This window comes from Mycobacterium sp. RTGN5, assembly GCF_033804465.1.
Taxonomy (GTDB): Bacteria; Actinomycetota; Actinomycetes; order Mycobacteriales; family Mycobacteriaceae; genus Mycobacterium.
Genome location: NZ_JAPZLA010000003.1, coordinates 171228 through 284686 on the forward strand (window position 1 = coordinate 171228; position 113459 = coordinate 284686).

Genomic DNA, 113459 nt, shown 5'->3' on the forward strand with positions numbered 1-113459 from the left:
CGGGGATTCCCCGATAGCGATTCAATTAATCAGCAACTGCAGATCAGCCTCCTCGCCCAGTATCGGGCTCAATTCCGCGCCGGCGTCGCTCCTTTCGAGTCAATTAGCGATGCAGGATTCCGCTGCTACTCGGAATTCGAAGAGGACGGCATTTTGCTCTACGCCCTTGCTGCCATTGGCATGAAGACTAGGCGGATCGTAGAAATAGGCTGCGGGACCGGTAACGTCAACATGTCGAGCAATCTGATATTGAACCACGGGTACAAGGGTTACCTCTTCGACGGATCGTCATCGAACATCGCTGCTGCGGATATCTTCTACCAGTCGAAAAGGGATTGCCATCTCATCCTGCCAGAACTGACCCAATCATGGATCACTCGCGAAAATGTCAATCAGATTCTCTCGGCAGCGGGAGCGGCCGGCGAAGTGGATGTTTTTTCACTCGACATCGATGGCAATGACTGGCACATCTGGGATGCCATTGATGTCATCCAGCCTCGATTGTGCGTCTTCGAAACGAACGACATCATTCCCGGTGATTTAAGCCTCACAGTTCCGTATGTTCCCGATTTCGATTACCTGAGCCTTCCCGAAAATCAGCAGGATTTCCGGTCCGTATCTCTCCTGGCCATGTCACGGCTCAGTGCGTCGAAGGGTTATCGACTGATCGGCGCTCACCGCCACGGCTTCAACGTCTTTTTCATGCGAGACGACCTTGGTCAAGAGCTCTTCCCGGAAGTCTCCATAGGCGACGTTCACGACAATCTGTGGACACGCCAGGGACAATCGACGCGCTGGCCGGCGGTACGCGACATGGGATGGCAGGAAGTCTGATTCGAACACCCTTTGCCATTCATTCGGCGCGTATCAGAGTTCCCTTTTCTCCCACGCGAACGAAGGGCAGGCCGTGGCTCGAGATGAACTCCTCGTAGGCTTGCAACGATCCGTCCCAAGGAGTGCCGGCCAAGCAATCGTCCAGCACAATCCCGCCCCCTGGGGCTAGTCGCGGATATACCGCCTCAAGGATCTCGATGGTGGGCTGGTAAAGATCAACGTCCAAAAGCATGGCGCCAATCGGTGGCAGCGCTTCCCAATCGACTGTTGATGCATCGCCCTTTACTGTTTCGAACCGACTGTAGCCAAGGCCGAAGAGATTCTGGCGAAACCGCCTCTCATCCCCGTACCGAAACTTATCGTATTCCCCCCTGTCCTTATTTCGGTTGCGCACTTCGTGTTCGATGCTGCGTTCCGTGAACCCCGAAAATGTGTCAAATAGGTAGACGGTTCGCTCATCTGCTGTCTTGGTCATATGCTCGAGCAGAAAGACGGAGGTGTCGCCGTGAGCGACACCTACCTCGGCGACTATCGATGCCGAGGAGCGGGTAGCATCAATGAAGTTCACCATCGCACACAGCTGGCCGGGATTGATTTTGTATGGATACTTCGGAGCCATGATTCGATTTAGAACCGGCGAATTGTAAACAATCTGCTTACCCAGCTCGACTATGTTCATAGCATCCTTTCTGGCTGACTCGCGACATCGCTATGAGTCCAAGAAATATGAGCAAAGTTTTGGTCTTGCCCGCGGCGGCTGAACGATCCTGCATGCGCTTCAGTGAACCCGCAGCCGCACACAACCGGCAGCTCCATTCGCGTACATGATTCCCCCCGGCCATTACCGAAAATAACTGCAGACGTCCCGCCACTAGGTGGGAGATGCCGTCGCCGGTAATACTACTATCGAATGGGTGCGGTAGCGCGACGATTGCCGGACGGGTGGCGGCTACTCGGTATGCGGCACCAAGGGCCCCGCCCGCTTGGTGGGGTCGGTGACCCTGGCATAGCTTCGCTGAATTACCGTGTTGGACAGCGCGTTCCGGCGGGATTGGTCAGTGCTCGCAGGGAATCGGCGTTGCTTATGACCTCGCGGCTCCGGCGATGGGCAGATCTCGGCACACGGATCGTCGATGACGTCGAAGCCGCTCGGCCTTCGGAACCCCTCGCCGCCGGCCTCGGGGCGTCGATAGGTCGGTCGACGACGCGACCCGTCGTACAATGCACCGCCTCGCGTCGTGTTGCGGCGCGAAAGTCGGGTGATACGCTTTTTCGCGTGGGTGGGGAGCGGCACGAACAGATCTCGGCTCCCATGCGGGGAGTGTCTTAAGTGCGAATTCTTTGGCTAACGATCTGTTTTCGTTCCATGGCGCATATACGCAGAGAAGAATTTCTCAACGCCGGCGCGGAGATGATGCTGGTCACGTCAAATCGCGGGCTATCAAGACAATTCGGGCCAACTCGAGAGTACGAGACCGTATTACTTGGGCGTCCCGTACCCTGGGCGGACTGGCTGCCGTGTTATCGGACATACCAAGAGGTCAAGCAGTTCAGGCCCGACGTGGTTGTGACCGAGATGCTGTCCGACCCTCGGTGGCGGCTATTCGCCGGATCGACGCCACGAATTAATTTGGTTCACGACGCCGAGCCTCACGATGAAAAGGATGAGCGGCCTTGGTGGAACCACGTGATGTTCGATCGCTGGAACGACAATGCGGACGCGACAATCGCTTTCAGTGATTTTGTTGCGTCAAGCCTGATCGCCCAGGGGAAGGACGAATCACGGCTGCGGGTGGCGCCGCTGCACAGTGACCTCGACCCCGCTCTCGTCCCTCCGCTGGTACCGGCCAACGAGCGGAAGAACTTCATCATGTTCGGGCGCCAACATCCCTACAAGAATCACGGGGTTATTTTTGCTGCGTGGGCGGCACACGTCGCGAGTCGCGACTGGCGTGGCGATGAATTGATCTTTTACGGTGACGGCGAGATCACTCAGCCCCTGCCGCCTCACGCCCGTTGGGTGCGTGGACAATTCAACTACGCAGACGTGGTGGACGAGTTTTCACGTGCCAAAGGTTCGTTAGTTCATCACACGGAGGGTGCGTCCCAGAGTGGCGTGCAGCTTCTGTCTATGCAACTTGGAGTTCCGACCCTTGTATCGACAGGGGGGGCGTTGCCTGAATTTCAACCCGACGGCCTGAACGTGACTGGTATCAATGACGTCGATGGACTCACCCGGGCAATCAACACCTTGGCAGATCCTGTCGAGGTCGACATTCAGAGCCGTATCATGCGAGATCACTATGAGAATCGTTATGACGTTAAGGTATTCGCCAAGCGATTCCTTGAGGTTGCGAACGAGGTTGCCGATGGCGTTGCGTATCGCTGACCGCTGAATTGCGGACGCGCACATCCCAGGACCGTGTGGAATCTAATCGCGAGTCGGCTGCCATCAGGAGTGTTGGTTCTTCCCTGTCGTTGGCGCGGACCGTTGTCGACGTCCAAACCGGTTATCTCGTAGGGTATTTCATCGATTCCAGTCTTGAGGGGCACCGAGGATATGGGTGTTGGCGTTATTGCGCACGGTGCGGGTGAAATCGCAGCAGATGCGCATGTCGGTGAGGTTGACTGTCCGGGCGAAGCGCCCCGGTGAGGGTGGGTCCGCAGTGCGCGACGGTGTCGTCTTCGAAGAACCCTGGCGGGTCGTCGAACTCATCAGTTGCCGTGCGGATTTTGATTGACGACCGCACCAACGTGGAGGGTTTGATGGTCGATATTCCGGTGATCTGGTCACGAGCGTCGGCGCCGCGCTTGATGGTACTCACCGCTTCGCGGGCATTCTCACGTGATGCTTGGCGCGGCCTTGTTCCACCGGCCGAGGTAAGGGACAATTGAGCGATGAGGTGGAAGCCCGCACTCAGCGCGTTCGCAATCACCTTCAACGGCCGGATCACTCCGACTGGCAACCAACCAGTGCCAAGCCGGATCCGCCGTTTATCTGACAGTCGCCGCCGCGCAGCACTACAGATGAATATGGACGACATCTAAAGGAACGGAGATCGGCCTAAAGTGTCGCTTGTTGAGAAGGTCGCAACACGGGGCCAGATGCTGACGTGGAATCTCCGAGCACAGACAATGGGCGGAAGGTGCCCAATATGCCGCGCGTCCGGGGGGACGAGACGGGCCTACGGACGGCTGTTCTTGGAGTGCGAGGACCCAAGCTGCGGCTTTATCTGGTGCCACGATTCGTCAGAGCGAAAGGCGAACCGGGGGATGGGGCTGACCGGATCCTGGGGCGGAGTCGAGCGTGGCGGCGAACGCGACGACTTCATGGTGCGTCTCGTGAATGACCTCGGTAAGCCACGACGGAAGGTACTGATCTTTGGCGCGGGGACAACGCTGGTGTTCCGTGTCCTCCACGATGATGGTTTCGACGTTGAGGGCGTCGACGTCAGTCCCGACGTCGTCAACTACCGATCCGCCGAATTTCCGGGCCAATTTGCATACGCCGACGACCTTGAACACCGTAGCGGGGCGTTCGACATCATTACGGCCTGCGAAGTTTTTGAACACTTCCATGATCCAAACCGCTGGCTAGCCACGCTGGCTCAAAATCTAGCGCCCGACGGTGTCCTATGTGGCTCGACGAATTTCTACCCTGGCAGCGGTCCGATCGAGGACAATCAAACAGTCGGCTACATGAGTTTGGATGGACACGTGGCTTACTGGTCCGAGTCGGCCTTGGCAAAATGCTGCGGGCGCTTCGACTTGGAGGTCGTGATTTTTGAACTGGAGTGTCCTGGCAGTGTGAAACCAGATGCGATGTGGGGCAGCCTGTTTCCGAATAAGCGCCTGTTCTTCGCGTCTCGGGACGAAACGGTGATTAAGGCGCTGAACGCGCTGAAGGCGTCTACGCCCATCCTGCCCTGCGACACGTCCGACTACCCTGTTCAGGCCTACCGAGCTGGAACACCGCCGGCGTAGCCTCGCGTTTCCGGAGGCTCTGACCTCATTTCGGACGTGCCGTCGATGGGATCGATCGGCGACTGCTACGACAACGCGATGATCGAATCCTTTTGGGGATCAACGACGTCGATGGACTCACCCGGGTGGCGCTGCGTGTCGCTGACCGCTGAATTGCGGACGCGCACGCCTCAGGACCAGGTGAACTCGAATCACGAGTCCGGTGGATTCACCCTGTCGTTGGTGCCGGCCCTGGTTGCGACGCGTCATTAGCGGTCGCCGTCGGCGCGAACGACGTCGTTTCTGGGTCTTCCTTCGCGAACCCGATCATGGCGAGCGCAACGAGAACAAACCCGACGGGTTGGACATACCCCGGCGTCAATAGAGTTTCAGTGCTGCCCACAACCGAAAGCATCGTGAGTATCGACAAGCCGCCCAGATCGGCAACGGAGTTGCGATGCGACATGACATATGCAAGGTAGACGATGGTGATCACCAGAAAGGAAGCGGCAATCCAGCCACCATCAAACAACGCTTGAATCACTGAATTGTGTGGAGATCTGACAGCACTGTCACGAGTGCCGGCAAAAATACTCCGATATGTCACCGAGGCGCCCGAAACAATCTGTCCGGACGTCCCGAAGCCGAAAGTCTGGTGGAACCAATCGACTTTGTCTTGGTAAAACTCGATACTCCTAAACCAAATCTCAAGCCGGTCGTTCAACGATTCGGAATTCCGTTCGCCGATCCGTTGAAATCGGGTCAGCGTCAGCTGCTGAGTCAAGCCGCCGGTGAGGTTCAATATGAAGGGGCCGGTCAAGAAGAACCCGATAACCCAAGGTGCGGCTTTCCGAACAAGTCGCGGCGTCAGGATTGCCAGGGCGAGAAGCACGACGGCGGTGAACAAGGCGGACCGCCGGTCGCCCTGGACGAGGACATAGAGAGCAGCAAGTACGGCGATCAGCCTGTAGCCGCGGTACCGACTCGTCCGCCTCATTATCGGAATTGCGGCAACCAAGTAGGCGGCTGCGAGAGTTGGTCCGCTGGTCAGCGCGCCTGTCAAGGGGAACAACACGCGCTCGCCACCCGTGAGGAAGTTGCCCATGACCACGGTGCCGTTGTCGGCAGTCCCGATTCCCGCAAATCGCAGCGCAATCGCCGCGGTCAGAAGGAGACCGACGCCGTCCACCAGAGAAATAAGAGCGCGCGACCTCGAGGACGCCTTGGAAACGATCAATGCCATTACGCCGCAGACGACCGCATAGTAGATGGCGGCAACCATCGTTTGCGGAGGGTTGGGCCGCAGCGCGATGACCAGCCCGCCAGCGGGTAGAACCAGAGAAGCCACCGTCAGACTCATCCGACCAGTTGCCTTCTGGGCGGTCACGATCGATGCAGCGCCGAGGAGGGCCACCGCGATCAGCGCGGCCCGGAGATTGATATTGGAGAATGCGGCAGCAGTGGGCAATGCGACGAGCAACCAATCCGGTGTCACCGAATCCGCAGGATTTGCCTGCTGGCTTCGGTGTTCTCGGCGCGCCTGCAACGATCGAAATTGGGTCAAGACTTCAGCTTCCGCAACTTCGAGCAGCCCACGCAGTCAAGTACAGCAGTCGGACGCGCGCCCGTCATATCGAGTGCTGCTGCCCGGCATCCCGGCCAACGCCTACTGGGGACACAGCGAACGCTTCTAGAGTCCCAGAGCTTGGTTCAGTTCGGACGAACACGACTTCGAAGTGGTGCAGATTTTGACGCACCATCTGGTCGCAGCATCGGTGCTGAAGCAGGCAGGCGTCTCCCCGGCCGCAGTCTTCTTCGCAAAGTCTTTGTTCATTGAGGTGGCCTGAATTTTCGCATCCAGGACCTTCTTGCCCTCCGGGGAGGCTGCGGAGTTCCCAGGGTGACCGTTCAAGGCGCTGAGATCGTTGCAGTTCAGGTCCACGAGATAGTTGGAACCGCCCGGCTTACGACCGCTGGAGTCCAAGAATTCCGCCCTGCGGCTGCCCACGACTATGCACTCGTCTATCGCGAGGTAACTCCCCGTTTTTGTCGCGATCATGAGCGTCTGACCGTACTGGCCAGCCTTCTCTAGGGCCTTCGCGTAGGTCATTCCGTAATAATCGTTGATGGCCCCGGCCGACCCCGGGCCGAACGCCGTCATCAGCGCCGCCGCGCCACCTATACCGCAGGCCAGGTACTTCTTCACTGCGACACCTCCCCCTCGCGAGCCGTTACTTGGCGAGCATACCGTCCCACCATTGCCCATGGATGAAACCGTTGAGTCTTGCCTGCAGATGGGTCGTCCCGGCACCCTCCGGCACTGGGCCAGAACCGTTGTCCCCATGCGATTCCGCAAGTGACCAGCCGTGGAATGAAAGGCATGGGGACTGTCACCCGCGCTCCAGACAACTCACTGTCCCGCGATGAGGTCTATCAGGTCCGCGAGCTGTCGTTCTGACTCTTGGAGGGCCAATTGGTACGCCTGTCTGCATTCGAGGGAGGTTTTCGCCGATACAGAGGCGCCTGCGAGTAGTGGCAGTGCTTCTTTGACGAATGAATCGGCATTTCCCGCAAGCACGCTGGGGCTGGCCTCCAACTGTTCGGGTATCGACCCCTGACACGTAGCGACGCAGACAACGCCGGCCGCCAGAGCCTCGTAGAGAACCAGCGGCACCGCTTCGTGGACGTAGCGCGAGGGAAATACAAAGTGCGTGATTTCCTGAAAGAACTCGTGCTTGGCCTGGCCGATCAACGGTCCTCGGTATTGGAACAGTTCCCCGAGTTCCTGGGCGGCGCGCTCGAGGTGCGCGCCTGCCCGTTCATCGAGAGTAGGTCCACCGACGATGAGCCGGATCGGAGTTCCGGCCTGATGAAGTGCCACGGCGAGATCGACGACGTCGCCGATGCCCTTTTCCAGCGTCAGACTACCAAGATGGCCGAGAACCAAGTTGCCGCCATCGGCCTTGAGCGGTAGTTCCAGGATCGTTTGGTCGATCAGCCCCGCGTTGCCGATTACCAACGGTTGAGAGATCTCTGGCATGACACGAGTCAGATCGCTCGCCATGGATCGGGACAGCACGATGTGGCGTGCATTGGGTCCGGCGGTGCGCGTCATCACCACCATTCGACGCTTGCGTTCTCGGACGTATGCATACGAGTGGTGGTGCAGGAACAGGCGCGCACCAGCCAGGCGTGCCAGACTCGCGGCGATTGTGCTCAGCCACATTCCGTTACCGACATTGACCGAGATGTACACCGCTTCCGAACGTCGGATCGACCACCATGAGTTCGCCGTTCGCAATAGCTTGACGAATGGACGGAGCCGCTGGAGGCCCTGCCCTTCGCTGGTGTCCGCCACTCGTATATTGGGGAAGTGTGGTGCAAGTTTTGAGATCATGTGCGATGTCGCAACTGATTGCCCGTGAACCGGTGGTGGCATCGGGCCAATAACCCTGAGCTGCAGGCTTTTTGCTGTACCCCCGAATGTCACCGTGTGTCACTCAGAACCGAGACGCGCCGTCGCGCCACCATCCACCAACAGAACAGCTCCGGTGACAAAGCTCGCATCGTCACTTATCAAGAACGACACCGCTGCTGCGACATCGCTTGGCTCGCCGATGCGCCCCAGCGCAGTTCGCTGGCGCAAAACGGCCTTCCGCTCCTCGGCCGATTCTTCACCCCATCGGGCGAAGCCTTCGCGAAGCTTCGCGGTATCGATGGCTCCCGGCGCGACGGCGTTCACTCTGATGTCCGGTCCGAGATCCAAAGCCGCAGAACGAACCCAACCTTCCAATGCCGCCTTTGTTGTGGCGTAGGCCGTCACCCCGCCTGTGGTGGCACGCGCGTGCGCACTGCTTATGACGACCACTGAACCGTCGTTGGCTGCCAGGCTCGCACGCGTGCCCGACATCAAAGCGTCGACGGCGATGACATTGACCCGCAGCGCGTCGACCCAATCGTCGAGAGGTGTATCCCCCGCCGGGGCGATGGGCTGCGCAGCGGCATTGTGTACGACAGCCTTCACCTGGTAGTTCCTGGCAAGTTCCCGGCCGAGTTCCACCAGCTGCTCGGATTCGCGCATGTCGAGCTGGAGGTCGATGTCGGCTGCGGGCGCGGGGTTTCGATCGATTCCGATCGCAAGGTAACCGTCGTTGCGCATCCGTTCGCAGAGTGCCGCTCCGATACCGCCTGCTGCACCGGTGACGATGACCGCGAGAGTCATTGCGCCAACTCCTCGAGGAGGAAATCCACGGCAGCATTGCTGGCCCGCACCACACCCTCTCGAGTGTTCGACCCGTTATGCGCGCCAAGTACTACATTTGGAAATGCGCGGAGTTCGCTGTTGAGCGCAAGGGGTTCGTTTTCGAAGACGTCGAGCGCTGCGCCCGCAAGCGAACCACTTTTGAGTGCTTTGATAAGCGCGGCCTCGTGGACGACAGGGCCCCTGGCGACATTCACCAAGTACGCGTTGGGCTGAACAAGGCCAAGGCTGTCCTCGTTGATCAGGTGAAATGTCTCCGGTGTCAGAGGGCAGGCTAGAACGATGAATCGGCTGGTCCGCAACAGCGTGTTGAGATCCACGATGGTGACATCGGCAGCGGTCTCGACGAAGGGATCGTAGGCAACAACATCCATGTCGAAACCGTGTCCCCGCTTGGCGATTTCACGACCGATAGCCCCGAACCCGACGATGCCAAGTCGCGTCCCCGCGAGAGTGAAGCCCTCCCATTTCGGCCACTCGCCGCGTCGGACCGCGGAATCCACAGCCACATAGCCCCGCGCCAGATTGAGGATGTAGCCAAACGCCGAGTCGGCAACCTCCTGACCGAAGACCCCGGGAGTGTTGCGCACCCGCACCCCGTGCTCGCGGGCCGCCGCGTGGTCCACGGAGTCCATGCCGATTCCCCAGCGGATCACGGTTTTGAGATTGTGCGCCCCCGCGAAGAATTCGCGGTCGAGCTCGTCATCGCCGGCGATGATACCCACCAGGTGCGAGCCGTATTCGAGAAGTTCGGCAGCGGTGAACTGTTGGCGCCCAGCAAGATCCGGTGCGACGACCTCGTAGCCCAGGCTTTCGATCCGCTCGCGGTGCCGCGGAAGCTCGACCTGCATCTGGCGGCAGGTCACCAGTATCAGTGGCGCACTCATGTGTTGATCGGGTTGTCCATCGCGATGGCCGATGCCAGCGCGAAGTCCTCTTCGGTGTCGATATCGACCGCCTCCAAGGCAGACATCTCGAACATGTGCGGGCGGGCGCCAATGCGGTTTCCGCGCTGCCGCAACAACTCTGGCGTGAAAATAAAGAAGCACGAGTTCTCGATGAACAACGGTGGCAGGTCCTGGGTCCGCAGCAGCACCGATGGGTCATGATTCACCGGCTGCGTCTCGGCGTCCCAAAGCCGGGCCTGCAGGCGCGTGACACTGAAAACGGAATCAAATTCGCGGTCGGACCTGCCAAAGGATCTCAATGCCGAGGACACCGTGTCCGCCTTCAGGAACGGGTTCGTCGAGTGCGTCTGCAGGACGATGTCGGCATCGACCTGGTCCAGTGTGTTGAGAAGGACGTCGTTCATGGCGATATTGCCGTCGCGCAGGTGCTCGGGCCGCAGCAGCACCTTGACGAGTGGGAAGTGCTCGGCGCAGTCCTCGATGATGAAGTCGCTGTCGGTGTCGATGACGATCACGTCGATCTCCGGCACCTCACTCAAGGTGCGGACGACATGGTGGTACAGCGGAATTCCCGCGAGCGGGCGGTAGTTCTTCCCGGGCACGCGCTCACTGTTGTGGCGCATCGGGACGATCGCGACGGTGTTGGTCATTGGTTCCTGCCGGCCTGCTTCTAGGAGTCTTCGGAATATTCGATCTTGAGACCGGGTTCCGCGGGCGTATCGGCGCTTTTCGAGTCGGCGGGGTAATAGAAACGCTCGCGCAAGCGCGCTGACACATGATCCGGTGCCCGGAAGCCTTCCCAGGCGCCGATGAATTGAGCGAACCGGAATTGCGGAATGCTGAACACATTGCTGCGCAACCGGTTCACCTTGACTGCTTCCTTGTAGTCGCTGGCGATGTTCGACAGTGCCAGACCGACTGCATTGGGCAGCGACATCGTGGCGTCATCGACGATGCGGGCGTAGGCCATGGCCTCGCGCCGATATCGATTGCGGATGATGCTCCAACTCTCTTCGTGCACGTGCACAACAGGTGCATCCGCAACGTACGAGATTTTGTGGCCCAGGGTGAGAGCCTTCTTCGCGAAATCTAGGTCTTCGAGGCCGGTAAGGGATTCGTCGTAGGGCAAATCCTGCCAGACCGACTTCAGCACCGCGGCGTTGGCGTTATTGCTGAACGGATGTCCCTGATCCCAGATGTTCTGGTGGGGAAACCATTTCAGCATCACGCGTGATTCGGAGAATTTTGTTCGCTCGTCTCCGACCTGACGTCCGTACGCGATCGCCACCCCCTGCCGGTCAAAGGCGTTGACGATGTGCTCGACGTAGGTGTTGTAGACCGGGTAGACGTGTGCCGAGGCGAACAACAGGATGTCGCCGTCGGCCGCCGCGCAACCCCGGTTGAGAGCGCGCCCGAAGGAGAACTCCTCTTTCGCGATATGGACGATGCGGCACCCGGCGGCCTCGGCAATCGCGACGGTGTCGTCCGTGGACCCCGAGTCGACCAGGATGATCTCGTCGGGCTTGACGGTCTGCTGCGCCAACCCCTTCAGCAGCCGGCCGATGTGCTTGCTCTCGTTGTACGCGCGGATGACGGCTGACACCCGGCGTGGCTTGATCTCACTCATCCCTGGCGACGCGGGCCTACTCGGAAGGCTCGCGCTTTCCCCCCGCTGGCTTCGTAACGTCAACGGGCTCAGCGCTTTCGGCTTTGGTGACCGCGGTGCCGTTTACGGGGGCGCGATCGGGAACTGTCGTGCTACCTACCCTCGCGGGTGCGGCGGCATCCGCGAGGGCAGGTGATGGGGTGGCAGGTTCGTGCCGGTCCTCGCCGTAATAGCTGTAGCTGTAGCTGTATTGGCCACCACGACGCGTCGGGGTCATCGTAAACACCGCGCCAAGCACCGTCGCACCCACATCCCGCAGGATTCCGATGGCATGGGCCAGATGCTCGCGTTTCGTTTGTCCAGACCGTGACATGACAAGTGCGCCATCGGCATGCGCCGCCAGGATGGCACCGTCGGTCACCGCGAGAAGAGGCGACGAGTCGACGATCACATAGTCGAATTTCGCCCGTAGCTCGCTGAGCACGGTTTTCGCGGCCATCGAGCCGAGTAGCTCACTGGGGTTTGGTGGAGTGGTGCCGGACGTCAGCACCGTCAATCGGGGGAACTTCGTCGCCTGCAGCACTTCGGATAGGGATGCCCCGCCGCTGAGTACGGTACTGAACCCTACCGACCCGACCAGATCGAGATATCGGTCCACGCTGGGTCGGCGCATATCCCCGTCGACGAGCACCACGTTGTGCTCAGCCTCGGCCAATGCCAGTGCGATGTTGATTGCCGTGGTCGACTTGCCCTCATGCGGTGACGAGCTGGTGACCACGATGACGCGAGGCGGGTTGTCCACCGTGAGGAAATGCAAGTTCGTGCGCAGCTTGCGGAACGCCTCGGCGATTCCCGAATTGTCGCTCTCGAAGGAGATAGCCGGTTCTTTGCGGCGTTCTTTGTCCATCGGGATGCTGCCGACCAGCCCGACCCCGGTGATTTCTTCGAGGAGCTCGCGGTCTTTGACCGTGTTGTCGAGCCGATCCCGAAGGACCGCGAGACCCACTCCCAGCAGCAAGCCTGCTGCCAGGCCGACCGCGATGTTGCGCGGCGTGTTCGGAATGACCGGCGCTTCTGGAATGGATGCCCTCTGCTCGACGACGACGCGCGAGTCTGGCTGAACGCCGCCCTTCGCTGGAGTCTCCAATTCGCCTACCATCACCACGAATTCGTCGGACATCGCGTTGGCAATGTCACGTGCTCGCACGGGTGAGGGGTCGAGAACGGAAACGTCGATGAGGACCGTGTCGGGCTTTGCGGTGGCTTTGACATTTGCTTTTAGCGTGTCCGCGTTCATATCGAGATTGAGTTTGTCGATAGTGCGCTGCGCCAGCGTCGCGCCCATGAGCAGCTCGGTGTAGGACAGCACGCGTTCTTGGGAGAAACGGTTACCTTGGTACAGATCGCTTAGCGATGAGTTCGAAGATGTCGACACGAACAGTCGCGTCGAGGCCTCGTAGAGCGGCGTTGTCGCAAAGGTGTACGCGAGCGCACCCAGGACCGCTACGAGCGTTGTCACGCAGACGGTGATCCAGCGGGTCCGCAGCAATTTCGCGAAGTCCTGAAGTTTCAACGTGCCCCCCTTACTGCGGCCTTGGTCTGCACAAGACCCCAATGCCCGCTACAACCCCGCGGAAACTGGGCTTCCATCGCTACGGGCTGGACTCGCGGCAGACGAAGCGAGACATCAGCACAGTGATCGGTACTGCCTATTCTGCAGCCTATCGAGTGCACGCGGGCACCGATACCTTGGGAACGACATCGTCGGCCAGCGGTTGTATCGGAACGCGTGCCGCTCCGGGAGCGGTCGGCTCGGTGAGCCGGAAGATCAATTCGACTGTCTGCCCGGGTGGTATGGCGACTTGAGACTCGAAGCTCGGGTGCCCGCGTTCCGTCGATCCGAACACACGGGTCCTCTTGCCGTTGGCGAGGACGCTGATCACGTCCGCACCCTTGGTTGTCAGAAGTCGGACTGAGGCGAGCATTGTGCCCCTGGGAATATCCCCTGCAATCTCGGGAAAGAAACCCAGCCGCCCGGCGACGTAGTCCGGTAATCCGGCCACGTCCTTGAGTGTGTTGGTCAGCCGGATCGTCACGGTTGACGTGCGCTTGTCGCCATCGCAGCCGTCGGCTACGTATTCGATCTGCCGATCAAGGTAGTAGTCCATTTTGTTGCCGCCGAGATTGTTGACGATGACCGCGGCGTATGGCGCTGGATCGTCGGGAATCACGTGAGCCAGCGGGGTCTGCTCCAAGAGCGCCTGATCCGCCGGCGATGAGCTCCACACCGCGATTCGGCGCTCACTGACGGCGCGCCCCAAGGCGTTGAGCAGCTTGCGCGGCGATTCCACCGGCTGGGTGATCTTCTTGACAACCTCGGTCGCAATTCCCTGTAGGTATTGCTTTCGCCCACTTTGATCATTGGGATCAGGAAATCGGCTATAGACGGTCGACTCGGTCAGCTCGACGACATTGTCCTTCGTGACGGTTTCGCCATCGGGCATCGTCACAGGGCCGGTAGCGCCGAGAATGTAGCTCAGAGCGATCGGATCGATGGAGATGACGCCGTCGACATTCATTCCTGACTGTTGTGCCCACATCGACTTCCAAATTTGGGCCGCGTAGGGAAAATGCGAGCTTTGATTGCTGTTACGAAAATCGGTGGTGGGATTAGTGAACCCGTATTGCTCATCGAATTCCGGGTTGAGCGAGAAAGGGGTGAACGACTTGCTGAGTTCGGTGTTCGGCCCCAAGGTGTCGACGCTGGGCTTACCGTCGTCGAACCGGAGGATCCCGAACCCTCCGAGCAACCCACCGGTACCTCGGGCTTCGGCGTTGGTCTGGAAACCCATGAAATAAGTGCGCGGGCCATCGGCGCCCATCATTGACGGCGCCAACTGGGCAGCGAGGGCCGTATTGCCCAATATCTGCGCGAGTTCAGATGCTTGCGCCTGGAGTTGTGATCGGGCTCCGCTGATAGCCGAGATGTACCCCGGTTCTGATATGGCCTGCGCGGCGGTGTTCAGGCGAGCCGCGTCTGCCGCGATCTTGCTCAGTGTTGGTTCTTCCTTGCGCAGTGCCGTCACGTCGAGCCGGCCATTGGCGAGCAGCTGGTCCGGCGCGACGGTTGTGCCGGCATCTGCGACGGGTTTCAACACGTCGGCCGCCAGGCCGAGCACCACGTCCGCTATCTGTTGACCGGTTCTGAAGGGGCTGCCCACCCACGGCACGACGGAGACGATGTTCCACGGCAGGGAGTGGGTCGCGTCGCTGGCGGCCTGCGCATGAGATTGCGCATCAGCCGCAAAGCGCGATGCATCCTTGGTATTTCCCTGCAGCAGCGCGTCTTTAGACTGCTGTGCACTGCTACGGGCCTGCTCAAGGCCCGACTTCGCCGCCTGCGCTCGCAAGCCGAGCCAACCTCCGAACACAATGACAACGGCGAGCACCGCAAGCGCGGTCCACACAACCGCGCGACGCTGGAACCAGCGCTGGTCCTCGTTATTGTCTTCGTCGGTCAGAGTTGCATCGTCATCGTCGGGGTCGTCGTTGAACCGTCGTCGCGAAAAGAATCTCACTCAGTTAGTTCCCCATGCTCCGGTGCGGTCTGCACTAGCAGAGCAGCCGCGACAGCTGGCCAATATGAAACGACTCGCCAGCTGCCGTTGGACAACAACTGACGAGTCGTTTTCGGAGATTGGTTAGGAGGAGGTGGAGTACGGGCCGATCTTGATAGCCTTGGCGACATTCCAGGCGGCGTTGTCGAATCCGGCGCCGACGTTCGTGAAGGCGTCACCGATCGGGCCGGGAAGGATCTGACCCGCGAGTCCGAACGCCAGGCCGGTGAACGCGAGACCGCCATAGACGAAGGTGCCGAAATACTGGACGCCGGCCTGGATGGCATTCCGGGCTGCATCAACAAACCCGGAGATGAAGACCTGGATGACCTGCGCAGGAGGCGTGGCGTTGGCCGTCACCTTCTTGTTGGAACCGGGCGTGGCGACCGTGCCAGTGTCGTTGCTGCTGGGAGCGACGATGATGACCGGACTGACGAGGCCCTGGGCCTCTTCGCCCAGTCCTTGAGCGAATGGCGCCAGACTTGGCGCTGCGTGCGCGATTGCCGGCGTCATCACCGCTGCGGTGGCGATGATCGCAGCACCAGCAGTGGCCTGAAGCTTCGTAGCAATGACCGACATAACTACCCCCCAAAATTTGTGGTCTTTGTCCCATACGGGTTGTGTAAATAGTTGCAGAGCTGGTACCGGCTGTCAACCGGAATGGTGCTGATTAGTGGATGTTTTTCTTTGCCCGCGGGCCTACGAACGTTGCGATCGACAAGGTCCCGGTCTGCGCCAAGCCGATCTGCGCCCGGGTGCAGGGCGTTTACTGGCTGTTAACGGCCCACGAAGTGCGCGAAGCCGCTGATGTCACGCACCGAGGCCGCGAAAACATCCGGCATCAGCGTGGGGAACAGCAGGTCTCCGCCGTGGCAGGTGCCGACCACGATGCGCCCTGCCGCGGGAACTCCCGCGGCGAGCAGTCGGCGGTAGTACGCCAGGCCCTCGTCCCGCAGGGGATCGAGCTCGTTCACCGAGATCACGTGTGGCGGCAGGCCGACCAGGTCTTCGTGGCTGGCCACCCCGGCCCAGCAGGTGGGATCGCCAGCATGCGTGTTGCCCGGGTCGTAGATCGAGCCCAGCAACGCGGCTTGCTGGCAACTGATGAAGTAGCCGTCGTTCTCCCGCAACGACGGCAGCTCATCCGGATAGTCCAGCCAGCGGTTGGAGATGTACGGGCACTGGGCGTACGCCCCGGCGATCTCGGCGAGCCACCCCTCGCGTTTGGCCCTGTGTGTGACGGTCAGGGTGAGGTTCCCGCCGCCGGACTCACCGGCGACGATCAAGTGGCTCACGCCGAGATCGGCGCGGTTGGCATGCACCCACCGGGTGGCCGCCGCGCAATCGTTCAACCCGGCTGGGTAGGGGTGGGGGCCGAGCCGGCCACCTGAGTTACGGAACTCCACCCCCACTGTCACCAGGCCGGTGACCGCCAGGCTCTCCCGCAAGTACCGGTAGCCGGCATCGTCGGCACTGGCGATTGCCATCGCCCCGCCGTGGAAATGCACGATCGCCGGCAGCGGGCCGTCGGCCCGGTCCGGGCGGCTGACGAACAGTGTCACCTCGTTGCCGTCGGCTCCGGGAATCGTCACGGTGGTCGTCGTGACGCCGGCGGGGGCCAGGGTGGCGGATGCGAACGAGCCGAGCACTCCGCCGACGGCTTGCTCGGCGGCCGCGGCATATGCCAACCGATCCGCCAACGGTGAGTCGACGGTGAACGGAGCATCGGGAAGGGGGTCGGCCAGGCCGAGCGGGGCGAATGCCGCCACCATCCGCGGATCGGATCGAGGATCGGTGCCAAGTGTGCAATTCGGATCAGCGAGCCGGCCAACAAGCATGAGCCCGAGACTAACTCGCGGTCAGCCTCCGCATTCGGCTATTCGCCGACGGAGAAATACCCGCCCGGGTTCAGAGCCGTTGAGTTCCATCGCCTTCCGATACCAAGAGACCGCCTCGCGGTGTCGGCCGGCCCGGCGCAACAGATCGGCGCGCACCGTCGGCACCAGATTGGAGCGAACCAGCCGCGGGTCGTGCGCAACCCCGTCCAGTGCCACCAGGCCGGCTTCCGGTCCGTCGCGAAAACCGACTGCGAGCGCTCGGTTCGCCCGTACCACCGGCGAATCGGTCAACCGCACAAGGATGTCGTAGGCCCGGCAGATCGTGACCCAGTCCGTCTGCTCCCAGCTCGGCGCCGTCGCGTGCGCGGCCGCGATCACCGCCTGCGGCAGATACGGCCCGGTCGACCCGTGGGCGCGGCGCAGCGCGTCGAGTCCGCGTGACACCCTGCCCCGATCCCACCGGATTCGGTCCTGTTCCTCCAGTGGTACCAACGCGCCGACTGCATCGATTCGCGTCGATCGACGTGAATCATGCAGCAGCACAAGAGCATGCAACGCATGGGCCTCCAATTCCCCAGGCATCAGCGCGCGCAATTCCCCGGCCAGCCGCACCCCCTCGTCGCACAGCTCGTCGCGGATCGCTGACGGGCCGGCCGTCGACCAGTACCCCTCGGTGAACACCGAGTAGATGCACGACAGGACATGCGGAGTGCGCTCTGTAAGCAGCTCCGACGGTGGCACCCGAAGCGGGATATTCGCTTGGCGGATCTTGTTTTTGGCCCGGGTGATCCGCTGGCCCACGGCCGCTTCGCTCACCAGTAACGCCCGCGCGATCTCCGGCACCGTCAGGCCCGATACCAGCCGCAATGTCAGCGCGAGCTGGGAAAGGCGCTCCAGCGCCGGGTGCGCGCAGGTGAACATCATCCGCAGCTCGTCGTCGCGGACCCGGTGCACGGCTTGGCCGTCGGCTGATTCGTCGCCCTGCATCGCAGCCAATTCCTTTCCCGGACGGCTGGATTCGCGGCGCAACCGATCCCTGGCCCGGTTACGGGCCACCGCTACCAGCCATCCGCCCGGGTTGTCGGGCACGCCATCTCGAGACCAGGTGCGCAGCGCCTCGGCGCACGCTTCCTGGACGGCATCCTCGGCGATATCCAGATCACCCGACCATCGCGCGAGCGCGGCTACCGCGGGACCCCACTCTCGCCGGAAGACGCCGTCCAGGGAACGCATCTACAGCCCGGACACGCCCGCCAGCCGGCGCAGGTGGATCACCGACGCCGGGATCATCGAGGCGAGCTTCGTCGCTTCGTCGCGGTCGGCCGCCGACAGGATGTAGTAGCCGTTGGCGACTTCAGCGCCCTCGGCGTACGGGCCGTCGGTCAACACCATCTCGCCGTCGCGCACGCGCACGGTTGTCGCCGTCGACGGCGGATGCAGCGGCGCCCCGCCGAGGATGTGCGACCCCGCCGCCTCGCCGAACTCGGCATGCTTGGCCAATCCCTGCTCCCATTCGGGACCACCGGGGACGTTCACGCCATCGGCCGGTTCGAGCAGCAGCGCCAACCAGTCCGAATCAGTGGTGGGTCGGTCGAGCGGGTTATAGAACACGATCGGCCACACCTCGACCGACCCGTACTGGGCGGCCGGCACCTGCCGGGCCAGCTGCAGCGCGTCGTCGAGATTCTCCGCCTCGAACACGTAGTAGCCGCCGGCTATCTCGGCGCCTTCGGCGTACGGGCCGTCGGTGACGACCGGCGCGTCCGGGCCACCGGTGATCTGCACCGCCTCGGCGGCCGAGCCGAGTGCGTCACCGGCGCGAATCGCCGCCGCCTCGCGGGCGTGGAAATCGGCGTAGGCAGCCATCTCGCGGCCCGCCTCGTCGGCGGTCAGATCGCGCTGTTTGCCTTGGAGCAGTGCGAAGTAATACATGGCGATGTCCTCCAGGGTGGGGGAGTGGAACCCCGCTGGTTTCACTCTCTACCTGTCTGACGAACGGCGCCCGCGGAATCCGACATGGCCCACCAGACGCAAAATCCCCCGCACGCTTTCACGTGGCGGGGGACTCTGCGTCTGCTCGCGCGGATCAGGCGGTCGCGCCCGGCTTGAGGTAGGTCACCAGGCTGACATCGATGGTCTCGTCGATGAAGTAGAACTGACACCCCTTCAGGTACTTCATGTAGCGGTTGTAGTTCACCTCGTCGGTGGCCGCGATGGCCTCGTCCTTGTGCTGCTCCAGTGCGGCGGCCCACAACCCCAGCGTCTTGATGTAGTGGTTGCGCAGCGACAGCGCCTGCGGCACCACGAAGCCGGCCTTCTCGCCGTGGTCAACCATCATCTGGGTGGAGGGGATGCGCCCACCCGGGAAGATCTCGGTGATCATGAACTTGACGAAGCGGGCCAGATCGAACGTCAGCTTCTTGCCGCGGTCGGCCAGATCGAACGGGTGGTAACCGACGCTGCTCTGGATCGTCATCCGGCCGTCGTCGGGCAGGATGTCGAAGCAGTTCTTGAAGAAGTCGTCATAGCGCTCGAACCCGAAGTGCTCGAACGCCTCGATGGAGACGATCCGGTCGACCGGGGAGTGGAATTGCTCCCAGCCATTCAGTCGCACGTCGAACGTTCGATCGCTGTCGACCTTCGCCAAAAGCTGATCGCAGTAGGCCTTCTGGTTCTTCGACAACGTCAGTCCGATGACGTTGACGTCGTACTTCTCCATCGCCCGCTGCATCGTCAGGCCCCAACCGCAGCCGATCTCCAGCAGGGTCATGCCGGGCTTGAGGTCCAGCTGGTCGAGATTGAGGTCGACGTCGGCGATCTGTGCTTCCGACAGCGTGACATCGGGCCCGGTGAAGTACGCGCAGCTGTATTTGCGGGTCGGGTCTTGGAACAACCCGAAGAAGTCATCCGAGAGGTCGTAATGCGCCTGGATGTCTTCGAAATGTGGCCGCATGTCCTTGGTTTCGGTTGCCTCGGGCATGAGTGTTAAGCCTTCCTGATTTTCTCATCGAACTAGACCACCGCCCCCGCGAGTGGGTCTGCGCGCCAGTATGCACCATGTGATCTGGACCATACCGTCTCGCCCCACCGGAACGGCCGTCAAACTGTGCGTTAACCGTGCGTGTCCTTGGGTTGCTTCTCGAGCGTGAACTGATCGACGTCGATGATTCCAGACCGGAACCCACGCGCGCATCCAGTGAGGTACTTCATGTACCGCTCATAGACCTCCTCGGACTGCACCTCGATCGCCTTGTCGCGGTTGGCTTCCAGCGCCGCGGCCCAACAATCCAGCGTGCGTGCGTAGTGCGGTTGCAACGACTGGACACGTGTCAACGTGAAGCCGGCCCGGCCCGAATGGTCCTCGACCTTCTCCGCCGACGGCAGCCGGCCGCCAGGGAAGATCTCGGTGAGCATGAACTTCGCGAACCGCGCCGCCTCGAACGTCAGCGGAATCCCCTTTTCGACCATCTGGTCAACCGTGAACGACGTGATGGTGTGCAGCAGCATCACCCCGTCGGCGGGCAAGACCCGGTAAGCCATCGCGAAGAAGTCGTCGTAGCGATCGAAGCCGAAATGTTCGAAGGCGCCGATCGATACGATCCGATCGACGGGCTCGTCGAACTGCTCCCAGCCTTCGAGTTCGATGCGCTTGTGCCGGGGGCTGTCCGACTCGGCGAAGATCTGTTCGACGTGGTCACGCTGGTTTTTCGACAATGTCAGCCCGATGACGTTGACGTCGTACTTCTCCAGGGCGCGCAACATGGTGGCGCCCCATCCGCAGCCGACGTCCAACAAGGTCATCCCCGGCTGCAGGCCCAACTTGCCGAGCGCGAGGTCGACCTTGGCGAGTTGGGCCTCCTGCAGCGTCATGTCGTCGCGTTCGAAGTACGCGCAGCTGTACGTCTGGGTCGGATCGAGGAAGAGTCGGAAGAACTCGTCGGACAAGTCGTAGTGGGCTTGTACGTCCTCGAAATGAGGCTGGAGCCGTTTGGCCATGACGTTGTGCCTTTCGCATGTGACTGCGTGAGGCAGAAACCACGTATCCCCCCGGGATTGGGACCTGCGATCACCGCTTGTGCACAACCGATGCTAGCGCGGCTTTCTGCGCGTCGACGAGCCCGCAGCGCACCGTAATTAGCTAGCTGACCTCGGCAAATGTGGTTTTGAGCTCGCCAACGATCTCGTCCCACAACGCCTCGGGCAGGTCGTGTGCCATGCCGTCGAACAGGACGAGTCGCGCATTAGGAATGGACGACGCGATGGACCGTCCGCCCGATGGGCGCATCAGTTTGTCGGCGCGGCCGTGGATGACCACGGTCGGTGCGCTGATCTGCCGGTCGTAGCGCTTCAGGCTGCCGCTGCCGAGCACAGCGCCGAAGTGCCGCGCGATGCCCTGTGGGTAGTGCGCCCGCTCGTAGGCCTCGATGGCGTCGGCACGGGCCTTCTCCTCGGAAACCGGATAGCCGGGGCTGCCGATGATCTTGCCTACCCGGATCGAGTTTTCGATGATCACCTCGCGCGGCGAGTTGGGCGACGGGCCGGTGATCAGTGACAGCAGCGCTCGCGGCGCCGGGGGCGGCAACAGCGCAGAGTTGTTGGACGAGAAGATGATTCCCAATGCGTTCGTCCGGCGGCTGTGCCGTGCCGCGAAGACCTGCGCGATCATCCCGCCCATCGACGCGCCGACCACATGTGCGCGGTCGAGACCGAGATGATCGAGCAGCGCCGCGGCGTCGTCGGCCATGTCCTCCAGCGTGTAGACCGACGGGCTGGGGCGCCCGAGGTAGGAACGCACCAGGTTGGGTACCAGCCCTCCGCCGGCGCGCTGGCCGTGCAGTTTGGAGGATAACCCCACGTCACGGTTGTCGTAGCGGATGACGCGATAGCCTTGGTCGACGAGCTTCTCGCAGAAACCGTTGCGCCACAACAGAAGTTGGGCACCCAGCCCCATCACGAGCAAAATCGGCGGATCGCCGGGGTTGCCCATGTCCTCGAAGTAGATCTCGAGATCCTCGGCTAGCGGGGCCGTGCCGGTGCGCATCTCCATCATCAGACCTCGACGTCGCTCTGGTGCTCGCGGCTGACCTCGACCATGAAATTGGCGAAATACCCGGAGAACTGCGGGTCGCTCATCATCTGCCACTTGGGCGCCAGCAATTTCATGTAGCGCTCGACGTAGAGAAATTGTTTGCCGATCAGCACCAGCTCGCGCGGCAGCTTGACGTCGTAGGCATCGGCCAGCGTGGAGAGCTGTTTGCCGATATCGGCGTACGACATGTCCCCGAGCGTCTTCAGCGTCAGCGGGGCGGCAAAAGCCTCGAGATCCTTGGCGGCCTCCTGCTCGGGCTTGGTGTTGCCCACCGCGCCCAGCAGCACCACGATCTTGCCCGCGGCGGCGTGGTCCTTCTTGACCAGCAGCGCGTAGACCAGCTCGCGCAGCAGCCATCGGGTGCGGGGGTCGATGCGGCCCATGATGCCGAAGTCCAGGAACACGATGCGACCCTCGTCATCGACCAGCAGGTTCCCGGCGTGCAGGTCGCCGTGGAACAGGCCGTGGCGCAGGCCACCCTCGAAGGTGGAGAACAACAGCGCTTTCACCAGGTCGGTGCCGTCGAAACCCTTCGTCCGGATCGCTTTGGCGTCGTCGATGCGCACGCCTTGCACCCGCTCCATGGTCAGCACCCGCTCGCTGGTGAACTTCCAGTGCACCTGTGGCACCCGGATGTTGCGGCCCAGCGGTGACCCGTGCAGACCCGAGACCCACGCCTCCATCGACTGCGCCTCGAGGCGGAAGTCGAGCTCTTCGGCGAGGTTGTCGGAGAAGTCGGCGACCACGTCCTGGGCGGACAGTCGTCGGCCCAGCTTGGCCAGCTCGACGAGCTGGGCGAAGCGCTTCAGAATCTGCAGGTCGGCGGCCACCCGGCGGCGGATACCTGGCCGCTGGATCTTGACGACGACGTCCTCACCGGTATGCAGGGTGGCGAAATGCACCTGCGCGATCGAGGCCGAGGCGAACGGCTCCTCGTCGAACGAGGCGAAAAGATCGGCCGGGTCCCCGCCGAGTTCCTGCTTCAGCAGTTTGTGCACCTCGCCGGTGTCAGCGGGCGGTACCGCATCGAGCAGGCCGCGGAACTCCCGGCTCAACCCTTCGCCGAACGCGCCCGGGCTGGACGCAATGATCTGGCCGAATTTGACGTAGGTGGGTCCGAGGTCGGCGAAGGCCTGCGGAATCTGCTTGATGACCTTGTCCTGCCAGCGTCCACGGCCGGGCAGCGTGCCGAGCACGCGGGCCCCGGTGCGGGTCAGCTGCCAGCCTGTCGTGCCCATACGGGCGGCCTCGACCGGCAACGGGACGCGATCGAGCTTGGCTACTTCGCGGTGTTTGGTCGAATTCATTCTTGAAGTGTGCCAAACCCGCAATGAGTACCACCAATTTTCCAGTCGCGCAGCGACGTCCGTCACAAAGCGGTTTACCTCACGCTTTAGGTCGCCACGGCGTCAGCCACGGCTGTGGCTCCATGCCATCGGCCGCCGCGACAAGCTCGTACATCGTTGCGCCATCTATGGTTTCGCGGATGATGTCGGCATGGCCGGAGTGCCGGGCAAGCTCGGTGAGCAGGTGTTCGAACACCCATCGCACCGACCACGCTGCGACGTCGCGTGGAAACCACGGCGCATCGCGTGGCACCGGCACCGCAGCGTCCAGATCGACGGTCTCGACCAGCCGGAGAGAATCCGCGTTTTGCCTGGTCAACGCGTCCAGAAGCTTTGCCAATGTCTCGTCCGATCGCATCACGTGGTCGTCCTGGTATTCCGCGGCCCGCTCCTCGAACGGGCGGTCATCGGTAGGCGGTTCGTGGGGTGCCGCGGCGACCCGCTCCATCCAGGAGCGCTGCACCCCGGTCACGTGTTTGATCAGCCCGCCGATCGACAGCGCACTGACCGTCGGGGTGGACCGGGCCTGGTCGTCGGTCAACCCGTAGGCGACAGCGACGAATGCACTCTGCTGATAGGCGAGGAACTCGCGCAGGGCGTGCCGCTCGTCGCGGACGGGTGGGGCGAGGGTGGGCATGGGTGTTCCCTTCAATTCTTGTGAGTGTGGACGTATAGGTCACGCAGACAAGCGATTTCGGCACCGTGATGGATGACCTCACGGTTGATGTGCAGGATCAATTCGGAGAATGCGTAGTCGGCGTACGGTCCTTCCGCCGGCCCGCACGGCCGGGCGAGATCATCGTCGGACAGGGTCCGCACTCCGGTGTTCCAGCGTTCGTAGGCCTCGTCGAGTTGGGCCAGTGCGGTGTCGGCGTCGGTGGCATAGGGCCAGCTCTGGTAGTCGGCGGGCGGGCCGCCGAAATGGGAGTGGTTGCGCATGGCCAGCACCCCGACGATGACGTGGGCCAACCGCCAGGCGATCGTGGTGAAGGGCTCCGGCTGGGGGGCTGGGTAGGCGAAATCGATGCCACCGCCCTGCTGGTGCACGGTCCAACACCCCGTTACCGGCTCCCAGAAGTACTCGTCGTCGGACAGGCCGCCCAAGCGGGGCCGCAGTGCGTTGCGCCAATGCCAGTCGAGCTGGTCGGCGAGCTGGGTTGTCCAGGTCATATCCCTAGGTTTGCATGACTTGCGGACAGTTTCTGTCCGCAGAGTGCGCGACACTGGAGTCATGTCGCAGACGACGAGCCGGGTGCTGCAGCTGCTCGGCCTCTTGCAATCGAGGCGGGTGTGGTCGGGCGAGGAGCTGTCCGAACGGCTCGGCGTCACCACCCGCAGCGTGCGCCGCGACGTCGAACGGCTCCGTGAGCTCGGTTACCCCGTCCACGCCAGCACCGGTCACGGTGGCGGCTATCAGCTCGGCGCCGGTGCTGCGCTGCCGCCACTGCTGCTCGACGCCGACGAGGCCGTCGCGATGGCCGTATGCCTGCGGCTGGCCGCCGGGGGCAGCGTCGCCGGCGTCGGCGAGGCCGCGCTACGCGCCCTGACCAAACTGGACCAGGTGCTGCCCGCCCGGTTGCGCTCGCAGGTCGCCGCCGTGCACGACTCCACGGTCACGCTGACACCCGAGGCGCGGTCGCCGGTGGATCCCGAGGTCCTGATGACGCTGGCGCGGGCCTGCCGCGACCGCGAGCACGTCGACCTGAACTACGTCGATCGGGCCGGGTCGCCGAGCAGCCGCCGCCTCGAGCCCTATCAACTGGTCACCACCGGGCGCCGGTGGTACCTGCTGGCCTACGACCGGGACCGGGAGGACTGGCGCAGCCTGCGGCTGGACCGGATGGCGCAAGTGCGGGCGAGGGGAACCACCTTCACGGCCCGGTCCGCGCCCGACGCCGCCACCTACGTCGGGCACGCCATCACCACGTCGCCCTACCGCTACGTCGCCAAGGCCCGCTATCAAGCAACCAAAGCTGTTATGGCCAGCCATTTCTCACCGACATCGGTGACGATCGAGGACGACGGCCCCAGCACCTGTGTCGTCGTCACCGGGGCTGATGACCCCCAGGCACTGGTGTTGTATCTGGCCATGCCCGGCGTCGCCTTCGAGGTTCTGGAGCCAGGCGAGGTCGCCGAAGGTGCGCTCGCGATGTCGGCGCTGTTGGCTGCCGCGGTCAGGCGGTGATGCGCCGACCCGGCCGTTAATTCGGGCAGGTACGGGTACTTAGGTACGCATGCGGTTCGCAACGTTCAACATTTTGCACGGGCGCAGCCTGGACGATGGCCAGGTCAGCCTTGAGCGATTGTCGGCGTGCATCCGTCGCCTTGACCCCGATGTGCTGGCCCTGCAGGAGGTCGATATCGATCAGCCGCGCTCATCGCTGGCCGATCTGACCGCTATTGCCGCCGCCGCGATGGGCGCCGTCTCGCACCGGTTCGTCGCCGCCATCTCCGGCACCCCCGGCGCCACCTGGATGGCCGCCACCGGCAGCGAGCAACCTGGCACCGCTGCCTACGGCATTGCGCTGCTGTCGCGGTATCCGGCGATGTCGTGGCAGGTGCTGCGGCTGCCGCGGATTCCGGTGCGCTTCCCGATGTACCTGCCCGGCCCCAACCGGGTGCAGATCGTCAACGAGGAGCCTCGAGCGGCGATGGTCGCCCAGCTCGACACCCCGCTCGGAGTGATGACGGTGGCCAACACCCATCTGTCCTTCGTGCCCGGCTGGAACCACGTCCAACTCAGGCGGCTCATCCGAGACCTGCGCGGCCTGCCGGGGCCGCGGGTGCTGATGGGGGACCTGAACATGTCGTCGTCTGCTCGGGTCCGGCGGACCGGGCTGCACTCGCTGGCCACCGCGCCGACCTTTCCGCTGCAATGTCCGGACCGGCAGCTCGACCACATCCTCACCGACCATGACGGCTTGGTGGCCACCGACGTGTCCACACCGGTTCTGCCGATCTCCGATCATCGCCCGCTCGTGATCGACGTGTCGCTCCGCTGAGGGATGGCGGGCCCGTACATTGCTGGGCGTGCGGGTTACCTCCGCGGAATCGACGGAGCTGTTCGTCGGTCCGCCCGATGCGCCGCTGCAGGTGGTCCGAATCGGATACAGCGGGGCCGACGGAACGGACACCGCGCGGGTCATCGGTGACGGGCTGCAGTCGGACGACGTTGCGCTGACGCCCGGTGACGGGGTCGCCGAGATCCCGGTGCGCGTCGAGCATGCGGTGCCCGGCCAGCGGCGGACGGCCCGCGTCGGTGCGGACTTTCCGTTCGAGTTCGTCGTCGCCGAGCCGGGCTGGACGATGTACATGATCAGCCACTTCCATTACGACCCGGTGTGGTGGAACACCCAGGGCGCCTACACCAGCCTGTGGACCGAGCAGCCGCCCGGTCGGGCCCGGCAGACCAACGGGTTTGCGTTGGTGGCGGCTCACCTCGAAATGGCCCGCCGCGACGCGGATTACAAGTTCGTGCTCGCCGAAGTCGACTACCTCAAGCCCTATTTCGACACCCACCCGGAGGATCGCGCCGATCTGCGGCGGTTCATCGCCGACGGCCGTGTGGAGGTGATGGGCGGAACCTACAACGAGCCCAACACCAACCTGGTCGGTGCGGAGACCGCGATCCGCAACTTCGTGCACGGCGTCGGCTATCAGCGCGACGTCTTGGGTGCCGATCCCGCCACCGCCTGGCAGCTCGATGTGTTCGGCCACGACCCGCAGTTCCCGGGGATGGCCGCCGATGCCGGGCTGACGTCGAGCTCGTGGGCCCGCGGGCCGCACCACCAGTGGGGACCGATGGCCGACAACGGTGACCCGAAGCGCATGCAGTTCCGCAGCGAGTTCGAGTGGATCGCGCCCTCGGGGCTGGGCCTGCTGACCCACTACATGCCGGCGCACTACTCGGCCGGCTGGTGGATGGATTCCGCGGCGTCGCTGGAAGAAGCCGAGCAGGCCACCTATCAGCTGTTCGCGGATCTGAAATCGGTGGCGCTGACCCGCAACGTGCTGCTGCCGGTCGGCACTGACTACACCCCGCCCAACGCCTGGGTCACCGAGATCCACCGCGACTGGAACGCCCGGTACAGCTGGCCGCGGTTCGTCTGCGCGCTGCCGTCGGAGTTCTTCACCGCCGTGCGCGCCGAAACGGCGCAGCGTGGGGTGGCGCCCTCGCCCCAGACCCGCGACATGAACCCGATTTACACCGGCAAGGACGTCTCCTATATCGACACCAAGCAGGCCAACCGCGCTGCCGAGGACGCGGTGCTGGGCGCCGAACGGTTCGCGGTGTTCGCGTCGTTGCTCACGGGCGCGCACTATCCGGAGGCAGCGCTGGCCAAGGCGTGGGTTCAGCTGGCGTACGGCGCTCACCATGACGGCATCACCGGATCGGAGTCCGATCAGGTGTACCTCGACTTGTTGACGAGTTGGCGCGACGCGTGGGAGATCGGCTCGGCTGCGCGGTCAGGAGCACTGCACCTGCTGTCGCAGGCCGCGGCCGCCGGCCCGGAATCGGTGGTGGTGTGGAACCCGTTGGCGCACAAGAGAACCGACATTGTGACCGCGACGTTGGTTGAGCCGATTGGCCATGGCGTGTCGGTGGTGGACGCTGCCGGTGTGACGAGCCCCGCGGTGGTATCCGACGACGGCCACCTGGTGAGCTGGCGTGCCGAGGGCGTCGACTCGTTGGGGTGGCGCAACTACCGGCTGGTGGCGGCCGATGGCGCAACCGGGTGGCTTGCGGTCGACGGGACTGCGATCGCCAACGAGTACCACCGGCTGCGGGTCGACCCCGCGCGCGGCGGTGCGGTGGACTCGTTGGTCGAATTGTCGGTCGATCGTGAGCTGATCGCGGACGGCCGGGCGGGCAACGAGCTGGCCGTCTACGACGAATATCCGGCCCACCCGAAAGCAGGGGAGGGGCCGTGGCATCTGCTGCCGACCGGGCCGGTGACGTGTTCGAGTGCGGTGCAAGCGGATTCGGTTCAGGCCTTCCACAGCCCGCTGGGCGAGCGGCTGGTCGTGAACGGCCACATCGGTGAGCTGCTGCGCTACACCCAGGTACTGACCCTGTGGCACGGCATCGACCGGGTGGACACCAGCACCACCATCGACGAGTTCACCGGCGCCGATCGGCTGGTGCGGCTGCGCTGGCCCTGCCCGATCCCCGGTGCGCTGCCGGTCAGCGAGGTCGGCGACGCCGTCATCGGACGTGGGTTCGGACTGCTGCACGACCATGCCTCGGGCGAGGATCGCGCAGTCGATTCCGCCGAACACCCATGGACACTGGACAATCCGGCGCACGGCTGGTTCGGGTTGTCCTCGGCGGCCCGGATCCAGGTCGGGCCGGCCGCACGGGCGGTGTCGGTCGCCGAGGTGGTAGGGCCAGGCGAGGACACCGGCAGTGCCCGTGAATTGATGGTGGCGCTGGTGCGGGCCGGGGTGACCGCGACCTGCGGCAGCGCGGAGCACCCGCGCTACGGCCATCTCGACGTCGACTCCAACCTGCCCGACGCCCGAATTGCGTTGGGCGGCCCCGACGACAACGCCTTCACCGCCGCGGTTCTGGCAGCCGCCGACCACGCCTACACCGCAGAACTGCACCGCCAGCTCGCCGCCACCGGGCAGGCGCGGGTGTGGGTGCCCGCCAGCCGCCCGCTGACCGAGGTATGGCAGCCCGACGCCGATCTGCGTGACGTCCTCGCCCTACCCGTGCTCATCGTCGCCGGCCACCGGGCCGACGGGCTCGCCGAGGCGGTCGCCGCCGTCGTTGACGACCTCGAGGACGCGCAGATCGACGTCACCCAGGACGCACCGTCAGGCATAGGCGAGTTCGAATCGCACACCGTCGCCCTGCTCAACCGCGGCGTCCCAGGCTTCGCCGTCGAACCCGATCAGACGCTGCACAGCTCGCTGATGCGTTCGTGCACCGGCTGGCCGTCGGGCGTGTGGATCGATCCACCGCAACGCAAGACGCCGGACGGCTCAAACTTTCAGCAGCAGCACTGGACGCACACCTTCGACTTCGCACTGGTATCGGGGCAAGGCGACTGGCGCGATGTTGAAATGCCATCCCGTAGTGCGGAATTCAGCCATCCGATGGTATGCGTCGTGGTCGGCGAAACGGGCGGTGCGCTGGCCCCCGATGGGTCATTGCTGCGTATCGAACCGGCCGGTGCGGTGAACCTCGCGGCACTCAAGATCGGCGGCAATCCGACTGCCACGGGAAGCTCCGCCGCGGTGGACCCCGAGGACGTGACGATCCGGCTGGTCGAAACCCGCGGAGCCACAACCGAAATCAGTATCTCCTCCGATGTCGGTGCGCTCTCGGCGGTGGTGTCAGCCGACCTGCTGGAGACTGCGCGGGGCAACGGTGAGTCGCCGCTGCGGCTGCACGGCTACCAGATCGCAACCCTGCTGGCCCGGCTTGACGTCAACGCTGTGCTCGATGCCGATGGCGCAGTCCTGGTCCCGGAGGCCGAGAACGCGCAGCCGCTGTACGCCCGGTACTGGCTGCACAACCGCGGCCCAGCCCCGCTCGGCGGCCTACCTGCCGTGGCCCATCTGCACCCCGAAGCCGTCACCGCCGAACCCGGTGAGCGGCTGCGGCTGCGGATGACGGCCGCCAGCGACTGCAGCGACGCAACGCTGGCCGGGGAGGTGCGGCTGCGTGGCCCACGCGGCTGGACCGTCGACCCCGGCGTGCTGTCGTTCGAATTGCCCACCGGTCACCACCGCGAAGCCGAGATCGTCGTCAGCGTGCCGCCAAACGCAGTGCCCGGCGACTACCCGATCCGGGCGCAGCTCACCTTGACCGGGGACGTGCCCGCGGCATGGCGGCAACCCGTCGAAGACGTCTGCGTGGTCTCGGTCGGTACGCCGGATCAGCCGTTGGTACGGCTGGTCACCGAGCCGTCCGAGGTCGTCGTCACCGCCGGGGAGCGGGCCCGGCTCGCGGTCACTGTCGGCAGCGCAGCCCATACCGACCTGGCGCTGGAGGCCCACCTCATCAGTCCGTGGGGGACGTGGGAGTGGATCGGACCGGCGGCGTGCGGCGCGGTTGTCGGTGCCCGGTCGACCGTCGAGGTCGCCTTCGATATCGAGCCCCCGCCGTGGCTGAAGCCCGGCCGGTGGTGGGCGCTGATCCGGATCGGCTGCGCGGGACGGTTGCTGTACACCTCGGCCGTGGGGGTGACGGTCCGATGACCGTCGCGGCCATCGTTGCCGGAGTGAGCGTGGCGGTCGGCGAGGTCGACGCCCGCGAGTCCGTGCTGCGAGCATCACCGCAAGTCGCGGCGCTGCCGCGCCCGCACACCAGCGAAGGTCGCCAGTTGCGGCGCTGGCTCACCCAGTTGGTGGTCGCCGAAAAACTGGTGGTGCACGAGGCCGAGATGCTGGGTGTCACCGTCACTGCGGCCACACCCACCGAGGACGACCTGCTGCCCGACCCGGCGGCGCGATTGGAGATCGGCAGTATCGCCGCGGCGGTGCTGGTCGCGCCGATTGCCCGGGCGGTGTTCGCACACGTCACAAGCGACGTGGACATCGACGATGACACCGTGCTCGACTTCCACGTACGCAACCCGCGCCGGTTCCTTCACTTCACCGGTTCGGGCTGGCGGCTGCCGTCCGAGCCGGATCTGGACGTGGTGCGGCCGCTGATCGTCGCGCATCTTCGTGGTGCTGCACGGCGACGCCGGTTCCGAATGTGGCTCGACCAGCGCCGAGCCGACCTGGTGTGGCTGGCGCCTGGCTACGAACATCCCGGCGACCCGCGCCAGCCCGACAATGTGCACAAACACTGATGGGTCCACAAACACTGATGGCTGTCACCTCGCTCGCCCTCGACATCGGCGGCACCAAAATCGCCGCCGGCCTCGTCGACGCCGATGGAGTACTGCAGTACGAGACCCGCCAGCCCACCCCGCAGAGTGATGACCCCGAACAGGTGTGGGCCGCCGCCCAGCGGACGATCGCCGACGCACTCGCCGAGGCTGGTGGCGGGGTCGACGGCGTCGGTATCTCCTCGGCAGGCCCGATCCACCTGCCCGGCGGCACCACCAGCCCCATCAACATTCCCGCGTGGCGCGACTTCCCGATTCGCGACCGGGTGGCCGCCGCCGTTCCCGGCGTGCCTGTGCAGCTGGGCGGCGACGGGCTGTGCATGGCGCTGGGGGAGCACTGGCGCGGAGCCGGACAAGGCGCGGCGTTCCTGCTCGGGATGGTGGTGTCGACCGGCATCGGCGGCGGGCTGGTGCTCGACGGTGCGCCGTATCACGGGCGCACTGGCAACGCCGGCCACGTCGGGCACGTCATCGTCGATCCCGACGGGCCGCCGTGTGTCTGCGGTGCCCGCGGTTGCGTCGAGGCCATCGCCAGTGGACCGCACCTGGCCGCCTGGGCGCGCACGCAGGGCTGGACCGGCGCCGACGCCAAGGAACTGGCCGAGGCGGCCGCGACCGGAAATGACATTGCGGTGCGGGCATTTCACCGCGGAGCGCGCGCGATCGCGGCCATGATCGCTTCGGTCGGCGCCGTCTGCGATCTGGACCTCGTCGTCGTCGGTGGCGGCGTGGCCCAGGCCGGGCCAGTGTTGTTCGACCCGCTGCGGGCGGAGTTGCGCAACTACGCCCGGCTGGACTTCCTATCCGGACTGCGGGTGGTGCCCGCGGCGCTGAGCGGCGAGGCCGGGCTGGTCGGTGCGGCGGCCCTGCTGCGCGGCTGACCCACCCTGGCGACGCGTTTTGGCTGATCTCGGGGGCGCACGCTATTCTTGCTCAGTTCCACCGAAGACCGTCGGTCACCGAGCAATCGGTTGAAGGTCCGGGTTATCCCGGCGGCCCACGCAGGAGGACGAGGTAGCTTTCGCGCCCCGACCTGTCTGTGTCGGGGCGTTTGTGATTTCTGAGCCTTTGCGCCTGTCGGTTGGTGGACATCCCCACCATCACGAGGAGGCAAGCATGGCCAAGGCTGAAAAGGCCACCGCGGTCGCCGACATCGCCGAGAGTTTCAAGGAGGCGACGGCCACCGTCGTCACCGAGTATCGCGGCCTGACGGTGTCCAACCTTGCCGAGCTGCGCAGGTCACTGGGCAAAGAGACGACCTACACCGTCGCCAAGAACACCTTGGTGAAGCGTGCGGCGTCCGAGGCCGGTATCGAGGGCCTCGACGAACTGTTCGCCGGACCGACCGCCATCGCGTTCATCAAAGGTGAGCCCGTCGACGCCGCCAAGGCGATCAAGAAATTCGCCAAGGACAACAAGGCGCTGGTCATCAAGGGCGGCTACATGGACGGTCGCGCGCTGACCGTCTCCGACGTCGAGAAGATCGCTGATCTCGAGTCGCGCGAGGTGCTGCTGTCCAAGCTGGCCGGCGCGATGAAGGCGAAGCAGTCTCAGGCCGCGGCGCTGTTCGTGGCGCCCGCGTCCCAGATCGCCCGTCTGGCCGCAGCTCTGCAAGAGAAGAAGGCCGGCGAAGAATCCGCCGCCTGACCCAAAACAACCACCACCCACATTTCGAGATAAGGAATCACCATGGCAAAGCTGTCCACCGACGAACTGCTCGACGCGTTCAAGGAAATGACCCTGCTGGAGCTCTCTGAGTTCGTGAAGCAGTTCGAAGAGACCTTCGACGTCACCGCCGCCGCTCCGGTCGCCGTTGCGGCCGCCGGCCCCGCCGGCGCCCCGGCCGAGGCCGCTGAGGAGCAGTCCGAATTCGACGTCATCCTCGAAGGTGCCGGCGAGAAGAAGATCGGCGTCATCAAGGTCGTTCGCGAGATCGTCTCCGGTCTGGGCCTCAAGGAGGCCAAGGACCTCGTCGACGGCGCTCCCAAGCCGCTGCTCGAGAAGGTCAACAAGGAGGCCGCCGAAGACGCCAAGGCCAAGCTCGAGGCCGCCGGCGCATCGGTCACCGTCAAGTAAGTCTTTCGACACCGAAATCCCCCGCGGGCACTCGTGCTTGCGGGGGATTTTGTTGTCCCGGCGCCGTGCAGGCAACGGGGTGTCGACGAGGTGTCGGCATCGTCGATCACAGTCGGTACACAAACTCAGTGGCGCCAATCGGCGTGCGCTACAGTGACTCAAACCACAGGCCATCGTGGCGATGGCTGACTTGCGTGGGCGCGGAAGGATCTGGCGTGGGTATTGGTATTCAGGTCGAGGGGTTGACGAAGTCGTTCGGTTCCCAGCGAATCTGGGAGGACGTAACCCTCGATGTCCCCGCCGGTGAGGTCAGCGTGTTGCTGGGCCCGTCGGGTACCGGTAAGTCGGTGTTTTTGAAGTCGCTGATCGGTCTGCTGCGCCCGGAGCGGGGCAAGATCATCGTCGACGGCACCAACATCATCGAGTGCTCGGCCAAGGAGCTCTACGAGATCCGCACGCTGTTCGGTGTCATGTTCCAGGACGGTGCGCTGTTCGGCTCGATGAGCCTGTTCGACAACACCGCGTTCCCACTTCGTGAGCACACGAAGAAGAAGGAATCCGAGATCCGCCAGATCGTCATGGAGAAGCTCGAGCTGGTGGGCTTGGGCGGTGACGAGACCAAGTTCCCCGGTGAGATCTCCGGCGGTATGCGCAAGCGCGCAGGCTTGGCACGCTCGCTGGTGCTCGACCCGAAGATCATCCTCTGCGACGAGCCCGACTCGGGCCTGGACCCAGTGCGTACCGCCTATCTGAGCCAGCTGCTCATCGACATCAACGCGCAGATCGACTGCACGATCCTGATCGTGACGCACAACATCAACATCGCCCGTACGGTGCCCGACAACATCGGCATGCTCTTCCGCAAGCATCTGGTGATGTTCGGCCCCCGTGAGGTGCTGTTGACCAGTGATGAGCCGGTGGTGCGCCAGTTCCTCAACGGCCGCCGCATCGGGCCCATCGGTATGTCCGAGGAGAAGGACGAGTCGACGATGGCCGAAGAGCAGGCCTTGGTCGACGCCGGTCACCACGACGGTGGTGTCGAGGAGATCGTGGGCGTGCCCCCGCAGCTGACGGTCACCCCGGGAATGCCGGTACGCGACGCCGTCCGCCGCCGCCAGGAGCGGGTGCGCCAGATCCTGCACACCCTGCCCCCGGCTGCCCAGGAAGCCATTCGCGACGACCTGGACGGCACCCACCGGCTGCCGTCGCACACCTTCGCGGGCGAGGACTCAAACTAACCCCCGTCTGTCGCAGTCAGCTGACACCCGTGCATCCAAATGCGCGGGTGTTAGCTGCTTTTGAGGTTGTTCGCTGAAAACGGGTTCGGCCAGCCCCGCACTCCGATAGCGTTTGCGCGATTGCTGAGGAGGAGGCTGAGTGCTACGCGACCGGCGGATCTGGTGGGGGACGGTAGCCGTCTTCGCCGGTATCGGTGCGGCCCTGCTGGCAGGCAGTGGTGTCGCGGCGGCTGATGCCGGCGGCAGCCCCGATCACTCGGGCACGTCCACCTCACAATCATCGGCGCCGAACAGCTCCGCCCGGGCCGCGGCCGCGAGTAGGCACCGCGTCGCATCCGCCGCCGTCTCCAGGGCGCCCAGCCCGAAACCGACCGCCGCGGCCGCACCGAAGGCAGCGACCTCCCAGCAGTCCGGCGCCCGGCGCACCCCGATCACCCCGGCCAAGGTTCTGGCCAGCGTGCTATCGGTCTTCGGCGTCGCGACGCCGAAGACGGCTCCGGTGGTGCCTGCGACCGGCACCGCCGCGCAGCCCGCCGGGGCAGCGTTGGAGTCCGCCCAGTCGGTGGTCACCCCGCCTGCCACCAACGGCGTCACCGGCGTCAAGGTTGGGCATTCGACGCTCACGATCCCGGTCAACGGGGGCTTCAACGCACCGGCCGACTGGTACTTCCCGACCCAGGTCGACGGTTCGGTGCAGGCCAACGGCGTCATCTGGCTGCAGCATGGCTTCCTCGCGGATAAGTCGTTCTACTCGGCGCTGGCCACCAAGCTGGCCCAGGACACCAACTCGATCGTGGTGGCGCCCACGCTGCCGTCGTTCCCGCAGCTGAACTGTCGTGGCTGCACCCTCTACGGGGTGCCGATGCAACAAGCCGCCGCCACGATGTTCCTCGGCGACCGCTCGGCGTTGAATATCAGCGCCAGTCAGGCCGGCTATCAGGGCACGCTGCCGGAGGACTTCGTCCTGGCCGGCCACTCCGCCGGCGGCGGGTGGTCGTCGTCGGTCGGCGGCTACTACGTCGACGACTTGGCCCCCGGCGACGTCAACCATCTGCTCGGTGTGGTGATGTACGACGGCGTCACCATGAACGGCACGCTGCCGCAGGCGATCGCCAGCCTGGACACCCTCGACATTCCCGTGTACCAGATCGCGGCACCGGCGCAGATGTGGAACACCTTCGGCACCACCACCGATGAGCTGCTGGCGCTGCGGCCCAATCAATTCGACGGTGTCGTCCTGGTCAACGGCTCACACGTCGACGCCATGTTGGGCAGCAATCCGGTCATCGACTTCTTCGCCCAGCTCGTCACCAAGCGCTCGCCTCCCGGCAATACCTCCGCGGTCGACACCCTGAGCACCGGCTGGATCAACGACTTCTACGTCGGCGCCGGCCCCGACGCCCCGCAGTACGGCGTCTACGGCACCGCCGGTCAGCCGATCATCATGGGCAACGCCTCAGCGGTGGTGCTGCCCACACCGCTGGCCAGCCAGCTCGGACCGATCGAGAACCTGATGAAGAAGTGGACCGCCCTCATCATGCCGCTGATCTTCGGCGGCCCACCGAGCTCGGCCACGGTGACACCGGTGACACCGGGGGCCGCCAACCCCACGGTGACGTCCCCGACCGCCAACGGGGTGACCGGCGTGAAAACCGGCAACACCACGCTGACGATCCAAGTCGGCTCCCGCACCTACAACGCCCCCGCGGACTGGTATTTCCCGACGCAGGCCGACGGCTCGGTCCAGGCCAACGGGATCATCTATCTGCAGCACGGATTCCTGGCCAACAAGTCCTTCTACACCGTGTTGGCCCGATCGCTGGCCCAGCAGACCAACAGCATCGTCGTCGCGACGACACTGCCGTCCTTCGCGCCGCTGACGTGCCCGACCTGCACCATCAACAACCCTGCGATGCAGCAGGGGGTCGCAGATCTGTTCCTCGGGAATCGCGCGGCGTTGGCCATCAGCGCCAGCAATGCCGGCTTCCAGGGCACGCTGCCGGAGGATTTCACGCTCTCCGGGCATTCCGCTGGTGGGGGACTGGCCGTGGCTGCCGGCAGTGACTACGTCAACTCACTGCCGCCCGGCGCCGACAACCACCTACTCGGCGTGGTGATGTTCGACGGCGTCTCCAACAGTGATGACTTCGCCGGCCTGCTGGCCACTCTCGACGGGATTCCCGTCTATCAGATCGCCGCACCAGCGCAACCGTGGAACGCCTTCGGCCAGACCACCACGAACCTGATCGCCGCGCGTCCGGATCAGTTCGTCGGCGTCGAGCTGGTCCACGGCTCGCACATCGACTCCGTGATCGGTTCCGACCCGTTCTTCGACTTCTTCGCCCAGATCTTCGTCAGGCCGTCGGCGCCCGGTAACGCCTCCGCCGTGCACACCCTGGCGGCCGGCTGGATCAACGATTTCTACGTGGCAGCGGGGCCGGACGCCCCGCAATACGGGCTCTACGGCACGGCCGGGCAACCGATCATTATGGGGCCGACGGGCGCGATTGTCCTGCCAACTCAGCCCGCCGCGGCGGCAGCCGCCACCATCGCTGCCTGAAGCGGTTTTTTCCACACAAAACACCGCGTTTCCCTTGACGGAAGGGCCTAAACGGTCCAGTCTGTTGACCAGCATGTGTGCATGGGTAGCTAGTTCGCCAGCCAGCGTCAGCCCGCCCCACACGCGGCTGTTGAGGAATGCGCCGTTCTCCGCTATTGTTGGACGTTGCGCTGGCTGCATCCTGCCCACCTCAACCTGCACCTGACATCGCCGGTCCTCAAGTCTGAGCTCAGACATCTCAGCTCAGAGACCTATTTGCGTGTCGCGTGCGTCGGGGACAGGCCCGGGCCTCGAGTAGGCCAGCCGAACCGATGCAGATATCGCGACCTTCCGGGTGAATCCGGGCAGTCGCATTAGGTGCTGGAAGGATGCATCTTGGCAGTCTCTAGCCAGAGCAAAACGACTACTACTTCTAACTCCGTTCCCGGAGCACCAAAACGAATTTCCTTCGCGAAGCTGCGCGAGCCACTTGAGGTACCCGGCCTGCTCGACGTCCAAACGGACTCGTTCGAGTGGCTGATCGGCTCGCCGCGCTGGCGCGGGATCGCTGAGGCGCGTGGTGACGTCAACCCGGTGGGTGGCCTCGAAGAGGTCCTCACCGAGCTGTCGCCGATCGAGGATTTCTCGGGTTCGATGTCGCTGAGCTTCTCTGACCCGCGTTTCGATGAGGTCAAGGCTCCGGTCGACGAGTGCAAAGACAAGGACATGACGTACGCGGCCCCGCTGTTCGTCACGGCCGAGTTCATCAACAACAACACCGGCGAGATCAAGAGCCAGACGGTGTTCATGGGTGACTTCCCGATGATGACCGAGAAGGGCACCTTCATCATCAACGGCACCGAGCGTGTCGTGGTGAGCCAGTTGGTCCGCTCGCCGGGTGTCTACTTCGACGACACCATCGACAAGTCCACCGAGAAGACGCTGCACAGCGTCAAGGTGATCCCCGGCCGCGGTGCGTGGCTGGAGTTCGACGTCGACAAGCGCGACACCGTCGGTGTGCGCATCGACCGCAAGCGCCGTCAGCCGGTCACCGTGCTGCTGAAGGCGCTCGGCTGGACCCAGGAGCAGATCCGGGAGCGCTTCGGCTTCTCCGAGATCATGATGTCGACGCTGGAGAAGGACAACACCGCCGGTAGCGACGAGGCATTGCTGGACATCTACCGCAAGCTGCGACCGGGCGAGCCGCCGACCAAGGAGTCCGCGCAGACCCTGCTGGAGAACCTGTTCTTCAAGGACAAGCGCTACGACCTGGCCCGCGTGGGCCGCTACAAGGTCAACAAGAAGCTGGGTCTGAACGTGGGCCAGCCGATCACGTCGTCGACGCTGAACGAAGAAGACATCGTCGCGACCATCGAGTACCTGGTGCGCCTGCACGAGGGCCAGACCACGATGACCGCCCCCGGCGGCGTCGAGGTCCCGGTTGAGGTCGACGACATCGACCACTTCGGCAACCGTCGCCTGCGTACCGTCGGCGAGCTGATCCAGAACCAGATCCGGGTCGGCCTGTCCCGCATGGAGCGCGTCGTCCGCGAGCGGATGACCACTCAGGACGTCGAGGCGATCACGCCGCAGACCCTGATCAACATCCGTCCCGTCGTGGCGGCGATCAAGGAGTTCTTCGGCACCAGCCAGCTGTCGCAGTTCATGGACCAGAACAACCCACTGTCGGGTCTGACCCACAAGCGCCGCCTGTCGGCGCTGGGCCCCGGTGGTCTGTCCCGTGAGCGCGCCGGCCTTGAGGTCCGCGACGTGCACTCCAGCCACTACGGCCGGATGTGTCCGATCGAGACCCCGGAAGGCCCGAACATCGGCCTGATCGGTTCGCTGTCGGTGTACGCGCGGGTCAACCCGTTCGGCTTCATCGAGACGCCGTACCGCAAGGTCACTGAGGGCATCGTCACCGACGAGATCCACTACCTGACCGCCGACGAGGAGGACCGCCACGTCGTGGCGCAGGCTAACTCGCCGATCGACGCCGAGAACCGGTTCACCGAGCCGAAGATCCTGGTTCGTCGTAAGGGTGGCGAGGTCGAGAACGTCACGCCTGCCGATGTGGACTACATGGACGTCTCACCGCGCCAGATGGTGTCGGTCGCGACGGCGATGATCCCGTTCCTCGAGCACGACGACGCCAACCGTGCCCTGATGGGTGCCAACATGCAGCGCCAGGCGGTTCCGCTGGTTCGCAGCGAGGCACCGCTGGTGGGTACCGGCATGGAGCTGCGTGCGGCGATCGACGCCGGCGATGTGGTGGTGACCGACAAGTCCGGTGTGGTCGAAGAGGTCTCCGCCGACTACATCACCGTGATGGCCGACGACGGCACCCGGCACACCTACCGGATGCGTAAGTTCGCCCGCTCCAACCACGGCACGTGCGCCAACCAGCGCCCGATCGTGGACGCCGGACAGCGGGTCGAGTCGGGCCAGGTGCTGGCCGATGGGCCGTGCACCGAGAACGGTGAGATGGCGCTGGGCAAGAACCTGCTCGTCGCGATCATGCCGTGGGAAGGCCACAACTACGAGGACGCGATCATCCTCTCCAGCCGCCTGGTTGAGGAGGACGTGCTCACGTCGATTCACATCGAAGAGCACGAGATCGATGCCCGCGACACCAAGCTGGGCGCCGAGGAGATCACCCGGGACATCCCGAACGTCTCCGATGAGGTGCTGGCCGATCTCGACGAGCGCGGCATCATCCGCATCGGCGCCGAGGTTCGTGACGGCGACATCCTGGTCGGCAAGGTCACCCCGAAGGGTGAGACCGAGCTGACGCCGGAGGAGCGGCTGCTGCGCGCGATCTTCGGTGAGAAGGCGCGCGAGGTTCGCGACACGTCGCTCAAGGTGCCGCACGGTGAGTCCGGCAAGGTCATCGGCATCCGGGTGTTCAGCCGTGAGGATGACGACGAGCTGCCCGCCGGTGTCAACGAGCTGGTCCGCGTCTACGTGGCCCAGAAGCGCAAGATCTCCGACGGTGACAAGCTCGCTGGCCGCCACGGCAACAAGGGCGTCATCGGCAAGATCCTGCCCATCGAAGACATGCCGTTCCTCCCGGACGGCACGCCGGTCGACATCATCCTGAACACGCACGGTGTGCCGCGACGGATGAACATCGGCCAGATCTTGGAGACCCACCTCGGGTGGGTGGCCAAGGCGGGCTGGAACGTTCAAGGCGTCGACGGCACGAGTGAGATTCCAGCGTGGGCAGCCAATCTGCCCGCGGATCTGCTGGAGTCGGAGCCGGGCAGCATCGTCTCCACGCCGGTGTTCGACGGTGCCCGTGAAGAGGAGCTGCAAGGTCTGCTGAGCTCGACGCTGCCCAACCGTGACGGTGAAGTACTGGTCAACGGTGACGGCAAGGCCGTGCTCTACGACGGCCGCAGCGGCGAACCGTTCCCGTACCCGGTGACGGTCGGCTACATGTACATCCTCAAGCTGCACCACCTTGTGGACGACAAGATTCACGCCCGCTCGACCGGTCCGTACTCGATGATCACCCAGCAGCCGCTGGGCGGTAAGGCGCAGTTCGGTGGTCAGCGGTTCGGTGAGATGGAGTGCTGGGCCATGCAGGCCTACGGCGCGGCGTACACGCTGCAGGAGCTCTTGACCATCAAGTCCGACGACACCGTCGGCCGGGTCAAGGTCTACGAGGCGATCGTCAAGGGCGAGAACATCCCCGAGCCGGGCATTCCGGAGTCGTTCAAGGTGCTGCTCAAAGAGCTGCAGTCGCTCTGCTTGAACGTTGAGGTGCTGTCCTCGGACGGCGCGGCAATCGAGATGCGTGACGGTGACGATGAGGACCTGGAGCGCGCTGCTGCGAACCTGGGAATCAACTTGTCGCGCAACGAATCTGCGTCCGTTGAGGACTTGGCCTAATAGTTACTAATCCCGCAAGGGGAAAGGGAGTTACGTGCTAGACGTCAACTTCTTCGATGAACTCCGAATCGGTCTCGCGACCGCGGACGACATCCGTACCTGGTCCTTCGGTGAGGTCAAGAAGCCGGAGACCATCAACTACCGCACGCTGAAGCCAGAGAAGGACGGCCTGTTCTGCGAGAAGATCTTCGGACCGACTCGCGACTGGGAGTGCTACTGCGGCAAGTACAAGCGCGTGCGCTTCAAGGGCATCATCTGTGAGCGCTGCGGCGTCGAGGTCACTCGCGCCAAGGTGCGCCGTGAGCGCATGGGCCATATCGAGCTGGCCGCACCCGTCACGCACATCTGGTACTTCAAGGGCGTTCCGTCGCGCTTGGGCTATCTGCTGGATCTGGCGCCAAAGGATCTCGAGAAGATCATCTACTTCGCCGCCTACGTGATCACCGCGGTCGACGGCGAGATGCGCCATAACGAGCTCTCCACTCTCGAAGCCGAGATGGAGGTCGAGAAGAAGGCCGTCGCCGATCAGCGGGACTCCGACCTGGAGGCCCGCGCACAGAAGCTCGAGGCCGACCTGGCCGAGCTGGAGGCCGAGGGTGCCAAGTCCGACGTGCGCCGCAAGGTGCGCGACGGTGGCGAGCGCGAGATGCGTCAGCTGCGCGACCGGACCCAGCGCGAGCTGGACCGGCTCGACGAGATCTGGACGACCTTCACCAAGCTGGCCGTCAAGCAGCTGATCGTCGACGAGAACCTCTACCGGGAACTGGTCGACCGCTACGGCGAGTACTTCCAGGGGTCGATGGGCGCGGAGTCGATCCAGAAGCTCATCGAGACCTTCGACATCGACGCCGAGGCTGAATCGCTTCGCGACACCATCAAGAACGGCAAGGGCCAGAAGAAGCTGCGTGCGCTCAAGCGACTGAAGGTCGTCGCGGCGTTCCAGACGAATCGCAACTCGCCGATGGGCATGGTGCTCGACGCCGTTCCGGTGATCCCGCCGGAGCTGCGCCCGATGGTCCAGCTGGACGGTGGCCGCTTCGCGACCTCCGATCTCAACGACCTGTACCGCCGCGTGATCAACCGCAACAACCGCCTCAAGCGACTGATCGACCTCGGTGCTCCCGAGATCATCGTCAACAACGAGAAGCGGATGCTGCAGGAGTCGGTGGACGCGCTGTTCGACAACGGCCGTCGCGGCCGTCCGGTCACCGGACCGGGCAACCGTCCGCTCAAGTCGCTGTCCGATCTGCTCAAGGGCAAGCAGGGCCGGTTCCGTCAGAACCTGCTCGGCAAGCGTGTCGACTACTCGGGCCGTTCGGTCATCGTGGTCGGCCCGCAGCTCAAGCTGCACCAGTGCGGTCTGCCCAAGCTGATGGCACTCGAGCTGTTCAAGCCGTTCGTGATGAAGCGTCTCGTCGACCTGAACCACGCGCAGAACATCAAGAGCGCCAAGCGGATGGTGGAGCGTCAGCGTCCCCAGGTGTGGGATGTCCTCGAAGAGGTCATCGCCGAGCACCCGGTGCTGCTGAACCGTGCACCTACGCTGCACCGCTTGGGTATCCAGGCCTTCGAGCCGCAGCTGGTGGAGGGCAAGGCCATCCAGCTGCACCCGCTGGTCTGTGAGGCGTTCAACGCCGACTTCGATGGTGACCAGATGGCAGTTCACCTGCCGCTGTCCGCCGAGGCGCAGGCCGAGGCCCGCATCCTGATGCTGTCGAGCAACAACATCCTGTCGCCTGCGTCGGGTAAGCCGCTGGCCATGCCGCGTCTGGACATGGTGACCGGTCTGTTCTTCCTGACCACGCTGGTTCCCGGCGACACGGGTGAGCGCACCGCGGCGGCCAAGGATGTCCCGGAGACCGGCGTGTACAGCTCGCCGGCCGAGGCCATCATGGCGCTGGATCGCGGTTCGCTGTCGGTTCGGGCTCTGATCAAGGTGCGTCTGACGCAGCTGCGTCCGCCGCATGAGGTCGAGAACGAGCTGTTCGGCGAGAATGGCTGGCGCCCGGGCAATCCCTGGACCGCCGAGACCACGCTGGGCCGGGTGCTCTTCAACGAGCTTCTGCCGCAGGGGTATCCGTTCGTCAACGAGCAGATGCACAAGAAGGTCCAGGCCCGGATCATCAACGATCTGGCCGAGCGCTACCCGATGATCGTCGTCGCGCAGACCGTCGACAAGCTCAAGGACGCCGGCTTCCATTGGGCCACCCGTTCGGGTGTCACCGTCTCGATGGCTGACGTCATCGTGCCGCCGGAGAAGGCGGAGATCCTCGAGCGCTACGAAACCGAAGCCGACGCGATCGAAAAGAAGTACCAGCGCGGTGCTTTGAACAAGCAGGAGCGCAACGACGCTCTCGTCGAGCTCTGGAAGGAAGCCACCGAAGAGGTCGGTCAGGCGCTGCGGGCGCACTACCCGCACGACAACCCGATCATCACGATCGTGGACTCCGGCGCGACGGGTAACTTCACCCAGACCCGGACGCTGGCCGGCATGAAGGGTCTGGTGACCAACCCGAAGGGTGAGTTCATCCCGCGCCCGATCAAGTCCTCGTTCCGTGAGGGCCTGACGGTGCTGGAGTACTTCATCAACACCCACGGCGCCCGAAAGGGTCTGGCGGACACCGCACTTCGTACCGCTGACTCGGGTTACCTGACCCGTCGTCTGGTCGACGTCAGCCAGGACGTCATCGTGCGCGAGCACGACTGCGGCACTGAGCGCGGCATCATCGTCGAGCTCGCCGAGCTGCAGGGCGACGCGCTGATCCGCGATCCGCACGTCGAAACCTCGGCGTACGCCCGCACGCTGGCCGCTGACGCGGTCGACGAGAAGGGCAACGTGGTCGTCGTCGCAGGACACGACCTCGGCGATCCGGCGATCGACGCTCTGCTCGAGGCCGGCATCACCGCGGTCAAGGTTCGCTCGGTGCTCACCTGCACCAGCGGATCGGGCGTGTGCGCGATGTGCTACGGCCGCTCGATGGCCACCGGCAAGCTGGTGGACATCGGCGAGGCGGTCGGCATCGTGGCCGCGCAATCCATCGGTGAGCCCGGCACGCAGCTGACCATGCGCACCTTCCACCAGGGTGGTGTTACTGGTGGCGCCGACATCGTCGGTGGTCTGCCCCGTGTGCAGGAGCTGTTCGAGGCACGTGTTCCGCGGAACCGTGCACCGATCGCCGATGTGGCCGGGCGGGTGCAGCTGGAGGAGACCGACAAGTTCTACAAGATCACCATCGTTCCCGACGACGGGAGCGAGGAGGTCGTGTACGACAAGCTCTCCAAGCGTCAGCGGTTGAAGGTCTTCAAGCACGAAGACGGCAGCGAGAAGTTGCTTGTCAACGGTGACCACGTCGAGGTAGGCCAGCAGCTCATGGAGGGCTCGGCCGACCCGCACGAGGTGCTCCGTGTCGAGGGCCCGCGCAAGGTGCAGATCCACCTCGTCAAAGAGGTTCAGGAGGTGTACCGGGCGCAGGGTGTGTCGATCCACGACAAGCACATCGAGGTCATCGTTCGGCAGATGCTGCGTCGCGTCACGATCATCGATTCGGGTGCGACGGAGTTCCTGCCCGGCTCGCTGACCGAACGTGGCGAGTTCGAGTCGGAGAACCGTCGGGTGGTGGCTGAGGGCAACGAGCCCGCGGCCGGCCGTCCGGTGCTGATGGGTATCACCAAGGCATCGCTGGCCACGGATTCGTGGCTGTCGGCGGCGTCGTTCCAGGAGACCACTCGCGTGCTGACCGATGCGGCGATCAACTGCCGCAGCGACAGGCTCAATGGTCTGAAGGAGAACGTGATCATCGGCAAGCTGATCCCGGCCGGTACCGGCATCAGCCGCTACCGCAACATCCAGGTGCAGCCGACCGAAGAGGCTCGGGCCGCGGCGTACACGATCCCGTCCTACGAGGATCAGTACTACAGCCCGGACTTCGGCCAGGCCACCGGTGCTGCGGTGCCGCTGGACGATTACGGCTACAGCGACTACCGCTAGTTCGACATGAGAAAGCCCCCGGGATTCGTCTCGGGGGCTTTTTCGTGCGCGATGAGTTCAGCCGGCGGTTGAGGTCTAACCGTTGACTGCCGAAGAATCTCAGGAGGAATACGTGGCCCAACTGCTCAGAGTCCACAACTTCATGCTGTCGCGCGACGGGTTTGGCGCGGGGCGCAACCAATGTTTCGAGCGCCCGTTCGGCGATGCCGACCAACCTGCCCTGTTCGCGTGGGTCGGCGCGACGGCGAGCTGGGTGGGCCGCCGTGAGCCCGGTGGAACACGCGGCCTCGACGACTACTTCACCCGCGACTTCGGCAACAATATCGGCGCGGAGATCATGGGCCGCAACAAGTTCAGCCCGTACCGGGGCCCGTGGCAGGACCACCCCGACTGGCAGGGGTGGTGGGGCGACGAGACGCCGTTCCATACGCCGGTGTTCGTCATGACGCACCACGAGCGCCCGTCGTTGACGCTGACGGACACCACGTTCCACTTCGTCAACGGTGACCCGGCGGACGTCCTGGCTCAGGCGAAGGCGGCCGCCGGTGGCAAGGACGTCCGGCTGGGCGGCGGTGCCAGCACCGTCCGGCAATTCCTCGACGCGGGTCTGGTCGACACGTTGCACGTGGCGGTCGCTGACGTGGAGATCGGTGCCGGATCCCGCCTGTGGGAATCGCCCGACGAGCTCGACGACCGGTTCCACCACGAGGTGGTGCCGAGCCCGAGTGGGGTCACCCATCACCTGTTCTGGCGGCGGTGACGGCCGTGCGCGGTATCGGTGGCCGCGCATAGACTCGAGCCCGTGCTCATCGGTTCTCATGTCCACACCGACGATCCGCTGGCAGCCGCGGCGGCCGACGGCGCCGAGGTGGCGCAGTTATTCCTCGGCAATCCGCAGAGCTGGAAGAAGCCCAAGCCCCGCGAGGATGCCGAGACACTCAAGGCGTCGTCCATCCCGCTGTACGTGCACGCTCCGTATCTGATCAACGTGGCTTCGGCCAACAATCGCGTGCGCATCCCGTCGCGCAAGATCCTGCAGGACACCTGCGACGCCGCCGCCGAGATCGGCGCGACTGCCGTCATCGTGCACGGCGGTCACGCCGACGACAACGACATGGAGGCGGGCTTCGAGCGCTGGGTCAAAGCCCTGGCGGCGCTGGAGAGCGACATGCCGGTGTATTTGGAGAACACCGCCGGCGGCGACCACGCGATGGCGCGTCACTTCGATACCATCGCCAGGCTGTGGGAGCGCATCTCCGACACCGGCATCGGGTTCTGCCTCGACACGTGCCACGCCTGGGCGGCCGGTGAGGAACTGATCGACGCCGTCGAGCGCATCAAGGGCATCACCGGGCGCATCGATCTGGTGCACTGCAACGATTCCCGCGACGCCAAGGGTTCCGGTGCCGACCGGCACGCCAATTTCGGTTCGGGACAGATCGATCCGCAGCTTCTCGTGGCGGTCGTGCAGGCGGCCGATGCGCCGGTGATCTGTGAGACGGCCGACGCGGGCCGCAAGGATGACATCGCCTTCCTGCGCGAGCACCTGAGCTAGCCATGTGGGCCCGCCAATTCGCGCTGCTGTGGGTCCTCGTGTTGGTGTCCGCCTGCGCGCCGTCGGGTGCGACGGTGGCCCCCTTCACCCCGGGCACCAGCGTGCACACGATCACGGTCGGGGGAGTCGACCGCGATTATCGGCTGTACATCCCCGCGGGCCTGTCGCCTGCGGCGTCATTGGTCGTGATGCTGCACGGCTGGACGGGCAGTGCGGAGCAGGCTGAACGGCAGTACGGCTGGAATGAGCTCGCCGATTCCGCGAAGTTCGTGGTCGCCTATCCCGATGGACTGGGCGAGTCGTGGAATTCCGGTGGCTGCTGCGGCCAGGCGAGCGACGACGGCGTCGACGACGTCGGTTTCATCACCGCCGCCGTCCGCGACATCGCCGACAACGTCGGCATCGACCCGGCCCGCATCTATGCCGCCGGAATCAGCAACGGCGGCATGATGGCCTACAAATTAGCCTGCAACACCGCTGTTTTCGCGGCCATCGGGCCCGATGCCGCCACTCAGCTCGAAGCCTGTCCGGCGCCGCGTCCGATGTCGGTATTGCACATCCACGGCACCGATGACCGGTTGATCCGCTACGACGGCGAGCCCGGGACTGTCGTCCCCATCAAGACGCCGACACCTCCTGATGTCAACGCATTCTGGCGCACGGTCGATCAATGCCGGCCGCCGGCGACGACCGTCGACGGGGAGTTGACGACCTCGTTGGCCGAGTGTCCCAGCGGGCGCAGTGTCGAGCTGATCACCGTGGCCGGTGGCGGGCACGACTGGCCGTCGTTCGCCACCCAGCGAATGTGGGACTTCTTCGCCGCCCACCCGGGCTAAGTGAGATAGACCTTCCGCAGCGTCTCGGTCACCGTCCACACCGTCCTGGCGCCCTTCGTCAGACGCGCTACGTCGCCAGGTCCCAGCGTCAATGCCGGACTGTCGTCGTCGAACTCGACGGTGGCCGCCCCGGAGAGCACCACGAACAGCTCCTCGGCCTCGACGTCACGCATGACCCCTGGCGTCATCTCCCACACTCCGACCTGTAGCCCGCCGAACCCGTCGAGTTCGGCGACCCCGGTGTGCGGTTCGCCGTCGATGGACTGGTCGGCGGGTACTGGCTCGTGCTCTAGCCACAGCGCTGCGGCGTGCACAACAGAGTTCGGGTTCACCCCATCCAGCGTGCCATATTACGCATCTTGTGCGGTTGTCGGAAAAATGTAACAGTGGTGTCATGTCGGATACGCATGTCGTCACCAACCAGGTTCCACCGCTGGTGGACCACAACCCGGCGAATTCACCGGTACTGATCGAGGCCCTCATCCGGGAGGGCGGCCAATGGGGCCTCGATGAGGTCACCGAGCTCGGCGCGCTCTCGGGCAGCCCCCAGGTCCAGCGTTGGGGAGAGCTGGCCGATCGCAACCTGCCGATCCTGCACACCCACGACCGGTACGGCTATCGCGTCGACGAGATCGAGTACGACCCGGCGTACCACGAGCTGATGCGGGCTGCCATCGCCAACGGCATGCACGCCGCGCCGTGGGCTGATGATCGCCCGGGCGCCCACGTGGTTCGCGCGGCCAAGATGGGCGTGTGGACCTGCGAACCCGGCCACGTCTGTCCGATCTCGATGACCTACGCCGTCGTGCCCGCGCTGCGCCACAACCCCGACCTCGCGAAAATCTACGAGCCGCTGCTGACCAGCCGCCACTACGACCCCGAACTCACGGTGCCCGCCACCAAGATCGGCATCACCGCGGGCATGTCGATGACCGAGAAGCAGGGCGGCTCCGACGTCCGGGCCGGCACCACCCAAGCAATGCCCAACGGCGACGGAAGCTACCGCATCACCGGCCACAAGTGGTTCACCTCCGCGGCGATGAGCGACATCTTCCTGGTGCTGGCGCAAGCGCCCGGCGGGCTGAGCTGTTTCATGCTGCCGCGTGTTCTTCCCGACGGCTCCCGCAACCGAATGTTCTTGCAGCGCTTGAAGGACAAGCTGGGCAACCACGCCAACGCCTCGAGCGAGGTCGAATATGACAACGCCACCGCATGGCTGGTCGGTGAGGAGGGTCGCGGGGTGCCGACCATCATCGAGATGGTCAACCTGACCCGGCTGGACTGCACGCTGGGCAGCGCCACCAGCATGCGCAGCGGGCTGACCCGCGCCGTACACCACGCCCAGCATCGAAAGGCATTCGGCGCCTACCTCATTGACCAGCCGCTGATGCGCAACGTGCTTGCCGACCTCGCCGTCGAAGCCGAGGCGGCCACGATCATCGCGATGCGGATGGCCGGAGCCACCGACGCCGCCGTGCGCGGTGACGAACGGGAAACCCTGCTGCGGCGCATCGGCCTGGCCGCGGCAAAGTACTGGGTGTGTAAGCGGGCCACCCCGCACGCCGGCGAGGCCATGGAGTGTCTGGGCGGCAATGGCTATGCCGAGGAGTCCGGTATGCCGCGGCTCTACCGCGAGGCGCCGTTGATGGGCATCTGGGAGGGATCGGGCAACGTCAGCGCACTGGATACGTTGCGCGCCATGGCAACCCGGCCCGAATCCGTCGATGTCCTGTTCGACGAGCTCGCCACCAGCGCCGGCCAGGACGTGCGGCTCGACACCCATATCGCCGAGTTGCGGGCGGAGCTGGGGAACTTCGACGCCATCGAATACCGGGCGCGCAAGGTCACCGAGGACATCGCATTGGCGCTGCAGGGTTCCCTGCTGGTCCGGCACGGCCATCCCGCGGTCGCCGAGGCATTCCTGGCCACCCGGATGGGCGGTAACTGGGGCGGCGCGTTCGGCACGCTGCCGGCCGGGCTCGACCTCGCGCCGATCATCGAACGCTGCCTGGTGAAGGGATGACTTCCCGTCGCGAGCAGACACAAACTCGCATGAAAACCCCCGTTCTAACGCGATTTTGCGTCTGCTCGCGCAGGGTAGCGGGATGACCGAACTCAAGACGATGACCTACGAGGTCACCGATCGAGTCGCGCGCATCACCTTCAACCGCCCGGAAAAGGGCAACGCGATCGTCGCCGAGACTCCGTTGGAGTTGGCGGCACTCGTCGAACGGGCCGACCTCGACCCGGGCGTGCACGTGATCCTGGTGTCCGGACGCGGTGAGGGCTTCTGCGCCGGATTCGATCTCGGCGCCTATGCCGACGGCTCCTCCTCGGCCGGCGGCGGTGGCAGCAACAAGGGCACCGTGCTCGACGGCAAGACCCAGGCGGTCAACCACAAGCCAGACCAGCCGTGGGACCCGATGATCGACTACCAGATGATGAGCCGGTTCGTGCGCGGCTTTTCCAGCCTGATGCACGCCGACAAGCCCACCGTGGTCAAGATCCACGGCTATTGCGTGGCGGGCGGCACCGATATCGCGCTGCACGCCGACCAGGTCATCATCGCCTCGGACGCGATCATCGGTTACCCGCCGATGCGGGTGTGGGGAGTGCCCGCGGCGGGGCTGTGGGCGCACCGACTCGGCGATCAGCGCGCCAAACGCCTTCTGTTCACCGGTGATTGCCTCACCGGGGCCCAAGCCGCGGAATGGGGGCTGGCCGTCGAGGCGCCCGATCCCGCCGACCTCGACGAGCGCACCGAGCGACTGGTCGCCCGGATCGCCGCCATGCCCGTCAATCAGCTCATCATGGCCAAGCTTGCGATGAACACCGCGCTGTACCAGCAAGGCGTGGCGACCAGTCGAATGGTCAGCACCGTGTTCGACGGCATCGCCCGCCACACTCCGGAGGGGCACGCGTTCGTGGCTGACGCTCGCGCGCAAGGGTTTCGGGAGGCGGTACGCCACCGCGACGAGCCGTTCGGCGACCACGGGCGCAGCGCGTCGGGGGTGTGAGCATGCCGCAATCGCTGGCGAAGATGACCGCCCGGTCGGTGGTGCTCAGCGTATTGCTCGGTGCTCATCCGGCGTGGGCTACCTCGGCGGAGTTACTGCAGCTGACATCGGATTTCGGAATCCGCGAGCAAACCCTGCGGGTGGCGCTGACCCGGATGGTCGCGGCCGGTGACCTGGTGCGCTCCGACGACGGCTACCGGCTGTCGGACCGGTTGCTCAACCGGCAGCGCCGTCAGGACGACGCACTCTACCCGCGCACTCGTGACTGGGACGGCAGGTGGATCACGTTGGTCATCACCGCCGTCGGTATGGACGCAAGGGCGCGCGCTGCGCTGCGAAATACGTTGCAGATAAAGCGGTTCGGTGAGATCAGGGAAGGTGTCTGGCTGCGGCCGGGCAATCTCGACGACGAGCTGCCCGCGGAGGTTGTCGAACGCGTGCGGGTGCTGTACGCCATCGACGACGATCCGGTGGATCTGACCCGGCGGTTGTGGGATCTACCTGGCTGGGCGGGCACGGGCCGTCGGCTGCTGGATGACATGGCTGCGGCCGGTGACGTTCCGGAACGTTTCCGCGCGGCCGCCGGCATGGTGCGGCACCTGCTCACCGACCCGGTCTTGCCGGCGGATCTGCTGCCGGCGCACTGGCCGGGCGCTGAACTTCGAAAGGCCTACGCAGACTTCGCCGCCGAACTGAGCGCGCGGCGGGATGAGGGACGACTGGTGGAGGCGCAATGACGGATTCGGCGGGCAGGAGCGAAGCGACCGGGGGCAAGGGTCCGGTAAGGGTGGAACGCAATGGGCCGGTGACGACGGTGATCTTGGACCGCCCCCAGGCCCGCAATGCCGTCGACGGCCCGACGGCGATGGCACTGTTCAACGCCTTCGAGGAATTCGACGCCGATGAGTCGGCGTCGGTGGCGGTGCTCTGGGGTGATCACGGAACCTTCTGCGCCGGAGCCGATCTCAAGGCGATCGGGACACCCGACACAAACCCCCTGCACCGTCCACGGACGGGGTCCGATGTCGCCGGCCCAGCGGCTCCGGGCCCCATGGGACCGAGCCGCATGGTCTTGTCCAAGCCCGTCATCGCCGCTGTGAGCGGCTACGCCGTGGCCGGCGGTATCGAACTGGCGCTGTGGTGTGACCTTCGAGTCGCTGAAGAAGACGCCGTGTTCGGGGTGTTCTGCCGGCGGTGGGGGGTGCCTTTGATCGACGGCGGCACGGTACGACTACCGCGGCTCATCGGGCACAGCCGGGCGATGGACCTGATCCTGACCGGCCGGGCCGTTGACGCACAGGAGGCGCTTGCGATTGGGCTGGCCAATCGGGTCGTACCGAAGGGGCAGGCCCGCCAGGCCGCCGAGGAGCTGGCGGCGGAGCTGGCGCAGCTACCACAGGGCTGCCTGCGTTCGGATCGGATGTCCGCGCTCAATCAGTGGGGCCAATCCGAGGCTGAGGCCATCGACTTCGAGTTCGGCAGCCTGTCGCGGGTGGCCGCCGAATCACTCGCCGGCGCACAGCGATTCGCCCAGGGGGCCGGCCGCCACGGCGGGAAGGCCTGAGCCCGACCACTACTTCAATGGCGCGTTACTCGGTGGGCGAGGGGAGCTGTGACGCCAGCCAGGGCTCGACATCGGTGCTGATGCGGTCGGCGGGCCAGCCTGCGCGGTGGCAGAGCTGGACCACCGCATCGCTGCTGGCCGCCGAGAACACGGCGAACACGGTTTGGTCCGCGGGCATGGATAACGCCATCAGCAAAGCGGCAGGTGTTGTGTGGTCGCCCGTGGCGGCAGCGTGACGTAGGTGGGCAGCAACTGTTTCGGTTACGAGCGTGACGGGACCCGTTTGGTACCACTCCACCAGGAAGAATGGGCCGCTGGCCGCCGAGCCGATCACATCGTGACTGTAGCCACGGGCGGCGAAAATTGAATGAGGGTTTTCCCTAGACCTCTTTTGTCTGGAGCGCCGCGGAGAGGCCCGCTCGGGACCGAATGCCCAATTTTCGGTAGGCCCGAGACAGGTTCATCTCGACGGTTTTGTCGGAGATGAACAGCTCGGCCGCGATCTCCTTATTCGACATTCCGGTGGCCGCGCGTTCGGCGATGCGCAATTCGGTCGGGGATAGGGCGTGCCCGTCGCCGCGGGAACCATCGAGACGGGCGAGCTCGGCCTGCGCCCGGGCCGCCCATAGGGGTGCGCCGAGGCGCTCAAAGGTCTGCAGCGCGTCCCGCGTCGCCGTCGCGGCATCTTGTCTCCGGCGACGGCGACGGCGCTGCAGCTGGCCCAGGAGCAGTTGAGTGCGCGCGGTTTCGAACGGCATTGGCAACCGCTGGTGAAGGACCATCGCGATCTCGACGGCACGTTGCGCGCCGTCGAGATCGCCACGTGCGGCCAGGATATGACCTCGGCCGCGGGCGCCCATGGCCAACATCCAGGGTCTGTCGAGGCGAGTTCCGTTGATTTCCAGCGCCTTTACGAGCGGTTCTGCGTCGTCGGGTCGGCCCAGCATGGTGAGCGCTTCGATCGCGTCAGGCAGATGGCGGCCGAATTCGATTTCGGTGGCGGCAGGGTCAAAGTTGTCGAGGTCCGGCTGCAGCACTGCGAGCGCCGCCGAATAATTGCCGAGCGACACTTCGAGGAAGGCCAGGCTGCTCCTCGGTTCCTTCGCCATCAGGTCTGCACCGATCTCGTGGGCGGTGTCGATGGCGACCTGCGCCGCCGCTCGCGCTTCGGCTTCGCGGCCGGTGTAAGCGGCCGCGGCGGCTTGGGGTGTCCACGCGGTGATGAGAGCAAATCGGCCACCCATCTGCTCGGCACGCAGTACCGCATCCAGGGCAGCAGCTGTGGCGTCGTCGTAGCGTCCGGACCATATTGCGATCGCCGCCGAGTGCACTGCGGCCCAGATGATGTCGACCTCGGTGCCGCCGTCGAGCATCTGTCGCCGAACACCGCGCATCAATGTCTCAGCGCGGTCAAGATCACCGGTATAGGCGGCGATCGACGCCTCAACAGCGCTGGCTCGAAACCAGGTGGTCGCCCCGCCCTGTGGGTCCTCAAGCTCCAGCGCGGTCTGTAACGCGTCGTGATCAACTCCGTGCCCGGCCGCAAACTTGCCTGCCACCCAGATCGACAGCGCCTGACTACGCAGACCCGGTACGCCAAGACGATCGGCGAGTTCGACCGACTGCGCGCCCCGTTTCAACGCTTCGTCGAGACGATCGGTCATCACCAGCGCCAACGACAGGCGTAGCGAACACAACAATCCGAGTGCTAATTCGTCGCCGGCTTCGTCGACGGCCTCGCGCATCGCATCGACGGCACCCGCCATATCGTCGTCATAGCCTTTCACTGCACCGAGCCACATCAAAGCCATGCAACGCAACACTCCCGGCGGCGCCCCACCGAGTGCGGTCTGAAGATGCATCCGCGCTGCGACCATCGATCCAGCCCTGAAATGCAGTTCGCCGGCGCGGACTCGACGCCACATATTGTCGTCGCCGAGCTTTATTGCCAGTTCGACCAATTCGGCGGCGACCGCAGGGGCGCCTTGAGTCAGGGTGGCCAGAGCTGCCGCATCCAATGCTTCCAGGGTGGCTGGATCAGCAGTCGTGGCAGCCAGTGCAAGATGTCGAGCTCTGACCTCTGGTCGCTCGGCGCGGGCGGCCAGTTTTTGGTGCACCGCCCTGCGGCGCGAGGGTGTTGCGTTGGTATAGACGCCAGTGGCGAACAGTGGATGAGTGAATCGCACCCGATTACCCTCGAGACACACGATGCCGAGGTTTTCCATCGACTCGAGCACCTCGACCGTGCGAGCCGTCGGCAGCTCGGTGACCTGGCTGACCGATTCGACCGTCGGCGCCGCACTACATGCGGCGGTCAGCAACACGTCGGCCGCATCGTCGTCAGCGTCGCCGACGCGGCGACGCACGAGTGCGGCAAGGCTGTCGGGCAGCTGCAGATCGCGCACGCCGATGTCGCCGGCCGCGCTTGCGGCGAGTTCGATCGCGAAAAGTGGGTTGCCACCCGAGATCTCGTGTATCCGTGTGATTGTCGGCCGCGGCAGCGTGTGACCTAGCCGCGCCCCGATCAGCGCATGGAGGCCGCCCAGACTCAGTGGCTGCATGACCACACGGGTGACAGAGTCGGGTCGAGGGAAGTGCAGCCACGACTGCGTATGGGCTACCTCCGGGTCGCCGGTGCGGAAGGCCAGAATCATGCCGACGCGACCGGTGAGTCTGCGTGCGGTGAAGCCGATCACGGCGCGGCTGGAGGCGTCCAGCCATTGCGCGTCGTCGATGGCCAACAACACGGGGGAGTGTGTGCTGATCCGTTGGATGACCGCCAGGAAAGCCGTGGCCACGATGCGTTCGTCCGAGGCCGGTCCGCTACCGGTCACATCACCGACACGGGCGCGTTCCAGCGCAATGCGTTGGACATCCGGCAACGTCGCCAAGGTTGCGGTGTCGACATCTGTCAACAGATCTGCGACCGCCGCGTAGGCATACGTCACTTCCGAGGGCGAGCCGTGCGCACTCAGCACCCGAAAGCCTTGGTTCTCGGCCAGAGCGCGAGCTTGCAGAACGAGCGTCGTCTTGCCGATGCCGGCGTCGCCTTCCACCACCAATCCCGCCGGACCGGACTCGGCGCGCGCGAGAATGTCAGCCACCGCCTTGGCTTCCGTCGCTCGCTCAACCGTCCCCGGGGGCATGCACAGCATCTTCTCAGGCAGCAAATCCAGGCCGCAGCCGGATCCGGGAATGTGAGGCCCCGAACACTGTCGCAATTTGCGCTTGAAAATGCCCGGGAGGCCCTATAACGGGTGCATGGGGGATGACAGGTACATCGGGGTATCCGCGTTTGTCGGTGGGGTAGGCGGCCTGGCGCTCGCTCTCGGTATGGGAGTAGCGGTCGCGTCGAGTACCGGCACCGCCTCGGCTGACACGGGAACGTCCGGCGCATCGCAATCGTCAACGGGCTCTCCGGGCACACACAGAGCCGGCACCGGCAAGGGCCCGCGGTCCGCGCGACACCCCTCCACCACGGCGAGCTCGAGAGGTCGTCCGACCGGCGTCGGGCACAGCCACACGCCGACCGCGCCTGCCAATGACAACCCGTTGGTGTCGACGATCCTGGCCGCCGCGCGCCCACGGCTGTCGATCTATGCGCCAGTCCATAACGTGGGTCAACTGTGGATCACGAGCCAGGTCGGGCAGGCCACGGACAGCTTCATCAACACGGTCGCCGGCTCCTATGTGATTGGTAACGGCGCGCCCGGCACAGCGGCCCACCCCGACGGCGGAGCCGGTGGATGGCTACTCGGCGATGGCGGTGACGGATTCGACAGCGTGACTGCCGGAACGGCCGGCGGACTCGGCGGAAATGGCGGGTTGATCGGTGACGGGGGTGCCGGCGGTAACGGAGGAGCGGGCGCCATTGGGGGTCGTGGGGGCCGCGCCGGCTATGTGATCGGCATTGGTGGTGACGGCGGCGACGGCGGTGACGGAGTCGCGGGTGGACGCGGCGGCAACGGAGGCAACGGCGCGATCCTCTTCGGTACCGGCGGCGACGGCGGTGACGGCGGCGACAGTGGATTAGGCGGCGCGACTTCAGGATTGACAGCCCTGGGCGGCGCCGGGGGGACCGCGGGCGTGTTCGGCGGCCACGGCGACGCCGGCGCGTTCGGAACGATCGTGGGTGCGACGCAAGGCTCTGCGAAGTCGGGATCCATCTCGACCACCGGGACCTGGCTGACCACCGATGACGGGCGGGTCGTCATCCTGCACGGCGTCAACCTCGTGTACAAGATCCCGCCGTATGACCCGGCCGTTGCGGGATTTGGCGAGGACGATGCGAAATTCTTGGCTGACAACGGATTCAACGTCGTCCGGCTTGGAATCGAGTGGGCGGCAGTCGAGCCCGAGCCCGGCGTCATCGACACCGACTACCTGGCCGGAATCCGCCACACCGCGCAAATCCTGGCCGACAACGGCATCTACAGCTTCATCGACATGCATCAAGACCTGTACAGCGCACGGTTCAAGGGTGAAGGCGCTCCGGAGTGGGCTACGCAGACTGGCGGTCTGCCCAACCCGAATCTCACAAAACCGTTGTTCGGCCTGAACTACTACCTCAACCCGGCGGAGAACCACGCCTGGGACGCGTTCTGGTCCAATGCGGATGGACCTGACGGGATGGGACTTCAAGACCACTACGCGCTCACCTGGCAAGCCGTGGCGGACTGCTTCAAGGACGACTCGAATGTCATCGGCTACAACATCATGAACGAGCCGTGGCCCGGTTCAGAGTGGCTGGCTGCCACCATAAACGCGTCCTTCTTCGGCACCCAGCAGCTCACGCCGATGTACAACCAGGCAATCGACGCGATCCGGTCCGTCGACTCGAATACACCCGTATTCATTTCGCCGGTCGCGCCCACTGTGGAGGTCTTCGCAGGCGTCTTATTCGGGCAGCCCATCTTTCTGGGGGAGATCGATGATACGAATACCGTGCTGGAATACCACGGCTACGGTGGGGGATCGCTCGGTCTGGCAGTGCTGTCGCCACTGATCGCTCCCGGCTTCTCCCGCCGCGCCGCCTCGTACAGTGCGAGAAACGACGTCCCCGCTTTCATGGGTGAATTCGGTTCCACCAGTGACACTTCCGAACTCCATACTGAGGTGCAGGCGGCCAATCAGCGTCAGATCGGCTGGACCAATTGGGCGTATACCGGTGCGGGGGAAATCACCAGCACCGGCGGACCGAGGGAACAGTCGCTGGTGTACGACCCCGCGCTGCCGCCCGTCGGCGAGAATGTGAATATTGGTAATCTGCAGGCTCTTTCACAGCCCTACCCGACGGTGATTGCGGGTACGCCGCATGGTTGGACCGTCGACGATGACGGCAGCTTCCGCTTCAGCTACACCACAGCGAAGGTCGACGGCTCAGGGATGTTCGCGGGCGGGTCGCAAACCATCATCTCGACGCCGGCCGTCCAATACCCACACGGATACCAGGTGACCGTCGTCGGCGGACACGTCGTCTCAACGCCGAACGCGTCACACCTCGTCATCGGATCCGACTCAGGGGCTACGACTGTGACCGTGATCGTGACTGCGGCGCCCTAGCCTAAATCCCGGGTCGCTTCGCTCCTGCCCGCCGTCAGCTCTTGTTGAGGGTGTTGCCCGACCCGAGGTTGTTGACCTTCGGTTCGCCCTTGTAGTTGATGGTGTTGTTGAGGCCGACGACGGAGAGTTCCTTGTCGATCTTGTCGAAGGTGATTTTGTTGTCCGCGCCGCCGATGTTCACCGCCGCGCAGGTGCCTTTCACCGTCAGGGTGTTGTTCGAACCGCCGACGTTGAGCGACTTGCCGTCGGCGCAGTCGATCTCGGCGGTGGTACCGAACGAGCCGTAGTTGATGGTGTTGCCCACTTCCACCTGGGCCCCCGTCTTTCCGGCAGTGGCCGTCGGGGAGTTGGTGTCGTTGCTGGCGGATCCGCAACCCGCCAGGGTGAGGGCGGCGAGCACGCCGATGCCGGCGATGAGAGTGGGGGAGTGCATCCAGACCGTCCTTTGGGCCTACGCCGGAACGCGGTCGATCCGGTTCGTCTTTCCTACGACGTTATCCGCGACGGCGGCGATGCCTAACTTTCCACCCCAACCCGAGTTGGAGCCTGCGTCTCTGCCCCTGGGTCAACTAGAGTTCTTCGTCGATCACCATTGAAGGGTTTGTGATGACAATTCAGCCGGAACCGGACTCGGCGGGTGGCCGGCCGCGTCCTGGCACCCGGCCTGCGACGAGGTCAGCCAAACTCAGTCGCGAGGTCATCGTCAACGCGGCGCTGACGTTCCTGGATCGCGACGGCTGGGACGGACTCACCATCAACGCCCTGGCCACGCAGCTGGGCACCAAGGGCCCGTCGCTGTACAACCACGTGCACAGCCTGGAAGACCTGCGTCGCACTGTTCGCATGCACGTCATCGACGACATTCTGCAGATGCTGTCCGCCGTCGGGCAGGGCCGCGTGCGCGACGACGCCGTGATGGCGATGGCCAGCGCCTACCGCAGCTACGCCCACCACCACCCGGGCCGCTATTCGGCGTTCACCCGCATGCCGCTGGGCGGTGACGACCCGGAGTACACCGCCGCCTCGCACGCCGCCGCGGCTCCGGTCATCGAGGTGCTGACCTCCTACGGCCTGGGTGGCGACGACGCGTTCTACTCCGCGCTGGAGTTCTGGGCGGCGCTGCACGGGTTCGTGCTGCTGGAGATGACCGGCGTGATGGACAACGTCGACACCGACCTGGTGTTCTCCGACATGGTGCTGCGGCTGGCCACGGGCATGGCGCGGCGAAATAGCGCGCTCAGCTGAGCCCGTCATGGGCCGCCGTAGCGGCACCCGCGAACCGGGCCGTCGGGAACCGGCGCCGACATTCAGGCGTTGACCTGCAGTAAGGCGTCGTGCTCCGAGTTTGGAGGGGCGTGCCGCGCCTGGTATCGTGGGAGCTCGTGCCTGGCCAATAAGGGGCGCAAGCGGGTTCGCATGCGCGCACGCCGGGCCAATTCGCATGTCCAGTATGCATCGGATTTTTTCTGGTGCGCAGTGTGTGCGACACGCCCGGCAGCGGGGTACGCGGCGGGGCGAAAACAGCAGTACAGAGACTTGAAAACCGCCGAAAGACGGACGAGAGATAGAAAGCCGGTAGATGCCAACCATTCAGCAGCTGGTCCGCAAGGGTCGCCGCGACAAGCTCGCCAAGGTGAAGACCGCGGCCCTCAAGGGCAGCCCGCAGCGCCGTGGCGTGTGCACTCGCGTGTACACGACCACGCCGAAGAAGCCGAACTCGGCGCTTCGTAAGGTCGCACGCGTGAAGCTGACCAGCCAGGTCGAGGTCACCGCCTATATCCCCGGTGAGGGCCACAACCTGCAGGAGCACTCGATGGTGCTGGTGCGCGGTGGTCGAGTGAAGGACCTCCCCGGCGTTCGCTACAAGATCATCCGCGGCTCGCTGGACACCCAAGGTGTGAAGGCCCGCAAGCAGGCGCGCAGCAAGTACGGCGCGAAGAAGGAGAAGAGCTAATGCCGCGCAAGGGTCCCGCTCCCAAGCGTCCTCTCGTCAACGACCCGGTCTACGGGTCGCAGCTGGTCACCCAGCTGGTCAACAAAGTGCTGCTGGACGGGAAGAAATCGCTGGCCGAACGCATTGTTTACGGTGCGCTCGAACAGGCTCGCGACAAGACCGGCACCGATCCGGTCGTCACCCTGAAGCGCGCGCTCGACAACGTCAAGCCCGCCCTTGAGGTGCGCAGCCGTCGTGTCGGCGGTGCCACCTATCAGGTCCCCGTCGAGGTGCGCCCGGAGCGCTCCACCACGCTGGCCCTGCGCTGGCTGGTCAGCTTCTCCAAGGCGCGTCGCGAGAAGACCATGGTCGAACGGCTGGCCAACGAGATCATGGATGCCAGCAATGGCCTGGGTGCCGCCGTCAAACGACGTGAAGACACCCACAAGATGGCCGAGGCGAACCGGGCCTTCGCGCACTACCGCTGGTGATTGCACTGGCCGGCTGCATCCGCAGCGGCCTGGGCGCAATGACTACACCGAACTGAGAACCGAAAGAGTGGGAATTTAGCCGTGGCACAGGACGTGCTGACTGACCTGAACAAGGTCCGCAACATCGGCATCATGGCGCACATCGATGCCGGCAAGACGACGACGACCGAGCGCATCCTCTACTACACCGGTATCAGCTACAAGATCGGTGAGGTGCACGACGGTGCCGCCACGATGGACTGGATGGAGCAGGAGCAGGAGCGGGGTATCACGATCACCTCGGCTGCCACGACGTGCTTCTGGAACGGCAACCAGATCAACATCATCGACACCCCGGGCCACGTCGACTTCACCGTCGAGGTAGAGCGCTCGCTGCGCGTGCTCGACGGTGCCGTTGCCGTCTTCGACGGCAAAGAGGGTGTCGAGCCGCAGTCCGAGCAGGTCTGGCGGCAGGCCGACAAGTACGACGTCCCCCGCATCTGTTTCGTCAACAAGATGGACAAGATCGGCGCGGACTTCTACTTCTCGGTGAAGACCATGGAGGACCGGCTCGGTGCCACCGTCATCCCGATTCAGATCCCGATCGGCTCCGAGGGTGACTTCGAGGGCGTCGTCGACCTGGTCGAGATGAATGCCAAGGTGTGGCGCGGCGAGACCAAGCTCGGTGAGACCTACGAGACCATCGAGATCCCGGCCGATCTGCAGGAGAAGGCGGGCGAGTACCGCACCAAGCTGCTAGAAGCCGTCGCCGAGACCGACGAGGCGCTGCTGGAGAAGTATTTCGGTGGCGAGGAACTCTCGATCGAGGAGATCAAGGGCGCGCTGCGCAAGCTGACCATCACCTCGTCGGCGTACCTGGTGCTGTGCGGTAGCGCGTTCAAGAACAAGGGCGTGCAGCCCATGCTCGACGCGGTCATCGACTACCTGCCGTCGCCGCTGGACGTGCCGGCCGCCGTGGGTCACGCCCCCGGCAAGGAGGACGTCGAGGTCATCCGCAAGCCGTCGACCGATGAGCCGTTCTCGGGTCTGGCCTTCAAGGTGGCCACGCACCCGTTCTTCGGCAAGCTCACCTACGTCCGGGTGTACTCGGGCAAGGTCGACTCCGGCGCCCAGGTCATCAACGCGACCAAGGGCAAGAAGGAGCGGCTGGGCAAGCTGTTCCAGATGCACTCCAACAAGGAGAACCCGGTCGAGACGGCCTCCGCTGGTCACATCTACGCCGTGATCGGACTGAAGGACACCACCACCGGTGACACCCTGTCGGATCTGAGCCAGCAGGTCGTGCTGGAATCGATGACCTTCCCGGATCCCGTTATCCAGGTCGCCATCGAGCCCAAGACCAAGAGCGACCAGGAAAAGCTGTCCCTGGCCATCCAAAAGCTGGCCGAGGAAGACCCGACCTTCAAGGTCAACCAGGATCACGAAACCGGCCAGACCATCATCGGCGGTATGGGCGAGCTTCACCTCGACATCCTGGTCGACCGCATGCGTCGCGAGTTCAAGGTCGAGGCCAACGTCGGCAAGCCGCAGGTCGCCTACAAGGAGACCATCAAGCGCAAGGTCGAAAAGGTCGAGTTCACCCACAAGAAGCAGACGGGTGGCTCCGGCCAGTTCGCGAAGGTGCTCGTCAGCATCGAGCCGTTCACCGGCGAGGACGGCGCGACCTACGAGTTCGAGAACAAGGTCTCCGGTGGCCGCATCCCGCGCGAGTACATCCCGTCGGTGGATGCCGGTGCGCAGGACGCCATGCAGTACGGCGTGCTGGCCGGCTACCCGCTGGTGAACGTCAAGCTCACCTTGCTCGACGGTGCGTACCACGACGTCGACTCGTCGGAGATGGCGTTCAAGATCGCCGGTTCTCAGGTGCTGAAGAAGGCTGCCGCGCAAGCGCAGCCGACCATCCTGGAACCGATCATGGCCGTCGAGGTCACCACACCCGAGGACTACATGGGTGACGTGATCGGCGACCTGAACTCCCGCCGTGGTCAGATCCAGGCCATGGAGGAGCGCAGTGGTGCGCGCGTCGTCAAGGCGCAGGTTCCGCTGTCGGAGATGTTCGGCTATGTCGGCGACCTTCGGTCGAGGACGCAGGGCCGGGCGAACTACTCGATGGTGTTCGACTCGTACGCCGAAGTTCCGGCGAATGTGTCGAAGGAGATCATCGCGAAGGCAACGGGCCAATAACGGGTCTGTAGGCTGATCCGTCGGCCAGCACAACTGAAAACATCAAAACTGCTTAGCAAGCACCAACAAGTCCAGGAGGACACAGAAGTGGCGAAGGCGAAGTTCGAGCGGACGAAGCCGCACGTCAACATCGGGACCATCGGTCACGTTGACCACGGCAAGACCACGCTTACTGCAGCAATCACGAAGGTTCTGCACGATAAGTACCCGACGCTGAACGAGTCGCGTGCATTCGACCAGATCGACAATGCGCCCGAAGAGCGTGCGCGTGGCATCACGATCAACATCTCGCATGTTGAGTACCAGACCGAGAAGCGTCACTACGCGCACGTCGACGCCCCCGGCCACGCGGACTACATCAAGAACATGATCACCGGTGCCGCCCAGATGGACGGCGCAATCCTGGTGGTCGCCGCCACCGACGGTCCGATGCCGCAGACCCGTGAGCACGTGCTGCTCGCCCGCCAGGTCGGCGTCCCCTACATCCTGGTCGCGCTGAACAAGGCCGACATGGTCGACGACGAAGAGCTCCTGGAGCTCGTCGAGCTGGAGGTCCGCGAACTGCTGGCCGCTCAGGAATTCGACGAGGACGCCCCCGTCATTCAGGTGTCGGCGCTCAAGGCCCTCGAGGGTGACCCGAAGTGGGTCAAGGCCGTCGAGGATCTGATGGACGCCGTCGACGAGTCGATCCCGGACCCGGTCCGCGACACCGACAAGCCGTTCCTGATGCCCGTCGAGGACGTCTTCACGATCACCGGCCGCGGCACCGTGGTCACCGGTCGTGTCGAGCGTGGCGTGGTCAACGTGAACGAGGAAGTCGAGATCGTCGGCATCAAGCCGACCGTCACGAAGACCACGGTCACCGGTGTTGAGATGTTCCGCAAGCTGCTCGATCAGGGCCAGGCGGGCGACAACGTCGGCCTGCTGGTCCGTGGTGTCAAGCGTGAAGATGTCGAGCGTGGCCAGGTTGTGGTCAAGCCCGGCACCACCACGCCGCACACCGAGTTCGACGGCAGCGTCTACATCCTGTCCAAGGACGAAGGCGGCCGTCACACGCCGTTCTTCAACAACTACCGCCCGCAGTTCTACTTCCGCACCACGGACGTGACCGGCGTTGTGACCCTCCCCGAGGGCACCGAGATGGTGATGCCCGGTGACAACACCGACATCTCCGTCAAGCTGATCCAGCCCGTCGCGATGGACGAGGGCCTGCGTTTCGCGATCCGTGAAGGTGGCCGTACCGTCGGCGCCGGCCGGGTCACCAAGATCCACAAGTGATCTGAACTAGTACCGCGAAGCGGCGCTCACCTTCGGGTGGGCGCCGCTTTTCGTTGTTCTCGGCAAGGAAATTTGGGATCGGTAGTGCCAGGACGGTGCGCTAGTCTTCAGCCGAAAGCACTGGTCAAAGGCGGCAAGGAGTGGCGACATGTTGGGGCGGTATCTCAAAGCACAATTGACAGTGCTGCTGTTCGGCGGCCTGGTCGGTCCGATCTTTCTCATCGTGTACTTCGCGCTCGGCCCGGTCGCGCGACCCTATATCGGGTGGATGTTCTGGGTCGGTCTGCTCATCACCGCCGGCGATGTGCTGCTCGCGCTGTGGCTGACGAACGCCGGGGTGAAATCGGCGGCGCGGCATGACGAACTCAGCCAGCGCGGTGTTCTGGTGCTGGCGCAGATCACCGGAATCTCGGACACGTCCTGGTTCGTCAACGATCAGCAGATGATCAAGGTGAACCTGCACTTCGATGTGCCCGGGTATCAGGGGTTCGACACCCAGGAGACCATGGCCTCCAGCCCGACCCGCATGCAGATCCTCAACGCGCACAAGTTGGTGGCCCTCGTCGAGCCGGGCACGCAGAAGTACGAAATCGATTGGAACGCCAGCGCTTTGATCGCCGGGGTGGTGCCGGCGCAGTTCACCCTCGCCGAGGACAACACGACCTACGACCTCCGGGGCCAGGCCGGGCCGCTGATGGAGATCATGCAGATCCTGCGGGCCAACAACGTTCCGATGAACGGCACCATCGACATTCGGTCCAATCCGGTTGTGCGCCAGCAGGTGATGGCCGTCGTCCGCCGGGCCGGCGCGGGACACCCCGCCGCTGCGGCTCCTGCCGCGCCGCCCCCCGCGGCGTACGTGCCGCCCCCGATGCCTGCGATGCCGGAAGTCTCCACCGCGCAGCGACTGCAGGAGCTCGAGACATTGCGTGCCACCGGCGCGATCACCGAGGCCGAGTACACCGCGAAGCGGCAGGAGATCATCGCTGGGCTGTAAGCGCATCGGCCATCCGCCCGTTTGGGTGACGCAACGGCGCTAGCATGACGTGAGCCGGCGGGACCAGCGAAGGAGCTGCCGATGGCGTCCACGGAGTCACCGCCGCAGGCCGACGGAAAAGTCAGCCTGCCCACCCTGACCGCCATGGTGGTCGGGTCCATGATCGGCTCGGGCGTCTTCCTGCTGCCCCGGCGCTTCGGAGTCGAGACCGGTGTGCTCGGCGCCCTCATCGCCTGGGCGATCGCGGGCAGCGGAATGCTGATGCTGGCCTTTGTCTTCCAGCGACTGGCCACCCGCAAACCAGAACTTGACGCGGGCATCTTCGCGTACGCCAAGGCAGGCTTCGGCGACTACGTCGGCTTCAATTCGGCGTTCGGGTTCTGGGCTTCGGCCTGCGCAGGCAACACCTCCTACTGGGTGCTGATCATGGCCACCACCGCCGCGTTGTTCCCCGGCCTCGGTACCGGCGACACCCTGCTGGCCGTCGTCATCTCCTCGATCGGGGTCTGGCTGTTCTGCTTTCTGATCCTGCGCGGGGTCAAAGAGGCGGCGATCATCAACCGGATCGCCACCGTCGCGAAGGTCGTCCCGATCCTGGTGTTCATCGTCATCGCCGTGATCGCCTTCAAAGGCGGTGTCTTCGCGAAGAACTTCTGGGGCGGCGACAGTGCCTCGTACTCCTCGGTATTCGAACAAGCCAAGGGCACGATGCTCATCACCGTGTTCGTCTTCCTAGGTATCGAAGGTGCCAGCGTGTACTCGCGCTTCGCGCGCAAACGCGAGGACGTCGGGCGTGCCACCATCATCGGCTTCCTGAGCGTGCTGAGCGTCTTCATGCTCGTCACCCTGGTGTCCTACGGCATTCTCCCGCAGCAGGAATTGGCCCAGGTCTACCAGCCATCGATGGCGTCCGTCCTGGAAAGTATTGTGGGACATTGGGGTTCGGTGTTTATCCGGGCCGGCGTGATCGTCTCGGTGCTGGGCGCCTACCTGGCGTGGACATTGATGGCCGCCGAAATCCTGTATCTACCAGCAAAATCCGACGATATGCCGCGCTTCCTGGCCCGCACCAACTCCCACGGCGCACCGGTCACCGCGCTCGTCATGGCCGGCGGCATGGTTCAGCTGCTCCTCATCGTGCTGCTGTTCACCTCCGACGCACTGAATTTCATGCTCGACCTGACCGCGGCGCTTTCGCTGATTCCGTATCTGTTGGCCGCCGCGTATGCGCTGAAACTGACGATCACCCGCGAGACCTACGACAACGGGGCCCCGCGATTCGGCGACATGACGGTGGCCGTAGTGGCCACGGTGTACACGCTCTTCCTGGTCTACGCGGCTGGGATGGATCACCTGATGCTCTCCTGCATCCTGTACGCCCCTGGGGCGATCCTGTACGTGATCGCCCGGCGCGAACGCGGACTCCGGGTGTTCCGCCCGGCAGAGGCGGTCCTGTTCGCCGTCATCGTTGTCGGTGCCATCGCCGGGGTGGTCTCGCTGGCCAACGGTGCGATCGAGCTCTAGCGAAAGGAAGTGTCGATGACGTCGCCATCCACGTCGTACGGCGTGCATTCCGAAGTAGGAACGCTGCGCAAGGTTCTGGTGTGTTCGCCGGGCCTGGCCCACGAACGATTGACTCCGACCAACTGCGACGATCTGCTCTTCGATGACGTGCTGTGGGTGCAGAACGCCCGCCGTGACCACTTCGACTTCATGGACAAGATGCGCGACCGTGGTGTCGACGTCGTCGAGCTGCACAGCCTGCTCGCCGAGACGATGGACATTCCGGAGGCTCGCACCTGGCTGCTCGACCGCAAGATCGTCGCCAACGAAGTGGGGCTGGGGCTGGTCGACGAGACCAGGAGCTTACTCAACGAGCTGCCCGCCCGGCGGCTGACCGAGTTCCTGATCGGCGGCCTGTCCACCCGCGACCTGCCCGCCGACCTCGGCAAGGGGTACCGTGCGCTGGCCCGCGAGCACGCCGGAATCACCGAATACCTGATGCCGCCACTGCCGAACACCCTGTACACCCGCGATACCACGTGCTGGATCTATTCCGGCGTGACGCTGAACCCGCTGTTCTGGCCGGCCCGCCACGACGAGACGTTGTTGATGAAGGCCATCTACGAATTTCATCCCGACTTCGTCGGCTCGACGATCTGGTGGGGTGATCCCGAGAAGTCTTGGGGGATGGCCACTATCGAGGGTGGTGATGTACTGGTGCCGGGTAATGGAGTGGTGCTGATCGGCATGAGCGAACGTACGTCGCGCCAAGCCATCACCCAGGTCGCGGCCACGCTGTTCGCCAACGGCGCGGCCGAGAAGGTGGTCGTGGCGGGAATGCCCAAGCTGCGCGCCGCCATGCACCTCGACACGGTGTTCACGTTTGCCGATCGCGACGTGGTGACGATCTACCCCGAGATTGTGGACAACATCCAGGCTTTCACGCTGGTGCCCAGCGATTCCGCATCGGGGCTCGACGTCATCGAGGAGACCAAGCCGTTCGTGGAGGTCGTCGCGGCATCTCTGGGCCTCGGCGCTCTCCGGGTGGTCGAGACCGGCGGCACCGCCTATGACTCCGAGCGCCAGCAGTGGGACAGCGGCAACAACCTGGTGGCCGTCGAGCCGGGAGTGGTGTTCGCCTACGACCGCAACACCCACACCAATTCACTGCTGCGCAAGGCCGGGGTCGAAGTCATCACGATCGTCGGTGCCGAGCTGGGCCGCGGACGCGGCGGAGGTCACTGCATGACCTGCCCGATCATCCGAGACTCAGTCGCCTACTGAGCAGACTCACGCACCGCCTCCGGTGGTTCCTAGAACACGTTCCAGTTGGCTTGCTAGCCTGGCGGGAGCTGATCGAAAGGACCATTGATGACAACATCGTCGGGGACGCTTGAAGGACGAGTGGCATTCGTGACCGGGGCCGCCCGCGGCCAGGGTCGGGCCCACGCCGTACGGCTGGCCCGAGAGGGCGCCGACGTCATCGTCTCCGACATCTGCGCACCGGTCAGCGACACGATTCCCTATCCCGGCACCACCCCCGAGGACCTGCGCGAGACGGTGCAGTTGGTTGAGGCGCAGGGCCGCAAGGCGCTGGCCCGCGAGCTCGACATCCGTGACGACGCTGCGTTGCGCCAGCTGGTGGCCGATGGTGTCGAGCAGTTCGGGCGCCTCGACATCCTGGTCGCCAACGCCGGTGTGCTGTCCTGGGGCCGGCTGTGGGAGCTGACCGACGACCAATGGAACACCGTCATCGACGTCAACCTCACCGGTACCTGGCGCACATTGCGTGCCGTCGTGCCGGCGATAATCGAGGCCGGCAACGGCGGTTCCATCATCGTGGTGAGCTCGTCGGCGGGCGTGAAGGCCACGCCGGGCAATAGCCACTACGCCGCCTCCAAGCACGGACTGACCGCGCTCACGAATTCCCTTGCGCTGGAAGTCGGTGAGTACGGCATTCGGGTCAACTCCATCCACCCGTACTCGGTGGCCACCCCGATGACCGAAAACGACGCCATGATGGGTGTTTTCGCCGCGCACCCCAGTTTCCTGCACGGTTTCGCACCGATGCCCTATCTACCGACCGGCAAGGGCGCGACCGGCAAGATGACCGATTTCATGCATGTCGACGAGGTCGCCGATGTGGTGGTCTGGCTGGCCGGCGACAATTCGGCCACGCTGTCCGGGTCGCAGATCAATGTCGACCGCGGGGTGATGAAGTACTAACCCGGTAGCACCAGCACCGGAACGGGGCTGTGCCGCATGATCTTCGACCCGCGTGAGCCTAGGAACACCCGCGCGACGCCGCCGCGTGGGGACGTACCGAGCGCCAGCAGCTCGCCGTCCTCCCAGTCGGCAGCATCGAGAGCCTGATCCCAGCCGTTGCCGCTGACCACCTGAAGCTGCGCGTTCTCACCCACCACACCGTCGGCGCGTAGTTGGGCGAGTGCCTCGCGAGCCTGCGTTTCCCAGGCGGCCAGGATCGAATCTTCCGCGTGCAGGCCGACTTCCGGCGGATACATGGTGCGGCCACGCACCGCAAAGGTGATCACCCGCAACGGCACCTCGAACTGGTCGGCGAGCCCGGCGATCCGTTTGACCACGTCCAGCGACTCCGGCGTGCCCGGGTAGGCGCAGGTGATGCGGCTCAGCACCGGAGTGCGAGCGGCACGGTAGCCGCGCGGGGCGATCGCCACCGGCACCGGTGCGGAGTGCAGCAGCCGGTCGGCTGTTGAGCCCACCACCACCTGGCCGAGCTGGCCGTTGGCCGACGAGCCCAGCACCAACAACTCGGCGCCCAGTTCCTCGACCACCTCGACGAGGCCGCCGGACACGGAGCGGTGGGATTGGCTGCGGTAGGCGACGTCGACGCCGTCGGACAGTGTGGCCAGATAACGTTGTGCTTCCCTGGCGGAGTCCGCAGCGAGTTGGTCTGCCCAGGCGGCGTATTCGGCGTCGATGCGGGCCGGGGATGGCGTGGTCCACGGCTTGGGCACCACGGTGGCCACGGTCAGCGAGCTGCGCAGCGTGCGCGCCGCACCGAGGGCCAGGTTCAGCGGCGCGCTTCCGCTCTTACCGGCGAGGTAGCCGACCACCACCGTCATGAGGGACCCTGTGGCGGCTTGATGACCTCGACAGTCTCGACTCCCGTTGCGGCACTGGAGATCACACCGTCACCGCCGTCGTTGAGCGCGCTGTGGTGCCTGCCCCAGGCGAAGTAGAACACCAGCACCACCGCAACCCAGCCGGAGAACGCGACCCAGGTGTACCAATGCAGGCTGTAGAGGATGTAGGCGCAGGCCAGCACCGACAGCACCGGGGTCACGGGATAGCCGGGCACCTTGAACCCGCGCGGTAGGTCGGGCTCACGCACCCGCAGCAGGATCACGCCGACCGAGACGACGATGAACGCGACCAGGGTGCCGATCGACACCATGCCGGCCAGGTAATCCAGTGGGACCACGCCGGCCAGGATGCCGACCACGATCGCCACGACGATGGTGTTGCTGACCGGTGTCATGCTGCGCGGGTTGACCTTGGCGAACATCGAGGGCAGCAATCCGTCCCGCCCCATGGCGAACAAGATGCGGGTCTGCCCGTACAGCGTCACGAGCGTCACCGAGAAGATCGAGATCACCGCGCCGCCCGCCAAGACCGTGCCCCAGTACTGAGCACCGGTGACGTTGTCCAGGATGGTGGCCAGCCCAGCTTCCTGGCCCTCGAAACCGGTCCAATCCTGCGCGCCGAGCGCGGCGACGGTGACCAGGATGTACACGAATGAGACGGTGATCAGCGCGGCGAGGATCGCGCGCGGCATGGTCTTCTGCGGATTCTTGACCTCGTCGCCGGCGGTGGAGACCGCGTCAAGGCCGATGTAGGAGAAGAAGATGGTCCCGGCGGCCGAGCCGATGCCCGCGGCGCCCAGTGGCGCGAAGTCGGCGAAGCGGTCCACATCGAAAGCGGTGAACGCGATCACCGAGAACATCACGAGCACGCCGAGCTTGATCAGCACCATGATGGTGTTCACCTTGGCGGACTCGCTGGCGCCGCGGATCAGCAACAGCGCGCACATGGCGACCAGGAACACCGCGGGCAGGTTGATAATCCCGGGCGTGGAATCCCATGGTGCCGCGGAAATCGCTTGCGGCAGATGATGTCCGAAGAAGTTGTCGAGGAGTTTGTTGACGTACTGACTCCAGCCGACGGCTACCGCGGCGGTGGACACCCCGTATTCGAGGAGCAGGCAGGCGGCCACTCCCATCGCGACGACTTCGCCGAGTGTCGTGTACGCGTAGGAATAGGTGGAGCCCGAAACCGGGACCGCCGACGCCAATTCGGCGTAACAGACGGCTGCCAGGCCGGCAGCGATGCCGGCGATGATGAACGAGACGACAACGCCGGGTCCGGCCTCCGGAACCGCCTGGGAGAGCACGAAGAAGATACCGGTGCCCACGGTGGCACCCACGCCGAACATGGTCAGCTGGAACGTGCCAATGGTTCGTTTCAGGTGATCGGAGGCGCCGTGTGCGACTGGGGCGCCGAGGACAGGCCGCCTGCGCAGCATCTGTTCAGTCAGAGCGATCGACGGTGCAGGCATGGCGCCTCCTGAAGTCGGGCGAGATTAGCCGATTATGTGCCTGCTCCGGCCAGTACGCTGGCGAACTGCTCAACCGCCCAGTCGATCTCCTCGGCGGTGATCACCAGTGGTGGAGCGAATCGCAACGTCGAGCCGTGAGTGTCCTTCACCAGCACGCCGCGTTCGGCCAGCGCGATGCTGAACTGCTTGCCGGTCCCCAGGCGGGGGTCGATGTCGACGCCGGCCCACAGGCCCATGCCGCGTACCGCGAGCACACCATGGCCGATCAGCGACCGCAGCCGAGCATGCAGATGCAGCCCGAGTTCGGCTGAGCGGGACTGGAATTCACCGCGCTGCAGAATACGGATCACGGTGGAGCCGATGGCCGCGGCCAGTGGGTTACCGCCGAACGTCGAACCGTGCTCACCCGGGTGAAGCACGTCGAGGACGTCACGGTTGGCGACGACGGCCGACAACGGAACGACACCACCGCCGAGGGCCTTGCCGAGCAGATAGACATCCGGCACCACGCCCCAGTGGTCGCAGGCGAAGGTGTGACCGGTGCGGGCCAGGCCGGACTGGATCTCGTCGGCGATCAGCAGCACATTGCGCCGGGTGCACAGCTGGCGCAGCCGGGGCAGGTAATCGTCGGGCGGGACGATGATTCCGGCCTCGCCCTGGATCGGCTCGATGAGGACCGCGACCGTGTTGTCGTCGATGGCGGCCGTGACGGCGTCGGCGTCCCCGAACGGTACGGATCGGAATCCGGGTGTGAAGGGCCCGAATCCGCCGCGGGCGGTGGCATCGGAGGAGAAGCTGACGATGCTGATCGTGCGGCCGTGGAAGTTGTTGTCCGCCACAATGATGTTGGCCATATCGTGGGGGACACCCTTGACGTCGGCGCCCCATTTACGGGCGACCTTGAGGCCGCTCTCCACCGCCTCGGCGCCGCTGTTCATCGGCAGCACCATGTCTTTACCGCACAGCGCGGCCAGCGCCGCGCAGAACGGGCCGAGCTGATCGGAATGGAACGCCCGGCTGACCAGGGTCACCGCATCGAGCTGGCGATGGGCGGCGGCGACGATCTCGTCGTTGTGGTGGCCGAAGTTGACCGCCGAATAGGCGGCCAGGCAGTCCAGGTAGCGGTGTCCTTCCACGTCGGTGATCCACGCTCCGCGGGCACTGGCGGCCACCACCGGAAGCGGCGAATAGTTGTGCGCGGCGTAGGTGTTGTCGAGTGCGATGGCCGCTGTAGTTGACCCTGCGGTGGCTTCCCTTGTGGTGTCGGCCATGGTCATGGAAACACCTCCAGCGTGCAACATTTCACCGAGCCGCCGCCCTTGAGCAGCTCGGAGAGGTCGACGCCGATGGGGTGGAAGCCAGCGTGGTAGAGCTGCGTGGCGAAACCGGCGGCCTGGGCGGGGTGTACGACGTGCTTGCCGTCGGACACCGCGTTGAGGCCAAGGACATAGGCGTCGGTGCTCGCCACCTCGATGGCGTCCGGGAAAAGGCCGTGCAGCCGGGCGCGGGCAGCGGCGGTGAAGGCCGGCGGGTAGTAGGCGATCGTGGTGTCGTCGAGCACGGTCAAAGCGGTATCGAGGTGGTAGAAGCGCGGATCGACGAGCTCCAGGGAGACCACCGGCATGCCGGTGATGGCGGCCACCTCGGCATGGGCCTGCGGGTGAGTGCGAAAACCCGTGCCGGCCAGGATCGTTGATCCGACGACTAGGAGATCGCCCTGCCCCTCGTTGACGTGGCGGGTGGCGACGGGGTCGTGCCCGTGCTCGCCCATCCATGCGGCGTAGGCGACCGATTCGCCGTGTCGTTCGATGTGCTTGAACCGGGCGACGATCGCGGTGCCGTTGATGATCAGACCGGCGTTGGCGGCATAGACCATGTCGGGCAGGCCGGGGACCGGCTCGACGACGTCAACGGTGTGGCCGAGCTGGCGGTAGGTGTCCCGCAGGTCCTCCCACTGGGCGACGGCACGGTCGACGTCGACCGGGGCGCTGGTGTCCATCCATGGGTTGATGGCGTACTCGACGGCAAAAAACGTCGGCGGGGTCATGGCGTAGTGGCGAAGTCGCTGGCTGCGCGGTGTCCTCGTTGACTCGGCGGCGACATCTGTGGATATCGTCATGAAAGTAACGATAGAAGCCGCCCTTCGCGCAATCAATCGATCTCTATTGCGCGTCTATAATCGATTCGTTGTGTCACAGCCAGCATGGCGGTGATTTATTAACCAGGGATGGGGGAGCTGTCGATGGACCGGCTGGACGACACCGACGAGCGCATCCTCGCCGAGCTCACCGAGCATGCGCGGGCCACCTTCGCCGAGATCGGCGCCCGGGTGAATTTGTCCGCGCCCGCGGTCAAACGCCGGGTCGACCGGATGCTGGACAACGGAGTGATCCGCGGCTTCACCACGGTCATCGACCGCAGCGCGCTGGGCTGGAATACCGAGGCCTACGTCCAGGTGTATTGCCAGGGCACGATCGCGCCGGATCAGTTGCGCGCGGCCTGGATTGACATCCCCGAGATCATCAGTGCCGCCACCGTCACGGGTACCGCGGACGCCATCCTGCATGTGTTGGCCCGGGACATGCGGCACTTGGAGGCAGCGCTGGAACGGATCCGGTCCAGCGCCGACATCGAACGCAGCGAAAGCATCGTGGTGCTGTCCAATCTGATCGACCGGTCACCCGGCTGACACCCTCAACCCAGCGGTTGGTAACGCGGGCTGGCGTGCACTTCTCGGCGGCGATCGTGTAGGAAAGCCACGTGAGCACGAGCGAAAACGGCGCGGAAAAAGGCATTGTCATCGTCGGCGGCGGGCTGGCCGCCGCCAGGGCCGCCGAACAGTTGCGCAAGTCGGACTACACCGGACCGGTCACGATCGTCAGCGACGAGGCGCACCTGCCGTATGACCGGCCGCCGCTGTCGAAGGACGTGCTGCACGCCGACCTCGACGACGTCACGCTCAAGCCGGCCGAGTTCTACACCGACAACGACATCACCGTGCGGTTGGGCCGTGCGGTCGCCTCGCTGGACACCGCCGCTCAGACGGTGACCCTCGACGATGGTGCGGTGCTGGGCTACGACGAGCTGGTGATCGCGACGGGCTTGGTGCCCAAGCGCATTCCCTCGTTCCCCGACCTGGAGGGCATCCGGGTGCTGCGGTCGTTCGACGAGGCGATTGCGTTGCGCACCCACGCCGCGTCGGCTCGGCAGGCGGTCATCATCGGCGCCGGCTTCATCGGCTGTGAGGTCGCCGCGAGCCTACGCAAGCTCGGCGTCGACGTGGTGCTGGTGGAGCCGCAGCCGGCGCCGCTGGCTTCGGTCCTGGGCGAGCAGGTCGGAAACCTGGTGACGCGGCTGCATCGCGCCGAGGGCGTGGACGTCCGCACCGGCATCGGGGTGGCCGAGGTGCGCGGCGAGAACGGCCACGTGACGACCGTGGTGTTGTCCGACGGCAGCGAGCTGACCGCCGACCTGGTCGTGGTCGGCATCGGCTCCCGCCCGGCCACCGACTGGCTGGAAGGCAGCGGAATCGTTGTCGACAACGGCGTCGTGTGCGATGAGGCGGGGCGCACCAGCGCGGCCAATGTCTGGGCGCTCGGCGACGTCGCGTCGTGGCGTGATGCCACGGGACATCAAGCGCGCGTTGAGCATTGGAGCAATGTCGCCGAACAGGCCAGGGTCATCGTGCCGTCGATGCTGGGCCAGGACGCGCCGTCGGTGATCGTCGTGCCGTACTTCTGGAGCGATCAGTACGACGTCAAGATTCAGTGCCTTGGCGAGCCGGAGGCCACCGACATCGTGCACATCGTCGAGGACGACGGCCGCAAGTTCCTGGCATTTTACGAACGTGACGGCGTCGTGGCCGGCGTGGTTGGCGGCGGCATGCCCGGCAAGGTCATGAAGACCCGCGCCAAGATCGCCGCCGGCGCGCCGATCGCTGACGTACTCCCCGCCTCCTGACCTCCTGAGCGATTTCGGCGCGTTTTCCGTCGCTCAGCGAACGGAAACGCGCCGAAATCGCCAGTCAGAGCTGGCCGAGGCCGTGCGCGACGACGTCGAAGGCGTCACCGAGTGCCTGCGGCAGCGGCACGGCCTCGTTGGCCAGCCAGTATTCGTAGGCCGACAGGGCGACGCCGAGCATCAGCCAGGCCACCGACTGGGGGACCAGGTCGCCCGCGGCGCCGCCGGTGCGTGCGGCCACGAAGTCCGAGACGACGCCCCGCCAGCCGGCGTACATCGTCATCGAGTGGGCTTGCAGCTCGGCCGTCTGCAGGATCACGCGCATCCGCTGGCGGTGCCGTTCGGTTTCCGACTCGTCAAAAGTGTTGAACGCCAGCAAGGCTGAGCGAAGCCCGGCGCTGATCGGCTCTGCTGTGTCCACCGCGTCGAACAGCTGGCGGAAGTGCTGCAGGTGGGCGTCGAAGTCGCCCCAGGGGATGGCGTTCTTCGACGGGTAGTAGCGGAACAGTGTCCGCCGCGCGATGCCCGACGCCTGGGCCACGTCGTCGACGCTCACCGAACCGAACCCGTAGTTCGCAAACAGGTCGAGCGCGACGTCGGCGATGTGGTCCTGAGTGGTGGAACGGCGCCGTCCCACGCGGGCTCCGCCTGAACCCGCCGAACCACTTGTCATCGACCCACCCCTTTCTTTTAGGCACTCGATGCCATATTCTTGCGATCTCGATCACAATTGTCGAGAACCTCGCCGACGAAAGGGAGCTTTTCATGGAGCCGAGCCACGCAAGTGAGACCGAAACCGAATTGGTGACCGAGACGCTGGTCGAAGAGGTCTCCATCGACGGGATGTGCGGGGTCTACTGACCGTGCCTGCCCACGCAGTGGGCGATCCGGCTGTGGCCGGGTCGAACTTCGACCCGGCACTCAGCTGGCGTCTGCATCCGCAGGTCGCCGTGCGCCCGGAACCTTTCGGCGCACTGCTGTACCACTTCGGCACCAGGAAGCTGTCGTTCCTGAAGAACCGCACCATCCTCGCCGTGGTGAACTCGCTTCCCGAACACCCCGACGCGCGCTCCGCCCTGCGGGCCGCCGGGGTCGACGAGTCCGACGAGGCGCCGTATTTGCACGCGTTGAGCGTGCTGGTGACCTCGAACATGTTGATCTGCAAGGATTCCCAATGACTTCGGTAGCACCGGTACCCCGGCTGATCGAGCAGTTCGAGAGCGGCCTCGATGCGCCAATCTGCCTGACGTGGGAGCTGACCTACGCCTGCAATCTGGCGTGCGTGCACTGCCTGTCCTCCTCGGGCAAGCGCGACCCCCGTGAGCTGTCCACGCGCCAGTGCATGGACATCATCGACGAGCTCGAGCGCATGCAGGTCTTCTACGTCAACATCGGTGGCGGTGAACCGACTGTGCGACCGGACTTTTGGGAGCTGGTCGACTACGCGACCGCCCATCATGTCGGCGTCAAGTTCTCCACCAACGGCGTGCGCATCAACGAGGAGGTGGCCACCAAGCTGGCCGCCAGCGACTACGTCGACGTGCAGATCTCACTGGACGGCGCCACCGCCGAGGTCAACGACGCTGTCCGCGGCCCCGGGTCCTTCGCGATGGCCATCAAGGCGCTGGAGAACCTGGCCGCCGCCGGCTTCAAAGACGCCAAGATTTCGGTGGTCGTCACCCGCCACAACGTCGACCAACTCGACGACTTCAAGGCGCTCGCCGACCAGTACGGCGCGACCCTGCGGATCACCCGCCTGCGCCCCTCCGGGCGCGGGGCCGATGTCTGGGACGAACTGCACCCCACCCCCGAGCAACAGGTGACGCTCTACGACTGGCTGGTGGCCAGGGGCGAAGGCGTGCTGACCGGCGACTCGTTCTTCCACCTCGCCGGCCTCGGCGCCCCCGGTGCGCTGGCGGGCCTGAACATGTGCGGGGCCGGCCGGGTGGTGTGCCTGATCGATCCCGTCGGCGACGTCTACGCCTGCCCGTTCGCCATTCACGATCGGTTCCTCGCCGGAAATGTGGTCTCCGGTGGCGGTTTTGACAATGTGTGGAAGTACTCACCGCTGTTCACGGAGCTGCGCGAGCCGCAGTCGGCCGGCGCCTGCGGCAGCTGCGGACACTACGACGCGTGCCGGGGCGGCTGCATGGCCGCGAAGTTCTTCACCGGTCTGCCGCTGGACGGCCCCGACCCGGAGTGCGTCGAAGGCTATGGCGTGCCCGCCCTGGCCGGCGAGCGGGATAAGCCCCGCCCCAGCGCCGACCATTCCCGCGGTAAGCCGATCATGCTGACCTTGTCCACCCGGCCACCGGCGAAGCCCTGTAACGAAAGTCCGATCTAGTCATGGCACGCGACATCTGGTTCGAAACGGTCGCTATCGCGCAGGAACGTGCGAAGAAGCGGCTCCCCAAATCTGCGTACGGTGCACTCGTCGGTGGCAGTGAGAAGGGGCTCACCGTCAACGGCAACAATGAGGCCTTCAACGAGCTCGGCTTCGCGCCGCATGTGATCGGTGCCCTCGAAAAGCGGGACATGGCAACCACTGTCATGGGACAAGACATTTCGCTGCCGGTTCTGATCTCCCCGACCGGCGTGCAGGCCGTGCACCCCGACGGTGAGGTCGCGGTGGCTCGTGCGGCCGCGGCTCGGAACACCGCGATGGGGCTGTCCTCGTTTGCCAGCAAGCCGGTCGAAGAGGTCGTCGCGGCGAACCCGAAGACGTTCTTCCAGATTTACTGGCTGGGCGACCGAGCCGCCATCGCGGCGCGCGCCGAGCGGGCCCGCGCGGCGGGGGCAGCCGGGCTCATCGTGACCACCGACTGGAGCTTCAGCCACGGGCGTGACTGGGGGAGTCCGAAGATCCCGGAGAAGATGGATCTCAAGACCATGATCAAGATGAGCCCCGAGGCCATCACCAGGCCGGGGTGGTTCCTGCAGTGGGCCAAGACCCTGCGGCCGCCGGCACTGTCGGTGCCGAATCAGGCGGCCAAGGGAGAGCCCGGGCCGCCGTTCTTCGACGCCTACGGCCAGTGGATGGGGACGCCCCCACCCACGTGGGACGACATCGCCTGGCTGCGTGAGCTGTGGGGTGGACCCTTCATGCTCAAGGGCGTCATGCGCGTCGACGACGCCAAACGCGCTGTAGATGCCGGTGTTTCAGCGATCTCGGTGTCGAACCACGGCGGCAACAACCTCGACGGCACACCGGCCTCGATCCGTGCGCTGCCCGCCATCTCGGCGGCGGTCGGCGACCAGGTCGAGGTGCTTCTGGACGGCGGCGTGCGGCGGGGCAGCGACGTGATCAAGGCACTGGCGCTCGGCGCCCGCGCGGTGATGATCGGCCGGGCGTACCTGTGGGGCCTGGCCGCCAACGGGCAGGCCGGCGTGGAGAACGTCCTCGACATCTTGACCGGGGGCATCGACTCGGCCCTGCGCGGATTGGGGAAGGCCTCGATTCACGACCTGACACCCGAGGACATCCTGGTACCGGACGGCTTCGTCCGGGCGCTCGGAGTGCCGAAGTAGCGCGTGCACTGACCCCGGCTTAAGCGAGGTTTTGGTACTGGCGTGACTGACGGGACGACGGTAAACGCTCCGGGCAACTCCGGCGGTGCCGAATGCGAAAGAAATCCGTCTTCTCCTCGAACAATTGGCGCACGGCAGGTGAATTCGGCCTACCATCACCGCGTGGCTTTGCGAGGTGAGTTGGGCAACTCGACATCGAGTCAACTCCGCGACACCTCGCCCACGATCTTGATCCCGGTGGGGTCGACCGAGCAGCACGGTCCGCACCTGCCGCTGGACACTGACACCCGCATCGCCACCGCGGTGGCCCGCACCGCCACCGAGGACCTCAACCGGTCCGATCGTGATCAGTATCTGCTCGCGCCCGCGATCGCCTACGGCGCCTCCGGCGAGCACGAGGGCTTCGCCGGAACGGTGTCGATCGGCACCGAGGCGCTGACGGCGGTGCTCGTCGAGTACGGCCGCTCGGCCTGCGGCTGGGCCCGGCGGCTGGTCTTCGTCAACGGGCACGGTGGCAACCTGGAGGCGATGCGTGCCGCGGTGCGCCGCCTGCGCGCCGAGGGCCGTGACGCCACCTGGTGCCCGTGTGTTGCCGAGGGCGGGGACGCTCACGCGGGCCACACGGAAACGTCTGTATTGCTACATATTTCACCGGCGGACGTTCAGACTGACGCCTGGTGTAGCGGGAACCGGGCACCACTGGCTACCCTGTTGCCCCAGATGCGTCACGGGGGGGTAGCCGCGGTGAGTGAGGTGGGCGTGTTGGGTGACCCGACGACGGCGACTCCGATGGAGGGTGCGCGCATCTTCGAGCATATGGTCGCGGAGTGTTCACGTCGTATCGATCGGTGGCGCCCGGCCGATGACGGGATGCTGACATGACCCATCCCCGGCTGCCTGACGGGTTTGCCGTCCAGGTCGACCGGCGAGTGCGCACGCTCGCCGAGGGCTCGGCTCTGCTAGGCGGCTCACCGACCCGATTGCTGCGACTGGCGCCGGCCGCCCAGACCCTGCTCACCGGCGGCCGCCTCGAGGTCCGTGACGCCGTCAGCGCCCAGCTGGCCCGCACCCTGCTCGACGCCACCGTCGCGCACCCGCGTCCGGCCGGTGGCCCGTCTCACCGGGACGTCACCGTGGTGATTCCGGTACGCGACAACCCATTTGGGCTCTATCGCCTGGTGATGTCGCTGCGGGGGATGCGCGTCATTGTCGTCGACGACGGCTCGCAAACACCGGTGCAACCGAGCGATTTCGCCGGCGCACGCTGCGACGTCGAGATCTTGCGCCACCCCCGCAGCAAAGGGCCGGCGGCGGCGCGCAACACCGGACTGGCCGCCTGCACAACGGATTTCGTTGCTTTCCTGGACTCCGACGTCGTGCCGCGCCGGGGCTGGTTGGAGGCGCTGCTTGGGCACTTCTGCGACCCCGCCGCGGCCCTGGTCGCGCCCCGCATCGTGGGGCTTGGTCACAGCGATCAACTCATCGCCCGGTACGAAGCGGTCCGGTCCTCGCTGGACCTCGGCGAGCGGGAGGCCCCGGTGGTGCCCTACGGCCCGGTCTCCTACGTGCCGAGTGCGGCGATCATCTGCCGGCGTGCGGCGCTACTGGAACTGGGGGGCTTTGACGAGACCCTACCCTCCGGCGAGGATGTCGACCTGTGCTGGCGGCTCATCGAGTCCGGCTCCCGGCTGCGCTACGAACCGATTGCGCTCGTCGCCCACGAACACCGCACCGAGATGCGAGCATGGCTGAGCCGCAAGGCCTTCTACGGAAGCTCCGCCGCGCCGTTGTCGATTCGCCACCCCGACAAGACGGCGCCGGTGGTGATCTCCGCGTGGAGCCTGCTGGTGTGGCTGCTGATGGCATTCGGGTCGGTCTCGGGCTATGTCGCCTCGCTGGTGTTCGCCGGAGTGACCACCCGGCGCACCGCGAAGGCGATGAAGAACACCGACGCCGGGATCTTCGACGTGGTGATTTTGGCCCTGCGCGGCATCGGCGCCGCCGCCCTGCAGCTGTCGGCTGCGGTCTGTCGCCACTATTGGCCGCTGGCTCTGGTGGCCGCCCTGCTCTCGCGCCGGTGCCGACAGGCGGTCCTGGTGGCCGCCGTGCTCGACGGAGTGCAGGACTGGTTCACCCGCAATCGCAGCAATGACGACGTCGAGGGCAAGCCGATCGGCCTGTTCGCCTATCTGCTCCTCAAACGTCTCGACGACCTGGCCTACGGTGCAGGGCTGTGGACGGGAGTGGTCCGCGAGCGCACGCTGCGACCGCTGAAGCCGCAGATCAAAACCTGACCTGGTGGTCGACCACATCACGCACAGCGACGTTCTGATCGTCGGTGCCGGTAGCGCCGGATCGGTCCTCGCCGAACGCCTCTCGGCCGATCCGGCCTGCCGGGTCACCGTCGTGGAAGCCGGTCCCGGACCCGACGAACCCGGGGTTCGCGAACTCACCCACAACGGTCTGCAGTTACCGATCGGCGCGGCCAGCCCGCTGGTCCGGCGCTACCGGACCGAGCTGACGGCCGAGCCGCCGCGCGGCGCCGACATCGTGCGCGGAGTGACGGTCGGGGGCTCCGGGGCGGTCAACGGCGGCTATTTCTGCCGGGCGCTGCCCGCCGACTTCGACGGTCCGGCCGTGCCCGGCTGGGCCTGGTCGGAGGTCGAGGCGCACTATCGGGCCATCCAGACCGACCTCGACTTCCCTGACCGGGCTGACGACGGGCCGATCGTGGTCCGGCGGACCCACGAATTCGTCGGCAGCACAGCATCGTTCGTCGACGCCGTCCAGTCCGCCGGCCTGCGCTGGCTACCTGACCTCAACGTCGAACCGATGGGGGAGAGTGCGTCCCCGGGCATCGGGGCGGTGCCGCTGAACATCGTCGACGGTGTCCGCACCGGCCCCGGTGCCGCGTACCTGGAGCCGGCCGCGAGCCGACCCAACGTGACCGTGCTGACCCACACACAGGTGCTGCGGCTCCGGATCTCCGGCGCCAGGGTGGTCGGTGTCGAGACCCTCGGACCGAACGGGCCGGCCACCCTCGAGGCCGACCGGGTGGTGCTGTCGGCGGGCGCCATCGGGTCCGCGCACCTGTTGATGCTGTCCGGCGTCGGGCCCGCCGAAGACCTGCGCAGCGCGGGTATCGCGGTGGCGGCCGATCTGCCGGTAGGGCAACGGACCTCCGATCACCCGGAGTGGGTGCTGTCGACCATGTGGACCGTCGCCCCCCATCGCCCGGTACTCGAAGTGGTACTTGTGGCGGATGGCCTCGAGATCCGGCCCTACACCGGTGGGTTCATCGCGATGGTCGGGGACGGCACGCTCGGTCGGCCGGACTGGCCTCATCTGGGTGTGGCGTTGATGGCACCGCGCTCCCACGGCCGCCTGGCACTGCTCTCTGCCGACCCCGCGGTCCCCCCGCTGATCGAGCACCGCTACGACAGTGCTCCCGAGGATGTGGCCGCACTGCGCCGCGGCTGCGCGCTCGCCGCGGAAATACTTGGCGGCACAATTGAACTCGGCGAGCCGATGTGGTCAACCTCGCAGCATCTGTGCGGCACTGCCCCAATGGGCACCGACAATGACGAGCACGCGGTCGTCGACCCGCGCTGCCGGGTGCGAGGGATGCGGAATCTATGGGTGGTGGATGGCTCGGTGCTGCCGCGTATCACCGGCCGCGGCCCGCACGCGACGATCGCGATGATCGGACACCGAGCCGCCGAATTCGTTTCGGACGGTTAAGTTTCGGACGATTCGGAGTTGGCGGCCATCACGGCCCGGCGCCCACAGCCCGATCAGCACCGCGGCGACGGCGACGAGAATCGCAAGCACCGTGATCGAACTCTGCATTGCGTGCAGGAACGCCGACAGGTGTCGGTACCCTTGTCGGGCCGGATCAAGGTATCCACGTGGGAGCCTTCCTTCGGTCGCTGGTCCAACTATGGGACTATCCGTCTCAAAAATATCCAAACGTGCGAAGTGTCATCGGGAAGGAATTGGGTCATGGCGAGCCGACGCAGCGATCCGAGACCCGCGCGTTCGCGCGCCCGGTTACTCGACGCGGCAACGGCATTGCTGCGTACAGGCGGTCCCAGCGCAGTCACGGTCGACGCGGTTACGCGTGGCGCCAACGTCGCCAGAGCCACCCTCTACCGGCATTTCCCCAGCGGCAACGATCTGTTGGCGGCCGCATTCCACAGCCTGATCCCGCCCGCGCCGATGCCGCCGGAGTCGGGATCGCTGCGGGAGCGCCTGGTCGCCCTGATGCAGGCGCAGGCCGATCTCATCTCCGAGACTCCGGTGCTGGTGACGGCCACTTATTGGCTGGCATTGGGTCCGGATATGGAACACATGCCCGACCGAACCGGGGATACCGACAGCCCCGAGGTGCGCACGCTGCGCGAACGGGTCGCCCAGCAGTACGGGGCGCCCTTCGACGCGATTTTCGACAGCCCCGACGCGCAACAAGAACTCGGCGATGTGGATCGCGCCCAAGCCATCATGCTGCTGATCGGTCCGCTGGTGGCCGGGCGGATCAGCACGCTGGCCGATTTCGACTACCGCAAATGTGCGCGCGCCGCGGTGGACGGTTTCTTGGCCGTCCACCGGGCCGATGAAATCACTTCAGCGAGTACCGAATCGGCAGGCGTTTGAGGCCACCGACGAATGTGGTGGCCATCCATTCCGGGTCGCCGGCCAGTTCGATGGTGTTGATCCGCGGGACGAGCTCGGAAAAGAAGCTGTGCATTTCCATCCGGGCCAGGGCAGCGCCCAAACAGAAGTGCACGCCGTAACCGAACGACAGATGCTTGTTGGGGTCGCGGCCGACGTCGAAGCGCATCGGGTCGTCGAACACTTCGTCGTCGCGGTTGGCTGAAACATAGGACAGCAGAACCGATTCGCCCTTGGCGATCGGGACGCCGCGGACTTCGGTGTCAGCTTGGGCGGTGCGCATGAATTCCTTGACCGGGACCACACAGCGGATCATCTCTTCGACCGCGGTGCCCATCAGGCTCGGATCGTTTTGAAGCCGCTGCAGTTCGGCGGGGTTGCGGATCAGCTCCAGCAGCCCACCGGCGATGCCGGCGCTGGTGGTGTCGTGGCCGGCGCTGGTGACGATCACGTAGTAGGACGCGGTGTCCATATCGGACAGTCGCTGGCCGTCGATCGTGGCGTTGGCGATCGCCGACGCGAGGTCCTCGGTGGGGTGCTCGCGGCGGGAGGCGGTCAGTGCGGCGAAGTAGTTGAAGAAGTCCAGCAGCACCGCGAGCATGTCGTCGGTGGAGCCGCCGCGCTGGAGTTCGGTGTCGTCGCCACCGAACATCTCCTGGGTCAGCTTCAGCATGCGGGGAAAGTCGGATTCCGGCAGGCCCAGCAACGTCAGGATGATGTAGAGGGGATAGTTGACCGCGATCTCCTGGGCGAAGTCCAGCTCGGGACCCTGCTCGAGCATCTTGTCGACATAGATCTTGGCCAGCTCGTCACAGCGAGTCTTCAGCGCGCGCATGGCTTTCGGGCGAAACCAGTCGGCGCCGATCTTGCGCATGTCGCGGTGGTGCGGATCATCCATGTGGATCAGGGTGCGCAGCCCGATCCCGGCTTCCAGCTGCGCGCGCAGCGCATCGTCGGCCGCGGCGATCGTCAGCAGCGGGCGCGGATCGTTGGTGAACAGGTCGTTCTGCCGCTCGATGTCCATGATGTCGGCATGCTTGGCGATCGCCCAGAACGGCCGGTACCCCTCGGCCTCGACCCAGGACACCGGGGCATTCGCGCGTAGATGAGCCAGGGACTCATGCAGTCGCTTCTCGTCGGTGTAGCCCAGCGGGCTGGCCAGAACGCGTGCCGCTTTGTCCATGATCCGTGCGCCCATCGGGACTCCTCGCTCCGTGCCACCAAGAACTTGACGGGTGTCAGGTTTTTAGTTTCAGCCACGATTGTGCCAGGTGGGAGGTTTTCCGGCTAATTCCCAGGTCATGCCGCGGGCAGGTGTCCGCGTAGGCTCGGATCTCGTGCGACACCGATCGAGCAGCAGGCGATTTCGGCGCGCATTGGGCCTGTTGCTGGGCCTGGCGATGCTCGTCGGATGTAGCCAGGGTGCCAGTGAGACGCACCGGCAGCCGGCTCCGGTCGCGCAGCCCGGGCCTGCGGTGGTGCAGACCGCGGCCGGCGCGGTGCGCGGTGTCGTCGCCCCGGGGTACCGGGTGTTCGACGGTGTCCCGTATGCCGCCGCACCGGTGGGGCCGCTGCGCTGGCAGCCGCCGCAGCCTGTTGCGCCGTGGCCCGGCGTGCGTGACGCCACCAAGCCGGGCGTGCGCTGCATCCAGGACACCAGCTTCGATCCCGACTACGGCCGTCCCACCGGTGAGGACTGCCTGAACCTCAACGTCTGGACCCCCGACGGCGCAAGCCGGTCCAACCAGAAACCGGTGATGGTGTGGATTCACGGCGGCGGCTTCCTCAACGGCAGTGCCGATATCTACGACGCCCGTTGGATGGCGACCCAGGGCGACATCGTCGTCGTCACCGTCAACTATCGGCTCGGCAGCCTGGGGTTCCTGGCGCACCCGGCGCTGAGCCCGGACGGCAATATCGGCAACTACGGTCTGGCCGATCAGCAGGCCGCATTGCGGTGGGTCCGCGACAATATCGCCGAATTCGGTGGCGACCCAACGAAAGTCACCATCGCGGGGGAGTCCGCCGGCGCGATGTCGGTATGCGACCACCTGGTCGCGCCGGATTCTGCCGGGTTGTTCCGGGCCGCGATCCTGCAGAGCGGACCCTGCCAGGCCCAGGCCGATCGGGCCACCGCGCAGCAGGTCAGTACCGACTACGCGACCAGCGTTGGTTGCTCCGACCCGGCGGTGGTCGCGGCCTGCCTACGTGGACTGCCGGCGAGGGAGTTGCAGCGCGCCCCGCTGTACGTCGGGTTCGGACCCGACAAGCTCACCGGACCGGTCACCGGAACCGACCGGCTCCCCATCGACCCGATGGCCGGTGCCGCGCTGAGCCGGATGCCCAAGATCCCCGTGCTGATCGGCAGCAACGGCGACGAATTCGCTATGTTCGCCGCGCTCCAATATCTGAAAGACCATGGGTTGCCGCCCTATCCGAAGCTGCTGTCCGACGCGTTCGGTCCCGATGCGGCCGCGGTGGCCGCGCACTACCCCCTCGACGTGTTCGGTGGCAATGAAGGACTGGCCTACTCCGCGGCGGTGACCGACAGCGTATTCGCTTGTCCGACAGATCGAATCGCGACAGGCCTGGCACACGCCGACAAGGTGTACGCCTACGAGTTCAACGATCGCACGGCCCCGGCCCCGGATCCGTTGCGCGCGGTCCCCTTTCCGGTGGGGGCGAGTCATTCGCTGGAGTTGCGGTACTTGTTCGACGTCGGTGGTGCCCCGCCGCTCAACCCGGCGCAACGCGAGCTCTCCGATCAGATGATCGCGTACTGGAGCCAATTCGTGAAGAACGGCACACCCGAGTTGTCCGGGCTGCCGGACTGGCCGCAATTCGGCGAGGACGGCAAGCGCATGTCGTTGCAGACGGCGCAGCTGACGATCACTGAAGATTTCAGCGCGCACCACAATTGCGCGTTCTGGGCGACGCTGAAGGGGGCCCGTTAGCCGGCCCAGCGGGGGCCCCCAACGACGGCCAGCGCCTCGGCCACGTCGGACGCCAGCGGCCGCGGTTGGGCACCGCGTTCCCTGACCCACCGCTGGAATGCGAAATCTGCTGCAGCGAAGGAGAGTTGGACCAGCAGTCCGGGGCGGTTGTCGTCGGCCGGGTGCACACCCATTCGCGCGGCCACCAGCTCAACCATCTGGTCGCGGTCGGCGGCGGACAACAGCGTCGCTCGGTCGAGCAGTTCGGGCGCCGTCAGGATGGCCGCGCGCCAGTTCGCCAGGTCGACGTCGTCGAAGGAACCGACCCGACTCACGATCGCGGCGGCCAGCGCGAGGTCGGGTGGCTCATCGGCCGGGCGGCGTGCCAGCAAGGATGCGATCGCGGCGTTCCCGCGTTGCACCGCACCCAGGAGCAGGTCCTCCTTGGTGGCCACGTGCCGGAAGAATGTGCGCGGCGACACCGATGCTTCGGCGGCGATGTCGTCGGTGGTGACGCTGCTGAATCCCCGTGCGGCGAAAAGCCGATACGCCGCGGCATGGATGTCGGCGCGCACCTGCGCCCGCTGCCGGTCACGCAGTGTGGGTGGCCGTTCGGCGGGCGGACTGGTCACCGGTACGTTCCCGCGCCGCCGTCGACGTGGATGGTCTGTGCAGTGAGGAAGGACGCATCGGGACTGACCAGGAAGGCCACCAGCGGTGCGATATCGGTATGGGTGTCGCCCATGCGGCGCAGCGGAATGCTTTTGACGACCTTGTTGTAGACGTCGGGGAACTCGTCGCTCCAGCCCGCCACGCCATCGGATTGGGCTAGTGGGCACACCACGTTCACCCGAATGTTGTCCTTACCCCATTCCAGGGCAGCAACTTTGGAGATACCGCGGATCGCTTCCTTCGATCCGGCGTACGCACCGAACGTCTTCTGGCCGGCGGTGCCTGCGCCGGAGCCGAAATTCACGATGGATCCACCGCCGGCCGCCTTGAGCACCGGGTAAGCGGCCTGCATCAGAAACAGGGTGGCTCGCGGTCCGGTGTCGAAAACGAGGTCGAAGTCGTCGTGGGTGATGTCGGTGAACAGCTTGGGTTCGTTGGTCGCGATCGCGTTGTTGACCAACGCGTCGATGCCACCCAATGCCTGCACTGCCTCATCGACGATGCGCTGGTAGCTGGAGCGGTCGCACAGGTCGGCTACCAGGGGCACGGCGCGCCCGTCGGCGCCGAATCCCGCAGCGACGTCGGCCACCGAAGGATCGCGATCGACCAGCAGCACCGACGCGCCGCGCTCGAGCAGGGCCGCGGTGACGCCTTTGCCCACGCCCCGCGCGGCGCCGGTCACGATCACCCGCACGCCGGTCAATGACCCAGGATGCCAATAACTGTGGTCAGTGTGCGGAGCCACGATGCAATTCCTCCGATGTTCTTGCGGTACCGGCGAATTCGATGAACTCCACGGCGGTGCCGTCGGGATCTTTGACGAAAAACATTCGCACCCCGGCGATCTCGAATGGCGCCTGGTCGGGCTCGTAACCCGCTTCCTGCACCCGGCGGTAGGTATCGTCGAGGTCGGTGACCGATAACGAGATGTTCTGGTTGCCGACGATGGACTTCCTGGCCGGCCGGGCCTCGGCCCCCAGCGACAGCAGCTCCAGCACCACGCCGCCGATCACGCCACCCACCACCCGGCCCTGATTCCCGGCGGCCCCACCCAGCGCATGGTCGAACGGTTCACCCCCCATTGTCTGGTCGAACAGCACGTCCATACCGAGCAACCCGCGGTAGAACTGCAGCGCCCGGTCCATGTCGGTGACCCCGACCACCAAATGGGAAAAGCGAAGGTCACCAAGGGGTTCCACGGTTCACCTGGCCAGGTCGGGGGCGGCCCGGCCGGTGATCATCGGCAGGTCGAGATAGGTCTTGATGCCCGGGCCGGCCTCGCAGACGAGCGGGATGGCGCTGATGCAGTGGTTGGCGGTCACCACCACACCCGGATTGCGCTCCAGGCCTTCGGCGACCGTCTCCGGTTGCAGCCCTTTGAACGTCAGCAAGACGTCGGGATCACCGGTGACCTCCACCTCGAAGCGCTCACCCTTGTCGCCGATCGTCCACGGCGGATCCAGCTCCACCTCGCACATCAGCCAGTTGACCGCGGCGGTGACGACCGGCTGGTCGTCGACGATGGCCTGCCATTTGAATCGGCGCGCGGCGACGGTGCCCGGTTCCATCGGAACCACGAGCTCGTCTGATCCGGTGACGGCGACGGCCACCTCCTGGGTGGATCGGATGCGCGGCTCCGCGCGGAAGCCCAACTGGTCGGCGACCATGCGCACCGACTGTTTGAACCCGGCTTCCAACAGCGCGGCCATGGGTCCGCTCATCGCCTGTTCCGGGGTCAGGCCGAATCCCATCACCTCGCGCACCACCAGCGGCGAGTTGTAGGTGCGGATGTCGGAGAACTCCTCGGCGCGCACATGGGTGATCGCCGCAGTCAGCCCGGAGATCATCAGCGGGAAGCGCTCGGTGATGCCGCCGGGATGGATCCCGGAGCCGTGCAGCGTGGCGTTGCCCGCCGCGCACGCCTCCTCGAGGGCCTGCACGGCTGGGTTCTCCCGGTCCGGGTAGACCCAGCCGACCGGGGTCACGACGTTCTTGCCCGACCGCAGGATCCTCGCGACAACCTTGTCGTCGGGCAGCATGGGGGAGTACATGACGCAATCGGCATCCAGCGCCAGCAGTGCGTCGATGTCGGTCGTCGCCGCCACCCCGATCGGGGCCTCGCCGATCAGCTCGCCGACGTCTCGGCCGTGCTTGTCGGCGCTGTGCACCCAGCATCCGACGAGCTCGAGTTCGGGGTGACGGAGCACCCCTTGGATTGCCGCTTTGCCCACGCCGCCGGTCGCCCACTGGATCACTCGATACATATCGGCATGCTATGCCGATATGGCAGTAACTGTCATAAGTTCGGGAATCAAAAGGAGCTGCAACGGGCCAGCCAGCCGTACCGTGCTGAGCAAGCCGAACATCGGGGGAAGCATGCGGAAGTTTCGATGGACCACCTCGGGAGGCGCCGCCGGCGTCGCGTATGTCGTCGTTGCCATCGTCGCGGCGACTCTGAACGGCAAGCCTCCGGCGTGGGACGCGACCAACAAGGCTATTCAAAGCTTTCTTATCGACCACCGGGACTCGGTGGTCGCGCAGGGCTGGCTCTACGCCCTCGCGAGTTCATTGATCTTGTGGTTCGCGGTCGTCGTGCGACACGTGCTCTACACGGCGTCGAACGGCAAGCGTTCAGGCGACTTGTTCTTGGCCTCTATCGCGGTGGTGGCCGCTCTGTCATTCGTCTCGATGTCCATCCGCATCGTCACGGCAGCGGCGGCGGACCAATTGTCGGCCTCGGCAGTGCGGACCGTCGGCTACGACTTCAGCCTCGCCCTGCTCTCGCTGCAGGGCTTCATCGTCGCTGCCGCCGCAGTCGCCTATGCGGCCTGCGTGATCTCCGAACCCGTGCTGCCCACATGGACTGCGTGGCTCGCGATCTTGGCAGCGATCATCAACGTCGCAGGTACGGCCAGCGTCTTCTTTCGCACCGGCGTGTTCTCCATCGAGGGAAACCTGCTCACCAGCTGGCTACCGGTGCTGATCACGGCGATCTGGTATCTCGCTGTCTCGGTGGCTCTCATCCGTACTCGGGACGGTGCTGGGCCGGCAGTGGGTAGCGGTTAGCCGGATCCGCGTAGGCGATGGAATTCGGCGGCGTCTTATGGTGGTTTCGAAGGTCGGATCGCGCGCTGGCACCGCTACAACGACCTCCCAACACTGATGGAGCGGTTCACGGCCGGACCCACGTCCAACCACCCCTGAGCAGGCAGTGCAGGGATTTGGATCCTCCTCCGATCTGAGGCATACTGTTCGGGTTGCCTTGAGCCGGGTTCGCTCCCATCGGGAGCGGTGCCGCGCAAGGCGTACGACCGGCGCCCAAACGGGCGCTTCCGGTCCCAACCTCGGAGCGCGACGGTTTTTCACCGCGCCTGCGGGGCTGCGTTAGGGCGACACACCCGACCGCGGGGGTCGGAGCACCAAGACAGGTAAAGAGCGGCGGCAACAGCCAGCGCGACGCCTTCGGGCGAGAGCGCACGACCACCGTGTCCCGATTACGGGACCGAGCAGGAATGAAGGTAGGAGAAGCGTGGCGGGACAAAAGATCCGCATCAGGCTCAAGGCCTACGACCACGAGGCCATTGATGCCTCGGCGCGCAAGATCGTGGAGACGGTCACCCGTACCGGCGCGAGCGTGGTTGGTCCAGTGCCGCTGCCGACGGAAAAGAACGTGTACTGCGTCATCCGCTCACCGCATAAGTACAAAGACTCGCGGGAGCACTTCGAGATGCGCACACACAAGCGACTCATCGACATCCTCGACCCGACGCCGAAGACCGTTGACGCACTCATGCGCATCGATCTTCCGGCGAGCGTCGACGTCAACATCCAGTAGGAGACCCGAAAGAAATGGCTAGAAAAGGCATTTTGGGCACCAAGCTGGGCATGACACAGGTGTTCGACGAGAACAACCGCGTCGTCCCTGTCACGGTCGTCAAGGCCGGACCCAACGTGGTGACCCGCATCCGCACGCCTGAGCGTGACGGCTACAGCGCGGTTCAGCTCGCCTACGGCGAGATCAGCCCGCGCAAGGTGAACAAGCCGGTGACCGGTCAGTACGCCGCCGCCGGGGTCAACCCGCGCCGGCATCTGGCTGAGCTTCGTCTGGACGACGAGGCCGCGGCCGCCGAGTACGAGGTCGGCCAGGAGCTGACGGCGGAGATCTTCGCCGACGGCGCCTACGTCGACGTCACCGGCACCTCCAAGGGCAAAGGCTTCGCCGGCACGATGAAGCGTCATGGCTTCAAGGGCCAGGGCGCGAGCCACGGTGCCCAGGCCGTGCACCGCCGGCCGGGTTCGATCGGTGGCTGCGCCACCCCGGGCCGCGTTTTCAAGGGCACCCGGATGTCGGGCCGGATGGGTAGCGACCGCATCACCACGCAGAACCTGGTGGTGCACAAGGTTGATGCCGAGAACGGCGTGCTGCTGATCAAGGGCGCGGTTCCCGGACGCACCGGTGGGCTCGTAATGGTCCGCACGGCAGTCAAACGAGGTGAGAAGTGACTCTGAAGATTGACGTTCGCACGCCGGACGGCAAGAAGGATGGCAGCGTCGAGCTGCCCGCCGAATTGTTCGACGTGGAACCCAACATCGCATTGATGCACCAGGTGGTGACTGCGCAGCTCGCCGCAAAGCGACAGGGCACGCATGCCACCAAGACTCGCGCTCAGGTCTCCGGCGGCGGCAAGAAGCCGTACCGGCAGAAGGGCACCGGTCGTGCCCGTCAGGGTTCGACCCGCGCACCGCAGTTCACCGGTGGTGGCGTCGTCCACGGCCCGCAGCCGCGCGACTACAGCGAGCGCACGCCCAAGAAGATGATCCGCGCCGCCCTGCGCAGCGCGCTGTCGGACCGGGCTCGCAACGAGCGGATCCACGCGATCACGGAGCTGCTGAGCGGCCAGACCCCGTCGACCAAGAGCGCCAAAGCGTTCCTGGGCACGCTGACCGACCGTCGCAAGGTGCTTGTCGTGATCGGCCGTACTGACGAGGTCGGCGCGAAGAGCGTGCGCAACCTTCCTGGTGTGCACGTGATCTCGCCGGATCAGCTCAACACCTACGACGTGCTCAACGCCGACGACCTGGTGTTCAGCGTGGAAGCGCTGGACGCCTTCATCAGCTCGAACACCAAGCAGGATGAGGAGGTCTCGGCCTGATGGCGAACGTGACTGATCCCCGCGACATCATCTTGGCCCCGGTCATCTCCGAGAAGTCGTACGGACTGATCGAGGACAACGTCTACACGTTCGTCGTCGCACCCGGCACGAACAAGACGCAGATCAAGATCGCCATCGAGAAGATCTTCAAAGTGAAGGTCGACTCGGTGAACACGCTGAACCGGCAGGGCAAGCGCAAGCGCACCCGCGTCGGCTACGGACAGCGCAAGAGCACCAAGCGCGCGATCGTGACCCTGGCCCCCGGCAGCAAGCCGATCGACCTTTTCGGAGCACCGGCGTAGTCCGGCAACGAATAGAACTCAGGAATAGATAATGGGAATTCGCAAGTACAAGCCGACGACCCCCGGTCGCCGCGGTGCCAGCGTCTCCGATTTCTCCGAGATCACTCGCTCGACTCCGGAGAAGTCGCTGATCCGCCCGCTGCACAGCACCGGCGGTCGTAACGCGCACGGCCGAATCACCACCCGCCACAAGGGCGGCGGGCACAAGCGTGCCTACCGGGTGATCGACTTCCGGCGCCACGACAAAGACGGCGTCAACGCCAAGGTCGCACACATCGAGTACGACCCGAACCGCACCGCGAACATCGCGCTGCTGCACTTCCTGGACGGCGAGAAGCGCTACATCATTGCGCCGCAGGGTCTTTCGCAGGGCGACGTCGTGGAGTCGGGCGCCAACGCCGACATCAAGCCCGGTAACAACCTGCCGCTGCGCAACATCCCCGCCGGTACTGTGATCCACGCCGTCGAGCTGCGTCCGGGCGGCGGCGCCAAGCTGGCCCGCTCGGCCGGCTCGAGCATCCAGCTGCTGGGCAAGGAGGGCGCCTACGCCTCCCTGCGTATGCCGTCGGGTGAAATCCGTCGCGTCGACGTGCGCTGCCGTGCCTCCGTCGGCGAGGTCGGCAATGCCGAGCAAGCCAACATCAACTGGGGTAAGGCCGGCCGCATGCGGTGGAAGGGCAAGCGCCCCACCGTCCGTGGTGTCGTCATGAACCCGGTCGACCACCCGCACGGTGGTGGTGAGGGTAAGACCTCCGGTGGTCGCCACCCGGTCAGCCCGTGGGGTAAGCCCGAGGGCCGTACCCGCAAGCCCAACAAGCCGAGCGACAAGCTCATCGTCCGACGCCGGCGCACCGGCAAGAATAAGCGCTAGGAGTAGCCAGCGATGCCACGCAGCCTGAAGAAGGGCCCGTTTGTCGACGGCCATCTGCTCAAGAAGGTCGACGTCCAGAACGAGAAGAACACCAAGCAGGTCATCAAGACCTGGTCGCGTCGTTCGACCATCATCCCGGACTTCATCGGTCATACCTTCGCCGTCCACGACGGTCGCAAGCATGTGCCGGTGTTCGTCACCGAGTCGATGGTCGGCCACAAGCTGGGCGAGTTCGCCCCGACGCGCACATTCAAGGGTCACATCAAGGACGACCGGAAGAGTAAGCGGCGATGACGACGACGACTGAATACCCGTCCGCCACCGCGGTGGCGAAATACGTGGGGATCTCGGCGAGCAAGGCGCGCCGGGTGATCAACCTGGTGCGCGGCAAGTCAGTTGAGGAGGCGCTGGACATCCTGCGCTGGGCACCGCAACAGGCCAGCGAGCCGGTCGCCAAGGTGATCGCTTCGGCCGCCGCCAACGCGCAGAACAACGAAGGCTTGGACCCCGCGACCCTGGTGGTCGCCACGGTCATGGCCGACGAGGGCCCGACCGCCAAGCGCATCCGGCCGCGCGCGCAGGGTCGCGCGTTCCGAATCCGCAAGCGCACCAGCCACATCACCGTGATCGTTGAGAGCCGCCCGGCACGCAGCGAGCGTGCGTCGGCCTCGGCGAGTGCTGCTCGCTCGCGGCGGGCGCAGGGCAGTAAGGCTGCTGCGACAGCGCCTGCCAAGAAGGCTCCGGCTAAGAAAGCTCCGGCCAAGAAGGCCTCCGCCGCCAAGGCGACGGCCGAACAGACGAAGGAGGGCTCGGAGTAGTGGGCCAGAAAATCAATCCCCACGGCTTCCGGCTCGGTATCACCACCGACTGGAAGTCCCGGTGGTATGCCGATAAGCAGTACAAGGATTACGTCAAGGAAGACGTCGCGATCCGCCGGCTGCTGGCCACGGGTCTCGAGCGCGCCGGCATCGCCGACGTGGAGATCGAGCGCACCCGCGACCGGGTTCGCGTTGATATCCACACCGCGCGACCGGGCATCGTCATCGGGCGCCGCGGCACCGAGGCCGACCGCATCCGTGCCGACTTGGAGAAGCTGACCAAGAAGCAGGTGCAGCTCAACATCCTCGAGGTGAAGAACCCCGAGTCGGTGGCCCAGCTGGTCGCCCAGGGTGTTGCCGAACAGCTGAGCAACCGCGTGGCGTTCCGTCGCGCGATGCGCAAGGCCATCCAGTCGGCGATGCGCCAGCCCAACGTCAAGGGCATCCGCGTGCAGTGCTCGGGTCGCCTCGGCGGCGCCGAGATGAGCCGCTCGGAGTTCTACCGCGAAGGCCGGGTGCCGCTGCACACGCTGCGCGCCGATATCGACTACGGCCTGTACGAAGCCAAGACCACGTTCGGCCGCATCGGCGTGAAGGTGTGGATCTACAAGGGCGACATCGTCGGTGGCAAGCGTGAGCTGACCGCCGCCGCACCCGCCGCTGACCGTCCGCGCCGCGAGCGTCCCTCGGGCGCCACGCGTCCCCGCCGTAGCGGTGCCTCGGGCACCACCGCGACGAGCACCGAAGCCGGCCGCGCTGCCAGTGAAGAGACCGCCGAGTCGGCAGTCCCCGTCACGGCGGAGGCTCCCGCTGTCGAGCCCGCCGCTGAAAGCACGGAGAGCTAAATCATGTTGATTCCCCGTAAAGTCAAGCACCGCAAGCAACACCACCCCAGGCAGCGTGGTATTGCCAGCGGTGGCACGTCGGTGACTTTCGGTGACTACGGCATCCAGGCACTGGAGCACGCCTACGTCACCAACCGGCAGATCGAGTCCGCTCGTATCGCCATCAACCGGCACATCAAGCGTGGCGGCAAGGTCTGGATCAACATCTTCCCGGACCGCCCGCTGACCAAGAAGCCCGCGGAAACCCGCATGGGTTCGGGCAAGGGCTCACCGGAATGGTGGGTGTCCAACGTCAAGCCCGGCCGCGTGCTGTTCGAGCTGAGTTACCCCGACGAGAAGATCGCCAGGGAAGCCCTGACGCGTGCGATCCACAAGTTGCCGATCAAGGCACGCATCGTGACCCGAGAGGAGCAGTTCTGATGGCAGTAGGCGTCAGCGCCGGTGAACTGCGTGAACTCACCGACGAAGAGTTGACCGACAAGTTGCGGGAGTCCAAGGAAGAGCTGTTCAACCTGCGCTTCCAGATGGCCACTGGCCAGTTGGACAACAATCGCCGGCTCCGCACCGTGCGTCAGGAGATTGCGCGCATCTATACCGTGCTGCGCGAACGTGAATTGGGTCTGGCCTCCGGACCCGCTGGTGAGGAATCGTGATGGCAGAAGAAACAAAGGGTCCCAAGCACACTCCGCAGACCGAGGAGACGCGTGGCCGTCGCAAGACGGTCATCGGCTATGTGGTCAGCGACAAGATGCAGAAGACGATCGTCGTCGAACTCGAGTCGCGCACGAAGCACCCGAAGTACGGCAAGATCATCCGCACGACCACGAAGGTCAAGGCGCACGACGAGAACGGTGTTGCCGGCGTCGGCGATCGCGTGTCCCTGATGGAGACGCGTCCGCTGTCGGCCACCAAGCGCTGGCGCCTCGTCGACGTCCTCGAGCGGGCTAAGTAATACTTCGTTCGTAGCAAACGCGCGTCGCGGCTGTAAAGCCGCGGCGCGCTTTTGTGTTGCCTCCGCCCTGCGAATTCGCCCAGAGCACACGCGGAATCCCCCGAAACCGGTTCCCCGCATGGGAGTCTGTGTCTGCGCGGCGTCGTAGGCGGGCAGGCTCGAGGATTGGGGAGCGCGGATGACCACGGAGTTCAACGGCAAGATCGAACTGGACATTCGCGATTCCGAACCGGACTGGGGCCCGTACGCCGCACCCAAGGCGCCGGACGGCGCACCCAATGTGCTCTACCTGGTGTGGGACGACATCGGCATCGCGACATGGGATTGCTTTGGTGGGCTGGTGTCGATGCCGGCGATGACGCGGCTCGCCGAGCGGGGAGTTCGGCTTTCGCAGTTCCATACCACCGCACTGTGTTCGCCGACCCGGGCGGCACTGCTGACGGGGCGCAATTCCACCACGGTCGGGATGGCCATGGTCGAGGAGTTCACCGAAGGTTTTCCCGGCATCAACGGCCGCATTCCCGATGACACCGCACTGATTTCGGAAGTGCTCGCCGAGCGCGGTTACAACACCTATTGCGTCGGCAAGTGGCACCTCACCCCGATCGAGGAGTCCAACCTCGCGGCCACCCGCAGGCACTGGCCGCTGTCGCGCGGCTTCGAGCGCTTCTACGGGTTCATGGGCGGGGAGACCGACCAGTGGTATCCGGAGCTGGTCTACGACGGCCACCCGGTGGAGCCGCCCGCCACCCCGGACGAGGGGTATCACCTCTCGAAGGACCTGGCGGACAAGGCAATCGAGTTCATCCGCGACTCCACGATGGTTGCCCCGGAAAAGCCGTGGTTCACCTACCTATGCCCGGGTGCCGGCCACGCGCCGCACCACGTGTTCAAGGAATGGGCCGACCGCTACGCCGGCGAGTTCGACATGGGCTACGAGCGCTACCGCGAGATCGTCCTGGCGAACCAGAAGAGGCTCGGCATCGTGCCACCCGACACCGAACTGTCCGGGGTGAACCCGTACGCGGATGTCACCGGACCCAACGGTGAGCCGTGGCCTCTGCAAGACACCGTGCGCCCGTGGGATTCCCTCGATGACGAGGAGAAGCGGCTGTTCTCCCGGATGGCCGAAGTGTTCGCTGGGTTCTTGTCCTACACCGATGCCCAGATCGGCAGGGTGCTGGACTATCTGGAGGAATCCGGGCAGCTGGACAACACCATCGTCGTCGTGATCTCCGACAACGGCGCCAGCGGCGAGGGTGGGCCCAATGGCTCGGTCAACGAAGGCAAGTTCTTCAACGGCTACGTCGACACCGTCGAGGAGAGCATGCCGTTCTTCGACGAATTAGGTTCTCCGGCAACCTATAACCACTACCCGATCGGGTGGGCGATGGCGTTCAATACGCCATACAAGCTCTACAAGCGTTACGCCTCCCACGAGGGTGGCATCGCCGACACCGCGATCATCTCCTGGCCCAACGGAATTGCGGCACACGGCGAGATCCGCGACAACTACGTCAACGTTTCCGACATCACGCCGACGATCTACGAGCTGCTGGGCATCGATGCGCCGCAGACCGTGAAAGGCATCGCGCAAAAGCCGCTCGACGGAGTGAGTTTCAAGGCGGCACTGGACGACTCGGCTGCAGACACCGGCAAGGAGACCCAGTTCTACACGATGCTGGGCACTCGCGGGATCTGGCACAAGGGCTGGTTCGCCAACACGGTGCACCCTGCCGCGCCGTCGGGCTGGTCGCATTTCGATGCCGACCGCTGGGAGCTGTACAACATCGAGAAGGACCGCAGTCAGTGTCACGATGTTGCCGCCGAGCACCCCGACAAGCTCGCCGAGTTGCAGAAGCTGTGGTTCGCCGAGGCCGAAAAGTACAACGGCCTACCGCTTTCCGACCTCAACGTGTTCGAGATGGTCACCCGCACCCGCCCGTCGCTGGCCGGTAATCGGTCCAGCTACGTGTACTACCCGCACACCGCGCCGATCGCGATGGGCGCGTGTGTGTCAATCAGCGGCCGCTCGTTCTCGGTGTTGGCCGAGGTGAGCATCGACAGTCCGGACGTGCAGGGTGTGTTGCTCAAACAGGGTGCCGGCCACGGCGGGTACGTCTTGTTCGTCGCCGACGGGCGGCTGCAGTTCGTCTACAACTTCTTCGGTGAAGTCGAACAGCGGGTGATCGCCCCCGACCCGCTACCGCTGGGTGACCACATCGTGGGAGCGGCGTACGCCCGAACCGGCACGGTCGACGGCAGCCACACACCACTCGGCGACGTCACCCTCTACGTCGACGGCACCGCGGTGGCCACACTGGCCGGAGTCAAAGCCCATCCGTTCACGTTCGGATTGGCCGGCGGCGGAGTCAGCGTGGGGCGCAATCTGGGTCAGGCGGTGTCCAGCGCCTACGCGGCGCCATTCGACTTCAGCGGGGGAACCATCGCGCGGGTGGTCGTCGACGTATCGGGGAGTCCCTACGTCGACGCGGCGCGCCAACTCGCGGCGGCCTTCGCCAGGGACTGACCCCCACGTCATACTGGTGAGGTGACTCGGCTGGTGTGCGCCGCTGCGGCGGTTGTGTTATTAGCCGCCCCGGGTGTTGCCGCCTGTGCGCGCAATAGCGACGGAACAGCGGTCCGGGCCGACGCTTCGACGTCGTCGACCGGCGGCGCGACCACGTCGACCAGGGTCACCGACGCACCCGAATCCTCGGAACCGGGCGTGCTGGAAACCACCCGCGCGCCCATTCCGGCAGACGCGACCGTGTGCCGGCCCGAACAGTCGGGGCCCACGGCGGTGGCCGCCGTCGCGGACCCCGCCGCGCCCAAGATCAGAGTCCAAGTGCCACCGGGATGGTCGTCGACTCCCGGCACCGGTGATGTCGGCGCTCTGCTGTCCGGACCGGACGACATGGTCGCCGAGGTCACCATCGCGTCGACCCCGCTGGACCCGGGCGCCGCGTTCACGAGGTACGGCGACGACGTGATGGCCAGGTACCCGATCAGCACGCTGAGCCTGCTGCCCGGCGACTTCTGCGGCTTCAGTGGGCAGAAGTTGATGGGTACCTGGGCCAGGGATCCCGATGAATCACTCGAATACCAGGACCGGATCGCTCACGTCTGGACCAACGCAGGGAACTATCTGGTCGCGGTGCACGTGGAGGCGCCGTCGGGAACCGCTGGATTCGACGCGGCTGCCTCGGTGCTGACCGACGAATTCAGCATCGTCATACCCTGAACCCATGTTCACCGAGCTCGTCGCGGTGCCCGGCGGGTCGTTCCGGATGGGGTCGACCGCCTTCTATCCCGAAGAGGCGCCGATCCACACCGCGACCGTCGGTGCCTTCGCGATCGAACGGCACCCGGTGACCAACGCCCAGTTCGCCGACTTCGTCGCCGCCACCGGATACCTCACGATCGCCGAGCGGCCACTCGATCCGGCGCTGTATCCCGGTGTCGCCGAAGCGGATTTGCTGCCCGGTGCGCTGGTGTTTCGGCCGACGCCGGGCCCGGCGGATCTGCGCGACTGGCGGCAGTGGTGGGACTGGGCGCCTGGCGCGAACTGGCGTGCGCCCTTCGGTTCCGGCAGTGACGTCGCCGACAAGCCGGATCACCCCGTCGTGCAGGTCGCCTATCCCGACGCGATCGCCTATGCCCGTTGGGCCGGCCGGCGGCTGCCGACCGAGGCGGAATGGGAGTACGCGGCAAGGGCGAACAGCACCGGTCCCTACGCGTGGGGTGACGACCCGACGGTCGGGGGAGGGTTGATGGCCAACACCTGGCAGGGGCGCTTCCCGTATCGCAACGACGGTGCGCTGGGGTGGGTGGGCACCTCGCCGGTGGGAACCTTCCCGCCGAACGCATACGGCCTGGTCGACATGATCGGCAATGTCTGGGAATGGACCACCACGCAGTTCTCGGCGCATCACGTGGTTCTTGAGCAGCAGAATGCCTGCTGCCCGCCGCCCACCGAACCCGATCCTGCGGTCAATCAGACCCTCAAGGGCGGGTCGCATCTGTGCGCGCCGGAGTACTGCCACCGATACCGGCCGGCCGCGCGTTCGCCGCAATCGCAGGACAGCTCGACCACCCATATCGGCTTCCGGTGCGTGGTGGGCTGACTGAGCTGCGCCGAGATCGACGTAATGGCGCGAGGTACTCGTACTTCTGCGCCCGTTTGTCGGTTTGGGCGGGAGAAGTGCGAGGATTTGGAGCTTTTCCGCTCGTCACCTAGTATTTAGGGGTTGCCCAGGGCAGACCTCGGTTATCTCGCAAGAGAAAACCCTGCGTGCTCTTTGGGTGACACAGACCGCGCACGTCAGGTCGGTATCTGCCGTGCACACAGTAACCAGGTCGAGGAGATCTAGTGATTCAGCAAGAGTCGCGGCTCAAGGTCGCCGACAACACGGGCGCCAAGGAGATCTTGTGCATCCGTGTTCTGGGTGGCTCGGCGCGACGCTACGCCGGCATCGGCGATGTGATCGTGGCGACCGTCAAGGACGCCATCCCCGGAGGCAACGTCAAGCGCGGTGATGTGGTCAAGGCCGTCGTCGTGCGCACCGTCAAGGAGCGCCGTCGGGCGGACGGCAGCTACATCAAGTTCGACGAGAACGCCGCCGTCATCATCAAGAACGACAACGATCCGCGTGGCACCCGCATCTTCGGCCCGGTCGGTCGCGAGCTGCGTGAGAAGAAGTTCATGAAGATCGTTTCGCTGGCCCCGGAGGTGTTGTAAATGAAGGTGCACAAGGGCGACACCGTTCTGGTCACCGCCGGTAAGGACAAGGGCGCCAAGGGCAAGGTCATCGAGGCCTACCCGACCCGCGAGAAGATTCTCGTCGAGGGCGTCAACCGGATCAAGAAGCACACCGCGGAGTCGGCCAACGAGCGTGGCGCGTCCTCGGGCGGCATCGTCACCCAGGAGGCGGCAATCCACGTCTCCAACGTGATGGTCGTCGACTCCGACGGCAACCCGACCCGCATCGGCTACCGCGTCGACGAGGAGACGGGCAAGAAGGTCCGAGTCTCCAAGCGCAATGGCAAGGACATCTGACATGACCACCGTAGAAAACACCGCGAAGGTGCAGCCGCGACTGAAGGCGCGCTACCGCGAAGAGATCAAAGATGCGCTCAACACCGAGTTCAACTACGCCAACGTCATGCAGATCCCCGGTGTGGTCAAGGTTGTCGTCAACATGGGTGTCGGTGACGCCGCCCGCGACGCCAAGCTGATCAACGGCGCGGTCAACGACCTCGCGCTGATCACCGGCCAGAAGCCCGAGATCCGCAAGGCCCGCAAGTCGATCGCGCAGTTCAAGTTGCGCGAGGGCATGCCGATCGGCGCGCGGGTCACCCTGCGCGGCGACCGGATGTGGGAATTCCTCGACCGGCTGGTGTCGATCGCGCTGCCGCGTATCCGCGACTTCCGCGGCCTGAGCCCCAAGCAGTTCGACGGCCACGGCAACTACACCTTCGGACTCGCCGAGCAGTCGGTGTTCCACGAGATCGACGTTGACTCGATCGACCGGCCGCGCGGCATGGACATCACCGTCGTCACTTCGGCGACGAACGACGACGAGGGTCGGGCGCTGCTGCGTGCGCTGGGCTTCCCCTTCAAGGAGAACTGAGCAGATGGCAAAGAAGGCACTGGTCAATAAGGCCAACAAGAAGCCGAAGTTCGCCGTGCGGGCATACACCCGTTGCAACAGGTGCGGACGCCCGCACGCCGTCTACCGCAAGTTCGGCCTGTGCCGAATCTGCTTGCGCGAGATGGCACATGCCGGCGAACTGCCCGGCGTGCAAAAGTCCAGCTGGTAACAGACCCCTACAGAACAGGTGCGCAGCAGGCCCCCACGGGAACCAACCCAGGGGGGAACCGTTGCGAGGAAGGTAGACAGGCCCAGTCATGACCATGACGGACCCAATCGCGGACTTCTTGACACGTCTGCGCAACGCCAATTCGGCGTATCACGACGAAGTGACCCTGCCGCACAGCAAGATCAAGGCGAACATCGCCGAGATCCTCAAGCGTGAGGGTTACATCACCGATTTCCGGACCGAGGATGCTCGGGTCGGTAAGTCGCTGATAGTCCAGCTCAAGTACGGACCCAACCGCGAGCGAAGCCTCGCCGGTCTGCGCCGGGTGTCCAAGCCCGGACTGCGGGTGTACGCGAAATCCACCAATTTGCCGCGAGTGCTCGGCGGACTGGGCGTGGCGATCATCTCCACGTCTTCAGGCCTGCTGACCGATCGTCAGGCAGCGCGGTCCGGCGTGGGCGGCGAAGTCCTCGCCTTCGTCTGGTGAGGGAGGCTTAGACATGTCGCGTATTGGAAAGCAGCCGGTGACGATTCCCGCCGGTGTAGATGTGACGATCGACGGCCAGAACGTGTCGGTCAAGGGCCCTAAGGGCACGCTGCAACTGGCGATCGCCGAGCCGATCACCGTGGCGCGCAACGACGATGGCGCCATCGTGATCAGCCGGCCCGACGACGAGCGGCTCAGCCGCTCGCTGCACGGGTTGTCGCGCACGCTGGTGTCCAACCTGGTGACCGGTGTGACCGAGGGTTACACCACCAAGTTGGAGATCTTCGGCGTCGGTTACCGCGTGCAGCTCAAGGGCAGCAACCTCGAGTTCGCGCTCGGGTTCAGCCATCCCGTGGTCATCGAGGCCCCGGAGGGCATCACCTTCGCGGTCGAGACGCCCACCAAGTTCTCGGTCACAGGTATCGATAAGCAGAAGGTCGGCCAGATCTCGGCCAACATCCGTCGGCTGCGCCGCCCGGACCCGTACAAGGGCAAGGGCGTGCGCTACGAGGGTGAGCAGATCCGCCGCAAGGTCGGAAAGACAGGTAAGTAAGCCATGGCTCAAGCAGAGAAAGCAGCCACCGATCGCACCCCGGTCGGCACGAGTGTCTCGGCCGCGCGCCGGGTTTCGCGCCTCCGTCGGCACAACCGGTTGCGCAAGAAGGTCGTCGGCACCGCCGAGCGGCCCCGCCTCGTGGTCAACCGCTCCTCGCGGCACATCCACGTGCAGCTGGTCAATGATGCCGAAGGCATCACGGTCGCGGCAGCCTCGTCCATCGAGGCCGACGTCCGTGCCGTCGAGGGCGACAAGAAGGCACACAGCGTGCGGGTCGGTCAGCTGATCGCCGAGCGCGCCAAGGCCGCTGGTGTCGACGCCGTGGTGTTTGACCGCGGTGGTAACACCTACGGCGGCCGGATCGCGGCGCTGGCAGATGCCGCCCGCGAGAACGGACTGAAATTCTAATGACGTACAACGGAAGGACCGCATAATGTCGGAGCCGATTGCAGCGCCGGATACCGGCGCCCCCTCGGCCGGCACCCGGACCGACGTACAGCGCGGCGGACGTGACGATCGCGGTGGCCGAGGCCGCCGTGACGATCGCGGAGACCGTGGCGGACGCGGCGGTCGCGACGGCGGCGAGAAGAGCAACTACCTGGAGCGCGTTGTCACGATCAACCGTGTTTCCAAGGTGGTCAAGGGTGGTCGTCGGTTCAGCTTCACCGCACTGGTCATCGTCGGTGACGGCAACGGACTCGTCGGTGTCGGCTACGGCAAGGCCAAAGAGGTCCCGGCCGCGATCGCCAAGGGTGTTGAAGAAGCCCGCAAGAACTTCTTCCGCGTCCCGCTGATCGGTGGCACCGTCACCCATCCCGTGCAGGGCGAGGCCGCGGCCGGTGTCGTGATGCTGCGTCCGGCCAGCCCCGGTACCGGCGTCATCGCCGGTGGCGCGGTGCGTGCCGTGCTGGAATGCGCTGGCGTGCACGACGTTCTGGCCAAGTCGCTGGGCAGTGACAACGCGATCAACGTGGTGCATGCCACCGTTGCCGCGCTCAAGCTGCTGCAGCGTCCCGAAGAGGTAGCCGCCCGTCGTGGGCTGCCGATCGAAGACGTCGCGCCGGCAGGCATGCTGCGCGCGCGTCGGGAAAGCGATGCGCTGGCTGCTGCAGCCGCGCGTGAAGGAAGCGCATAACAATGGCAGACCTGAAGATCACCCAGGTGCGCGGCGTCGTCGGTGCGCGCTGGAATCAGCGCGAGAGCCTGCGGACCTTGGGACTGAGGAAGATTCGCCAGTCGGTGGTTCGCGAGGACACCCCGCAGACGCGTGGCTTGATCAACGTCGTGCACCACCTTGTCGAGGTTGAGGAAGTCCAATGAGCGTCATCAAACTGCACGACCTGAAGCCGGCTCCCGGCTCGAAGACCAAGAAGACCCGCGTCGGTCGCGGCGAGGGCTCCAAGGGTAAGACGGCAGGCCGCGGCACCAAGGGCACTAAGGCCCGCAAGAACGTCCCGGTGACCTTCGAGGGCGGGCAGATGCCGATCCACATGCGGCTGCCCAAGCTCAAGGGTTTCCGTAACCGGTTCCGCACCGAGTACGGCGTCGTCAACCTCGGCGATATCAACAAGGCCTTCCCGCAGGGCGGCACTGTCGGTATCGACGAACTGGTGGACAAGGGCCTGGTTCGTAAGAACGTGCTCGTCAAGGTGCTGGGCGACGGCAAGCTGAGCGCGAAGATCGACGTCACCGCGCACAAGTTCAGCGGCAGCGCCCGCGAGGCCATCACCGCCGCTGGCGGTTCGGCCACCGAACTGTAGATCGGATAACGAGAAGGCCCCCGCTCGCACCGCGAGCACGGGGGCTTTTTTCGTGACTAGGTCAGCTGCGGAATGACCTCGGCGGCAAGGCGTTCCATCTGCTCGCGATCTTCGGCGAGGCTCGCCCCGGTCGGGTTCAGCAACAGCGTCTGCGCGCCGGCCTCGATCACCTCACGCAGTCCGTGCGCGACCTCCGACGGTGTGCCGGACACCGGGACCGCGTCCACTCCGGGCATCGACCCGTAGATCCGGCGCAGCCCGGCGAGCACCCGCTCGCGGGCCCTGGCGGAATCATCGTCGACGATCAGGTACACCCGCTTGCCGACCCGGAAGGTCGCCGGGTCCTTGTTCTGCTCGGTCAGCTCGGCCCGCAGGATTCGCACGGCCGAGGCGAAGTCCGCCGTTGTCGAGGATCCCGCCCCCATGAACGCGTCGCCGTGGCGCACCGCGCGCGCGATCGCGCGAGGCGCGTTGGCGCCGAACCAGATCGGCGGATGTGGCCGCTGCACCGGCTTCGGCGAGATCGGCAGATCGTCGACATTGCGGAAGCGGCCGTGAAAGGTCACCCGCGGCTCGTCGGACCAGGCCGCCTTCATCAGGGTCAGGCCTTCGGTGAAGTTGGTGATGAACGTGGCCGGGTCGACCCCGAACGCCTCGAATTTGCGCCGCCCGCCGCCGGGGGCGACGCCGAGGTCCAGGCGGCCGTGGCTGAGCCGGTCGACGGCGGTCACGGTCGATGCCAGCTGGAGGGGATCGTGCAGGGAGGTGATCAGCACGGCCACCCCCAGTCGCAGTGTCGTGGTGCACGCCGCGGCCCAGGCCAGTAGCTCCATCGGCGCGAGCAAGGGCGTCGGGCCGATCACCTGTTCCAACGTCCACCCGCCCTCAAAACCGAGCTCCTCGGCGCGGGTCAGGTAACTTCGCAGGCCCTCGCCGTCGAAGCCGTCGACGTCGAATTGCGGTATCGAGATGGAGTACCTCACCCCTCCACCGTACGAGCGTGGGGGCCGGGACCGGTGTGAGCGCCGGTAGCCTCGACTGTATGTTCGCTTTCCTGCCCGCCGTCCCGGGTGCCGATGACATCCGCGACGCGCTGCGCCGCATCGATACCGCCCGGCACCACGGGGTCCCCGACGGCTGCATCCTGGAGCTCGACCTGCAGTCCGTACCGCCGGAGGCCAGCGGCTTCGACCCGTTGACCTTCATCACCGGCGGCGGCCGGACGATGCTGCTGCGCGACGCCGTCGCCGCGATCCATCGTGCCGCCGAGGATCCGCGGGTCGCCGGACTGATTGTGCGGGTGCAGCTTTCGGCGGCACCGGCCGGTCCAGTGCAGGAGCTCCGTGCCGCCATCGCGGCCTTCACCGAGGTCAAGCCGTCGTTGGCGTGGGCCGAGACCTACCCCGGCACGCTGTCCTACTACCTGGCCTCGGCGTTCACCGAGGTGTGGATGCAGCCCACCGGCACCGTCGGCCTGATCGGGTTCGCCACCAATGCCCTGTTCCTGCGTGACGCGCTGGGCAAGGCCGGCATCGAAGCCCAGTTCGTAGCCCGCGGCGAGTACAAGTCGGCGGTCAACATGTTCACCCAGGACCACTACACCGACGCCCACCGTGAGGCCGACTCCCGGCTGATCGCAAGCCTGCACACCCAGGTGTGGCAGGCCATCGCCGAGTCGCGGCACATCGAGGTCGCGGCCGTCGACGAGCTGGCCAACCGGGCGCCGCTGCTGCGCGACGAGGCGGTCACCGGTCACCTGGTCGACCGCATCGGCTTCCGGGACGAGGCCTACAGCCGCATCGCCGAACTCACTGGTGTGGAAGGCATCTCACCCGAAACGGGTGACGCTGACTCCGACGACAACGCCCCGCCACGGCTGTTCCTGTCCCGCTACGCGCAGATCCGCAAGGGCGGGGCACCGGTGCCGCTGCCGTCAGTGCCGGGCCGCAAGAAACACCCGAGGATCGCGGTGGTCACGGTCGCGGGGTCGATCGTCGGCGGACGCGGCGGCCCGCAGGGGCTTCCGTTCGGACGCTCCAGCGCCGGTGGTGACACCATCGGCGCCGCGCTGCGCGAGGTAGCCACCGACGACGACGTGGCCGCAGTGGTGGTGCGGGTGGACAGCCCGGGCGGGGCGGTGACCGCCTCGGAGACGATCTGGCGGGAAGTGACGCGGGTGCGTGCCAAGGGCAAGCCGGTCGTTGCCTCGATGGGTGGGGTGGCCGCTTCGGGCGGCTACTACATTGCGATGGGTGCCGACGCCATCGTCGCCAACCCCGGAACCATCACCGGCTCCATCGGGGTGCTGACCGGCAAGCTGGTCGCCCGTGAACTCAAGGAGCGTCTCGGGGTCGGGTCGGACAGTGTGCGGACCAACGACAACGCCGATGCCTGGTCGGTCAATGCGCCGTTCACTGCGGAGCAGCAGGCCCTGGTGGAGGCCGAGGCTGATTTGTTCTACAACGATTTCGTTCAGCGGGTCGCCGAGGCGCGCCATATGGCGGTCGATGCCGTCGACGCGGTCGCCCGCGGCCGGGTGTGGACCGGTGCCGATGCCCTGGAGCACGGACTGGTGGACGAACTCGGTGGACTGCGAACCGCGGTGCGGCGGGCCAAGGTGCTCGCCGGAATCGATGTCGACGCCGAGGTCGAACTCGTCAGCTATCCCAGCTCGTCATTGCGGGACTTCCTGCGCCCCAAGGCATCTTCGCAACCTGCGGCGGCTTCGCTGCCCGAAGCCGTCACGGCATTGCTCGGCCAGTCGGTCCGCGGCCTGCTGGACCAGGGTGAGCGAGCGGTGAGCGGAACGAGTCTGCTGTGGCTGGGTTTTAACCCAGAGTGGCGCTGACGTAGACGATTTCGCCGAACGGATTGTTGTCGCTCTCGTCCCCTTTCGGGGGGATCGGCAAGCCGAGGCGCTGGAATAGCTCATCGCCGGGCGTGCCGGTGACGTTCCAGCCTTTGGTGCCCAGGTACTCCATCACGTGGCTGCGCGGACCGGAATAGACCAGCGACCCCATATCGAGATCCAGGCCCTTTTCGCGCGCGGTGGCGGTCATCTCGGTGCCCTTTTCGGCGTCGAAATCCACGATGCCGGGCACGTATTCGGTGGCGACGGCGCTGCCGGGAGCGCTCAGCGAAGTGACGATGTCGAACAGCCGGTCCTGTGCTTCCGACGGCAGGTAGACCAGCAGCCCTTCGGCCAACCACGCGGTGGGCGCTTTCGGGTCGAAACCGGCGGCGAGCAGGGCGGCGGGCCAGTCCTCCCGCAGGTCGATCCCGACGGTGTGGCGTTGCGCGGTGGGGGCGGCACCCAATCCGTCGAACACACCGGTTTTGAACTCGATCACCTCGGGCTGGTCGATCTCGAACACGGTGGTGCCTGCCGGCCACGGCAGCCGATACGCGCGTGCGTCCAGGCCCGACGCCAGGATCACGGCTTGCCGGATGCCGCCGGCCGCGGCCGCGGTGAAGTAGTCGTCGAAGAACTTGGTGCGGGCGGCCATTGCGTCGATCATCCCCTGCACACGCTCGGGGGCGACATCACTGAACAGTGCCTCGTCGAGTTCGCCGTCGATCATCTTGACGAAGAAGTCGACGCCGACCGCGCGGACGAGGGGATCGGCGAACGGATCATCGATCAGCTGGCGCGGATCCTTGGTCGCCAAGGCGCGTCCGGCGGCGACCGCCGTCGCGGTGGCGCCCACGCTGGAAGCCAGGTCCCAGCTGTCGTCGTCGGTGCGGGCCATGTCTTCTCCTAGGAAAGTGTTGCGGATATGTACTGGAAGCCGGTGAACTGCTCGGCCATCTCGTCGTAGTCGTGGTTGTCGAAACCATTGGCCTCGAACAGTTCCTGCACGAGTTCGCCGGTGACGTGCCAGCCGATGCCGCCGAGGTAGTCGATGACGTGACTGCGTTCGCCGTGGAACACCAGGTCGGCGAGATCGTCGTGGAAGCCCAGCTTGCGCCAGCGCTCCTCGCCGTCTTGATCTGCATCGTCGGTGTCCCCGGTGAATGCCACCATGCTGGGCATGAACTCGGTGGCCAGCCTGCTGCCGCCCGGACTCAGCGCGGTGATGTGGTCGAACAACCGGTCCTGAGCCTCCGGCGGCAGATAGATCAGCAGGCCCTCGGCAATCCACGCCGTCGGCTGGCTGGGATCGAATCCATTGGCGCGCAGGGCGGCCGGCCAGTCGTCGCGCAGGTCGATCCCGATGGTGTGCAGGCCCGCGGTCGGGGTGGCCCCGAGGCCCCGCAGGGTGGCGGCTTTGAAGTCGATGACGCCCGGCTGGTCGATCTCGAAGACCGTGGTGCCCACCGGCCACGCCAGCCGATACGACCGGGTGTCGAGGCCCGACGCCAAGATGACGGCCTGCCGGATACCGGCGGCGGTGGCGTCGATCAGGAAATCGTCGAAATACCTTGTGCGGACGGCCATTCCCTGCGCCATCCGCTGCAGATCGGACTCCGAGTGGTCAGCGGTGCCGTGGCCGTCGAGAATCTGCAGGAACATCTCCATGCCGACGGCCTTGACCAACGGCTCGGCCCACGGATCGTCGATCAGCGTGGCCCGGTGGGCCAGCGCACGAGACGCGGCGACGGCTGTCGCGGTCGCGCCCACTCCCGAGGCCAGATCCCAGGTGTCGCCCTCGGTGCGTGCCATCACTGCTCCCTGGCGCGTGTCGCCGTCAGATAGCCGGCGCGGTCACTGAATTCGAGCGCCATCTCGTCGTCGGGGAGTTCAAAACCGTTGGCGCCATAGGATTCCCGGGTGGTCTGGGTGTTGATCCGCCAGCCGCGCTCGCCTAGATAGTCGCTCACCGCATTGCGGTCGCCGTCATAGAACAGGGCGGGCAGGTCGATGTCGGACCCGATCTGCGCCGAGTATTTCTTGAATCGCTCGCGCCAGCTGTCCGGCAGTGTCATCCCGGCGGCCATGTATTCGGTGGCGAAGCGGCTGTCCGGGGCCGATAGAGCGGTGATGTTGTCCAGCAGGCGATCCTGCGCTTCCGGGGGCAAATAGATCAACAGGCCTTCGGCGATCCAGGCCGTCGGCTGGTTGACGTCGAAACCGTTGTCCCGCAACGCTGCAGGCCAGTCGTCGCGCAGGTCGACGCTGATGGCGCGCCGATCGACAGTGGGGGACACCCCCTGGTCGGCGAGAACCCGGGACTTGAACTCGATGACTTGCGGCTGGTCGAGTTCGAAGACCACCGCACCGGTGGGCCAGCTCATCCGGTAAGCGCGGGTGTCCAGCCCCGAGGCCAGGATCACTGCCTGGCGGATGCCGTCGCGCGCCGCATTGGTGAAGAAGTCGTCGAAGAACCGCGTCCGCACCGCGATCTGCTCGGTCATCCGGCGCCGGTTGAGCATCGGGTCGTCCTCGACGGCGGCCTCGCCGTTGGCCACCCGGATCAGGGATTCCACACCGACGGCCTTGACCAGCGCGTCGGCGTAGGGGTCGTGGATCAGCGCATCCGGGCCTTGGGAGGCCAGTGCGCGCGATGCCGCAACCGATGTCGCGGTGGCGCCGACGCTGGACGCGAGGTCCCAGGTATCGCCGTCGTATCGGATCGAATCGGTCTCGCTCATGGTGCTACTTCCGGATTGCCGTGACGGACACGGAGTTACGTAATGATTCGGTCAATTCGGTCTCGGGAAAGGGCCGTCCGTACAGCGCGAACATGTCGGCGCGAGCGCGGGCAGTGACGTCCCAGCCCTGCCCTTCGAGATAGCCGATGACGGGGTTGCGTTCCCCGGCGTAGAACAGGTCGGCCATGTTGAGGTCGAGCCCCTTGTCCCGCCACTGCTCGCTGATCGCCTTGGATCGGGCGGCCAGACCGGCGCCGCCGTCCGGGTGGTACTCGGTGGCCAGTCGGCTTCCCGGTGCCGACAATGCGGTGATGTTGTCGAACAGCCGGTCCTGGGCCTCCGGCGGCAGGTACACCAGCAGACCCTCGGCACTCCACGCGGTCGGCTTCGTGTCATCGAAACCGTTGGCCCGCAAGGCTGCCGGCCAATCCTCACGCAAGTCGATACTCACCGAGCGGAGATCGGCGGTGGGGGAGGCGCCCAGCCCTGCCAATGTCTCGGTCTTGAATTCGATGACCTTGAGCTGGTCGATTTCGTAGACCACCGTGCCGGCGGGCCAGTCCAGCCGATATGACCGGGAGTCCAAACCGGAGGCCAGGATGACGGCCTGCCGCACCCCGGCCGCGGCCGCATCAAGGAAGAAGTCGTCGAAAAAGCGAGTCCGCACGGCCATCACGTCGGTCATCACGTGGGCAGTGCCCTTGCTGTCTATGGCGGTGAGGTCGAGGTCGCCGTCGACCATCTTGGTGAAGACGTCGATGCCGACGGCGCGGACCAGCGGGGCGGCAAACGGGTCGTCGATGAGTGCGTTCTCTTCGCGGCTGGCGACCGCGCGGGCGGCGGCCACCATGGTGGCGGTGGTCCCGACGCTGGTGGCCAGGTCCCAGGTGTCAGATTCGCTGCGGCTCACCGGGCGCCGCCGTAGACGGCGCTGAGGTAGTACATCTTGCCCATCGGCTCGTCCTCGTCGAAGATGCCGCGCTGGCCGGCGGCCAGCAGGTCATTGACGGGGGAGCTGCTGACCTCCCAGCCGTGGCCGCCGAGGTAGTCGCTGGCCTCGTTGCGCTCACCCAGGTACACCAGGCTGGCGAAATCGAGGTCGAAGCCGTTCTCGCGCCACTGCGCCGAGATGGTCTCCATCTTCTCGCGCGACTCCTCGGTTTCCTCCGGGTTCGACGGGGGTGCGGAGTCGATGGCGATCTGGCTGCCCGGCGCGGACAAGTCGGTGACGGTGTCCAGTAGGCGGTCCTGCGCCTCCGGCGGCAGGTAGCCCAGCAGGCCCTCGGCGCTCCAGGCGGTGGGCGCCTGCGGGTCGAACCCGGCCTCGCGCAGTGCGCTGGCCCAGTCGTTGCGCAGGTCCATGGCCACCGTGCGGCGATCACACGTCGGTACCGCGCCCTGATCGGCCAGGGTCTGGGTCTTGAACGCGATGACCTCCGGCTGGTCGATCTCGAAGACGACCATGCCGGCCGGCCAGTCGAGCCGGTAGGCACGGGAGTCGAGGCCCGACGCCAGGATGACCACCTGGCGGACTCCGGCGGCGGCAGCGCCCAAGAAGAATTCGTCGAAGAACTTCGTCCGCACCGCCATGTTGTCGGTCATCCGGGTCACGCCCATGGCCGACTGGTCGTTGGCGGTGGGCAGATCGCCGAGGGCCATCTTGGTGAAGAAGTCGATGCCGACGGCCCGCACCAGAGGTTCGGCGAAGGGATCGTCGATCAGGGGTTCGGTCTCCCGGCTGGCCGCGGCGCGGGCGGCGGCGACCAGGGTCGCGGTGGCTCCCACGCTGGACGCCAGGTCCCAGGTGTCGTTATCGGTACGCGTCATATCTGGGTCCTTATTCATCCGCAATTTATACTTAGCCAATATAACCACTATTGACTGTACGCGATTCCGGCTGTGGGATTTCTGTGAGCGCGGCGGCTCGGTGGCACCCAACGACGGATTGCCGCCCTGCCTGGGCCAACTGTTACTCTCGTAGACTGTTTGAACGCGCGATCCTGCAGGCTGAAAACCTGGCGGCGATCGGTGCAAGGCAGGATTACCCGAACGCTGGCCAGACCAGCCCCATTGGCACGCTGAGACTCCCGTCCGGCTGCCCAGGAGGAAGAGTGCTCTCGGCTTTCATCTCTTCGCTCAGGACGGCAGACCTGAGGCGAAAGATCCTGTTCACCCTGGGTGTTGTGATCCTGTACCGGGTCGGCGCATCGCTGCCGTCCCCCGGGGTCAACTACAAGAACATCCACCAGTGCATCGAGCAGGTCTCCGGTGGCAGCGGGGGGCAGATCTATTCGCTGATCAACCTCTTCTCCGGCGGAGCGCTGCTGCAATTGACGGTGTTCGCGGTGGGCGTAATGCCCTACATCACCGCGAGCATCATCGTGCAGCTGCTGACGGTGGTGATCCCACGCTTCGAACAGCTGCGTAAAGAAGGTCAGGCCGGCCAGGCCAAGATGACCCAGTACACGCGCTACCTGGCGATCGCCCTGGCAATCCTGCAGGCCACCAGCATCGTGGCGCTGGCTGCCAACGGCGGCCTGCTGCAGGGCTGCTCGTTGGACATCCTCCAGAGCACGAGCATCTTCGCGCTGGTCATCATCGTGCTGGTGATGACCGCGGGCGCCGCCCTGGTCATGTGGATGGGCGAGCTGGTCACCGAGCGTGGCGTCGGCAACGGTATGTCGCTGATGATCTTCGCCGGCATCGCGGCCCGCATCCCCGCCGAGGGCAAGAGCATCCTCGACAGCCGCGGTGGCCTCATCTTCACCGCCGTCTGCGTGGCTGCCTTGGTGATCATCATCGGCGTGGTCTTCGTCGAGCAGGGCCAGCGCCGCATCCCGGTCCAGTACGCCAAGCGCATGGTGGGCCGGCGGATGTACGGCGGCACGTCGACGTATCTGCCGCTGAAGGTCAACCAGGCCGGCGTTATCCCGGTGATCTTCGCCTCGTCGTTGATCTACATTCCGCACCTGATCACCCAGTTGATCCAGAGCGGCCGGACCACTCCGAGCAACGGCTGGTGGGACCGCTTCGTCGCCAACTATCTGACGAACCCCGCCGATCCGGTGTACGTCGGCATCTACTTCGGCCTGATCATCTTCTTCACCTACTTCTATGTGTCGATCACGTTCAACCCCGACGAGCGTGCCGATGAGATGAAGAAGTTCGGCGGGTTCATCCCTGGCATTCGGCCAGGTAAGCCGACCGCCGATTACCTGCGTTACGTGTTGAACCGGATCACCCTTCCCGGCTCGATTTACCTGGGTGTGATCGCCGTGCTGCCGAACGTGTTCCTGCAGATGGGTAGCGGCGGTGGCGTCCAGAACCTGCCGTTCGGTGGAACCGCGGTTCTGATCATGATTGGCGTGGGCTTGGATACGGTCAAACAGATCGAGAGCCAGCTCATGCAGCGCAACTACGAAGGGTTCCTGAAGTGAGAATCGTTTTGCTTGGTCCGCCGGGGGCGGGCAAGGGAACCCAGGCTGCTGACTTGGCCAAGAAACTCGGCATTCCGCACATCTCCACCGGTGACCTGTTCCGGCACAACATCAGCACCGGCACCGAGCTGGGGCTGGAGGCAAAGAAGTATCTCGACGCCGGCGACCTGGTCCCGGCCACGTTGACCAATGCGCTGGTCGACAGCCGCCTCGATGACGCTGACGCCGCCGGAGGCTTCATCCTGGACGGGTTTCCCCGCTCAGTGGAGCAGGCCGAGGCCCTCAAGCAAATGCTCAGCCGTCGCAGCCTCAAGCTGGATGCCGTGCTCGAGTTCCGGGTGCCCGAGGACGAGCTGGTCGCCCGGCTGATGAGCCGCGGCCGGGACGACGACAAAGAGGACGTCATCCGCAATCGCTTCAAGGTCTACCGCGACGAGACCGCCCCGTTGCTGGACTACTACCGCGATGAGCTCAAGACCGTCGACGCCGTCGGCAGCACCGATGAGGTGTTCGCCCGGGCGTTGCAGGCGCTCGGCCA

111 protein-coding genes (2 of these 111 cut by a window edge) are annotated in these 113459 nt (G+C 65.3%); 70 read left to right on the forward strand and 41 right to left on the reverse strand.

Features of this window, described 5'->3' with window-relative positions; genetic code table 11:
• Window positions 1–834: the 3' portion of a hypothetical protein gene (locus tag SLQ31_RS17720; protein WP_319435007.1), read on the forward strand. Its footprint begins 66 nt before the window's first position; 834 of the gene's 900 nt are visible here — the last part of the coding sequence; its start codon lies beyond the left edge, outside the window; it ends in the stop codon at window positions 832–834.
• A gap of 19 nt (window positions 835–853) precedes the next feature.
• On the opposite strand, the gene SLQ31_RS17725 is transcribed toward SLQ31_RS17720, so the two are convergent.
• Window positions 854–1513: a TylF/MycF/NovP-related O-methyltransferase gene (locus SLQ31_RS17725; protein WP_319435009.1), complete on the reverse strand. Its 660-nt coding sequence runs from the start codon at window positions 1511–1513 to the stop codon at window positions 854–856.
• A 687-nt stretch (window positions 1514–2200) separates the two neighbouring features.
• Here SLQ31_RS17725 and SLQ31_RS17730 point away from each other — a divergent pair.
• A complete protein-coding gene (locus SLQ31_RS17730; protein ID WP_319435011.1) occupies window positions 2201–3223 on the forward strand; it encodes a glycosyltransferase in 1023 nt (340 codons plus the stop codon).
• A 184-nt stretch (window positions 3224–3407) separates the two neighbouring features.
• On the opposite strand, the gene SLQ31_RS17735 is transcribed toward SLQ31_RS17730, so the two are convergent.
• Window positions 3408–3776 carry a hypothetical protein gene (locus SLQ31_RS17735; RefSeq protein WP_319435013.1) on the reverse strand — a complete coding sequence of 123 codons (369 nt, stop codon included), beginning with the start codon at window positions 3774–3776 and terminating at the stop codon, window positions 3408–3410.
• 331 nt (window positions 3777–4107) lie between these two features.
• Here SLQ31_RS17735 and SLQ31_RS17740 point away from each other — a divergent pair, with 331 nt between their 5' ends.
• Window positions 4108–4818 carry a class I SAM-dependent methyltransferase gene (locus SLQ31_RS17740; protein ID WP_319435015.1) on the forward strand — a complete coding sequence of 237 codons (711 nt, stop codon included), beginning with the start codon at window positions 4108–4110 and terminating at the stop codon, window positions 4816–4818.
• A gap of 208 nt (window positions 4819–5026) precedes the next feature.
• Here SLQ31_RS17740 and SLQ31_RS17745 read toward each other — a convergent pair whose 3' ends face one another.
• From SLQ31_RS17745 to SLQ31_RS17835, 19 genes are all read right to left on the reverse strand, one after another.
• The gene (locus SLQ31_RS17745) at window positions 5027–6361 is read right to left on the reverse strand and encodes an O-antigen ligase family protein (RefSeq protein WP_319435017.1); all 1335 of its coding nucleotides are present in this window, start codon (window positions 6359–6361) and stop codon (window positions 5027–5029) included.
• Window positions 6362–6487: 126 nt separating this feature from the next.
• The gene (locus tag SLQ31_RS17750) at window positions 6488–7003 is read right to left on the reverse strand and encodes a hypothetical protein (protein ID WP_319435019.1); all 516 of its coding nucleotides are present in this window, start codon (window positions 7001–7003) and stop codon (window positions 6488–6490) included.
• 204 nt (window positions 7004–7207) lie between these two features.
• Window positions 7208–8155: a glycosyltransferase family 4 protein gene (locus SLQ31_RS17755; protein WP_319435021.1), complete on the reverse strand. Its 948-nt coding sequence runs from the start codon at window positions 8153–8155 to the stop codon at window positions 7208–7210.
• 138 nt (window positions 8156–8293) lie between these two features.
• Window positions 8294–9019, reverse strand: coding sequence for an SDR family NAD(P)-dependent oxidoreductase (locus SLQ31_RS17760; protein WP_319435022.1), 726 nt, complete (start codon window positions 9017–9019; stop codon window positions 8294–8296).
• Entirely contained in the window at window positions 9016–9945 is a 930-nt protein-coding gene (locus SLQ31_RS17765; protein WP_319435023.1) for a phosphoglycerate dehydrogenase, read from the reverse strand. Before SLQ31_RS17765 ends, SLQ31_RS17760 begins: the two co-directional genes overlap by 4 nt.
• Window positions 9942–10616: an acylneuraminate cytidylyltransferase family protein gene (locus SLQ31_RS17770; protein WP_319435025.1), complete on the reverse strand. Its 675-nt coding sequence runs from the start codon at window positions 10614–10616 to the stop codon at window positions 9942–9944. Before SLQ31_RS17770 ends, SLQ31_RS17765 begins: the two co-directional genes overlap by 4 nt.
• Window positions 10617–10636: 20 nt before the next feature.
• On the reverse strand, window positions 10637–11593 hold the full coding sequence (locus tag SLQ31_RS17775) for a glycosyltransferase family 2 protein (RefSeq protein ID WP_319435027.1): 957 nt from the start codon (window positions 11591–11593) through the stop codon (window positions 10637–10639).
• Between the two features lie 16 nt (window positions 11594–11609).
• Window positions 11610–13145: a polysaccharide biosynthesis tyrosine autokinase gene (locus tag SLQ31_RS17780; protein WP_319435029.1), complete on the reverse strand. Its 1536-nt coding sequence runs from the start codon at window positions 13143–13145 to the stop codon at window positions 11610–11612.
• A gap of 148 nt (window positions 13146–13293) precedes the next feature.
• Window positions 13294–15150 carry a DUF4012 domain-containing protein gene (locus SLQ31_RS17785; RefSeq protein WP_319435030.1) on the reverse strand — a complete coding sequence of 619 codons (1857 nt, stop codon included), beginning with the start codon at window positions 15148–15150 and terminating at the stop codon, window positions 13294–13296.
• A 123-nt stretch (window positions 15151–15273) separates the two neighbouring features.
• Window positions 15274–15768: a hypothetical protein gene (locus tag SLQ31_RS17790; protein ID WP_319435031.1), complete on the reverse strand. Its 495-nt coding sequence runs from the start codon at window positions 15766–15768 to the stop codon at window positions 15274–15276.
• Window positions 15769–15965: 197 nt separating this feature from the next.
• Window positions 15966–17027 (reverse strand): alpha/beta hydrolase fold domain-containing protein, encoded by a 1062-nt coding sequence (locus SLQ31_RS17795; protein WP_319435033.1) that lies wholly within the window; start codon window positions 17025–17027, stop codon window positions 15966–15968.
• A gap of 21 nt (window positions 17028–17048) precedes the next feature.
• The gene (locus SLQ31_RS17800; RefSeq protein ID WP_319435035.1) at window positions 17049–18260 is read right to left on the reverse strand and encodes an RNA polymerase sigma factor; all 1212 of its coding nucleotides are present in this window, start codon (window positions 18258–18260) and stop codon (window positions 17049–17051) included.
• Entirely contained in the window at window positions 18261–18959 is a 699-nt protein-coding gene (locus tag SLQ31_RS17805) for a YciI family protein (protein ID WP_319435812.1), read from the reverse strand.
• A 154-nt stretch (window positions 18960–19113) separates the two neighbouring features.
• Window positions 19114–20007, reverse strand: a complete 894-nt coding sequence (locus tag SLQ31_RS17810) for a cyclopropane mycolic acid synthase family methyltransferase (protein WP_319435037.1) — start codon at window positions 20005–20007, stop codon at window positions 19114–19116.
• Window positions 20008–20138: 131 nt separating this feature from the next.
• Window positions 20139–21023, reverse strand: a complete 885-nt coding sequence (locus SLQ31_RS17815) for a cyclopropane mycolic acid synthase family methyltransferase (protein ID WP_319435039.1) — start codon at window positions 21021–21023, stop codon at window positions 20139–20141.
• Window positions 21024–21165: 142 nt separating this feature from the next.
• The gene (locus SLQ31_RS17820; protein WP_319435041.1) at window positions 21166–22077 is read right to left on the reverse strand and encodes an alpha/beta hydrolase; all 912 of its coding nucleotides are present in this window, start codon (window positions 22075–22077) and stop codon (window positions 21166–21168) included.
• Entirely contained in the window at window positions 22077–23423 is a 1347-nt protein-coding gene (locus tag SLQ31_RS17825; RefSeq protein ID WP_319435043.1) for an AarF/ABC1/UbiB kinase family protein, read from the reverse strand. Before SLQ31_RS17825 ends, SLQ31_RS17820 begins: the two co-directional genes overlap by 1 nt.
• Before the next feature lie 79 nt (window positions 23424–23502).
• Entirely contained in the window at window positions 23503–24099 is a 597-nt protein-coding gene (locus SLQ31_RS17830) for a DinB family protein (protein ID WP_319435044.1), read from the reverse strand.
• An 11-nt stretch (window positions 24100–24110) separates the two neighbouring features.
• Entirely contained in the window at window positions 24111–24632 is a 522-nt protein-coding gene (locus SLQ31_RS17835) for a DinB family protein (RefSeq protein WP_319435046.1), read from the reverse strand.
• Between the two features lie 61 nt (window positions 24633–24693).
• Between SLQ31_RS17835 and SLQ31_RS17840 the strand changes: the two genes are divergently transcribed.
• The 14 genes from SLQ31_RS17840 to SLQ31_RS17905 all read left to right on the forward strand — a co-directional run bounded on the left by SLQ31_RS17840 (window position 24694) and on the right by SLQ31_RS17905 (window position 47435).
• Window positions 24694–25647, forward strand: coding sequence for a YafY family protein (locus SLQ31_RS17840; protein ID WP_319435048.1), 954 nt, complete (start codon window positions 24694–24696; stop codon window positions 25645–25647).
• A gap of 49 nt (window positions 25648–25696) precedes the next feature.
• Complete coding sequence (locus SLQ31_RS17845) at window positions 25697–26464, forward strand: endonuclease/exonuclease/phosphatase family protein (protein WP_319435050.1); 768 nt, start codon at window positions 25697–25699, stop codon at window positions 26462–26464.
• Between the two features lie 28 nt (window positions 26465–26492).
• Window positions 26493–30671, forward strand: a complete 4179-nt coding sequence (locus tag SLQ31_RS17850) for an NEW3 domain-containing protein (protein ID WP_319435051.1) — start codon at window positions 26493–26495, stop codon at window positions 30669–30671.
• A complete protein-coding gene (locus tag SLQ31_RS17855) occupies window positions 30668–31270 on the forward strand; it encodes a malonyl CoA-ACP transacylase (RefSeq protein ID WP_319435052.1) in 603 nt (200 codons plus the stop codon). Before SLQ31_RS17850 ends, SLQ31_RS17855 begins: the two co-directional genes overlap by 4 nt.
• A complete protein-coding gene (locus SLQ31_RS17860; protein ID WP_413642388.1) occupies window positions 31270–32190 on the forward strand; it encodes an ROK family protein in 921 nt (306 codons plus the stop codon). The genes SLQ31_RS17855 and SLQ31_RS17860 overlap by 1 nt, the downstream gene beginning before the upstream one ends.
• A 235-nt stretch (window positions 32191–32425) precedes the next feature.
• A complete protein-coding gene (rplJ, locus tag SLQ31_RS17865) occupies window positions 32426–32956 on the forward strand; it encodes a 50S ribosomal protein L10 (protein WP_319435054.1) in 531 nt (176 codons plus the stop codon).
• Window positions 32957–32998: 42 nt separating this feature from the next.
• On the forward strand, window positions 32999–33385 hold the full coding sequence (gene rplL, locus SLQ31_RS17870; protein WP_319435056.1) for a 50S ribosomal protein L7/L12: 387 nt from the start codon (window positions 32999–33001) through the stop codon (window positions 33383–33385).
• Window positions 33386–33600: 215 nt separating this feature from the next.
• Complete coding sequence (locus SLQ31_RS17875) at window positions 33601–34623, forward strand: ABC transporter ATP-binding protein (protein WP_319435058.1); 1023 nt, start codon at window positions 33601–33603, stop codon at window positions 34621–34623.
• Window positions 34624–34762: 139 nt separating this feature from the next.
• Entirely contained in the window at window positions 34763–37183 is a 2421-nt protein-coding gene (locus SLQ31_RS17880) for a hypothetical protein (protein ID WP_319435060.1), read from the forward strand.
• 375 nt (window positions 37184–37558) lie between these two features.
• The gene (gene rpoB, locus SLQ31_RS17885; RefSeq protein ID WP_413642393.1) at window positions 37559–41056 is read left to right on the forward strand and encodes a DNA-directed RNA polymerase subunit beta; all 3498 of its coding nucleotides are present in this window, start codon (window positions 37559–37561) and stop codon (window positions 41054–41056) included.
• Between the two features lie 34 nt (window positions 41057–41090).
• Window positions 41091–45044: a DNA-directed RNA polymerase subunit beta' gene (locus tag SLQ31_RS17890; protein WP_319435064.1), complete on the forward strand. Its 3954-nt coding sequence runs from the start codon at window positions 41091–41093 to the stop codon at window positions 45042–45044.
• Between the two features lie 112 nt (window positions 45045–45156).
• Window positions 45157–45804, forward strand: a complete 648-nt coding sequence (locus SLQ31_RS17895; protein WP_319435814.1) for a dihydrofolate reductase family protein — start codon at window positions 45157–45159, stop codon at window positions 45802–45804.
• A gap of 42 nt (window positions 45805–45846) precedes the next feature.
• Window positions 45847–46599, forward strand: coding sequence for a deoxyribonuclease IV (locus SLQ31_RS17900; protein WP_319435066.1), 753 nt, complete (start codon window positions 45847–45849; stop codon window positions 46597–46599).
• 2 nt (window positions 46600–46601) lie between these two features.
• Entirely contained in the window at window positions 46602–47435 is an 834-nt protein-coding gene (locus tag SLQ31_RS17905; protein ID WP_319435067.1) for an alpha/beta hydrolase family esterase, read from the forward strand.
• Here SLQ31_RS17905 and SLQ31_RS17910 read toward each other — a convergent pair.
• Complete coding sequence (locus SLQ31_RS17910; RefSeq protein ID WP_319435069.1) at window positions 47432–47767, reverse strand: cupin domain-containing protein; 336 nt, start codon at window positions 47765–47767, stop codon at window positions 47432–47434. The two genes, SLQ31_RS17905 and SLQ31_RS17910, sit on opposite strands and share 4 nt — an antisense overlap.
• Window positions 47768–47829: 62 nt before the next feature.
• On the opposite strand from SLQ31_RS17910, the gene SLQ31_RS17915 reads away from it, so the two are divergent.
• The 4 genes from SLQ31_RS17915 (at window position 47830) to SLQ31_RS17930 (ending at window position 52016) form a co-directional block, all read left to right on the forward strand.
• Entirely contained in the window at window positions 47830–49458 is a 1629-nt protein-coding gene (locus SLQ31_RS17915; RefSeq protein WP_319435071.1) for an acyl-CoA dehydrogenase family protein, read from the forward strand.
• Between the two features lie 82 nt (window positions 49459–49540).
• Window positions 49541–50452, forward strand: coding sequence for a crotonase/enoyl-CoA hydratase family protein (locus tag SLQ31_RS17920; protein ID WP_319435073.1), 912 nt, complete (start codon window positions 49541–49543; stop codon window positions 50450–50452).
• A gap of 2 nt (window positions 50453–50454) precedes the next feature.
• A complete protein-coding gene (locus SLQ31_RS17925; RefSeq protein WP_319435075.1) occupies window positions 50455–51189 on the forward strand; it encodes a PaaX family transcriptional regulator C-terminal domain-containing protein in 735 nt (244 codons plus the stop codon).
• Complete coding sequence (locus tag SLQ31_RS17930; protein WP_319435077.1) at window positions 51186–52016, forward strand: crotonase/enoyl-CoA hydratase family protein; 831 nt, start codon at window positions 51186–51188, stop codon at window positions 52014–52016. The genes SLQ31_RS17925 and SLQ31_RS17930 overlap by 4 nt, the downstream gene beginning before the upstream one ends.
• Window positions 52017–52041: 25 nt before the next feature.
• Here SLQ31_RS17930 and SLQ31_RS17935 read toward each other — a convergent pair whose 3' ends face one another.
• A complete protein-coding gene (locus SLQ31_RS17935; protein ID WP_319435079.1) occupies window positions 52042–52194 on the reverse strand; it encodes a hypothetical protein in 153 nt (50 codons plus the stop codon).
• Between the two features lie 202 nt (window positions 52195–52396).
• Window positions 52397–55162: a helix-turn-helix transcriptional regulator gene (locus tag SLQ31_RS17940; protein WP_319435080.1), complete on the reverse strand. Its 2766-nt coding sequence runs from the start codon at window positions 55160–55162 to the stop codon at window positions 52397–52399.
• A 409-nt stretch (window positions 55163–55571) separates the two neighbouring features.
• Between SLQ31_RS17940 and SLQ31_RS17945 the strand changes: the two genes are divergently transcribed.
• A complete protein-coding gene (locus SLQ31_RS17945; protein ID WP_319435082.1) occupies window positions 55572–57578 on the forward strand; it encodes a cellulase family glycosylhydrolase in 2007 nt (668 codons plus the stop codon).
• A 34-nt stretch (window positions 57579–57612) separates the two neighbouring features.
• On the opposite strand, the gene SLQ31_RS17950 is transcribed toward SLQ31_RS17945, so the two are convergent.
• The gene (locus tag SLQ31_RS17950; protein WP_319435084.1) at window positions 57613–58011 is read right to left on the reverse strand and encodes a DUF3060 domain-containing protein; all 399 of its coding nucleotides are present in this window, start codon (window positions 58009–58011) and stop codon (window positions 57613–57615) included.
• 173 nt (window positions 58012–58184) lie between these two features.
• On the opposite strand from SLQ31_RS17950, the gene SLQ31_RS17955 reads away from it, so the two are divergent.
• The 9 genes from SLQ31_RS17955 (at window position 58185) to SLQ31_RS17995 (ending at window position 68190) form a co-directional block, all read left to right on the forward strand.
• Window positions 58185–58823, forward strand: a complete 639-nt coding sequence (locus SLQ31_RS17955) for a TetR/AcrR family transcriptional regulator (RefSeq protein ID WP_319435086.1) — start codon at window positions 58185–58187, stop codon at window positions 58821–58823.
• Between the two features lie 334 nt (window positions 58824–59157).
• Window positions 59158–59532 (forward strand): 30S ribosomal protein S12, encoded by a 375-nt coding sequence (rpsL, locus tag SLQ31_RS17960; RefSeq protein ID WP_319435088.1) that lies wholly within the window; start codon window positions 59158–59160, stop codon window positions 59530–59532.
• A complete protein-coding gene (gene rpsG, locus SLQ31_RS17965) occupies window positions 59532–60002 on the forward strand; it encodes a 30S ribosomal protein S7 (protein ID WP_155916076.1) in 471 nt (156 codons plus the stop codon). The genes rpsL and rpsG overlap by 1 nt, the downstream gene beginning before the upstream one ends.
• 81 nt (window positions 60003–60083) lie before the next feature.
• Window positions 60084–62186 carry an elongation factor G gene (gene fusA / locus SLQ31_RS17970; RefSeq protein WP_319435091.1) on the forward strand — a complete coding sequence of 701 codons (2103 nt, stop codon included), beginning with the start codon at window positions 60084–60086 and terminating at the stop codon, window positions 62184–62186.
• A gap of 87 nt (window positions 62187–62273) precedes the next feature.
• Window positions 62274–63464: an elongation factor Tu gene (tuf, locus tag SLQ31_RS17975; RefSeq protein ID WP_319435093.1), complete on the forward strand. Its 1191-nt coding sequence runs from the start codon at window positions 62274–62276 to the stop codon at window positions 63462–63464.
• Window positions 63465–63612: 148 nt separating this feature from the next.
• Window positions 63613–64461, forward strand: a complete 849-nt coding sequence (locus SLQ31_RS17980) for an SHOCT domain-containing protein (RefSeq protein ID WP_319435095.1) — start codon at window positions 63613–63615, stop codon at window positions 64459–64461.
• A gap of 81 nt (window positions 64462–64542) precedes the next feature.
• Entirely contained in the window at window positions 64543–65985 is a 1443-nt protein-coding gene (locus SLQ31_RS17985; RefSeq protein WP_319435097.1) for a basic amino acid/polyamine antiporter, read from the forward strand.
• A gap of 15 nt (window positions 65986–66000) precedes the next feature.
• The gene (arcA, locus tag SLQ31_RS17990; RefSeq protein ID WP_319435098.1) at window positions 66001–67248 is read left to right on the forward strand and encodes an arginine deiminase; all 1248 of its coding nucleotides are present in this window, start codon (window positions 66001–66003) and stop codon (window positions 67246–67248) included.
• 87 nt (window positions 67249–67335) lie between these two features.
• Window positions 67336–68190: a mycofactocin-coupled SDR family oxidoreductase gene (locus SLQ31_RS17995; protein WP_319435099.1), complete on the forward strand. Its 855-nt coding sequence runs from the start codon at window positions 67336–67338 to the stop codon at window positions 68188–68190.
• Here the strand turns inward: SLQ31_RS17995 and SLQ31_RS18000 are convergent.
• The 4 genes from SLQ31_RS18000 to ddaH are packed head-to-tail and all read right to left on the reverse strand — an operon-like array spanning window position 68187 to window position 72680.
• On the reverse strand, window positions 68187–69068 hold the full coding sequence (locus SLQ31_RS18000; RefSeq protein ID WP_319435101.1) for a universal stress protein: 882 nt from the start codon (window positions 69066–69068) through the stop codon (window positions 68187–68189). The genes SLQ31_RS17995 and SLQ31_RS18000 overlap by 4 nt on opposite strands.
• A complete protein-coding gene (locus tag SLQ31_RS18005) occupies window positions 69065–70561 on the reverse strand; it encodes an amino acid permease (RefSeq protein ID WP_319435103.1) in 1497 nt (498 codons plus the stop codon). Before SLQ31_RS18005 ends, SLQ31_RS18000 begins: the two co-directional genes overlap by 4 nt.
• A 32-nt stretch (window positions 70562–70593) precedes the next feature.
• Window positions 70594–71838: an ornithine--oxo-acid transaminase gene (gene rocD / locus SLQ31_RS18010; protein WP_319435105.1), complete on the reverse strand. Its 1245-nt coding sequence runs from the start codon at window positions 71836–71838 to the stop codon at window positions 70594–70596.
• Entirely contained in the window at window positions 71835–72680 is an 846-nt protein-coding gene (gene ddaH, locus SLQ31_RS18015) for a dimethylargininase (RefSeq protein ID WP_319435107.1), read from the reverse strand. The genes rocD and ddaH overlap by 4 nt, the downstream gene beginning before the upstream one ends.
• Before the next feature lie 123 nt (window positions 72681–72803).
• Here ddaH and SLQ31_RS18020 point away from each other — a divergent pair, with 123 nt between their 5' ends.
• Window positions 72804–73250, forward strand: coding sequence for an Lrp/AsnC family transcriptional regulator (locus tag SLQ31_RS18020; RefSeq protein WP_319435815.1), 447 nt, complete (start codon window positions 72804–72806; stop codon window positions 73248–73250).
• Window positions 73251–73321: 71 nt separating this feature from the next.
• Window positions 73322–74521, forward strand: coding sequence for an FAD/NAD(P)-binding oxidoreductase (locus SLQ31_RS18025; RefSeq protein ID WP_319435109.1), 1200 nt, complete (start codon window positions 73322–73324; stop codon window positions 74519–74521).
• A 64-nt stretch (window positions 74522–74585) separates the two neighbouring features.
• Here the strand turns inward: SLQ31_RS18025 and mftR are convergent, their stop codons facing one another.
• Window positions 74586–75194 carry a mycofactocin system transcriptional regulator gene (gene mftR, locus SLQ31_RS18030; RefSeq protein ID WP_319435111.1) on the reverse strand — a complete coding sequence of 203 codons (609 nt, stop codon included), beginning with the start codon at window positions 75192–75194 and terminating at the stop codon, window positions 74586–74588.
• 92 nt (window positions 75195–75286) lie between these two features.
• Between mftR and mftA the strand changes: the two genes are divergently transcribed.
• The 8 genes from mftA (at window position 75287) to SLQ31_RS18070 (ending at window position 82702) form a co-directional block, all read left to right on the forward strand.
• Entirely contained in the window at window positions 75287–75382 is a 96-nt protein-coding gene (gene mftA / locus SLQ31_RS18035; protein WP_005143850.1) for a mycofactocin precursor MftA, read from the forward strand.
• Window positions 75367–75699 (forward strand): mycofactocin biosynthesis chaperone MftB, encoded by a 333-nt coding sequence (gene mftB / locus SLQ31_RS18040; protein ID WP_319435115.1) that lies wholly within the window; start codon window positions 75367–75369, stop codon window positions 75697–75699. The genes mftA and mftB overlap by 16 nt, the downstream gene beginning before the upstream one ends.
• Window positions 75696–76865, forward strand: a complete 1170-nt coding sequence (mftC, locus tag SLQ31_RS18045; protein ID WP_319435117.1) for a mycofactocin radical SAM maturase — start codon at window positions 75696–75698, stop codon at window positions 76863–76865. The genes mftB and mftC overlap by 4 nt, the downstream gene beginning before the upstream one ends.
• Before the next feature lie 2 nt (window positions 76866–76867).
• Window positions 76868–78049, forward strand: a complete 1182-nt coding sequence (gene mftD / locus SLQ31_RS18050; protein ID WP_319435119.1) for a pre-mycofactocin synthase MftD — start codon at window positions 76868–76870, stop codon at window positions 78047–78049.
• Between the two features lie 138 nt (window positions 78050–78187).
• Entirely contained in the window at window positions 78188–78931 is a 744-nt protein-coding gene (gene mftE, locus SLQ31_RS18055; RefSeq protein WP_319435121.1) for a mycofactocin biosynthesis peptidyl-dipeptidase MftE, read from the forward strand.
• Window positions 78928–80343 (forward strand): mycofactocin biosynthesis glycosyltransferase MftF, encoded by a 1416-nt coding sequence (gene mftF, locus SLQ31_RS18060; RefSeq protein ID WP_319435123.1) that lies wholly within the window; start codon window positions 78928–78930, stop codon window positions 80341–80343. Before mftE ends, mftF begins: the two co-directional genes overlap by 4 nt.
• A gap of 4 nt (window positions 80344–80347) precedes the next feature.
• A complete protein-coding gene (mftG, locus tag SLQ31_RS18065; protein WP_319435125.1) occupies window positions 80348–81790 on the forward strand; it encodes a mycofactocin system GMC family oxidoreductase MftG in 1443 nt (480 codons plus the stop codon).
• Between the two features lie 261 nt (window positions 81791–82051).
• The gene (locus tag SLQ31_RS18070) at window positions 82052–82702 is read left to right on the forward strand and encodes a TetR/AcrR family transcriptional regulator (RefSeq protein ID WP_319435127.1); all 651 of its coding nucleotides are present in this window, start codon (window positions 82052–82054) and stop codon (window positions 82700–82702) included.
• Here SLQ31_RS18070 and SLQ31_RS18075 read toward each other — a convergent pair.
• Window positions 82668–83918 carry a cytochrome P450 gene (locus SLQ31_RS18075; protein WP_319435129.1) on the reverse strand — a complete coding sequence of 417 codons (1251 nt, stop codon included), beginning with the start codon at window positions 83916–83918 and terminating at the stop codon, window positions 82668–82670. The genes SLQ31_RS18070 and SLQ31_RS18075 overlap by 35 nt on opposite strands.
• A 202-nt stretch (window positions 83919–84120) precedes the next feature.
• On the opposite strand from SLQ31_RS18075, the gene SLQ31_RS18080 reads away from it, so the two are divergent.
• Entirely contained in the window at window positions 84121–85674 is a 1554-nt protein-coding gene (locus SLQ31_RS18080) for a carboxylesterase/lipase family protein (protein WP_319435816.1), read from the forward strand.
• Here SLQ31_RS18080 and SLQ31_RS18085 read toward each other — a convergent pair.
• Genes SLQ31_RS18085 through SLQ31_RS18100 form a run of 4 tightly spaced genes read right to left on the reverse strand, consistent with a single transcriptional unit; the run spans window position 85671 to window position 88589 of the window.
• Window positions 85671–86285 (reverse strand): TetR family transcriptional regulator, encoded by a 615-nt coding sequence (locus SLQ31_RS18085; RefSeq protein ID WP_319435131.1) that lies wholly within the window; start codon window positions 86283–86285, stop codon window positions 85671–85673. The two genes, SLQ31_RS18080 and SLQ31_RS18085, sit on opposite strands and share 4 nt — an antisense overlap.
• Window positions 86282–87070: an SDR family NAD(P)-dependent oxidoreductase gene (locus tag SLQ31_RS18090; protein ID WP_319435133.1), complete on the reverse strand. Its 789-nt coding sequence runs from the start codon at window positions 87068–87070 to the stop codon at window positions 86282–86284. Before SLQ31_RS18090 ends, SLQ31_RS18085 begins: the two co-directional genes overlap by 4 nt.
• The gene (locus SLQ31_RS18095) at window positions 87054–87524 is read right to left on the reverse strand and encodes a VOC family protein (protein WP_319435135.1); all 471 of its coding nucleotides are present in this window, start codon (window positions 87522–87524) and stop codon (window positions 87054–87056) included. Before SLQ31_RS18095 ends, SLQ31_RS18090 begins: the two co-directional genes overlap by 17 nt.
• Window positions 87525–87527: 3 nt before the next feature.
• The gene (locus tag SLQ31_RS18100) at window positions 87528–88589 is read right to left on the reverse strand and encodes a dihydrodipicolinate reductase (RefSeq protein ID WP_319435137.1); all 1062 of its coding nucleotides are present in this window, start codon (window positions 88587–88589) and stop codon (window positions 87528–87530) included.
• Window positions 88590–88701: 112 nt separating this feature from the next.
• On the opposite strand from SLQ31_RS18100, the gene SLQ31_RS18105 reads away from it, so the two are divergent.
• The 25 genes from SLQ31_RS18105 to rplO all read left to right on the forward strand — a co-directional run bounded on the left by SLQ31_RS18105 (window position 88702) and on the right by rplO (window position 103892).
• Entirely contained in the window at window positions 88702–89391 is a 690-nt protein-coding gene (locus SLQ31_RS18105) for a hypothetical protein (RefSeq protein WP_319435139.1), read from the forward strand.
• A 463-nt stretch (window positions 89392–89854) separates the two neighbouring features.
• A complete protein-coding gene (gene rpsJ, locus SLQ31_RS18110; protein ID WP_003883485.1) occupies window positions 89855–90160 on the forward strand; it encodes a 30S ribosomal protein S10 in 306 nt (101 codons plus the stop codon).
• Window positions 90161–90174: 14 nt separating this feature from the next.
• Window positions 90175–90828: a 50S ribosomal protein L3 gene (rplC, locus tag SLQ31_RS18115; protein ID WP_319435390.1), complete on the forward strand. Its 654-nt coding sequence runs from the start codon at window positions 90175–90177 to the stop codon at window positions 90826–90828.
• Window positions 90825–91478, forward strand: a complete 654-nt coding sequence (rplD, locus tag SLQ31_RS18120; RefSeq protein WP_319435391.1) for a 50S ribosomal protein L4 — start codon at window positions 90825–90827, stop codon at window positions 91476–91478. The genes rplC and rplD overlap by 4 nt, the downstream gene beginning before the upstream one ends.
• The gene (rplW, locus tag SLQ31_RS18125) at window positions 91478–91780 is read left to right on the forward strand and encodes a 50S ribosomal protein L23 (RefSeq protein ID WP_319435392.1); all 303 of its coding nucleotides are present in this window, start codon (window positions 91478–91480) and stop codon (window positions 91778–91780) included. Before rplD ends, rplW begins: the two co-directional genes overlap by 1 nt.
• Window positions 91781–91811: 31 nt before the next feature.
• Complete coding sequence (gene rplB / locus SLQ31_RS18130) at window positions 91812–92651, forward strand: 50S ribosomal protein L2 (protein ID WP_319435393.1); 840 nt, start codon at window positions 91812–91814, stop codon at window positions 92649–92651.
• A gap of 12 nt (window positions 92652–92663) precedes the next feature.
• The gene (gene rpsS / locus SLQ31_RS18135; RefSeq protein ID WP_031732414.1) at window positions 92664–92945 is read left to right on the forward strand and encodes a 30S ribosomal protein S19; all 282 of its coding nucleotides are present in this window, start codon (window positions 92664–92666) and stop codon (window positions 92943–92945) included.
• The gene (gene rplV / locus SLQ31_RS18140) at window positions 92942–93469 is read left to right on the forward strand and encodes a 50S ribosomal protein L22 (protein WP_319435394.1); all 528 of its coding nucleotides are present in this window, start codon (window positions 92942–92944) and stop codon (window positions 93467–93469) included. Before rpsS ends, rplV begins: the two co-directional genes overlap by 4 nt.
• Window positions 93469–94314: a 30S ribosomal protein S3 gene (rpsC, locus tag SLQ31_RS18145; RefSeq protein WP_319435395.1), complete on the forward strand. Its 846-nt coding sequence runs from the start codon at window positions 93469–93471 to the stop codon at window positions 94312–94314. Before rplV ends, rpsC begins: the two co-directional genes overlap by 1 nt.
• A 3-nt stretch (window positions 94315–94317) precedes the next feature.
• Complete coding sequence (gene rplP / locus SLQ31_RS18150) at window positions 94318–94734, forward strand: 50S ribosomal protein L16 (RefSeq protein WP_094482954.1); 417 nt, start codon at window positions 94318–94320, stop codon at window positions 94732–94734.
• The gene (rpmC, locus tag SLQ31_RS18155) at window positions 94734–94967 is read left to right on the forward strand and encodes a 50S ribosomal protein L29 (RefSeq protein ID WP_163697425.1); all 234 of its coding nucleotides are present in this window, start codon (window positions 94734–94736) and stop codon (window positions 94965–94967) included. Before rplP ends, rpmC begins: the two co-directional genes overlap by 1 nt.
• Window positions 94967–95266: a 30S ribosomal protein S17 gene (gene rpsQ, locus SLQ31_RS18160; protein ID WP_413642416.1), complete on the forward strand. Its 300-nt coding sequence runs from the start codon at window positions 94967–94969 to the stop codon at window positions 95264–95266. The genes rpmC and rpsQ overlap by 1 nt, the downstream gene beginning before the upstream one ends.
• A 178-nt stretch (window positions 95267–95444) precedes the next feature.
• Window positions 95445–97796 (forward strand): arylsulfatase, encoded by a 2352-nt coding sequence (locus tag SLQ31_RS18165; protein WP_319435396.1) that lies wholly within the window; start codon window positions 95445–95447, stop codon window positions 97794–97796.
• A gap of 21 nt (window positions 97797–97817) precedes the next feature.
• Complete coding sequence (locus SLQ31_RS18170) at window positions 97818–98510, forward strand: hypothetical protein (protein ID WP_319435397.1); 693 nt, start codon at window positions 97818–97820, stop codon at window positions 98508–98510.
• 4 nt (window positions 98511–98514) lie between these two features.
• On the forward strand, window positions 98515–99393 hold the full coding sequence (locus SLQ31_RS18175; RefSeq protein WP_319435398.1) for a formylglycine-generating enzyme family protein: 879 nt from the start codon (window positions 98515–98517) through the stop codon (window positions 99391–99393).
• A 245-nt stretch (window positions 99394–99638) separates the two neighbouring features.
• Window positions 99639–100007 (forward strand): 50S ribosomal protein L14, encoded by a 369-nt coding sequence (rplN, locus tag SLQ31_RS18180; RefSeq protein WP_319435399.1) that lies wholly within the window; start codon window positions 99639–99641, stop codon window positions 100005–100007.
• A complete protein-coding gene (gene rplX / locus SLQ31_RS18185; protein ID WP_319435400.1) occupies window positions 100008–100325 on the forward strand; it encodes a 50S ribosomal protein L24 in 318 nt (105 codons plus the stop codon).
• A 1-nt stretch (window position 100326) separates the two neighbouring features.
• The gene (gene rplE / locus SLQ31_RS18190) at window positions 100327–100899 is read left to right on the forward strand and encodes a 50S ribosomal protein L5 (RefSeq protein WP_319435401.1); all 573 of its coding nucleotides are present in this window, start codon (window positions 100327–100329) and stop codon (window positions 100897–100899) included.
• Window positions 100900–100903: 4 nt separating this feature from the next.
• Window positions 100904–101089 carry a type Z 30S ribosomal protein S14 gene (locus tag SLQ31_RS18195; protein WP_047329118.1) on the forward strand — a complete coding sequence of 62 codons (186 nt, stop codon included), beginning with the start codon at window positions 100904–100906 and terminating at the stop codon, window positions 101087–101089.
• Between the two features lie 88 nt (window positions 101090–101177).
• Window positions 101178–101576, forward strand: a complete 399-nt coding sequence (gene rpsH / locus SLQ31_RS18200) for a 30S ribosomal protein S8 (RefSeq protein WP_319435402.1) — start codon at window positions 101178–101180, stop codon at window positions 101574–101576.
• Between the two features lie 13 nt (window positions 101577–101589).
• Window positions 101590–102129, forward strand: a complete 540-nt coding sequence (gene rplF, locus SLQ31_RS18205) for a 50S ribosomal protein L6 (RefSeq protein WP_319435403.1) — start codon at window positions 101590–101592, stop codon at window positions 102127–102129.
• Window positions 102130–102132: 3 nt separating this feature from the next.
• A complete protein-coding gene (rplR, locus tag SLQ31_RS18210; protein ID WP_319435404.1) occupies window positions 102133–102540 on the forward strand; it encodes a 50S ribosomal protein L18 in 408 nt (135 codons plus the stop codon).
• A gap of 25 nt (window positions 102541–102565) precedes the next feature.
• Window positions 102566–103267 carry a 30S ribosomal protein S5 gene (rpsE, locus tag SLQ31_RS18215; protein WP_319435405.1) on the forward strand — a complete coding sequence of 234 codons (702 nt, stop codon included), beginning with the start codon at window positions 102566–102568 and terminating at the stop codon, window positions 103265–103267.
• Window positions 103268–103269: 2 nt separating this feature from the next.
• Complete coding sequence (rpmD, locus tag SLQ31_RS18220) at window positions 103270–103452, forward strand: 50S ribosomal protein L30 (RefSeq protein WP_319435406.1); 183 nt, start codon at window positions 103270–103272, stop codon at window positions 103450–103452.
• Window positions 103449–103892, forward strand: coding sequence for a 50S ribosomal protein L15 (gene rplO, locus SLQ31_RS18225; protein ID WP_319435407.1), 444 nt, complete (start codon window positions 103449–103451; stop codon window positions 103890–103892). The genes rpmD and rplO overlap by 4 nt, the downstream gene beginning before the upstream one ends.
• 56 nt (window positions 103893–103948) lie before the next feature.
• On the opposite strand, the gene SLQ31_RS18230 is transcribed toward rplO, so the two are convergent.
• On the reverse strand, window positions 103949–104875 hold the full coding sequence (locus SLQ31_RS18230; RefSeq protein ID WP_319435408.1) for an LLM class flavin-dependent oxidoreductase: 927 nt from the start codon (window positions 104873–104875) through the stop codon (window positions 103949–103951).
• A 59-nt stretch (window positions 104876–104934) separates the two neighbouring features.
• Here SLQ31_RS18230 and sppA point away from each other — a divergent pair, with 59 nt between their 5' ends.
• Complete coding sequence (gene sppA, locus SLQ31_RS18235) at window positions 104935–106740, forward strand: signal peptide peptidase SppA (protein WP_319435409.1); 1806 nt, start codon at window positions 104935–104937, stop codon at window positions 106738–106740.
• Here the strand turns inward: sppA and SLQ31_RS18240 are convergent.
• The 5 genes from SLQ31_RS18240 to SLQ31_RS18260 are packed head-to-tail and all read right to left on the reverse strand — an operon-like array spanning window position 106721 to window position 111311.
• Entirely contained in the window at window positions 106721–107641 is a 921-nt protein-coding gene (locus SLQ31_RS18240) for a class I SAM-dependent methyltransferase (RefSeq protein WP_319435410.1), read from the reverse strand. The genes sppA and SLQ31_RS18240 overlap by 20 nt on opposite strands.
• 8 nt (window positions 107642–107649) lie before the next feature.
• Window positions 107650–108555, reverse strand: a complete 906-nt coding sequence (locus SLQ31_RS18245; protein WP_319435411.1) for a class I SAM-dependent methyltransferase — start codon at window positions 108553–108555, stop codon at window positions 107650–107652.
• Window positions 108555–109484 (reverse strand): class I SAM-dependent methyltransferase, encoded by a 930-nt coding sequence (locus tag SLQ31_RS18250; protein ID WP_319435412.1) that lies wholly within the window; start codon window positions 109482–109484, stop codon window positions 108555–108557. The genes SLQ31_RS18245 and SLQ31_RS18250 overlap by 1 nt, the downstream gene beginning before the upstream one ends.
• A gap of 4 nt (window positions 109485–109488) precedes the next feature.
• The gene (locus SLQ31_RS18255; RefSeq protein ID WP_319435413.1) at window positions 109489–110394 is read right to left on the reverse strand and encodes a class I SAM-dependent methyltransferase; all 906 of its coding nucleotides are present in this window, start codon (window positions 110392–110394) and stop codon (window positions 109489–109491) included.
• Window positions 110391–111311, reverse strand: coding sequence for a class I SAM-dependent methyltransferase (locus SLQ31_RS18260; protein WP_319435414.1), 921 nt, complete (start codon window positions 111309–111311; stop codon window positions 110391–110393). The genes SLQ31_RS18255 and SLQ31_RS18260 overlap by 4 nt, the downstream gene beginning before the upstream one ends.
• Before the next feature lie 284 nt (window positions 111312–111595).
• Here SLQ31_RS18260 and secY point away from each other — a divergent pair, with 284 nt between their 5' ends.
• Window positions 111596–112921, forward strand: a complete 1326-nt coding sequence (gene secY / locus SLQ31_RS18265; protein WP_319435415.1) for a preprotein translocase subunit SecY — start codon at window positions 111596–111598, stop codon at window positions 112919–112921.
• Window positions 112918–113459, forward strand: partial view of an adenylate kinase gene (locus SLQ31_RS18270; protein WP_319435416.1) — the 5' portion only. It continues 4 nt past the right edge of the window; only the first 542 of its 546 coding nucleotides appear in the window; the start codon lies at window positions 112918–112920; the stop codon falls past the right edge of the window. Before secY ends, SLQ31_RS18270 begins: the two co-directional genes overlap by 4 nt.

Excerpts from the sequence above, each read along its gene's own strand:
- rplF (WP_319435403.1), top strand. The coding sequence starts at position 101,590 with ATGTCGCGTATTGGAAAGCAGCCGGTGACGATTCCCGCCGGTGTAGAT.
- rplX (WP_319435400.1), top strand. The coding sequence starts at position 100,008 with ATGAAGGTGCACAAGGGCGACACCGTTCTGGTCACCGCCGGTAAGGAC.
- SLQ31_RS17810 (WP_319435037.1), bottom strand. The coding sequence starts at position 20,007 with ATGCCCGAGGCAACCGAAACCAAGGACATGCGGCCACATTTCGAAGAC.
- SLQ31_RS17815 (WP_319435039.1), bottom strand. The coding sequence starts at position 21,023 with ATGGCCAAACGGCTCCAGCCTCATTTCGAGGACGTACAAGCCCACTAC.
- rpsG (WP_155916076.1), top strand. The coding sequence starts at position 59,532 with ATGCCGCGCAAGGGTCCCGCTCCCAAGCGTCCTCTCGTCAACGACCCG.
- ddaH (WP_319435107.1), bottom strand. The coding sequence starts at position 72,680 with ATGACGATATCCACAGATGTCGCCGCCGAGTCAACGAGGACACCGCGC.
- rplW (WP_319435392.1), top strand. The coding sequence starts at position 91,478 with ATGGCGAACGTGACTGATCCCCGCGACATCATCTTGGCCCCGGTCATC.
- rplC (WP_319435390.1), top strand. The coding sequence starts at position 90,175 with ATGGCTAGAAAAGGCATTTTGGGCACCAAGCTGGGCATGACACAGGTG.
- rplV (WP_319435394.1), top strand. The coding sequence starts at position 92,942 with ATGACGACGACGACTGAATACCCGTCCGCCACCGCGGTGGCGAAATAC.
- SLQ31_RS18260 (WP_319435414.1), bottom strand. The coding sequence starts at position 111,311 with ATGACGCGTACCGATAACGACACCTGGGACCTGGCGTCCAGCGTGGGA.
- SLQ31_RS17725 (WP_319435009.1), bottom strand. The coding sequence starts at position 1,513 with ATGAACATAGTCGAGCTGGGTAAGCAGATTGTTTACAATTCGCCGGTT.
- SLQ31_RS17830 (WP_319435044.1), bottom strand. The coding sequence starts at position 24,099 with ATGCCCACCCTCGCCCCACCCGTCCGCGACGAGCGGCACGCCCTGCGC.
- rplE (WP_319435401.1), top strand. The coding sequence starts at position 100,327 with ATGACCACCGTAGAAAACACCGCGAAGGTGCAGCCGCGACTGAAGGCG.
- rplL (WP_319435056.1), top strand. The coding sequence starts at position 32,999 with ATGGCAAAGCTGTCCACCGACGAACTGCTCGACGCGTTCAAGGAAATG.
- SLQ31_RS17935 (WP_319435079.1), bottom strand. The coding sequence starts at position 52,194 with ATGCCCGCGGACCAAACCGTGTTCGCCGTGTTCTCGGCGGCCAGCAGC.
- SLQ31_RS18195 (WP_047329118.1), top strand. The coding sequence starts at position 100,904 with ATGGCAAAGAAGGCACTGGTCAATAAGGCCAACAAGAAGCCGAAGTTC.
- SLQ31_RS17995 (WP_319435099.1), top strand. The coding sequence starts at position 67,336 with ATGACAACATCGTCGGGGACGCTTGAAGGACGAGTGGCATTCGTGACC.
- rplR (WP_319435404.1), top strand. The coding sequence starts at position 102,133 with ATGGCTCAAGCAGAGAAAGCAGCCACCGATCGCACCCCGGTCGGCACG.
- mftA (WP_005143850.1), top strand. The coding sequence starts at position 75,287 with ATGGAGCCGAGCCACGCAAGTGAGACCGAAACCGAATTGGTGACCGAG.
- SLQ31_RS17840 (WP_319435048.1), top strand. The coding sequence starts at position 24,694 with ATGTCGCAGACGACGAGCCGGGTGCTGCAGCTGCTCGGCCTCTTGCAA.
- SLQ31_RS17820 (WP_319435041.1), bottom strand. The coding sequence starts at position 22,077 with ATGATGGAGATGCGCACCGGCACGGCCCCGCTAGCCGAGGATCTCGAG.
- rplB (WP_319435393.1), top strand. The coding sequence starts at position 91,812 with ATGGGAATTCGCAAGTACAAGCCGACGACCCCCGGTCGCCGCGGTGCC.
- SLQ31_RS17860 (WP_413642388.1), top strand. The coding sequence starts at position 31,270 with ATGGGTCCACAAACACTGATGGCTGTCACCTCGCTCGCCCTCGACATC.
- SLQ31_RS17825 (WP_319435043.1), bottom strand. The coding sequence starts at position 23,423 with ATGAATTCGACCAAACACCGCGAAGTAGCCAAGCTCGATCGCGTCCCG.
- SLQ31_RS17845 (WP_319435050.1), top strand. The coding sequence starts at position 25,697 with ATGCGGTTCGCAACGTTCAACATTTTGCACGGGCGCAGCCTGGACGAT.
- SLQ31_RS17835 (WP_319435046.1), bottom strand. The coding sequence starts at position 24,632 with ATGACCTGGACAACCCAGCTCGCCGACCAGCTCGACTGGCATTGGCGC.
- SLQ31_RS18105 (WP_319435139.1), top strand. The coding sequence starts at position 88,702 with ATGCGGAAGTTTCGATGGACCACCTCGGGAGGCGCCGCCGGCGTCGCG.
- rplJ (WP_319435054.1), top strand. The coding sequence starts at position 32,426 with ATGGCCAAGGCTGAAAAGGCCACCGCGGTCGCCGACATCGCCGAGAGT.
- SLQ31_RS17730 (WP_319435011.1), top strand. The coding sequence starts at position 2,201 with ATGGCGCATATACGCAGAGAAGAATTTCTCAACGCCGGCGCGGAGATG.
- SLQ31_RS18020 (WP_319435815.1), top strand. The coding sequence starts at position 72,804 with ATGGACCGGCTGGACGACACCGACGAGCGCATCCTCGCCGAGCTCACC.
- SLQ31_RS18005 (WP_319435103.1), bottom strand. The coding sequence starts at position 70,561 with ATGCCTGCACCGTCGATCGCTCTGACTGAACAGATGCTGCGCAGGCGG.
- rpsS (WP_031732414.1), top strand. The coding sequence starts at position 92,664 with ATGCCACGCAGCCTGAAGAAGGGCCCGTTTGTCGACGGCCATCTGCTC.
- SLQ31_RS17955 (WP_319435086.1), top strand. The coding sequence starts at position 58,185 with ATGACAATTCAGCCGGAACCGGACTCGGCGGGTGGCCGGCCGCGTCCT.
- SLQ31_RS17805 (WP_319435812.1), bottom strand. The coding sequence starts at position 18,959 with ATGTATTACTTCGCACTGCTCCAAGGCAAACAGCGCGATCTGACCGCC.
- SLQ31_RS18240 (WP_319435410.1), bottom strand. The coding sequence starts at position 107,641 with ATGGCCCGCACCGACGACGACAGCTGGGACCTGGCTTCCAGCGTGGGC.
- SLQ31_RS17800 (WP_319435035.1), bottom strand. The coding sequence starts at position 18,260 with ATGCGTTCCCTGGACGGCGTCTTCCGGCGAGAGTGGGGTCCCGCGGTA.
- SLQ31_RS17930 (WP_319435077.1), top strand. The coding sequence starts at position 51,186 with ATGACGGATTCGGCGGGCAGGAGCGAAGCGACCGGGGGCAAGGGTCCG.
- arcA (WP_319435098.1), top strand. The coding sequence starts at position 66,001 with ATGACGTCGCCATCCACGTCGTACGGCGTGCATTCCGAAGTAGGAACG.
- SLQ31_RS17905 (WP_319435067.1), top strand. The coding sequence starts at position 46,602 with ATGTGGGCCCGCCAATTCGCGCTGCTGTGGGTCCTCGTGTTGGTGTCC.
- SLQ31_RS18070 (WP_319435127.1), top strand. The coding sequence starts at position 82,052 with ATGGCGAGCCGACGCAGCGATCCGAGACCCGCGCGTTCGCGCGCCCGG.
- SLQ31_RS17770 (WP_319435025.1), bottom strand. The coding sequence starts at position 10,616 with ATGACCAACACCGTCGCGATCGTCCCGATGCGCCACAACAGTGAGCGC.
- SLQ31_RS18075 (WP_319435129.1), bottom strand. The coding sequence starts at position 83,918 with ATGGGCGCACGGATCATGGACAAAGCGGCACGCGTTCTGGCCAGCCCG.
- SLQ31_RS18165 (WP_319435396.1), top strand. The coding sequence starts at position 95,445 with ATGACCACGGAGTTCAACGGCAAGATCGAACTGGACATTCGCGATTCC.
- rpsQ (WP_413642416.1), top strand. The coding sequence starts at position 94,967 with ATGGCAGAAGAAACAAAGGGTCCCAAGCACACTCCGCAGACCGAGGAG.
- SLQ31_RS18100 (WP_319435137.1), bottom strand. The coding sequence starts at position 88,589 with ATGTATCGAGTGATCCAGTGGGCGACCGGCGGCGTGGGCAAAGCGGCA.
- SLQ31_RS17925 (WP_319435075.1), top strand. The coding sequence starts at position 50,455 with ATGCCGCAATCGCTGGCGAAGATGACCGCCCGGTCGGTGGTGCTCAGC.
- SLQ31_RS17790 (WP_319435031.1), bottom strand. The coding sequence starts at position 15,768 with ATGTCGGTCATTGCTACGAAGCTTCAGGCCACTGCTGGTGCTGCGATC.
- SLQ31_RS17920 (WP_319435073.1), top strand. The coding sequence starts at position 49,541 with ATGACCGAACTCAAGACGATGACCTACGAGGTCACCGATCGAGTCGCG.
- SLQ31_RS17760 (WP_319435022.1), bottom strand. The coding sequence starts at position 9,019 with ATGACTCTCGCGGTCATCGTCACCGGTGCAGCAGGCGGTATCGGAGCG.
- rpsH (WP_319435402.1), top strand. The coding sequence starts at position 101,178 with ATGACCATGACGGACCCAATCGCGGACTTCTTGACACGTCTGCGCAAC.
- SLQ31_RS18250 (WP_319435412.1), bottom strand. The coding sequence starts at position 109,484 with ATGAGCGAGACCGATTCGATCCGATACGACGGCGATACCTGGGACCTC.
- rpmC (WP_163697425.1), top strand. The coding sequence starts at position 94,734 with ATGGCAGTAGGCGTCAGCGCCGGTGAACTGCGTGAACTCACCGACGAA.
- sppA (WP_319435409.1), top strand. The coding sequence starts at position 104,935 with ATGTTCGCTTTCCTGCCCGCCGTCCCGGGTGCCGATGACATCCGCGAC.
- SLQ31_RS18175 (WP_319435398.1), top strand. The coding sequence starts at position 98,515 with ATGTTCACCGAGCTCGTCGCGGTGCCCGGCGGGTCGTTCCGGATGGGG.
- mftR (WP_319435111.1), bottom strand. The coding sequence starts at position 75,194 with ATGACAAGTGGTTCGGCGGGTTCAGGCGGAGCCCGCGTGGGACGGCGC.
- mftC (WP_319435117.1), top strand. The coding sequence starts at position 75,696 with ATGACTTCGGTAGCACCGGTACCCCGGCTGATCGAGCAGTTCGAGAGC.
- SLQ31_RS18080 (WP_319435816.1), top strand. The coding sequence starts at position 84,121 with ATGCTCGTCGGATGTAGCCAGGGTGCCAGTGAGACGCACCGGCAGCCG.
- SLQ31_RS17855 (WP_319435052.1), top strand. The coding sequence starts at position 30,668 with ATGACCGTCGCGGCCATCGTTGCCGGAGTGAGCGTGGCGGTCGGCGAG.
- SLQ31_RS17915 (WP_319435071.1), top strand. The coding sequence starts at position 47,830 with ATGTCGGATACGCATGTCGTCACCAACCAGGTTCCACCGCTGGTGGAC.
- SLQ31_RS17985 (WP_319435097.1), top strand. The coding sequence starts at position 64,543 with ATGGCGTCCACGGAGTCACCGCCGCAGGCCGACGGAAAAGTCAGCCTG.
- SLQ31_RS17775 (WP_319435027.1), bottom strand. The coding sequence starts at position 11,593 with ATGAGTGAGATCAAGCCACGCCGGGTGTCAGCCGTCATCCGCGCGTAC.
- mftF (WP_319435123.1), top strand. The coding sequence starts at position 78,928 with ATGACCCATCCCCGGCTGCCTGACGGGTTTGCCGTCCAGGTCGACCGG.
- rocD (WP_319435105.1), bottom strand. The coding sequence starts at position 71,838 with ATGACCATGGCCGACACCACAAGGGAAGCCACCGCAGGGTCAACTACA.
- SLQ31_RS17980 (WP_319435095.1), top strand. The coding sequence starts at position 63,613 with ATGTTGGGGCGGTATCTCAAAGCACAATTGACAGTGCTGCTGTTCGGC.
- rplO (WP_319435407.1), top strand. The coding sequence starts at position 103,449 with ATGAGCGTCATCAAACTGCACGACCTGAAGCCGGCTCCCGGCTCGAAG.
- rpsE (WP_319435405.1), top strand. The coding sequence starts at position 102,566 with ATGTCGGAGCCGATTGCAGCGCCGGATACCGGCGCCCCCTCGGCCGGC.
- SLQ31_RS17950 (WP_319435084.1), bottom strand. The coding sequence starts at position 58,011 with ATGCACTCCCCCACTCTCATCGCCGGCATCGGCGTGCTCGCCGCCCTC.
- SLQ31_RS17765 (WP_319435023.1), bottom strand. The coding sequence starts at position 9,945 with ATGAGTGCGCCACTGATACTGGTGACCTGCCGCCAGATGCAGGTCGAG.
- SLQ31_RS17940 (WP_319435080.1), bottom strand. The coding sequence starts at position 55,162 with ATGCCCCCGGGGACGGTTGAGCGAGCGACGGAAGCCAAGGCGGTGGCT.
- rpsL (WP_319435088.1), top strand. The coding sequence starts at position 59,158 with ATGCCAACCATTCAGCAGCTGGTCCGCAAGGGTCGCCGCGACAAGCTC.
- SLQ31_RS17740 (WP_319435015.1), top strand. The coding sequence starts at position 4,108 with ATGGGGCTGACCGGATCCTGGGGCGGAGTCGAGCGTGGCGGCGAACGC.
- SLQ31_RS17795 (WP_319435033.1), bottom strand. The coding sequence starts at position 17,027 with ATGCTTGTTGGCCGGCTCGCTGATCCGAATTGCACACTTGGCACCGAT.
- rpmD (WP_319435406.1), top strand. The coding sequence starts at position 103,270 with ATGGCAGACCTGAAGATCACCCAGGTGCGCGGCGTCGTCGGTGCGCGC.
- mftD (WP_319435119.1), top strand. The coding sequence starts at position 76,868 with ATGGCACGCGACATCTGGTTCGAAACGGTCGCTATCGCGCAGGAACGT.
- rplP (WP_094482954.1), top strand. The coding sequence starts at position 94,318 with ATGTTGATTCCCCGTAAAGTCAAGCACCGCAAGCAACACCACCCCAGG.
- SLQ31_RS18000 (WP_319435101.1), bottom strand. The coding sequence starts at position 69,068 with ATGACGGTGGTGGTCGGCTACCTCGCCGGTAAGAGCGGAAGCGCGCCG.
- SLQ31_RS18245 (WP_319435411.1), bottom strand. The coding sequence starts at position 108,555 with ATGGCACGCACCGAGGGCGACACCTGGGATCTGGCCTCGGGAGTGGGC.